We start from the raw sequence: 108,585 nt of genomic DNA, 5'->3' as shown, positions 1-108,585 counted from the left end.
GCGAGGAAATATTCTAAGGTACGGCCCACAGTGGGGAAAGCCAGCTCGTCCCACGGAATGTCGGATTCTTCGAAGAGTTGCACGTCCAGGCTTTCCTCGCCGGCGCTGAAGTGCAGGTCGGCCAGTTCCGCGCGGAAGAACACATAAACCTGGCTGATATGCGGCAGATCAAAGACCGTATACAGCTGCAGGCCATTGACCCGTGCGTTGGCTTCTTCGAGGGTTTCGCGGGCCGCGGCCTGTTCCAGGGTCTCGCCGTTCTCCATGAAGCCTGCCGGCAGTGTCCAGAACCCCTGGCGCGGCGCAATGGCGCGACGGCAGAGGAGGATGCGCCCCTCCCAGACCGGCAGGCAGCCGGCGACGATACGCGGGTTCTGGTAATGCACGGTCTGGCACTGGTCGCAGACGAAGCGCGGGCGGTTGTCGCCGCTGGGAGTGCGCAGGCTCACGCCGGCGCCGCACAGGCTGCAGAATTTCATGCCGCTTCCTTGTTATTGGATGGGGCAATCTTGCGCGCTGCGCGGCGCGCCCAGCAAGGGGCGGGGGTTGGGCAGGGGCGTCTTTCGTGCCATGATCCTTCCATTAGAAGAATCGGCCCCCGCAGGATGTTCGGCATGCTGGACCAGCTGCGCCAACGCATACAGACGCATACGCCAAGCGACCTTGAAACGGACCACAGCTTCCCGGAAGCGGCGGTCCTGCTCCCCATCACTCCCCGGGAAGAGCTCGTGCTCACCCTGCGCGCGACCGGGCTTTCGACCCACAGCGGCGAAGTTGCCTTCCCCGGCGGGCGTCGCGACCCCGAGGATGTGGACCTGATCCACACCGCCCTGCGCGAGGCAGAGGAAGAGATCGCCCTGCCGCCGGGCCTGGTCGAGGTCGTCGGACCGTTGAGCACACTGGTGTCGCGGCACGGTATCCTGGTCAAGCCATTCGTCGGCTTCGTCCCCGATTTCGTGGAGTACCGCCCCAACGACGGCGAGATCGATGCCGTGTTCAAGGTGCCGCTGGAGTTCTTCCGTGGCGACCCGCGGGAAACCACCCACCGCATCGACTATTTCGGCCGCAGCTGGTACGTCCCGAGCTACCTGTTCGAGGGCTACAAGATCTGGGGCCTGTCCGCGATCATGCTGGTCGAGCTGCTCAACCTGCTGTACGACGCCCGCATCGACCTGCACCAGCCGCCGTCGCAGTTCATCAAGCTGAGCTGAGACGTCAGAATAAAGAGCGGCCCCCGCCTGAGGAGAAACCCATGAAGTACCGCCTGGGCTCGTCCCGAGTCGAAACCCATCCGGAAAGCTGGATCGCCCCCAACGCCACGGTGGTCGGCAAGGTGCGCCTCGACGCCGGTGCCAGCGTGTGGTTCAACGCCGTGCTGCGCGGCGACAACGAGCTGATCCACATCGGCGAGCACAGCAACGTACAGGACGGCACCGTCATGCACACCGACATGGGCTTCCCGCTGACCCTGGGCAAGGGCGTCACCATCGGCCACAACGCCATGCTGCACGGCTGCCAGGTGGGCGACTACAGCCTCATCGGCATCAATGCGGTGATCCTCAACGGCGCGAAGATCGGCAAGTACTGCATCATCGGCGCCAACGCGCTGATCCCCGAGGGCAAGGAGATTCCCGATGGCTCGCTGGTCATGGGCTCCCCCGGCAAGGTGGTGCGCGAACTGACCGAGCCGCAGAAGAAGATGCTCGAAGCCAGCGCCGCCCATTACGTCCACAACGCCCAGCGCTACGCCCGCGATCTGGCCGAGCAGGAAGAATGAACGAAGAACGTCCCGTCGCCTCGCCCTGCGTGCATGTCTGCGCGCTGGACGATGCCGACATCTGTCTGGGCTGCCAGCGCAGCGCCGCCGAAATCACCCGCTGGGGCCTGATGGACAATGCCGAGCGCCGCGAGGTGCTCAAGCGTTGCCAGCAGCGCGCCCGCGAGCAGGGCGTGCTGGTCTAGCGCCGCCACGCCCCAGAGCCTTCCCGTTTCGAACTATCCCTTCCCGAGGTTTCCCGCAATGCCCCGTATTGGAACTCCCCTGTCGCCGAGCGCGACCCGCGTACTGCTCTGTGGCTCCGGCGAGCTGGGCAAGGAAGTGGCGATCGAACTGCAGCGCCTGGGCTGCGAAGTCATCGCCGTCGATCGCTACGCCAACGCGCCGGCCATGCAGGTCGCGCACCGCAGCCATGTGATCAGCATGCTCGACGGCGTCGCCCTGCGCGCGGTGATCGAGCAGGAGAAGCCGCACTACATCGTGCCGGAGATCGAGGCGATCGCCACCGCCACCCTGGTCGAGCTGGAAAGCGAAGGCTACACCGTCATTCCCACCGCCCGTGCCGCGCAGCTGACCATGAACCGCGAGGGCATCCGTCGCCTGGCCGCCGAAGAGCTGGGCCTGCCGACCTCGCCGTATCACTTCGCCGACACCTATGAAGACTACGCCGCCGGCGTGGCCGCGGTGGGCTACCCGTGCGTGGTGAAGCCGATCATGAGCTCCTCGGGCAAGGGCCAGAGCGTGCTCAAGTCCGACGCTGACCTGAAGACCGCCTGGGACTATGCCCAGGAAGGCGGCCGCGCCGGCAAGGGCCGGGTGATCGTCGAGGGCTTCATCGATTTCGATTACGAAATCACCCTGCTGACCGTGCGCCACATCGGCGGCACCACCTTCTGCGCGCCCATCGGCCATCGCCAGGTGAAGGGCGACTACCACGAGTCCTGGCAGCCGCAGGCCATGAGCCCGAAGGCCCTCGCGGAGTCCGAGCGCGTGGCCAAGGCCGTCACCGAAGCGCTGGGCGGCCGTGGCCTGTTCGGCGTGGAGCTGTTCGTGAAGGGCGATCAAGTGTGGTTCAGCGAAGTCTCGCCGCGCCCGCACGACACCGGCCTGGTCACGCTGATTTCCCAGGACCTCTCCGAGTTCGCCCTGCACGCCCGCGCCATCCTCGGTCTGCCGATCCCGGTGATCCGTCAGCTGGGTGATTCCGCCTCGGCGGTGATCCTGGTGGAAGGCACGTCGCAGCAGGTGTCCTTCGGCAACCTGGGCGCCGCCCTGAGCGAGCCGGACACCGCCCTGCGCCTGTTCGGCAAGCCGGAAGTGGACGGCCAGCGCCGCATGGGCGTGGCCCTGGCACGCGACGAATCGATCGACGCCGCCCGCGCCAAGGCCACCCGCTCGGCCCAGACGGTCAACGTCGAGCTGTGAGCCGCTGGGCGGGGTTGGTGTGGTGGGTGGCGGCGCTGCCGCTGCTGCCACTGGCCCTGCCCATGGCCGTGCGCACCCGGCGCACGGCCTTGCGCCTGGCTCCCGCCGCCGGCGTCTGTGAAGGTGTTGCCGGGGCGGAGTGCGCTGGCGAGCCTTTTCGCCTGTTGCTGCTGGGCGAGTCCACCGTCGCCGGTGTCGGTGCGTCCTGCCTGGATTTTGCGCTGGCCGGCCGGCTGGCCCTGGCGCTATCGGGCCGACTGGAGCGCCCCGTCGCCTGGCGCGCGGTCGGGGAGAATGGCATCACCGCCGGCGAAGCCTGCGCCCGGCTTCTACCGCGGGTGGCCGAGCAGGACTATGACCTGGTGGCGCTGGTGTTCGGCGTCAACGACACCACGCAGTTCAGCTCCAGCCGGCGTTGGCTGGGTGCGCTGGAACAATTGATCGAACACTTTCGCCAGCGCGGCGCGCAGGTCGTGTGCACGTCGGTGCCGCCCTTGCAGCACTTCACGGCATTGCCCTGGCTACTGCGGCACATGCTCGGCCGGCGCGCGGCGCTGCTGGATCGTCAGCTCAGCGCGTTGGCATTGGCACAGGACGCAGGTTACTGCGCAGTGAGCCTGGAGATGCAGCCGCAATTCCTCGCCATCGACGGCTACCACCCCTCGGCGCTGGGCTACCAGGTCTGGGGTGAACAACTGGCGCAGTGGCTGGTGTCGCGGCCCTTGGCGGAAGTCGGGTTAGACTTTACGGTTCTTTGAACGGCAGCGGGGCATCCGTACCGCGGCGCACCTCGAAGGCGTTCAGGGTCATGGCGACCAGCGCGTAGTAGCCGAAGATCCCGATCAACTCCACCAGCCCGGCCTCGCCGAAGCAGGCCGTGGCTTCGTCATACAGCGCCTGCTCGATGCGGCGGGTTTCGTACAGCGAGCGCCCCAGGCGATGGATTAGGCGTTCGTCTTCGCGCTGGAAGTCCGGCGTTTGGCCCAGTCGCAGTGCGTCGATCACCGGGTCGCTGAGGCCGGCCTGGCGCGCGATGGGTTCGTGGATCTGCCATTCCGCCTGGGATTGCCACCAGGCGGCGGTGACCAGGATCGCCAGTTCGCTCAGGCGCAGCTCCAGGCGGGTGCCGTAGCGGCAGAAGGCCCCGAGTTTCTGGGCGTTGTCCGCCAGGCCAGGGCTGTGGACCCAGGCCAGGAACGGGCCGTCGAGGTTGCCGCGCGGGCCGCTGAGGATGTCCTGCAGTACGCGGCGCTGCTCTTCGTCCATGGTCGAGTCGGTCAGTGCGGGCAGGCGTGAATCGATGTTCATGCAAGGTCCCTCACAAGCTGCCAATGGCTTTGACGATGGCGCGCTGCAGCTTCTCGGTCAGCTCGTCCAGCTGCGCCTCTTCGAGGATGAAGGGCGGGGCGAGGAGAATGTGGTCGCCGCTGCGTCCATCCAGCGTGCCGCCCATGGGGTAGCACATCAGGCCTTCCTGCATGGCGGCCTTCTTGATGCGCGCGTGCAGTTTCGCTTCGGCGGGGAAGGGCGCCTTGCTGGCGCGGTCGGCGACCAGTTCGACTCCCTGGAACAGCCCGCGGCCACGAAGGTCGCCGATGTTCGGGTGTTCGCCCAGTGTGCTGCGCAACCGTTGCTGGAGCTTCTCGCCGAGGTCCCGCACGCGTGGCAGCAGGTTGCGTTGTTCGATGGTCTTCTGTACCGCCAGCGCGGCGGCGCAGGCGGTGGCGTGGCCGATGTAGGTGTGGCCGTGCTGGAAGAACCCCGAGCCCGTGGCGATGGCATCGTGGATGCGCTGGCTGACCAGGGTCGCGCCGATGGGTTGGTAGCCGGCGCCCAGGCCCTTGGCGACGGTGATGAGGTCCGCGCTGATGCCTTCCTGTTCGGCGGCGAACAGCGTGCCGGTGCGGCCCATGCCGCACATCACTTCATCGAGGATCAGCAGCACGCCATAGCGGTCGCAGATGTCCCGCACGCGCTTGAAGTAGCCCGGCACGGCGGTCACCGCGCCAAGGGTGGCACCCACCACCGGTTCGGCGACGAAGGCCATGACCTTGTCCGGGCCCAGGTTGAGGATTTCCGCTTCCAGCTCCCGCGCCAGGCGTTCGCCGTAGGCTTCCGGCGTTTCGCCTTCGGCCTGGCCGCGATAGGCATAGCAGGGGCTGACGTGGCTGACGTCGATGAGCAGCGGCTGGAACTGCTGGCGCCGCCAGGCGTTGCCGCCGGTGGCGAGGGCGCCGAGGGTGTTGCCGTGGTAGCTCTGGCGCCGCGCGATCAGGTGCGTGCGCTGTGGCTGGCCGATCTCCACGAAGTACTGGCGGGCCAGCTTGAGCGCCGCTTCCACCGCCTCCGAACCACCCGAGACGAAGTACACCGAGCGCATTCCGGCGGGGGCGCGGGCGATGAGGAAGTCCGCCAGCTCTTCCATCGGCTCGCTGGTGAAGAAGGAGGTATGGGCATAGGCCAGGTTGCCGATCTGCCGGCGGACCGCCTCGATCACCTCGGCATCGCTGTGCCCCAGGCAGGACACCGCCGCGCCACCGCTGGCGTCCAGGTAGCGGCGGCCGTCGCTGTCGATCAGGTAGGCGCCCTCGCCGCGAACGGCCGTGGGGTAGGACTGGGTGAGGCTGCGGTGCAGGACGTGGCTCATGGTGACCTCCAGGGTTTGCGCAAATATTAAATGCATTTTTGCGATTGGCAAATTTTTATTGCGCAGTGGAAGGGTCGCCGAAGCTCGCTGGAGGCCTCTACTTCCGTGCAAATCCTCGCGAGGCGGGCGCTGGCGGTCATTTCCGTGGTGTTGCTGGAAGGCGAAAAAAGCTTGCAATGATTTTATTTGCATGTTTATTTTGCATGAAAGCACGCAAGTGCATGCAGCCCCGAATGTGGGTTAGCCGCTCAAAACAATAAAGTCCGGGCCCAGGCCCGTTGCATCGAACTGCCGCTAATGCGCGCCGCCCTCGTGGGGCGGCGCATCCCGCCGTCCCGCAAGAGGAAGTCCTGCATGAAAAAGTTGCTGCAAGCCTCGTTCGCCGCGCTCTCCCTGTTCGCCGCCAGCCAGTCGATGGCCGCCGACAAGGACCTGTTGATCGCCACCGACACCGCCTTCGTCCCCTTCGAGTTCAAGCAGGGCGACAAGTACGTCGGCTTCGATATCGATCTCTGGGAAGCCATCGCCAAGGAAATGGGCGTGAGCTACCAGCTCAAGCCGATGGATTTCAACGGCATCATCCCCGCGCTGCAGACCCGCAACGTCGACGCCGCCCTGGCCGGCATCACCATCAAGGAAGACCGCAAGCAGGTCATCGACTTCTCCGACGGCTACTACGACAGCGGCTTCCTGCTGATGGTCAAGGCCGACAACGACAGCATCAAGAGCCCCGCCGACATCGCCGGCAAGAGCCTGGCCGTGAAGAGCGGCACCTCGGCGGCGGACTACGCCAAGGCCAATCTGAAGGCCGGCGACCTGCGCCAGTTCCCCAATGTCGACAACGCCTACCTGGAGCTTCGCACCGGCCGCGTCGATGCGGCGATGCACGACACGCCGAACGTCCTTTACTACATCAAGACCGCCGGCGACGGGCAGGTGAAGGCCGTGGGCGAGCAGATGATGGCGCAGCAGTACGGCATCGGCTTCCCCAAGGGCAGCGAGCTGCGCGAGCCGGTGAACGCGGCGCTGAAGAAGCTGCGTGAGAACGGCACCTACGCGCATATCTACCGCAAGTGGTTCGGCACCGACCCGAAATAAGGCAGAGGTAGTCATCCATGCATTTCCAATGGTCCGCCATCTGGGACGCGTTGCCGGTGCTGCTCGAGGGCGCCCGGCTGACCCTGTGGATATCCATTCTCGGCCTGGTCGGCGGCGCGGTGATCGGTCTGGTGGCCGGCGTCGGCCGCGCCTACGGCGGCTTCATCGGCAGCCGCCTGGCGCTGGTGTTCGTCGAGCTGATCCGCGGCACGCCGATCATGGTCCAGGTGATGTTCATCTACTTCGCCCTGCCGTTGATGATCCCGGTGCGCATCGACCCGTTCAGCGCGGCGGTGGTCACCATCATGATCAACTCCGGGGCCTACATCGCCGAGATCACCCGCGGCGCGCTGCTCTCGGTGAACAAGGGCTTCCGCGAGGCGGGGCTGGCGCTGGGGCTGTCCGGGCGCGACACCTTGCGCTACGTGATCGCGCCGCTGGCCTTCCGTCGGATGATCCCGGCGCTGGGCAACCAGTGGATCGTGAGCATCAAGGACACCTCGCTGTTCATCGTCATCGGCGTCGCCGAGCTGACCCGCCAGGGCCAGGAAGTGATCGCCGGCAACTTCCGCGCGATGGAAATCTGGTCGGCGGTGGCGGTGATCTACCTGATCATCACGCTGGTACTGAGTTACGTGCTGCGGCGCATGGAATCGAGGCTGAAGATCCTATGATCGAGTTCAAGCAGGTCTCCAAGCACTTTGGCGAAACCCAGGTGCTCCACGACATCAACCTGAAGATCGGCAACGGCGAGGTGGTGGTGATCATCGGCCCGTCCGGCTCCGGCAAGTCCACCTTGCTGCGCTGCATCAACAAGCTGGAGGTGATCACCGACGGCGAGCTGTTCGTCGACGGCATGGAGGTCAACGACCCGAAGGTGGACGAGCGCCTGATCCGCCAGGAGGCGGGGATGGTGTTCCAGCAGTTCCACCTGTTCCCGCAGATGACCGCGCTGGAGAACGTCGCCTTCGGCCCGATCCGCGTGCGCGGGGCGAAGAAGGCGGATGCCGAGGCCCTGGCGCGGCAGTTGCTGGCGAAGGTGGGGCTCTCCGAGCGCGCCGGCCACTACCCATCGGAGCTGTCCGGCGGCCAGCAGCAGCGCGTGGCCATCGCCCGCGCGCTGGCGGTGAAGCCCAAGCTGATGCTGTTCGACGAGCCCACCTCGGCGCTCGACCCCGAGCTGCGCCACGAGGTGCTGCAGGTGATGAAGGACCTGGCGGAGGAGGGCATGACCATGGTCATCGTCACCCACGAGATCGATTTTGCCCGCAAGGTCGCCTCGCGCCTGATCTTCATCGACAAGGGCCGCATCACCGAGGACGGCGATCCCGCCAGCCTGATCGGCAACCCCACCAGCCCGCGCCTGCGCGAGTTCCTGCAACATGTCGCCTGAGGTCCGTCGATGATCCTGCAACCCCTGAAACTGGGCGGCAGCCCTTACGACATCGGCCTGGGGCTGGGCCGCTTCGGCCACGATGCGGTGCACCGCCGCCTGCGCCCGCTGCCACTGTGGCAAAGCCTCGCGGCCCTGGCCGGCTCCGAGGCGGCGAAGGCCATGCAGGCGCAGGTCGAGGCGGACTTTCCGCGCATCTGGGAGGAACTCCGCGGCCTGGCCGATGGCCTGGCATTGCCGGTGGAGGAAGTCTTCCTGTGGAACTGCCGTGGCGATTTCGTCCGCCCGCAGAGCGTGGACGGCTGCACCACGGTATTCGGCCCCTGCGCCGACGGCTGGCTGATCGCCCACAACGAGGACGGCCTGCCGTCCCTCGATGGCGCCTGTGGCTTGCTCGAGGCAACGCCGGCGCAGGGCATGGCCTTCACCAGCTTCGTCTATCCCGGCTCGATTCCCGGTCATACCTTCGCGGTGAACGCCGCCGGGCTGGTCAGCACGGTGAACAATATCCGTCCGACCCGCATTCCGGCCGGCCTGCCGCGCCAGGTGCTGGCCCGCGCGGTGCTGGAGTGCGCCAGCCTGGAGGCGGCCGTCGACATGCTCTCGCGCACGGGCCGCGCCGGGGCCTTCCACCATACCCTCGGGCAGGTCGGCTCGGCCCATCTGCTGAGCGTCGAGGCCTGCTCGTCCGGTGTCGCGGTGCGCAAGGTGCGGCGTCTTTGCGGGCACTCCAACCACCTGCTGGATGCCGGGCTGGACGCCGCGGGGCAGCGCATCACCGGCAGCTCCGGCAGCCGCCAGCGCCGCGTCGATGTGCTCCTGGGGGATGGCGCGGGGTTGCTCGATGAGGCCCGCGCCCTGGCGATCCTGCGGGATGTCGCCGGCCCCGGGCTGCCGATCTACCGGCGCGCGGAGGACGACCCGGACGATGAGAACACCCTGGCCACCGCTGTGTTTCGCATTGGGGCGAACTCGGTAGAATGGCGCGTCTACTGCCAGCCGGACGTCCAGCACGTGGAAGCGGCTGGCAGTATCCGCCCTCATTCCGCCAACGGACCTGCCCGATGACCCAAGCGCCCGCCGCATTGCCCGATAACCTGGGAGCCCTCAAGCAGCTGCTGGAGGCTATCGAGCGTGGCGAGTCGGGTATTTCCCTGGGCGGCAGTTCGCGGCGGGTGCTGGCCGCGCTGATCGAGGCGCCGCAGCGCACCGCGGTGTCTTCGATCAGCGAGCTGTCCGAGCAGCTCGGGGTGAATGCCTCGACGTTGTCGCGCCTGGCCCAGCGTCTGGGGTATGGCGGCTTCAGCAAGTTCCAGGATGTATTCCGCCGCGAGCTGACCGAAGGCAAGAGTTTCTACAGCGACCAGGCCTCGCGCCTGTTGCTCACACCGTCCGACACCACCCTGTCTCGCCTGACCCGTCTGGGGCGGCAGGAAAGCACCAACATCGCCAGCCTGATCGAGCAGGTCGAGCCGGAGGTGTTCGCCCGCGTGGTGGAACTGCTGGCCACGGCGCGCCGTGTGCGCATCCACGGCATGCGCCAGTTCACCTCGCTGGCGCTGTTCATGTCCTACGGCCTGGGCATGCTGCGCCAGGACGTGGCGGCGCTGGACGCCAGTCGCCAGGGCGTGGCCGACGCGCTGGCGCAGCTGGATGCCGGCGATGTGCTGGTGGTCGCCAGTTGCTTCCCCTATACGCCCAGCGTGCTGGCCACCGCGGAAGTGGCCGCGCGGCATGGCATCGAGGTGGTGGCCCTCACCGACTCCTCCAGCTCACCGCTGTCGAAGGTGGCGCGGTACAGCTTCCATGTGCCCAACCACAGCCTGTTCTACAGCAACAGCATGTGCGCCTTCATGCTGCTGGCGCAGGGGCTGCTGAGCGAGGTGGCGGGGCAGTTGGGCGAAAGCGCGCTGGAATCACTGCGCCAGCGCGAAGAGCTGATCAGCGAGCTGAACGCGTCGCTCTGACGAGCCGCCTCAGGCAACCTGCGTCGTCGGCTCCAGCGGGCTTTCGCTGCGCAGGAACTGCTCCAGGCGCTCGCGCTGCCGGGCGTTGAGGAACAGGCCGAGCTTGGTGCGGCGCCAGAGGATGTCGTCGGCGTCGTGCGCCCATTCCTCGCGCACCAGGTATTCCACTTCCCGCGCATAGAGCCCGGCGCCCAGGTGTTCGCCCAGTTCGCTGAGGTTGTGCGCACCGTCCAGCAGTGTCCAGATGCGGCTGCCGTAGGTGCCGGCCCAGCGGCGGGCGAGGGCGGGGTCGAGCTGGCGCAGGCGCTCCATGAGCTGCACGGCCAGCTCTTCCACCGTGGTCATGGCTTCGCCGCCGGGCAGCGGGGCGCTGGCGGTCCAGCGGGGTTTCATGACGCCGGCAAAGTGCGGCGCCAGCTGTTCCAGCGCGGCCTCGGCGAGCTTGCGGTAGGTGGTCAGCTTGCCGCCGAACACCGACAGCAGCGGCGCTTCGCCGGGCGTATTGTCCAGGGCCAGGGTGTAGTCGCGGGTCACGGCCGACGGGTCGTCGGATTCGTCGTCGCACAGCGGGCGCACGCCGGAGAAGCTGTGCAGGATGTCCTGGCGACCCAGCTGGCGCTTGAAGTGCGCGTTGACCACGTCGAGCAGGTAGTCGGTCTCTGCTTCGCTGATGCGGATCGCCGCCGGGTCGCCCTGGTATTCGCGGTCAGTGGTGCCGATCAGGGTGAACTGGCGCAGGTAGGGGATGGCGAAGACGATACGGCGGTCCTCGTTCTGCAAGATGTAGGCCTGCTCGCCTTCGTACAGGCGCGGCACGATCAGGTGGCTGCCCTGGATCAGACGGATGCCGTAGGGCGGCTTCTGCCGCAGCTCATCGCGCAGGAAGCGGTCGACCCAGGGGCCGGCGGCGTTGACCAGCGCGCGGGCGCGCACCGAGTACAGGCTGCCGTCGCGGCGCTCCAGGTGCAGGTGCCACAGGCCCTTGCTGCGCCGGGCGCTGACGCAGCGGGTGCGCGGATGGATATGCCCGCCATGCTCGCGGGCAGCCATGGCGTTGAGTACTACCAGGCGGGCGTCGTCCACCCAGCAATCGGAGTATTCGAAGCCGCGGGTGATCTCCGCCTTCAGCGGGCTGTCGATACCGAAGCGCAGACCGCGGGACGGCGGCAGCTTCTCGCGCTTGCCCAGGTGGTCGTAGAGGAACAGGCCGGCGCGGATCATCCAGGCCGGGCGCAGGTGCGGGCGGTGGGGCAGCACGAAGCGCAGCGGATGCACGATGTGCGGCGCCTTGGCCAGCAGCACTTCGCGCTCGGCGAGGGCTTCGCGCACCAGGCGGAACTCGTAGTGTTCCAGGTAGCGCAGGCCGCCGTGGATCAGCTTGCTGCTGGCGGAGGAGGTGTGGCTGGCGAGGTCATGCTGTTCGCAAAGGAACACCGACAGCCCGCGCCCGGCGGCGTCCGCCGCGATCCCCGCACCGTTGATGCCGCCGCCGACGACGGCCAGATCATAGACTTCGGCAAGGGGCGCATGGCGCGAGCGGGTGGAGGTCATGGGAGCCGCCTTCGGGATTGAAAGTGAATATTTTGATGTTCGTTTTCGAAAATATCCTAGTTCAGTGAACGAAATATGACCAGCCCTGAGCGCGAATTCGCGCAGGTGTTCGTCTGAATGTTCGAAATTGAAACAGTGAAGGGTCAGACCAGCTCGAGCTGGACCTTGTGCTGCTGCAGCAGGCGCGCTACCGCGGCGGGCGGCGGACTGTCGGTGAAGACGCGGCTGACCAGGGCGATCGGCCCCAGGCGCACCACGGCGTTGCGCCCGAACTTGCTGGAGTCGGCGGCGAGGAACACCTGCCGGGCGTTGTCGATGATGGCGCGGGAGACGCGCACTTCCTGGTAGTCGAAGTCCAGCAGGCTGCCGTCCTCGTCGATGCCGCTGATGCCGACCACGGCGAAGTCGACGCGGAACTGTTCGATGAAGTCCACCGCCGCCTGCCCGACCACGCCGCCGTCGCCGCGCACGGTACCGCCGGCGACCAGCACTTCGAAGTCGTCCTTGCCGGCGAGGATGCTGGCGACGTGCAGGTTGTTGGTAATGACCTTGAGGTTCTTGTGGCCGAGCAGGGCGCGGGCGATGGCCTCGGTGGTGGTGCCGATGTTGATGAACAGCGAGGCGTTGTCCGGAATGTGCGCGGCGATGGCCTCGGCGATGCGCTGCTTCTCGTCGCGCATCTGGTCGGCGCGGGTGTTGTAGGCAGTGTTCTCGATGCTCGAGTCCCACGCGGCGCCGCCGTGGTAGCGGCGCAGCAGGCTCTGTTCGGCGAGCTGGTTGATGTCGCGGCGGATGGTCTGCGGGGTCACGGCGAACTGCTGGGCGAGCTCCTCGATGCTCAGGTAGCCGCGTTCGCGGACCAGATCGAGGATGCTTTGCTGTCGGGGTGGCAGGTTCATGCGCTGCGCTCGTGTAGAAGGGCCGAAGGGGAAGGATGCCGCAGCGGGACGGAGTCTGTCATGGATTTGTAGGAGCGAGCTTGCTCGCGAACCCCGCCTGACACCACTGCATCAAGCGGTTCGCGAGCAAGCTCGCTCCTACAGGAGAGCACTCAGTCTTCGGCGGCCCAGCCGCGCGTGCGCTCCACGGCTTTCTTCCATCCCGCATACAGCCGCGCACGCTCCGCCTCGTCGCAAGCCGGCTGGAACACCCGCTCGATCACCGCCTTGTTCGCAAGCTCGTCCAGGCTGCTCCAGAAACCGCAGGCCAGGCCGGCCAGCACGGCGGCGCCGAGGGCCGTGGTCTCGCGCATCTGCGGGCGCTCCACCGGGGTGCCGAGGATGTCGGCCTGGAACTGCATGAGGAAGTTGTTGGCCACCGCGCCGCCGTCCACGCGTAGGGCGCGCAGTGGCTCGCCGGCGTCCTGCTGCATGGCGTCGAGCACGTCGCGGGTCTGGTAAGCGATGGACTCCAGCGTGGCGCGGATCAGGTGGTCGGCCTTCACCCCGCGGGTCAGGCCGAACAGCGCGCCGCGGGCGTACGGGTCCCAGTAGGGCGCGCCGAGGCCGGTGAACGCGGGCACGAGGTAGACGCCATTGCTGTCCTTCACCTTGGTGGCGAAGTACTCCGAGTCGTGGGCGTCGTTGATCACCTTCAGCTCGTCGCGCAGCCACTGGACGGTGGAGCCGCCGTTGAACACGGCGCCCTCCAGCGCGTAGACCACTTCGCCGCGCGGGCCGCAGGCGATGGTGGTGAGCAGGCCGTGGGTGGACTTCACCGCCTTGGCACCGGTGTTCATCAGCAGGAAGCAGCCGGTGCCGTAGGTGTTCTTTGCCTGGCCCGGCTCCACGCACATCTGGCCGAACAGCGCGGCCTGCTGGTCGCCGGCGATCCCGGCAATCGGCGTGCGGTGCACGCCGAGGCCGCCGACCTTGGCGTGGCCATAGATCTCGGAGGAGGCGCGCACCTGCGGCAGCATCGCGCGCGGCACGTCCAGCGCGGCGAGCAGGCGCTCGTCCCAGTCTCGGGTGTGGATATTGAACATCAGGGTGCGCGAGGCGTTGGTGTAGTCGGTGACGTGCACCTCGCCTTCGGTGAGCTTCCAGATCAGCCAGCTGTCCACCGTGCCGAACAGCAGCTCGCCACGCTGGGCGCGCTCGCGGGCGCCGTCGACGTTGTCCAGAATCCACTTGAGCTTGGTGCCGGAGAAGTACGGGTCGATGACCAACCCGGTGGTGTCGCGGATGTGTTGCTCCAGGCCGTCGCGCTTGAGCTGCTCGCAGATCGCTGCGCTGCGCCGGCACTGCCAGACGATGGCGTTGTGGATCGGCCGGCCGGTCGCCTTGTCCCACACCAGGGTGGTTTCGCGCTGGTTGGTGATGCCGATGGCGGCCACCTCGGCGACGCTGATGTTGGCCTGGGCCAGGGCTTCCACCAGGGTCGAACTCTGGGTCGCCCAGATTTCCATCGGGTCGTGCTCGACCCAGCCCGGCTGCGGGTAGATCTGCGCGAACTCGCGCTGGGCCACGCTGACCACGTTGGCGTCGTGGTCGAAGATGATGGCGCGCGAGCTGGTGGTGCCCTGGTCGAGGGCGACGACGTATTTCTTGTTCGTCAGGTCGGTCATGGTGGCGGCCTTGTGCGGATTCCGTTCGGCGGTCCCGGTGGCAGGTCCGGGAGGGATTGGCGGTGAACATACGGGATTCATCCGCGTCGGTGAAGCGAACACCGTGCAGCGCGCCACACCTTGGCTTACTGTTATGCGCTGGAAAGCCGCCAGCGAGAAGCCTGCCGATCATGACCCCCGCCATCGACCTGCTGAAGAAGAACCGCGCCGAACACCACGTCCTCAGCTACGAGCACGACCCCAAGGCACCGTCCTACGGCCTGGAGGCCGCGGAGAAACTCAACCTCGACCCGGCGCGGGTGTTCAAGACGCTGCTGGCGGCGAGCGAGAAGGGTGAGTTGCTGGTGGCGGTGGTACCGGTGGCAGGCACCCTGGACCTCAAGGCGCTGGCCCATGCGGCGGGCGTGAAGAAGGCCGACATGGCCGACCCCAACGCGGCGCAGCGCGCCACCGGCTACCTGGTCGGCGGGATCAGCCCGCTGGGGCAGAAGAAGCGCCTGCGCACCTTTATCGACGAGTCCGCCCAGGGGTACCCGACCATCCATGTCAGTGCCGGGCGGCGCGGGCTGGAGGTGGAACTGAGCGCCGAGACCCTGGCCGGGCTGACTGCGGCGACGTTCGCGCCTATCGGGCGGCCCTGAGGGTTTGGGTAGGAGCGCTCTTCTGATTGGTCCGTGCCAGGCTGTGCCCTCACCCCAACCCTCTCCCGGAGGGAGAGGGGGTAGATCGTGCCGGCTGAAGCTACGGTTTCAGCCTATAGCGAACCAGTCCCCTCTCCCTTCAGGGAGAGGGTTAGGGAGAGGGAAACCCAAGCACTGACTTTCAGATGAGGGCAGGTGCACCTGGAGGCTGACTCAGAGGGACTGTGTGGTCCCTACTGTACGGTTCGCCGCCCGTCGGCTTCTGTCATGCTCGGCCATCACTCACAAGGAGATTGTCATGCTGCTCGACTTCCACCAGGTGGACGCCTTCACCGACCGTCCCTTCGCCGGCAACCCGGCCATGGTCTACCGTCTCGACGCCTGGCTGAGCGACGAGCTGATGCAGAAGATTGCCGCCGAGCACAACCTGTCGGAGACCGCCTTCCTGGTGAAGGAACCCGAGGGCTGGCGCATCCGCTGGTTCACCCCGACCGCCGAGGTGCCGCTGTGTGGCCACGCCACCCTGGCCAGCGCCCATGTGCTGTTCAACTTGTTCGAGGAGCCGGGCGAGGTGCTGGAACTGAACTCTCTGTCCGGCCCGCTGCGGGTGACGCGCGAGGAGGGCCGGCTGGCGCTGGACTTCCCGGCCCAGCCGCCGAGCGAAACCGGCGCCACCGTGGAGCTGGCGACCGCGCTGGGGGTGGATGTGGTCGATGCGCTGAGCAACGCCTCGCACCTGCTGGCGCTGCTGGAATCCGAACAGGCCGTGCGCGACTGCAAGCCGGACTTCGCCGCCCTGGCGCGTTTGCCCTACCTGGGCGTGATCGTCACCGCACGCAGCGATCACTACGACTTCGTCTCGCGCTTTTTCGCCCCGGCCATCGGCCTCAACGAAGACCCAGTGACCGGTGCCGCCCACTGCAGCCTGATCCCCTACTGGTCGGGCCGCCTGAACAAACTGCAGATGCGCGCCTTCCAGTGCTCCGAGCGCGGCGGCGAGCTGTGGTGCCGCCTGGAGGACGACCGCGTGAGCATCGCCGGTTACGCCCGTCTGGTGGCCAGCGGCCATCTGCTGGTTGGTTGACATGTGACGGGGGCGCTGCCAGCTCCCCAGCCTAGGCTAGTCTCCTTTGGCCGCCGTGCTGCCCTGGCGCGGCGCGCAGATACGGAGGCAGGCCCATGGCAATCCTGGTCATCGCTGACTACCACACCCACACCGGCGCCGCCGTCCTCGCGCCGGCAACTTTGAATGCCCTGGCCGCCGCCGGGCAGATCGGTGGCGAGGTGCATCTGCTGCTGGCCGGCAGCGGCCTTGCGCACCTGGCGGAGCAGGCGCGGCAGATCGTCGGCGTCGCTCGCGTGCTGCAGGTGGACGATCCCGCCTACGACCATCTGCTGGCGGAAAACCTCTCCGCCCTGGTGGTGCGGCTTGCCCCTGGCTACAGCCACCTGCTGGCGCCCGCGACCGCCATGGGGCGCGACTGCCTGCCGCGCATCGCCGCGTTGCTGGACGTGGATGCGGTCTCCGACGTCACCGCCGTGATCGACCGCGAGACCTTCCAGCGCCCGATCTACGCCGGCAACGCCATTGCCACCGTACGCTGCGAGGGGCCGATCACGGTGCTGGGCATTCGCCCCACGGCCTTCGACCCGGTTGCCACGCAAGGGGGCAGCGCCGACCTGGTACGACTCGATGGGGCCGGGGAGCTGGCGCTGTCGGCCTGGCAGGGGGAGGAGCATCCGGCGTTCGAGCGGCCCGCGCTGGAGTCGGCCAAGGTCATCGTCGCCGGTGGCCGCGGCCTGCAGACGGCCGAGGGATTCGCCGCGCTCTACCCCTTGGCGGATCGCCTGCACGGTGCCGTGGGCGCGTCACTGGCGGCGGTGGATGCGGGCTTCGCGCCGGCGGAGCTGCAGATCGGCCAGTCCGGGCGCATCGTCGCGCCCCAGTTGTACCTGGCCGTGGGGATTTCCGGCGCGGTGCAACATGTGGCGGGAATGAAGGACGCGAAGGTCATCGCCGCGATCAACCTCGACCCGGACGCGCCGATCTTCGAGATCGCCGACTATGGCCTGCAAGCCGACTTGTTCGAGGTGCTGCCGGCCCTGCTGCGCGAGCTGGACCGCGTGCTCGACTAGAGCGCCACGCTGCCCTGGGCCGGGAACAGGACCAGGTGCTCGGCGGCCACGCCGATGCTGACTTCGTCGCCGGGCTGGTGGTCGGCATGGCTGGGGAACAGTGATTCCAGCTGGGTGCCGGTGGGCAGCTGCAGGCGATACAGCGTCGCGGCGCCGAGGAAGGACTTGCCGACGATCCTTGCCTTCAGCGCGCCATCGGCGCTGGGCACCAGGTCGTCCGGGCGCAGCAGCACATCCACCGCGCTGCCGTCGGGCAGGCTGTAGGCGCGATTGCCACGCAGCAGGCCCAGTTCGGTCTGCACCGCATCGCTCCCGCGCATCTGTCCGCGAATGAAATAGCCCTGGCCGACGAAGCTGGCGACAAAGGGCGTCTGCGGCTCGTGGTAGAGGTTGAACGGAGTGTCCCACTGCTCCAGCACGCCCTGGCGGAACACGCCGACGTGATCGCTGACGGCGAAGGCTTCTTCCTGGTCATGGGTGACCAGGATGGCGCTGGTGCCGCGCGCCTTGAGGATGTCGCGCACCTCGTGGCTGAGCTGGCGGCGCAGCTCCACGTCGAGGTTGGAAAAGGGTTCGTCCAGCAGCAGCAGTTGCGGCTGCGGCGCCAGCGCGCGAGCCAGGGCCACGCGCTGCTGCTGGCCGCCGGAAAGCTCATGGGGGAAGCGCCGGCCGAGGCCGTCGAGCTTCACCAGCTCCAGCAGTTCGCTGACGATGCGCTCGCGCTCGGGGTGCTTGCGGATGCCGAAGGCGATGTTGTCCGCCACGCACAGGTGTGGGAACAGCGCATAGTCCTGGAACACCATGCCGATCCGGCGTTTCTCCGGCGACAGGGTGAAGCCGGGGCGGGAAATCACCTCGCCGGCCAACTCGATGCGGCCGCCCTGCACCGGCTCGAAACCGGCGATGGCGCGCAGGGTGGTGGTCTTGCCGCAGCCGGAGGGGCCGAGCAGGCAGCCGATGTCGCCGGCGTTCAGGTGCAGGCTGACGCCTTGCACCACTCGCTGCTGTTCATAGCCACAGGAAAGATCGTCGAGGTTGAGCAGCAGCGGTTGGGTCATTGAACGTAGAACCTGTTCAGAATCTCGCCGAGCGCAGTCCGGGCTAGGCGGAATCAGGTAAAAAAGCGCAGTTTACGCCTGCTGAATGAGCATTTTTTACCTGATTCCAACGCCGCCCGGGCCAGCGCAGGCAGATGATGGGCAGGCTCTCAGGCGTAGTGGGCGTGCTCGACCAGCAGTTCGAGCAGCGCCTTCTGGGCGTGGAGACGGTTTTCCGCCTGGTCCCAGGCCACCGAGCGCGCGTCGTCCAGCAGGTCTTCGCTGATCTCTTCGCCGCGGTGGGCCGGCAGGCAGTGCATGAATAGTACATCTGCCGCCGCGCCATCGAGCAGCGCACGTGTTACCTGATATGGCTGGAACAGGCGCAGGCGTGCGGCCGCTTCGTCTTCCTGGCCCATGGAGGCCCAGACGTCGGTGCTCACCAGGTGGGCGCCGGCCACCGCTTCGCGCGGGTCGCGGAAGATCTTCACGCGCTCGCCGGCCTGCGCCATCAGCGCGGCGTTCGGCTCGTAGCCTTCCGGGCAGGCCACGTTCAGCTGGAAGTCGAAGCGGATTGCCGCTTCGATGTAGCTGTTGCACATGTTGTTGCCATCGCCGATCCAGGCCACGGTCTTGCCGGCGATGCTGCCGCGGTGCTCATGGAAGGTCTGCATGTCGGCCAGCAACTGGCAGGGGTGCAGGTCGTCCGACAGGCCGTTGATCACCGGCACGCGCGAGTTCTCGGAGAATTCGATCAGGTTGCTGTGGGCGAAGGTGCGGATCATCACCGCATCGACCATCCGCGACATCACCCGTGCGGCGTCGGCGATCGGCTCGCCGCGGCCCAGCTGGGTGTCGCGCGGGGAGAGGAAGATGGCCTGGCCGCCGAGCTGGATCATGCCGGCTTCGAAGGAAATCCGCGTCCGGGTCGAGGCCTTCTCGAAGATCATGCCCAGCACGCGATTCTTCAGCGGTTCGTAGAGCACGCCTCGGTCTCGCAGGCCCTTCAGCTCGGTGGCGCGGCGGATCAGACCGAGCAGTTCGTCGGTCGTGTAATCCAGCATCGAGAGGAAGTGACGTGCGCTCATGGTTCGTACCTACTACTTATTCTCAGAATCAGGCCGAGGTACCGACCGGCTTTCGTGAGAAAAAACGGGCTGAACCTGCGGCGGGACCGCATGGAGCGGAAAATGGGGGAAGGCGCGATCCTATAAGGAAATGACGGATATACGCAAGTTTAGCCCCAAGGCCCCGTCGGCCGGGCATTCTCCATGGTCGTTCCTGATGCCCGGGGATTCACCCGACAGAAGCTGGTGGTGCGAATCCGGGCCACGTTCCATAGTGCTCTGCGACCCCACGACCAGCGCCACGAGCGGCTGGCGACAACAACAACGAGGCGAGCCATGAGCAAGACTCTCCACCACCGTGCGTGCCATCTCTGCGAGGCCATCTGCGGCCTGACCATCGAGACCGAGGATGACCGTATCCTCTCGATCAAGGGCGATGCTCAGGACAGCTTCAGCCGCGGCCACGTCTGCCCCAAGGCAGTGGCGCTGCAGGATATCCAGAACGATCCGGACCGCCTGCGCCAGCCGGTGCGCCGGGTCGGTAACGAATGGCTGCCGATTGGCTGGGACGAGGCCTTCGAGCTGGTCGCCACGCGCCTGGCGGACATCCGCGAGCGCCATGGCAGCAATGCCGTGGCGGTGTACCAGGGCAACCCCAGCGTGCACAACTACGGGCTGATGACCCACAGCAATTACTTCCTCGGCCAGCTGAAAACTCGCAATCGTTATTCGGCCACGTCCGTCGATCAGCTTCCGCACCACCTGGTCAGCCAGCAGATGTTCGGCCACGGGCTGCTGATACCGATCCCTGACATCGATCACACCGACTTCATGCTGATCCTGGGCGGCAACCCACTGGCCTCCAATGGCAGCATCATGACCGTGCCGGATGTGGAGAAACGCCTGAAGGCGGTGAAGGCGCGCGGCGGCAGGCTGGTGGTGGTCGACCCGCGCCGCACCGAAACGGCGGCCATCGCCGACCAGCACCTGTTCGTCCGCCCCGGCGAGGACGCGGCGCTGCTGCTGGGCATCCTCGACACGCTGCTCAGCGAGGGGTTGACCCGCGACACCGGGCTGCCGGTGAACGGCCTGGAGGACGTGCGCAAGGCGCTGGCGCCGTTCACGGTCGATGCCATGGCCGCGCGCTGCGGTGTGCCGGCCGACCAGATTCGCCAACTGGCGCGGGACTTCGCCGCCGCCGACAAAGCCGTCTGCTACGGACGCATGGGCGTTTCCACGCAGGTGTTCGGCAGCCTCTGCCAGTGGCTGGTGCAGCTGATCAACCTGCTCACCGGCAACCTCGACCGCGTCGGTGGCACCCTGTGCACCACGCCGGCGGTGGACCTGGTGGCGACTACCGCGGGCGGCGCCTTCAACCGCTGGCAGAGCCGCGTGTCCGGTCTGCCGGAGTACGGCGGCGAGCTGCCGGTGGCGGCGCTGGCCGAGGAGATGCTCACCGAAGGCGAGGGGCAGGTGCGCGCCCTGGTGACGGTCGCCGGCAATCCGGTGCTGTCCACGCCCAATGGCCGGCGCCTGGAGCAGGCGCTGGACGGCCTGGAGTTCATGCTCAGCGTCGACCTGTACATCAACGAAACCACGCGTTACGCCGACCTGATCCTGCCGCCCACCGCGCCGCTGGAGCACGATCACTACGACACCACTTTCAACGTCTTCGCGGTGCGCAATGTCACCCGCTTCAACGAGGCGGTCCTGCCCAAGCCTGACGGCGCATTGCACGACTGGGAAATCTTCGTCGGCCTGGCCAAGGCCTACGCCGCGCGCCTGGGCGCAGAGCTCAAGCCGACCATGGCGCCCGAGCAGATGATCGAGATGGGCTTGCGCTTCGGCCCCTACGGCGATGCCAGCGAGCACAAGCTCAACCTGGCGCGGCTGCGCGAGCACCCTCACGGGCTGGACCTCGGCCCGCTGCAACCGAACCTGGCGCCGCGCCTGAAGACCGCCAGCCGTCGCATCGAGGCGGCGCCGGAGATCTTCCTCAATGACCTGCGCCGCTTCGCCGATACCCCCTCGCCGGCGCACGACCAACTGCTGCTGATCGGTCGCCGCCATGTGCGCAGCAACAACTCGTGGATGCACAACTATCACCGCCTGGTGAAGGGCAAACCGCGCCACCAATTGCTGATGCACCCGCAGGACCTGGCTGCGCGCGGATTGGTGGATGGGCAAAAGGTTCGCGTGCGCTCGCGGGTCGGCAGCATCGAGATCGAGGTGGCCGCCAGCGACGACGTGATGGCCGGGGTGGTCAGCCTGCCCCATGGCTGGGGCCACGGGCGGCCGGGCGTGCAGCTGTCCATTGCCCGCGAGCAGGGCGGTGCCAGCGCCAACGACCTGACCGACGAGCGCCACCTGGATGCGCTCTCCGGCAACACCGCTCTCAACGGTGTGCCGGTGGAAGTCGAAGCGGCCTGACGAGCTGACGCGCGTCACCTGCAAAGCCGAGCGTAGTGCTCGGCTTTGCAGTACAATGCGCGGTACCGTGCCGGCCAATGCCCACCGTGGCGCCTGCCGGATCAGTATCTGATCGTTCAGCCGAGGAAGTTCATGGATATCATCGATACCATCAAAGAGCAGATCGCCAACAACCCTGTCCTGCTGTACATGAAGGGTTCGCCGAACGCTCCCCAGTGCGGTTTCTCGTCCCGCGCCGCGCAGGTTCTGATGGCTTGCGGCGAGAAGTTCGCCTACGTCGACATCCTGCAGAACCCGGAAATCCGCGCCAACCTGCCCAAGTACGCCAACTGGCCGACCTTCCCGCAACTGTGGGTTGGCGGTGAGCTGGTCGGCGGCAGCGACATCCTGGCCGAGATGTTCGAAAAGGGTGAGCTGCAACCGCTGATCAAGGAAGCCGTAGGCAAGGCCAACGCCTGAGTCTTTCGTGCTGTTGCACAAAGCCCCGCCTTGGCGGGGCTTTGTTTTTGGGAAGAAACAAAGATGACTGAACAGACGCGGGCCAACGCCGCGCGCTGGGCGTGCGGATACTGCTTCGCCATGGGCGGGATGGTCCATGGCAGCGTGATGGGGCGCGTGCCGGCGCTCAAGAGCATGACCGGGGTGGACGAGCAGCAACTGGGCCAGGCCCTGCTGGGCGCGGGCTTCGGTGCGCTGCTGGCATTCGCCTTTGCCGGTGCGCTGGTGCGCCGCTACGGCAGTCGGGCGATCACCCTCATTTCGGGGCTGGCGCTGATGGCGACCTTCCCGCTGCTGGGGCTGGCGCAGGACGTGTGGGTGTTGGCGGCGGGCTTCCTCGCCGTCGGCCTGACCTTCGCGACCATGGACGTGGCCATGAATACCCAGGCGGTGGAAGTCGAGCGGCGCCTCGGTCGCCCGTGCATCTCCAGCCTGCATGGCATGTACAGCCTGGGCGGCCTGGTGGGAGCCGTGGGCGCGGCGGCCTTTGCCGACCTGGCACCGATCTGGCACTTCAGCCTGCTGGCGCTGATCGCGGTGGCGATCCTGCCGTTCTTCGCCCGTCATCTGTTCGAGGGCCGTCCGGAGCCCAAGGAGGAGGAGGCGCCAGCCCGACGTGGCTGGCGCCTGCCGCCGCCGGCGCTGATGGGCCTGGGGCTGCTGACGCTGTGTGCGTTCGTCTCGGAAGGGGCGGTCGCCGACTGGGGCGCCTTGCTGCTGCACCAGGTGCTGGGTGCGTCCGAACGCCTCGCGGCGCTGGGCTTCGCCGCTTTCTCCGCGACCATGGTGCTGGGCAGGCTGTTTGGCGACCGTCTGCGGGTGCGCTTCGCCGACGAGGCGCTGGTGCGCAACCTGGCACTGCTGGCCATCGTGGGCATGCTGCTGGCGCTGTTCAGCCCTTGGGTCGTGGGCGCGATTGCCGGGTTTGCCCTGGTGGGGGCGGGACTGTCGGTGGTGGTGCCGATCCTGATCGGCGCGGCGGGCAACCGTCCGGGCGTCGAACCCTCGCGCGGCGTGGCGGCGGTGGCGTCGTTCGGCTATGGCGGCTTGCTGATGGGCCCGCCGCTGATCGGCTTCCTAGCCGAGCACGTGGGCTTGCGCCTGGCGTTGCTGGTGGTGGTGGGGCTGTGCGCCGGGCTGGTGCTGAAGGCGTCACTGGTGCGTCGTCCGCCGAAGGCGAACGCCTAGAAGGGAAGGGCACCGGCGTCCACAACAGCGCCGGTGCCCCGTTCCTGATCAGTCGTCTTCGTGCATGTGCGACTGCAGGTAGTTTTCCAGACCGACTTTCTGGATCAGGCCCAGCTGGGTTTCCAGGTAGTCGATGTGCTCTTCCTCGGACTCGAGGATGTCCTTGAGCAGGTCGCGGCTGACGTAGTCATGCACGCTTTCGCAATGCACGATCGCTTCCCGCAGGTCCTTGCAGGCCTTGAGTTCCAGGTTCAGGTCGCATTGCAGCATTTCCTGAGTATTCTCGCCGATCAGCAGCTTGCCCAGGTCCTGCAGGTTGGGCAGGCCTTCCAGGAACAGGATGCGCTCGATGAGCTTGTCGGCGTGCTTCATCTCATCGATGGACTCGTGGTACTCGTGCGCGCCGAGGCGCTTGAGGCCCCAGTCGTTCCACATGCGCGAGTGCAGGAAGTACTGGTTGATGGCGATCAGCTCGTTGCCGAGGATCTTGTTCAGATGCTGGATGACTTTCTTGTCGCCTTTCATGCCGGGGTCCTGCCGTGTGGAGTGGGAGAGAGTGAAATTCTCGCCACCTTATAACCATGTGTCAAATATAAGTCATTGAATTTGTTATAAAAAGGAATATGAATGCGAATGTTTTCATTCCGCAACTTGGCGCTAACCACCTGAATTACAGACATAAAAAAACCGGGCAGGGGCCCGGTTTCTTCGCAAAGGCGGCTGAATCGATCAGCGGTCTTCTTTCTCAACCCGCCGCGTAGGCCAGGTTGTAGTTCATCGCCTGGGCGCTCTGCAGCTCGCCGAGGGTCTCGCGAACCACCTGTTTGGCCAGGCAGGCGCACTTGCCGCACTGGGTGCCGACGCCGGTGCATTCGCGCACTTCGCGATAGTTGCAGGCGCCGTCGTAGATCGCATCGCGGATCTGGGTATCGGTAACACCGTTGCAGAGGCAGACGTACATGGTTGCACTACAGTCGCTGTGGGGTTGTTGGAAGCGATACTAATAATAATGAGAATGATTGTCAAAATTTGTGCGGGTCACTTTTGGCGGTCTCCGATAAATGGTTGATCGCTCAGTGGCTTAGCGCTGAAACCCGCATGGATGAAGGCGTGGCGTGTTGCGGTGTATGATGACTGCCCCACTGAGCGGCAGCCCTTCAAGCCCGGCAGTTTCGACCGGGCAGCAGGCTTTTCGCTCCCTAGCGCCTCACCATCAAGGAGAAGGAAATGAGCGTACTCGTAGGTAAGAAAGCTCCCGATTTCAATGTGGCCGCCGTGCTGGGCACCGGCGAGATCGTCGACAGCTTCGTGCTGTCCGAAGCCATCAAGGGCAAGTACGGCCTGGTGTTCTTCTACCCGCTGGACTTCACCTTCGTCTGCCCGTCCGAGCTGATCGCCCTGGACCACCGCATCCCTGAATTCCAGGCGCGCAACGTCGAAGTGATCGGCGTCTCCATCGACTCCCACTTCACCCACAACGCCTGGCGCAACACCCCGGTGGACAAGGGCGGCATCGGCCCGGTCAAGTACACCCTGGCCGCCGACATCACCCACGAAATCGCCAAGGCCTACGACGTTGAATCCGAAGGTGGCGTGGCCTTCCGTGGCGCCTTCCTGATCGACCAGAACGGCGTAGTGCGTTCGCAGATCGTCAACGACCTGCCGCTGGGCCGTAACATGGACGAGCTGCTGCGCCTGGTCGACGCCCTGCAGTTCACCGAGGAGCACGGCGAAGTCTGCCCGGCCAACTGGAAGAAGGGCGACAAGGGCATGACCGCTTCGCCCGAAGGCGTCGCCGCCTACCTGGCCGAGAACGCCGGCAAGCTGTAAGGCTGCCAGTGCATGAAGGAGCCCCGCCCAGGCGGGGCTTTTTTATGGCTCTTCGTAGGAGCGAGCTTGCTCGCGAACCCTGCCCCGGCGAACCGCGAGCGGGCCGGTAAGCCTTGTTCGCGAGCAAGCTCGCTCCTACAGGCCGCTGGTCGGTTTGGCGTGAGAAATAAAAAAGCCCCGCGCTTGCGGGGCTTTCATGTCGGACGGCGCGATCAGTGATCGTCTTCCATCCAGCCGCCGAATTCCTTCCAGCGGTTGACGATGCCGCAGAACAGCTCGGCGGTCTTCTCGGTGTCGTAGCGCGCCGAGTGGGCCTCGCGGTTGTCGAACTCGATGCCGGCGGTCTGGCAGGCCTTGGCCAGGACGGTCTGGCCGTAGGCGAGGCCGGCGAGGGTGGCGGTGTCGAAGCTGGAGAAGGGGTGGAACGGGTTGCGCTTCACGCCGCTGCGGTTGACCGCGGCGTTGAGGAAGCCCAGGTCGAAACTGCTGTTGTGACCGACCAGGATCGCCCGCTTGCAGCCGTTGGACTTCAGCGACTTGCGCACGCCGCGGAAGATCTCGGTCAGCGCCTGCTCTTCCGGCACGGCCATGCGCAGCGGATGGTCCAGCTTGATGCCGGTGAACTCCAGGGCGGCCTGCTCGATGTTGGCGCCTTCGAAGGGCTCCACGCGGAAGAAGTAGGTGTGCTCGGGGAACAGGTAGCCGCTTTCGTCCATGCCGATGGTGACGGCGGCGATTTCCAGCAGGGCGTCAGTGCCGGCGTTGAAGCCACCGGTCTCCACGTCCACCACCACCGGCAAGTAGCCGCGGAAGCGGCGTGCCATCGGATGGCGCGGGCCGGGCGGGAAGGAGCCGTCGAGTTCTTCTTCGAAGATTTCGTTCTCGTCACTCATGCCTCGGTCTCCAGCACACGCCAGCGCAGTTTCTCACCGGCGCGCAGCGGGACCACGTCATAGTCGCCGAACGGCAACGAGGCGGGGGCTTCCCACTCCTCACGGACGAGGGTGATGCGGTCGCTGTTGCGTGGCAGGCCGTAGAAGTCAGGGCCATGGAAGCTGGCGAAGCCTTCCAGCTTGTCCAGCGCCTTGCGCTGTTCGAAGGCTTCGGCGTACAGCTCGATGGCGGCGTAGGCGGTGTAGCAGCCGGCGCAACCGCAGGCGGCTTCCTTGGCGTGGCGCGCGTGGGGGGCCGAGTCGGTGCCGAGGAAGAACTTCGGGCTGCCGCTCGTGGCTGCATCCAGCAGGGCTTCCTGGTGGGTGTTGCGCTTGAGGATCGGCAGGCAATAGAAGTGCGGGCGGATGCCGCCGACCAGCATGTGGTTGCGGTTGTACAGCAGGTGGTGCGCGGTGATGGTGGCGCCGACGTTGGCCGGGGCGGTCTTGACGAAGGCGGCGGCATCGCCGGTGGTGATGTGCTCGAAGACCACCTTGAGCGTCGGGAAACGCTCGACCACGCGGGTCAGGTGCTCGTCGATGAAGCGCTTCTCGCGGTCGAACACGTCGACCTCGGCGCGGGTGACCTCGCCGTGCACCAGCAGCGGCAGGCCGACCTCGGCCATGGCTTCGAGCACGTGGAAGATGTTGTCGATGCTGGTGACGCCGGAATCGGAGTTGGTGGTGGCGCCGGCCGGGTACAGCTTGGCGGCGTGCACGAAACCGGACGCCTTGGCGGCGCGGACTTCCTCGGCGCTGGTGCGGTCGGTGAGGTAGAGCACCATCAGCGGCTCGAAGCGGCTGCCGGCCGGACGGGCGGCGAGGATGCGCTGGCGGTAGGCGTCGGCTTCGGCGGCGTTGCGCACCGGCGGCACCAGGTTCGGCATGATGATGGCGCGGCCGAAGGTACGGGCGGCGTCGCCGACGGTTTGCGCGAGTGCGGCGCCGTCGCGCAGGTGGATGTGCCAGTCGTCGGGGCGCAGGAGTGTCAGGCGGTCGGACATGCGGATTCCAGGGAGGCGGTTGCAGCGGGAAGAGGGTGAAATGCTACCGGAAAAGGCCGCCGCCGGCACTCGCTATCAAGTTTTGCCGAGGCCGACCGATAGAAACTGGGACGCCTATTTATCTGTGTGGATGCCGCCGTGCGCCAGCCTTCCGTTCTCCTGCTCACCCTGTGCGCCAGCCTGCCGGCCTGGGGGCTGACCTTCCAGCCGCGCCTGGAAAATGCGCAATGGACGGTGGCGGGCGACCAGTTCGAGTGCCGGTTGTCGCAGAATGTCGGCGGGTTCGGCGTCGGCGAGTTCGTCTGGCGCGCCGGCGAGCAGCCGACCTTCCGCCTGAAATCCCAGCAGGGCTGGCTGGGCAGCGGTTCTGCGACCTTGCTGGCCGCGGCGCCACCGTGGCGCCCGGGGCAGGGCGATCTGAACCTGGGCTCCGTGCGGGTGGGCTCGGGGGACGTGCCGTTCAACAGTACCCAACAGCAGGCCGGGCGCCTGCTGGGTGGCTTGCTGGAGGGTCGCACGCCGGAAGTTCGCCACCGCACGCGCACGGGCGAGAATCTGCTGGTGCGTTTGTTGCCCACCCGTTTCGCCGACGGTTACGCGCAGTTCCAGGACTGTTCGACGAAAATGCTACCGGTCAACTTCGACCAGGTGCGCCAGAGCCAGGTCGGTTTCCCCGATGGCGGCACCGAGGTCGATGCCCTGGGCCGTGCCAAGCTGGACATCATCCTGCAGTACATGAAGGCCGACCCGACGGTGAACCGCATCGAACTGGACGGCCATTCCGACAACAGCGGCAACCGCCTGGCCAATCGCGAAGCTTCGCGCCGTCGGGCCATCGCGGTCATGGACTACCTCAAGGCCAATGGCGTGGCCGAATCGCAGATCACCGTGCGCTTCTATGGCGAGCGCTACCCGCTGGTGAAGAACAACTCCGCCGCCAATCGCGCGCTGAACCGCCGGGTGACGGTGAACCTGTCCCGCGAGGCGGTGGTCGACGAGCCGCCCGCCGAAGCCCCGTCGGCGCCCGCCGCGGCGCCCAGCGCGCCTGCCCCCGCCGCACCGAGCGCACCGGCCGCCAGTGCGGCCAAGACCCCTGTCGCGCCTCCCGCAGCGCCCAAGGGCTGAGTCGCGGCATCGGGTCGCACCGATGATAGATTTTGTCGCTTTGTCGTCAAAAGCTGTCGCCCCTCTGTAAATTACTCCGAGCGGACAGTAGAATCGGTCCCTTTCGTGACAACCCCCGTGGAGTTGAGTGGCATGGCGGACGTGAAGAAGGTAGTCCTGGCGTATTCCGGTGGCCTGGATACCTCCGTGATTCTGAAGTGGCTGCAGGATACCTATAACTGTGAAGTGGTGACCTTCACCGCCGACCTGGGTCAGGGCGAGGAGGTCGAGCCGGCCCGCGCCAAGGCCAAGCAGATGGGCGTGAAAGAAGTCTTCATCGAGGACCTGCGAGAAGAGTTCGTCCGCGACTTCGTCTACCCGATGTTCCGTGCCAACACTGTCTACGAAGGCGAGTACCTGCTGGGTACGTCCATCGCCCGTCCGCTGATCGCCAAGCGCCTGATCGAGATCGCCAACGCCACCGGCGCTGACGCCATCTCCCACGGCGCCACCGGCAAGGGCAACGACCAGGTGCGTTTCGAGCTGGGCGCCTACGCGCTCAAGCCGGGCGTGAAGGTCATCGCGCCCTGGCGCGAGTGGGACCTGCTGTCCCGCGAGAAGCTGATGGACTACGCCGAAGCCCACAACATCCCGATCGAGCGCCACGGCAAGAAGAAATCGCCGTACTCCATGGATGCCAACCTGCTGCACATCTCCTATGAAGGCGGCGTGCTGGAAGATACCTGGACCGAGCACGAAGAGGACATGTGGAAGTGGACCGTCTCCCCGGAGAAGGCCCCTGACGCGCCGACCTACATCGAGCTGACCTACCGCAAGGGCGACATCGTCGCCATCGACGGCAAGGACCTGACCCCGGCCCAGGTGCTGACCGAGCTGAACCGCATCGGCGGCGCCAACGGTATCGGTCGCCTGGACATCGTCGAGAACCGCTACGTCGGCATGAAGTCCCGTGGCTGCTACGAGACCCCCGGCGGCACCATCATGCTCAAGGCGCACCGTGCCATCGAGTCGATCACCCTGGACCGCGAAGTCGCTCACCTGAAGGACGAGCTGATGCCGCGCTACGCCAAGCTGATCTACACCGGCTACTGGTGGAGCCCGGAGCGCGAGATGCTCCAGCAGATGATCGACGCCTCCCAGGAACACGTGAACGGCGTCGTGCGCCTGAAGCTGTACAAGGGCAACGTCATCGTCACCGGCCGCAAGTCCGACGACTCGCTGTTCGATGCCAACATCGCGACCTTCGAGGAAGACGGCGGCGCCTACAACCAGGCCGATGCCGCGGGCTTCATCAAGCTCAACGCACTGCGCATGCGCATCGCCGCGAACAAGGGCCGCAAGCTGTTCTAAGCGATCCCTGCAGGGGCGAGTTGCTCGCGAAGCTTTTGCTTTTTGCGCGGTTCGCGAGCAAGCTCGCTCCTACAGTAGAACAACAATCCCCGGCCACGAGCCGGGGTTTGTGTTTATAAGCCCGCACTCCGGGCACCTGATGAGGAAAGAACCGATGAGACTGCTGCATACCATGCTGCGCGTCGGCGACATGGAAAAATCCATCGCCTTCTACACCGAAGTCCTGGGCATGACCCTGCTGCGCCGCAAGGATTATCCGGACGGCCAGTTCACCCTGGCGTTCGTGGGGTACGGCAACGAAGACGACAACAGCGTCATCGAGCTGACCTACAACTGGGGTGTGGAGAAGTACGAGCTGGGCACCGGCTACGGCCACATCGCCCTCGAAGTGGCCGACGTCTACAAGGCCTGCGAGGACATCCGCTCCCGCGGCGGCAAGATCACCCGCGAGCCGGGGCCGATGAAGCACGGCACCAGCATCCTGGCCTTCGTCGAGGACCCGGACGGCTACAAGATCGAGCTGCTGAGCCCGCAGCGCAAGGACTGATCCTTCGCCTGCCGCCTGCGCGTTCCCGGAAAACCCCGCCCACCTGGCGGGGTTTTTCTTTTGCAGGGCGTCATCAGAACGTCATCGCAGCGTTCATACTCAGGAGGCATCGACGCCGGACGCGTCGATTGCGGAAGCAGTTTCCGCCATTCGCTTGTCAGAGTCAGAAGGAGCGCGCTGCGGGCAGGAGAATCCCCGCCGCGACGCCCCCGGCAATGACGGCCGAACGGACGGCCGCATCGATTTATCGGAAGGCCCGCGCTTCGGCGCCCGGCTTCCATCGTCAAGGAATACAGCATGTCCCCAAGACCGGTAAACAATGCCTCGGTCAGCCCCAAGGGCAGCCTTGAAACCCTCTCCCAGCGTGAAGTCCACCAGCTCAGCGAAGCGGGCTCTGGCAGCACGTACAAACTTTTCCGCCAGTGTGCCCTGGCCATCCTCAACACCGGCACCCAGATCGACAACGCCAAGCACATTCTCGACGCCTACCGCGACTTCGAGCTGGAAATCCACCAGCAGGACCGCGGCGTGCGCCTGGAACTGTTCAACGCGCCGGCTGACGCCTTCGTCGACGGCGAGATGATCGCCAGCACCCGCGAGATGCTCTTCAGCGCCCTGCGCGACATCGTCTACACCCAGAATGCCCTGAACAGCCGGCGCTTCGGCCTGGACAGCTCGGCCGGCATCACCGACTACGTCTTCCACCTGCTGCGCAACGCCCGCGCCCTGCGCGCCGGGGTGGAGCCGAAGATCGTCGTGTGCTGGGGCGGCCACTCCATCAGCACCAACGAGTACAAGTACACCAAGAAGGTCGGCCACGAACTGGGCCTGCGCAGCCTCGACGTCTGCACGGGCTGCGGCCCGGGCGTGATGAAGGGGCCGATGAAGGGCGCCACCATCGGCCACGCCAAACAGCGCATCTCCGATGGACGCTACCTTGGGCTGACCGAACCCGGGATCATCGCCGCCGAGGCGCCGAACCCGATCGTCAACGAACTGGTGATCCTGCCGGACATCGAGAAGCGCCTGGAGGCCTTCGTCCGCGTAGGCCACGGCATCATCGTGTTTCCCGGCGGCGTCGGCACGGCAGAGGAGTTCCTCTACCTGCTGGGCATCCTGATGCACCCGGACAACCAGGACATGCCATTCCCCCTGGTGCTCACCGGCCCGCGCAGCGCGGCGGCGTACATCGAGCAACTGCACGCCTTCGTCGGCGCCACCCTGGGCGAAGCCGCGCAGCGGCGCTACCGCATCATCATCGACGACCCGGCGGAAGTGGCGCGGGAAATGAGCGCCGGCCTCAAGCGGGTCAAGCAGTTCCGCCGCGAGCGCAACGATGCCTACCACTTCAACTGGCTGCTGAAGATCGACGAGAGCTTCCAGCGCCCGTTCGAGCCGACCCACGAGAACATGGCCGGTCTCGACCTGGGCCGCGACGTGCCGCCCCACGAGCTGGCGGCGAACCTGCGCCGGGCGTTCTCCGGGATCGTGGCCGGCAACGTCAAGGACCGTGGCATTCGCATGATCGAGGAGTTCGGCCCGTACGAGATCCACGGCGACGCGGCGATCATGGAGCCGCTGGATGCGCTGCTGCAGGCCTTCGTCGAGCAGCACCGCATGAAGCTGCCGGGCGGCGCGGCGTATGAACCGTGCTACCGGGTGGTGCAACGCGTGGGCGTCGCGGTGTGATCCTGTCGGGGCAGCTATCTGCTCCTGGATATACCGGGGCTGGGGTTCACCCTCACCCCAGCCCTCTCCCAGAGGGAGAGGGGGCAGATCGTGCCGGCTGATGCTGTGGGTTCAACCTGCGCCGAACAGTCCCCTCTCCCGCTTGCGGGAGAGGGTTAGGCTGAGGGGCTCTTGACCTTGTAAGCGGCTATTTCCGGGATCGCGCATGGCGCGTTCCTGCAGCGTAATTTGCGCAGCGAGCGCCAACAAAAAGCCCCGCCAGATTGCGGGGCTTTTTCATGCAGGTACTTCGCTTGGGAGAAGGCTTACAGATCGAAATCGTAGTCGGACAATTGGCGCTGCAGGCGACGTTCTTCCAGGTAATTGTCGATGATGCGGCGCTTGGTCAGGTTGGTCTTGGCGACCTCTACCGAGGCTTCGGCAGCGTCATCGCTGTCGTCTGTGCTGACATCGTCCTCGAGTTCGAGGTCTTCTTTGTCGTTTGCCATTGGGTGCACTCCACAACACGGGGTGTGTTGGCGCCCCTTATATCGACAAAGGCGTGGGCGGTAAAAAAGATTTTTTCAATCACCCTGACGGAATTTTCCCATAACGCTCAATCGTCGGAAGTCTTGTGCTTGTACTCGCACAGGTCCTCGATTCGGCAGCTGCCGCACTGCGGCTTGCGCGCCTTGCAGACGTAGCGGCCATGCAGGATCAGCCAGTGGTGCGCGTCCAGCAGGTATTCCTTGGGCACGAACTTGAGCAGCTTGCGCTCCACCTCCAGCACGTTGCGCCCCGGCGCGATGTTGGTGCGGTTGGCGACGCGGAAGATGTGGGTGTCCACGGCCATCGCCGGCTGTCGGAACGCCGTGTTGAGGACTACGTTGGCGGTCTTGCGGCCCACGCCCGGCAAGGCTTCGAGGTCTTCGCGGTTCTCCGGCACCTGGCCGCCGTGCTTCTCGATGAGGATGCGGCAGGTCTCGATGGTGTTCTTCGCCTTGCTGTTGTACAGGCCGATGGTCTTGATGTACTCCGACAGCCCCTCCACGCCGAGGGCGTAGATCGCCTCCGGGGTATTGGCCACCGGGTAGAGCTTGGCGGTGGCCTTGTTCACCCCGACGTCGGTGGCCTGGGCGGAGAGCAGCACCGCGATGAGCAGTTCGAACGGCGTGCTGTAGGCCAGCTCGGTTTCGGGGTTGGGATTGTCTTCCTTGAGTCGGCGGAAAATCTCCGCGCGCTTGGCGGCATTCATTCGATCACTCCGGTCACGCGGACGCGTTGGCGCTCGGTCGCAGGGCTGTCGCCCGCTGGCGCCCTGGCGCGCTCCGCCAGGCTTTCGTCAATACGGTTTTTCAGTGCAATCAGCAGGCCCAGCGTGAGGAAGGCGCCGGGCGGCAACACGGCCAGCAACAGGCCCTGGTAGCCGGGAATCTGCAGCGTCCAGCCGGCTGCGCCGGGGCCGAACAGCAGGTCCATGCCGGCCAGCAGGGTGCCATGGCCGAGCAGTTCGCGCAGGGTGCCGATGGCCAGCAGGACGAGGGCGAAGCCCAGGCCCATCATCAGCCCATCGAAGGCCGAGCGCGCCACGCTGTTGTTCACGGCAAAGGACTCGGCGCGGCCGAGGATCACGCAGTTGGTGACGATCAGCGGGACGAAGACGCCCAGCACCTGGTACAGCTCGTAGCGCCAGGCCTGCATCAACAGTTCGACGCAGGTGGTGAGGCTGGCGATGATCAGCAGGAAGGCCGGCAGGCGCACGGCTTCGCTCAGCGTGCCACGGAGCAGCGCCACGCTGATGCTGGAGCAGACCAGCACGAGGATCGTCGCCAGGCCCAGGCCGAGGGCGTTGACCATGGAGCTGCTGGTGCCCAGCAGCGGGCACAGGCCGAGCAGCTGCACCAGGCCGGGGTTGTTCTTCCACAGGCCCTGGAGGGCGATGTCGCGGTAGCCGGGGTTATTCATGCTGTTCTCCCGAGGTCGCGGGAACCATTAGCTCCGCCTTGTGCGCGTCGAAGTACTGCAACGCCAGGTGCGTTGCCTTGACCACCGCGCGCGGCGTGACGGTGGCACCGGCGAACTGGTCGAACTGGCCGCCATCCTTCTTCACCTTCCAGCCCGCGTCGGTCGGGTCACCCAGCGAGCGGCCGTTGAAGCCGTGCAGCCAGTCGCTCTTGCCCAGTTCGATTCGATCACCCTGGCCGGGCGTCTCATGGTGCGCCACGACGCGCACGCCGAGCAGCCGGCCTTGGGCGGTCACGCCCACCAGCAGCTGGATCGAGCCGCCATAGCCATCCCGGGCGATGGGCTGGAGCACGACGGCCGTGGCCTGGCCAGCCTGGCGGGCGATATACGCCGGCGCGGGTTCGTCGCGGCCCAGCAGCTTGGGATCGAAGGTGCTGACGGCGTTTTCCAGCGGATGGTTGTCGTAGCTGCCCCTGGGCAGCAGTTCCAGCACCTGGCGACCGCGGAACTCGCGCTGGGCGGTGTCGATGCGCTGGGCGGTGAGCTGGTGGACGCCGGTGACGATGCCCGCGGCGGTCAGCGCCAGCAGGCCCAGCACCACGGCACTCCTGGGCGTCATTGGTCGCCTGCCTGGAAGCCGCGCTCGGGCTTCTTGTGCCCGTAGGTGCGCGGGCGGGTGAAGTAGTCCAGGGTCGGTGCGGCGAGGTTCATCAGCAGCACGGCGAAGGCCAGGCCATCGGGGTAGCCGCCCCAGGCGCGGATCACGTAGGTGAGCACGCCGACGCCGACGCCGAACAGCAGCCGGCCGCGGTTGCTGGTGGCGCCGGACACCGGGTCGGTGACGAGGAAGAAGGCGCCGAGCATGGTCGCGCCGCTGAACAGGTGCAGCAGCGGCGAGCCGTGGGAATCGGAGCCGGTGCCGTTCCAGAACAGCAGGCTCATGATGAACAGGCCGCCGAGCATGCCCACCGGCGCGTGCCAGGTGAACAGCTTGCGCCAGAGCAGAAACAGCCCGCCAGCGAGGAAGGCCAGGTTGACCAGCTCCGCGCCGCGGCCGCCGACGCTGCCGAAGGCGGGGGACTGTGCCAGCAGCTCCTCCATGGTCAGGCTGTGGTTGTTGCGCACCACGTCCAGCGCGGTGGCGCCGACCCAGGCATCCGGCCCCTGGCTGGCGAAGCCGAGGATCTGCCGCAGGCCCTCGACGACACCCAGGGCGTTGTCCGCCGCCGGCCACTGGCTCATCTGCTGCGGGAAGGACACCAGCACCACGGCATAACCCACCATGGCCGGGTTGAACGGGTTCTGCCCGAGGCCGCCGTACAGGTGCTTGCCGAAGATCAGCGCGAACACCGTGGCGACCGCGCTCAGCCACCAGGGCGAATAGGGCGGCAGGGCGAGGGCGAGCAGCACGGCGGTGACCAGCGCGCTGCCGTCCTTGAGGAAGAAGGTCACCGGGCGGCCGCGCAGGCTGAGCATCAGGGCTTCGGTGGAGAGTGCGAGCAGGCTGCACCAGAGCAGGTTGAACAGGGTGCCGACGCCGTACAGGCCGATCAGCACCAGGGCGCCCGGTGCGCAGGCGACCAGCAGGGTCAGCATGACCTTCTGCGTGCGATTCGCGCCGGTGACGTGGGGCGAACTGATGCGTGGCAGCTTCATGGGCGCACCTCGCCCTGGGCGTCGGCGACGGCACGCTCGGCCGCCTGCAGGCGTTCGCGGGCGACGGCCAGGGCCGCTTCGTCCGCGCCTTCGCGTTCGAGCTTCTTCAGGTCGGCGCGGGCGTAGGCCAGTTCGGTCTTGGCGGCTCGCAGGGCGGCGCTCACCGGGCGCTTGTCGGTGCGCACCAGGTCCGGCGGCGCCTTGCCGCTGGCGTCCTCGGCGGCGTGCAGGGCGGCTTCGGCGGCGGCGAGTGTCTCGCGGATCGCGTCCAGCTCCCCGGTACTGGCGCCTTCGCGCTCGGCCGTGCGCAGGGCGTCGCGTTGGGCGACATAGGCCTGCTTGGCCTGGCGCAGCGCGAGGATGCCGTCGGCAGGCTGGGCGGTGTGCGGTTCGCTCGGCATGGCGGTTCCCTGCAATGGCTGGAGTCGGCCCTCGATGCGTTCCACTTCCGCGCGCAGCGAGGCGAGAGTGGCGCGCTGTTCATCGCTGGGCGTTTCGCCGAACGCTTTCTCGGACTTTTTCAACTGGGCGCGGGCCATGGCGGCGTCGAGCTTCGCTTTCTTCAGCGCGGCCTCGTTGTCCATCGGCGCCGCAGTGGGGGCCGGCTCCGCACTGGCGTTCTGCGCGTGCGCAGCGGCCAGCGCGGCTTTGGCCTCTTGGGCCGCGATGCGCAGCTCTGCCACCTGGGAGCGCAGTTGCTCGGTGTCGTGGCTGGCCAGTTGCTTCTCGGCTTTGTTCAGCGCGACCTGGGCCATACTCGCCTCGATCTTCAGTCGCTTGAGCTGGTCGGTCGCGGTGCCCACGGCCTTTTCGGCCTTCACCCGTTCGATCACCGCTTGCGCGGCGGGAGTGGCGGGCGTTGCGACGGCGGGCGGCTCGTCCTGCACGGACGCGGCGCGCTCCTGCCGGGCGAGGCGGTTGGCGGCGCGCTGCGCGTCCTCGCGACGCAGGCGATCCTGGCGTTGTTCGAAGCGCAGGCGCCAATGCTCGGCCTTCAGCTGGCGCTGCTCCAGCGCGCGGATCTCGGCCTTGGCGGCGCGGTAGTGCTGCACCAGTGGAATGCTCGATGGACAGACGTAGGCACAGGCGCCGCATTCGATGCAGTCGAACAGGTTGTGCGCCCTGAGCTGCGGATGATTCTCGGCGAAGAAATACAGCTGCTGCGGCAGCAGGCTGGCTGGGCAGACCTGCGCGCAGTCGCCGCAGCGGATGCACGGCATCGCTGGGGCGGGCGGCGGCAGTTCCTCGCGGGTGGCGGCCAGCAGGCAGTTGGCGGTCTTGATCAGCGGCGCGTCCAGCGAGGGCAGGCTGTCGCCCATCAGCGGGCCGCCGAGCAGCAGGCGGTCCAGCCTGGCGTGGTCGAGGCCGGCGAAGTCCAGCAGTTCGCCCACCGGCGTGCCGATCAGCGCTTCGACGTTGCAGGGGCGCGCCAGCGCGGCGCCGGTCAGGGTGGTGATGCGCGAGATCAGCGGGCGCCCGCGCAGCACGGCATCAGCCACGGCGACGGCGGTGCCGACGTTCACGCAGAGCATGCCGATGTCCGCCGGGAGGCCACCGGAGGGCACCTCGCGGCCGGTGAGCAACTGGATCAGCTGGCGCTCGCCGCCGGACGGGTAGCGCGTCGGCACCGCCTGCAGGCGAATGGGGCGTTCGCCGATGGCGGCCTGCACGGCGGCGATGGCGTCGGGCTTGTCGTCTTCGATGCCGAGCAGCACCTGCTGCGGCTGGAGGATGTGCATGAGCACCTCGATGCCTTGCACCAGCTCGGCGGCGCGTTCGCGCATCAGCAGGTCGTCGGCGCTGAGATAGGGCTCGCACTCGGCGCCATTGACGATCAGGGTGTGCAGATCCTCCTGGGCGCGGGAGGCCAGCTTGGCCGCGGTGGGGAACCCGGCGCCGCCGAGGCCGGCGACGCCCGCCTGGCGAATGCGCTCCAGCAGTTCGACCCCGGAGATAGATCGGTACTCCGGCTCGGGGTCGAGAGCGATCCACTCTTCCGCGCCATCGCTGTCGATCACGATGGCTGGTGCCGACAGGCCGGATGCGTGCGGGTAGGGCTGCTCGCCGATCTCGACCACGGTGCCGGAGGTGGGCGCATGCAGCGCGGCGCTGATGGCGCTGCCGGCGTTGGCGATCAGCTGGCCCTTGAGCACGCGCTGACCGACGTCGACGCACGGCACGGCGGGCGCACCGATGTGCTGCTGCAGCGGCAGCACCAGGCGGCGCGGCAGCGGCGGCTGCTGGATCGGCGCGGCGGTGGATTGCTGCTTGTTGGCCGGCAGTTGCAGGCCGCCAGGGAAGCGCCAGACCTGCGCGTTCATGCCGCCTGCTCCTTGTCGCTGTGGATCAGCCGGCCCTGCGGCAGCGGCCATGTCCAGTCGGTGACGCGCACCGGCAGTTCGCGCATCTCGATGCAGTCCACCGGGCAGGGCTCCAGGCACAGGTCGCAGCCGGTACATTCGTCGACGATCACCGTGTGCATCAGTTTGGCCGCGCCGACGATGGCGTCCACCGGGCAGGCGCGGATGCACTTGGTGCAGCCGATGCACTCGGCCTCGTGGATGTAGGCCACGCGCGGCGGCGTCTCCTCGGCGGCGTCCAGCGGCAGGGGGGCCACGTCCAGCAGCTCGGCAAGGGCGGCGATGGTCGCGGCGCCGCCGGGCGGGCACTTGTTGATCGCGTCACCCTCGGCGATGGCCTGGGCGTAAGGCTTGCAGCCGGCGTAGCCACACTGGCCGCACTGGGTCTGCGGCAGCAGGTCATTGATCTGCCCGGCGATGGACTCCCCGGCGACATGCCCGCGCGCCGCCGCCAGACGCAGGGCCACCACGCCGGCAACGCACAGCAGGATGATCAACAGTGCGGCGATCATGGCTTGAGCAACCCGCTGAAGCCCATGAACGCCAGGGACATCAGCCCGGCGGTGATCATGCCGATGGCCGCGCCCTGGAAGGGCTTGGGCACGTCGGCGAGGGCGATGCGCTCGCGCAGCGCGGCGAACAGCACCAGCACGAGGGTGAAGCCCAGGCCGGCGCCGAAGCCCTGGAAAGTCGCTTGCAAGAAGCCGAACTCGGCCTTGCGCGCATTGAGCAGCGCCACGCCCAGCACGATGCAGTTGGTGGTGATCAGCGGCAGGAAGATGCCCAGCGTGCGGGCCAGCAGCGGGCTGGTCCTGTTCACCAGCAGTTCGGTGAACTGCACGACGATGGCGATCACCAGGATGAAGCCGATGGTGCGCAGGAACTCCACGTCCAGCGGCTGCAGCACGTAGCGCTGCAGGATGTAGCTCAGCGCCGAGGCAAGGGTGAGGACGAAGGTAGTCGCCAGGGCCAGGGCGAGTGCCGTTTCGATCCGGCGCGACACGTCCATTAACGGGCAGATGCCGAGGAACTGCACCAGCACGAAGTTGTTCACCAGGATGGCGCTGACCAGGATCAGGGCGAGTTCGGTCATGGCCGGCGACCGTCAGCAGGGCAAGGGCGGAGGGTGTGCATGCTCAGATTCCGCTGATCAGCAGGTCGATGGCGGCGATGATCTCCCGGCGCAGGTGCGCCAGGTTGCCCACCGGCTCGCCCAGCTCGCGCCGGGCGATACCGGCCATCTGCGGGGTCAGCAGCAGGAGCGTCTCATCGCCCACGCGCACCTCCGGCATCAACCGGTGGATACCCGCCAGGCCCTTGGCGCGGCTGAGCGGGATGACCATGCGGGTATTGAGCGAGGCCAGCAGGTCACTCTGTACGTCCAGCAGCAGCGGGATCGCCTCGCGCGTGCGGGGATTGGCGTTCTGGTAGAGGTCGAACTGCTGCATCAGAAGCTCCGCAGTCCGTCGCTGAAGACGCCGGTTTCCTCGACGTGCTGGTTGTAGGTTTCGATGGCGTCGCGGTTCTGCTCCAGCCAGCGCTGGCCGAGGCGCTCCTTGACCACGTCGGCCAGCGCCTCTTCCAGCACCGCCGAGAGGTTCACGTCCAGCTCGCGGGCCTGTTTCAGCAGGTCGCTGTTGAGGCTCAGGTTGGTGGCTTTCTTCGGTGCCTGGGGGTCGTAGGTCGTGTGCATGGGCACCTCCACGGTGGATGCGCATAGGTTATGCGCATGGCTGGTCGCAGGCAATCTTCCTACGAGGTAAACAGCTTGCGGTTGCAGGGGCGACGGAGGGACTATTCCCGGCTGCCGACGCCCGTCGTTCCCTTCATGGAAGCTGCCATGCCCCTCCGCCTGACCCGCTGTTTCATTGCCTTTAGCCTGGTGCTTTCCAGCGGCCTGGCGTGCGCTGCGCCTGTCACGACTGCCGACCTGCTCAGTTGGCCGCGCATGGGCGTCGCCGATTTCGCCTGCCAGCTGGAGCAGCGCACCGGCAAGGCTGACGCGCAATTCAGCTGCGCCGCCAGCAAAAAGCTGAGCGACTGGGGCGATGCCTGTCACAACACCGACCTCAGCTATGCCGGCCCGCAATTACCCGACGCGCTGGTGCGCCAGCTCGACCCCCGGATTGCCGAGGTTGAGCTGGATTGGGAATACGGTCGCCTGCAATCGATCAACGTCACCTTCGACCGGATCATGACCGCCGAGGAAGTGGCCGACATCTTCCCCGACGTGAACCTGGACGACCCCGCGTCACGGGGCACCCTGAGCAATGCGTCGCTGCAGGACTGCGCGGCGGATGCCTCCTGCCTCTACCTGGAAGGCTTCGAGCACCTGGGCGCGGCGGATGTGGAGTGTGACGACGCTCAGTAGGTCATGCAGGCGGCGTTGAGCAGGCCCACGCACAGCGAGGCGCCGCCGAGGAAGACGCCGTGGGCCAGGGTGTCGTTCTGTATGCCGCCCTTGAGCTCCGGCACCAGGCGCGACAGGCCGAGGAACACCAGCACCTGCACCAGCATGGCGATCGCGCCCCAGATCAGCATGTCCACCAGGCTGACGCTGTGGGCGATGGTGCTGGCCAGCGGCAGGGCGAAACCCAGCAGGGTGCCCACCAGCGCCACGGCGGCGCTGAGGTTGCCCTGGCGGATCAGCTGGATTTCCGCATAGGGCGTCAGGCGGATGTAGAGGCTGGTGAACAGCCCGAACAGGCCGAGGGCCGAGGCGAAATAGGCGAGGAAGTTGGGCAGGGTCTGCAGCAGGTTCATGGCGGTCCTTCAGACGAAATAGTGGGGAACGAAGCGGCTGCTGTCGCGGGTGATGGCGCTGGCGTCCTCGCGGATGCCCAGGCCGGCGGCCTGGCCGTCGATCACCCAGCAGCCGAGCACGGCGTAGTTGTCGCCGTGGTTGGCCAGCGGCGCATAGCCCTGGTAGATGCAGGGCGCGTCGGCATGGGGGCCGTCGCTTTCCAGCTGCAGGTCGCCGGCGACGATGCGGATGTTCTCGCCCTCGCGGGAATACAGCGGCTTGCGCACGTAGTGGCCGGGAATGTCCTGGCGGTAGCTGGCCGGCAGCAGGTTGGGATGCGTCGGGTTGAGCTTCCAGAGGATCGGCAGCATGGCCTTGCTGGACATCAGGAGCTTCCACGCCGGCTCGACAAAACGGATGTCACTGCGTTCCAGGTGCTCGGCGAAGCTGTCCTGCAGCAGCCATTCCCAGGGGTAGAGCTTGAAGCAGTGGCGGATGTCCTGTTCGTACTGGTCGATGAAGGTCCCGCGCCCGGCGTGGTGGCCGATGAACTCCACCGGCAGGTAGCGCGTCGGCAGCCCGGCCTGGTGCGCGGTGTCCAGCAGGTAGAGGGCGTTGCCGGTGTCTTCCTCGTGGCCGTCGATGGCGGTGAAGTGCAGCAGGCCGTCCGGCGCGATGGCCTTCCAGCGCGCGATCAGCTTCTCGTGCAGCGAGTTGAACTGGTCGGCGGCGGGGTTCACGTCGTTCAGCCATTGCCACTGCACCACGCTGGCTTCCAGCAGGCCGGTGGGGGTATCGGCGTTGTACTCGAGCATTTTCGGCTGGCCTTCGCCATTCCAGGCGAAGTCGAAGCGGCCGTAGAGGCTCGGGTCCTGGCGCTGCCAGGAGCGGATGATCGCCTCGCGGGCGCCCGGCGGCAGGTGGAAGGGCTCGAAGTGACCGGTGCGGATCACCCATTCCACGCATTCCAGGTAGCGCTGGTGCAGGTCTTCGCTGGCGGCTTCCAGCGTCTCGATCTGCTCGAGGCTGAATTCGTAGGCCACCGACTCGTCCCAGTACAGACCGTCGATGCTGTGGAAGGTGAAGCCCACCGCCTCGCAGCGCTCGCGCCAGTCGGGGCGCGGCGTCATGGCCAGGCGCCGCATCAGCCACCCCCGGAGAAGCGCGCGCCCGAGTGGCCGAAACCGCCCCGGGTGACCAACTGGCGTGACTGCACCTGGTAGTTCTGCGCGGTCTGCGGCCGCGAGCCGTCCTCGTAGCTCGGCCCGCGATAGCGCCCGGAGCTGCTGCTGGTGTAACTGCTGCCGCCACCGCTGCTGCTGGACGATTCCGGCTCGCAGGCGTTGGGCGTGTTGCCCCAGTCCTTCAGGCAGTCCTCGCGGTTGGCATAGAGGTCGCGGTACACCGGATTGTGGTGCAACACGTTGTAGAGCAACCCGCCAGTGAGCAGGGTGGTGAAGACGATGTTGGATTTCTTCATGGTCAGTTCGCGGCGCGTCGGGTGCCGAGTTTGCGCCAGAGCCAGCGCAGGATCAGGGCGGCGATCAGCACCACCACCAGCAGCGGCAGGCCGAAGGCGGCCACCTGGATGGCGTTGACGGTGCCGTCGGTGAGTTCGTCCAGTGAATGGCCGAAGGCTTCGCCAATGCGCGACCAGCGTCCGGTGGGCTGGTAGTCGCTGGAGAAGTCCAGGGTCAGCAGGTTGGTGGCGATGCGTCGTTGCTGCTGGGCCGCGTCCTGGCGGGCGGCGTGCAGTTGCTGCTCGACCTCGGCGGTGGCCTTGGCCAGGGCCAGCAGGTCGCTGACGCTCATGTCCTTGCGGCCCTGGAAACCCTGCAGGGTCTGGTACTCGCGCTCCAGCCGGTCGCGCAGCTGCTGGGTGTCGCTGACGGCCTGGGCGAGGTCCTCGGCGCGGGTGCTGCGGCGCTGCAGCTGTCCACCAGTTGCGGCGAGGGCAACGAGTTTTTCCACGCCGTCCGGAACGATGCGCACCACCAGCTGTGCGTTGCGCCCCTGGCTGTCGCCGCTCTGCTCGATGGCGATCAGCTCGCACGGGCCGAAGCGGTCCTGGGTGCAGGCGTCGCGGGAGGCGGCCAGTTGCGCGTCGATGCGCTCGCTGGCCAGGCGGATGCCGACCTGGTGTTCATAGGCGAGGAAGGATCCGGCTTTCGCCGCTTCCCCCTGGAAAGCGGCGCCGGAACCGGCACCGTGCTCCGAGGGAGCGCCGCAGCCGGCGAGGGCGGCGCTCAGGGCGAGCGCTGCCCAGTGGTGCAGTTTCATCGTTGGCCTCCTTGCCGTTCGATGCTTACTTGACGCGCTGGCCCGGCTTGGCGCCGCTGTCCGGGCTGAGCAGGTAGATCTCTTCGCCGCCGGGGCCGGCAGCCAGGACCATGCCTTCGGAGACGCCGAACTTCATCTTGCGCGGGGCCAGGTTGGCCACGTACAGGGTCAGGCGGCCTTCGAGCTTGCTCGGGTCCGGGTAGGCGCTCTTGATGCCCGAGAACACGTTGCGTTTCTCGTCGCCGATGTCCAGGGACAGGCGCAGCAGCTTGTCGGCGCCCTCGACGAACTCGCACTTCTCGATCAGCGCGATGCGCAGGTCGACGGCGGCGAAGGCGTCGAAGTTGATTTCCGCGGCCAGCGGGTCCTTGGTCAGTTCGCCATTGCCCTTGGGCTGGTTGGCGGCGGCGAGGTCTTCCTTGGAGGCTTCGATCATGGCTTCGATTTTCGCGGGCTCGATACGGGTCATCAGCGGGTTGAACGGGTTCAGTTGGTGGTTCAGCAAGATGGTCTTGTGGTCATCCCAAGCTAGCGGGGCGATATTCAGGAACTCCTCGGATGCTTTGGCTAAATTCGGGAGTACCGGCTTGAGGAACACAATCAATTGCCTAAACAGATTGATGGCGGTCGTGCAGACTCCAACCGCCAGCGCGTCTGATCCAGCCTTGGCCAATGCCCAAGGTGCTTTCTCAGCTACATACGCGTTTGCCACATCTGCCAATGCCATGATTTCTCTCATCGCTCGCCCAAAGTCACGCTTCTCATAGGCATCTGCGATGCTGGGAGCTGCTTCTACAAACTGCTTATCGAGTTGAGTATCGGGGAAGCCAACTGCCAGCTTTCCGCCGTTCAGTTTATGGATGAAACCAGCGCAACGGCTGGCGATGTTGACCACCTTGCCGACCAGGTCGGAGTTGACCTTCTGCACGAAGTCCTCGAGGTTCAGGTCGAGGTCGTCCACGCCGCGGCCCAGCTTGGAGGCGTAGTAGTAGCGCAGGTATTCCGGGTCCAGGTGGTCCAGGTAGGTGCGCGCCTTGACGAAGGTGCCGCGGGACTTGGACATCTTCTGGCCGTTGACGGTCAGGTAGCCGTGCACGTTCAGCGCGGTCGGCTTGCGGTAGCCGGCGCCTTCGAGCATGGCCGGCCAGAACAGCGCGTGGAAGTTCACGATGTCCTTGCCGATGAAGTGGTACAGCTCGGCGTCGGAGCCCTGCTGCCAGTAGGCGTCGAAGTCCAGCTCCGGACGGCGGGCGCAGAGGTTCTTGAAGCTGGCCATGTAGCCGATCGGCGCGTCCAGCCAGACGTAGAAATACTTGCCCGGCGCGTCCGGGATCTCGAAGCCGAAGTAGGGCGCGTCGCGGGAGATGTCCCACTCCTGCAGGCCGGCATCCAGCCACTCGGCGAGCTTGTTGGCCACCGAGTCCTGCAGGGTGCCGCTGCGGGTCCACTGCTGCAGCATTTCCTGGAAGTCAGGCAGCTTGAAGAAGTAGTGCAGCGACTCCTTGAGCACCGGGGTGGCGCCGGAAATCGCCGATTTCGGGTCCTTCAGCTCGGTGGGCGAGTAGGTCGCGCCGCAGGCTTCGCAGTTGTCGCCGTACTGGTCGGCGGTGCCGCACTTCGGGCAGGTGCCCTTGATGAAGCGGTCGGCCAGGAACATCTGCTTTTCCGGGTCGAAGTACTGGGTCACCGGACGGGTGGCGATGTGGCCGGCCTCGCGCAGCTTCAGGTAGATGGCCGAGGACAGCTCGCGGTTCTCGTCCGAGTGGGTCGAGTGGTAGTTGTCGAAGTCGACCATGAAGTCGGCGAAGTCGGCCATGTGCTCGGCGCGCACGCCGTCGATCAGCTGCTCGGAGGTGATGCCTTCGCGCTCGGCGCGCAGCATGATGGCCGAGCCGTGGGCATCGTCCGCGCACACGTACACCGCCTGGTTGCCACGCATCTTCTGGAAGCGCACCCAGATGTCGGTCTGGATGTACTCCAGCATGTGACCCAGGTGGATCGAACCATTGGCGTAGGGCAGGGCGCTGGTGACGAGGATCTTGCGGGCTTCGGACATGATGATCGGCCGTTCCGGTTAAAACGAGGGAATCGGCAACTATATAGGGGCGAGGGGAAATTTTCATCCGTGGGCCGCTTGGCTGTAGGGGCAAATTCACCTTTGAGCATCAGGCGCTCGGGCTGTTCGCGAGCAAGCTCGCTCCTACAGGTTCATGCAGAGTTGGCGCTCTTCGTAGGAGCGAGCTTGCTCGCGAACCCGGCTTCCACCCGATGACCCGAGCAAGGCCGCGGCGACAGGCGTAAGATACCCGCCCATTCTGCTCAGTCTTTCATCGGGAGTACCCATGGGCGCCGCCAACCGAGCCACGGTGGAAAACCTTCTCCGCCAGATCAATGACCCCCACACCGGCCAGAACCTGCTGGACGCCGGCTACCTGCGCGAGCTGGACATCCAGGGCGGGCGCGTCGCGCTGACCCTGGAGCTGGGCTACGCCGCCGGCCTGTTCAAGAACGGCCTGGCGCAGACCGTGCAGATGGCGCTGGAAGCGCTGGACGGCGTCGACTCCGCCCAGGTCAAGGTGGAGATCCACATAGCGGCGCACAAGGCCCAGGCCCAGGTGCCGGGCATGAGCAACGTCAAGAACATCATCGCCGTGGCCTCCGGCAAGGGCGGCGTGGGCAAGTCCACCACCGCCGCCAACCTCGCGCTGGCGCTGGCCCGTGAAGGCGCCAAGGTGGGCATCCTCGACGCCGACATCTATGGGCCGAGCCAGGGCATCATGTTCGGCATCCCCGAGGGCACCCGCCCGCAGATCCGCGAGCAGAAGTGGTTCGTCCCGCTGCAGGCTCACGGCGTGGAAGTCATGTCCATGGCCTTCCTCACCGACGACAACACCCCGGTGGTTTGGCGCGGCCCGATGGTATCCGGCGCGCTGCTGCAACTGATCACCCAGACCGCCTGGAACGACCTGGACTACCTGGTCATCGACATGCCGCCGGGCACCGGCGACATCCAGCTGACCCTGGCGCAGAAAGTCCCTGTGGCCGGCTCGGTGATCGTCACCACCCCGCAGGACCTGGCCCTGCTGGACGCCAAGAAGGGCGTGGAGATGTTCCGCAAGGTCAACATCCCCGTGCTGGGCGTGGTGGAGAACATGGCCGTGCACATCTGCTCCAACTGTGGCCATGCCGAGCACCTGTTCGGCGAAGGCGGCGGCGAGAAGCTGGCCGCGCAGTACGGCGTCGAGCTGCTGGCGTCGCTGCCGCTGTCCATGGCCATCCGCATGCAGGCCGACGGCGGCAAGCCCACCGTGATCGCCGACCCGGAAAGCCAGCTGGCGATGATCTACCAGGAAATGGCGCGCTGCGTCGGCGCCCGCATCGCCCTGAGCGAGAAGGCTGCGCCGGACCTGCCGAACATCTCCATCAGCGACGACTGAACCGCAGGGAGCACCATGCGCAAGGATGCGAAACGCGCCGCCGGCTGGCTGCTGGCGGCTTGCCTGGGCCTTGCTGGCTCCGCTGCCCGGGGCGAAGACGAGGGCGCCAACTGGCAGGCCCAGTGCGTGATCGGCGGCCAGCCGGTGACCCTGGACTTCCGCTCCGCCTCGGGCGATGCCTTCGAGGACGACATGGCCGTGCAGGCGCGCCGCGCCGATGGCTCTAGCGTGGCGCTGCCGCTACCGCCCGCCCTCTACCACGCCACCGGCCTGCTCGGCAGCCCGCCGAGCGCCTGCGACCCGGTGCCGCTGCTGGACATGGGCAACGGGCTCGGCCTGCTGCTCCTGGTGCGTGACAACCGTCCCGGCCTGCTGGTGGTGGATGCGCTGCTGCTCGACCTCGCCACCCTGCAGGTGCTGGACAAGCGCCTGGGCGACCCGGGCGCCGTGGAAGGCCTGCTGAAGACCGCCAGCCTGGTGCTGCGCCAGTCGCCCGCGGGCGTCGACCTGCGCCTTGTGCGCGAGGCCGTGCCCGGTGCGGAGTGCGACTGCGCCGACGGCTATGCCGAGGACTGGCTGCGTTTCTCGGTGGACCAGCGCAGGCTGCGCACGACCTGGCATCCCTGAGCGGGCGCCAGCGTGTGACCGCCGGCCCTTTGCCCGAAAGGGCCGGCCCCGGTAAGATTCGCCTTCTTTTTTCAACCGCCGCACAGGACACCCGCCATGAGCATCAAATCGGACAAGTGGATTCGCCGCATGGCTCAGGAACACGGCATGATCGAGCCGTTCGTCGAGCGCCAGATTCGTGGTGCCGATGACAGCCGGGTGATTTCCTACGGCGTTTCCAGCTACGGCTACGACGTGCGCTGCGCCGCCGAATTCAAGGTGTTCACCAATATCCACTCCGCCGTGGTGGACCCGAAGAACTTCGACGAGAAGAGCTTCGTGGACATCAACAGCGACGTCTGCATCATCCCGCCGAACTCCTTCGCCCTGGCCCGCACCGTCGAATACTTCCGCATCCCGCGCGACGTACTGACCATCTGCCTGGGCAAGAGCACCTACGCGCGCTGCGGCATCATCGTCAACGTGACCCCGCTGGAACCGGAATGGGAAGGCCACGTGACGCTGGAATTCTCCAACACCACCAACCTGCCGGCGAAAATCTACGCCAACGAAGGCGTGGCGCAGATGCTGTTCCTGCAGTCGGACGAAGCCTGCGAAGTGTCGTACCGCGATCGCGGCGGCAAGTACCAGGGCCAGACCGGCGTCACCCTGCCCAAGGCCTGATCGCGCTGCTGCTGTGGAAAACCGGGCCAAGGCCCGGTTTTTTATTGTCCGTCGTCCGCGGCAACCGTCGGTTTCTGTGGGAGCGAGCTTGCTCGCGAACGCAACGGCACAGTGCTCACCGGCAAGCGCCGTTCGCGAGCAAGCTCGCTCCTACACGGGGATCCGCGCCAGGATGAACGTCGCCCGCTCCTCCAGGCTGCCCAGAGGTAGCTCCAGCACGCGGTAGCCCAGCTCTTCGTACACCTCGGCCATCACCGCCGCGGTGCGCTGCGCCTCGGCGAAGTCCTGCCGGCGTTCGGCGTCGTTGCGGTAGATGGCTTCCCAGGCGGGGGCGAGAAAGACGGTAGCCCTATAGCGCTGCTCCCGCGCCGCGCATTCCAGGCGTTCCGGGGGCGCCAGTCCGCAGAGCCGCGCGTAGCCCAGCACATCCGGCAAGCCCCGATCGAACAGCCACACGCCACCGGCGTCGAGCGCCGTCTCGCGCGTCGCCAGCGCGTGCTCGAACATCGCCTGGCAGAAAGCCTCCCGGTTGGCCCACGGCAGGGCGTCGCCGCCACGAGCGACTTGCTCGCGGATGATGGCGCGGCCGCCTTCCGGGACGACGTTGAGGCCGTGATGCTGGCGCAGGTGGTCGAGCAAGGTGCTCTTGCCGGCGCCTGGGCCGCCAGTGAGGACGATAAGGGATTCGGACATGGCGAAGACTCCTGGGTAGAAGGATGCGGGAGTACCGTCCGGAGGAGAGTTCGTGCGAGGGGTGGTGCAGCGGGTGCGGAGCGGGAAAAAAGAAAGGCACCCAGAGGGTGCCTGAATATGATCATGGAGTAAGTCGACAAATCTGATTCCGGGGCGGGAAGCAAGTTCCCAACCCCGGAGAAATATTTTTCAGATCATCACTTTTCCGGCACCAGCGTCAGGCGTTTCACGCCGTAGACCTTCTCCAGGTTCTGCGACTGGAAGGGGAAACTCATGTAGTTGCCCTTCAGCCAGGCGTCGATGCCGTCGGCGTAGTGCGGGCTGGCCGGGTTGCCGGACTGGCCGCTGCTGTTGAGGCCGATCATCGGTTCGCTCTGCCCGAAGTCGACGACGATCCGCATGGCCGGGATCAGCCAGGTATTGAAGTCCTGGCCCCAGTGGTAGGCCGAGACGTTCAACGTGCTGTGGTCGCCGCCGGCCGGGTAGGGGCCGCGGTCCAGGTAGCCCTTGATCGCGCCCAGGCTGGCGCGGTCGCCGGCGCTGAGGTTCGGCGCCATCTTGGTGCTGTCGCTGAGCCACTCGTAGGTGTGCAGCTTGCCCCACTGCCAGGCGCGGCGGTCGCTGCCCAGCTTCTGCTCGCAGAAGGCGGTGGCGGCGGCCAGGCTGCGGGCGAGGATCGCCGGCTTGTCTTCCTTCTGCGGGGTGCGGGTGTCATCCCAGAACGGGCTGTCGTCGCGGCCCAGCAGGTGGTCGGCCTGGGCCGAGTAGGACAGGTTGGCGGTCTCGACGAAGGCTTTCCAGGACGGGCTGTCTTCCGGGCCCAGTTCGTCCAGGAAGATCTGCTTGGTGCTTTCCTGCAGGAAGGCTTCGTAAAGCGCGGCGTCGCCGGAGGTGGCCGAGAGCTTGCCGTCGAACGCCATGATCCGGTCCAGCGCCTCACGGGCGCGTGCGCGCTGGTCGGCGGGCAGGGCGTCGATGGCCTTCTTCAGCGGCTGCGCCATGCCCGGTGCGTCCAGCATCGCCTGCAGCTTGCCGGCGAACGGCGTGGTCTGGTCGTACTGCATGGCGATCATGCTGCGGTAGTCGTGGCTCTTGCTGGCGCCGGCGAGCTGGGCGATGCGCTCGTAGCGCTCGGGGTAGTACCAGGAACTGGACAGCTGCGCGCCGTAGCCCGGCTGCACGCTGCGGTGGTTGGCAGTGCCCAGCCAGCCCTGCGCCGGGTCTTGGTCGGAGGGGTGGAGGATCGGGTCGGCGTAGCCGTCCCAGTCGTAGCGTCCGTCCCAGCCGGGGGAGGGCAGTAGGCCGCGGCCTTCCTTGCGGTTGGGGAAGCGTCCGGTGACCTGCCAGCCGATGTGCTTCTCGTCGGCGAACACGATGTTCAGCGCCATCGCGCGCACGTCGCGAGTGGCGTCGAAGGCCTGCTCGACGTTCTTCGCCCGGGACAGGTCGAAGAAGGCGTCGAGGGTGCGGTCGGTCTCGCCCTGGATGCTCTGGTAGGCGATGCCGTAGCCGCTGGACAGCGGCAGCGGCTGCAGGTCGTGCTTGCGCTCGCCCAGCGCGCTGTTGAGCAGCGGGCCGTGGCGGGTTTCGTAGATCACCTCGCGGACCGGGCTCCGGCCCTTGATGAAGAAGGTCTCGTTGCGCTCGATGGCCGGTTTCCACTGGCCGTCGGCGAGGTAGTAGAGCTTGTTGCCCTGGCGCTTCACCTGTTCGAGGAAGAGGTCCTGGTTGTCGCCCATGACCATGGTCATGCCCCAGGCCAGCTTGCCGTTGAAGCCGGCGACCACGCCCGGCACCCCGGCGATGGAGACGCCCGCGGCGTTGTATTTGGGCGAGCGGATCTGCACGTAGTTCCACACCGAGGGCATGGACAGCGGCAGGTGGGTGTCATTGGCCAGGATGCTCTTGCCGCTGCGCGTGCGCTGCGGGGCGATGGCCCAGTTGTTGGATGCGGCGACGCCCATCATTTGCAGCGAGGCGACCTGGCCGGCGGCGCGGTCCAGGGCGTCGAGGCCGGCGATCCTGCCGTCCAGGCGCAGGCCCTTGAGCTTCTCGGCTTCCTCGAAGGGCAGCGCTTCGTCCGGGTAGATCGGCGTCAGCCAGGGCAGCTTGTCGGCGCCCACTTTTTGCGCGAGCACCAGGGAGGCGATCTCTTCCTGCAGGTTCACCGCCAGGCCGAAGTTCAGCAGGCTGAAGACCAGCGCGGAGTCTTCCGGTTTCCAGTACTCGGGACGGTAGCCGGACTCGGCCAGGTCCATCGGCAGCTTGTCGCGGTAGCGGTACAGGTAGGCGTTGACGCCGCGCGCGTAGGTCTCGAAGAAGCGCTTCAGACGCGGCGAGGCGCCGGCATAGAGTGAATCGGCGGCCTTCTTCAGGTTCACCGTGCGCATGAACCGGTCGGTTTCCAGCGCGCCGGGGCCGACCATCTCGGACAGGCGCCCTTGGGCCATGAGGCGCAGGCCGACCATCTGGCTGATGCGGTCGGTGGCGTGCACATAGCCCAGGGTGAAGAGCGCATCGTGGAAGGTGCTGGTCTCGATCAGCGGCATCCCCAGGCTGTTGCGGCGGATCGACACGTTGTCCGCCAGGCCCTTGATCGGCTGCACGCCGTAGGTTGGCGGCAGGCTGCCTGCGTAGCGGTCATTGAGCCAGCCCTGGCAACCGGTGAGGCTGACAGCGGCGCTGAGGGTGGCGGCAAGGCCGAAGCTGGGAAGCCGGCGGAAGGCTCGCGGGGCCATGGGGATGTGCTCCTGCACAAGATGTCGCTGGAAAAGGTGGTCGCTTGAAGGGCGCTACGTTAGTGAGCCGAGGATTGCTGTGCAAGCCACGCGCGGCGGGATTTTCAGCAGCCGACGAACAACTGGGCCGGACAGCAGAAGGCCCGCGCTCGGCGGGCCTTCTTCGCGGTGCCGCAAGCCTGGGTCAGGCGCCGTGGCACTTCTTGTACTTGCTGCCGCTGCCGCAGGGGCAAGGATCGTTGCGGCCCACGTCCTTGAGCGGGTTGCGCACCGGCTCGTGGCTGTGGTTGCAGTGCGGGCCGTGCACGTGACCGTGGTCATGGTGGTGGTCATGATCGTGGTCGTGGTTGCAGTTCGGACCGTGTACGTGGGGTTCCTGGCTCATGGTGACGCTCACTCGGGGATGAAATCGCCGGGAATTATCTCGCCATTGCGGGCGATGTGCACGCTCTGTCCGAACAGCAGGCCGGTCTTCACTTCGCCGTCGAGGCGATAGCGGATCGGCTTGTCGGGATTTTCCAGCAGCTTGACGATGTACTTCATGTGCCGCCACAGGTTGGTGGTCACCGGGACTTCGAAGGTCTCGTAACCATTGGCCGGCACCGTGAACCAGTTATTCGACTCGCCCTCGGCCAGGTCGATATCGTTCAGCTTGACCTTGTAGGCCAGGCCGCGAACCGGAAGGCTGAAGTCGTTCGGGTTGTCGATGCGGAAATGCAGGACGAATTCCTGCTCCAGCAAGCGAGCTTTCACGACGTCGACTTTCTGCAGCTTCACGTCGGGTTGCTCGAAATTGCCTGACATCCAGCCGCAGCCGGAGACGAGGCTGAACAGCCAGAACAGGCTGAAAATTCTTATCATTTGCGCCTGATAATTCATGTCTACCCCTCAAGACGCCCCAGTGTACCAAGCACCTGCTCGGCCGCAAGTTGTTGTTACGTTAAAAGAAGCTGCACCATACTGGCCGAATGTAACCGGCGGGTTAACCCAGGAGAGTGAAGATGAGTCGCTATGAGATTGCCTTCTCGGGACGAACCGTTCCCGGTGCTCAGCTCGACACGGTGAAAGCCAACCTGGCCAGGCTGTTCCAGGCCGACGCCCAGCGCATCGAGCTGCTGTTCTCCGGCCGCCGCATGGTGATCAAGAACAACCTCGACGCGGAGGCGGCGGAAAAGTACCGCAGTGTGATCGAGCGTGCCGGCGCCGTCGTCGACGTGGTCGACATGGACGCGCCGATCGAGGAAATCGAGCTGGCCCCGCCGCCGCCGGCCGAACCCGCGCCGCCGGCTGCGCCGGGACGCCTGAACGTGGCGCCGCGTGACGGCTACATGGCGGCGTTCGCCGAGGTGGATGCGCCGGACTTCGGCCTCGCGCCGGTGGGCGCCGACCTGCAGGACGAAAAACCCAAGGCCCAGGCGCCGCGGGTGGACCTCAGCCAGTTCAGCGTCGCCCCGGTGGGCAGCGACATGGGCCAGGCCAAGCCCGAGCCCGCGAAGCCCGCGCCGGACACCAGCCACCTGAAACTCGCGGAGTGATCAGTCGCCCTGGTGCGGGTCGTCCTGGTAGACGAACTTGGGCATTTCCCAGCGGAAGCGGATCGCCAGCATGCGGAACAGGAAGCCGGCGAACAGGGTGATCAGCATCGCCTGCTCCTTGGGCAGGTCGATCTGCAGGCAGATCAGGTAGCACCAGGCGCTGGCGAAGGACACGCTGGCGTACAGCTCGCGGCGGAAGATCAGCGGCACGTCGTTGCAGAAGATGTCCCGCAGGATGCCGCCGAAGACCCCGGTGATCACGCCGCTGACCGCGGCGATCAGCAGGCTGTGGCCCATCTCCAGGCTGACCTGGCAGCCGATCAGGGTGAAAGCCACCAGGCCCACGGCGTCCAGCGCGAGGAACATCGAGCGCAGGTGACGCATCAGCGGGGCGATGAATACCGTGACCAGCGCGGCGCCGGCGGTGAGCGCCAGGTACTCCGGGTGGCGCACCCAGGTCAGCGGGTAGTGGCCCAGGAGCATGTCGCGCACCGAACCGCCGCCCAGGGCGGTGACGCAGGCCACCAGCACCACGCCGAACAGGTCCATGCTGCGCCGGCCGGCGGACAGCGCGCCGGTCATGGCTTCGGCGGTGATGGCGATGATGTAGAGAACGGTCAGCAGCATGGCGAGGTCCGGCAGGAGTAGCCGGTGCGGCGAAGTACCGCCGCCCCGGAAAAAAGCGCGGATTCTAGCCCAGACACCGAACGCCCCCAAGTGCTGCGAGTCGGCGCCTCACTCGAGGCTGTGCTACTCAATCCAGGGACCGCAGCACTTCTTCAGCTTGCCACCGGCGCCGCAGGGGCACGGGTCGTTGCGCCCCAGCTTCATCGGCACGGTGGGGTCGAGGAAATACCAGCGGCCGTCGCGCTGGACGAAGCCGGAGCATTCGCGATGGCTGTGCTCGCCGCCGGCGTCATGCCAGCGCGCGACGAAGGTCACCCGCGCATGTTCGGGCTGGCCGCCGAGCACTTCGTGGCTTTCCACCTCCAGGCCCAGCCAGGTGCTACCCAGGCTCCAGGTGCGGATCGCGTCCAGGTCCAGGCCCTGCTGCTGGGCGGGCAGGGTAGTGTCCTTCAGGTAATCCACCAGGCCCAGCGCGTAGGCGCTGTAGCGCGAGCGCATCAGTGCCTCGGCGGTGGGTGCGGCGATGCCGGCGTGGAAGCGCCCGCAGCAGTCGGGCAACGGCCGGCCGCTGCCGCACGGGCAGGTCGGTTCGATCATGGTCACCACCAGTACTTGCCGAAGTTTTGCGGGTTGGCCCAGAACTTCGCATTGAGCCAGTCCGGGACCTGTTTGTATTCGTGCAGATCGTAGGTGAACAGCGTGATCACCTGCGTGTCGCGCTGGAAGCGCTCGCTGGCCTGCATGGCCAGGGCGTAGAAGTCCGCATCCTGCGCCTGGGCGGCGTCGAGGTCGACCAGCACCGCCACGCGGCTGCTGTTGAGGTTGCGGATGCCGCCCACCAGTTGCTGCGCCTCGCGGCGCGGCAGGTGCTCCAGGCAGTCGGCCAGCAGCGCGAGGTCGTAGCGCTGGCCGGCCAGTTCCGCCGGCAGGGCGCCGGCGTCGGCGTGAAACAGCTCACAATCCGGATGCGCCGCGAGGAAGGCGTCCACCGCCGGGAGCTGGCTGGCGCCCACCAGCAGCAGGCGCTGCGGTGCGTAGCGAGCGAGCAGGGCGGCCAGGGCTTGTTGTGGCGTGCGTGTCGAAATCATGGGGCTCGTCGAAGGCAAAAAATAATGAACGAAGACTAGCGTGTGACACCCATATGGCCTAGTGCTGGCGCATTCTGTCAGTCACGTCTTTACTCGGTAATTGTCGGTCAAGACCCGATCATTAGAGGAGACATAACTTTATGAGCATCACAAGGACCGCTTTACCCCTGCTGCTGGTAAGCACGTTGCTCACCGGTTGCGCAGGGTTGCAGAAGTCCGACTGGCCGACCTGTGCCGTGGTGGGCGGTGTCGGTGGCGCAGGTTTGGGTTCCATCGAAAGCAGCGCCTGGGCGGGTTGGGGAGCCCTGATTGGCGGTGTACTGGGGGCGTCCTACTGCTGGGTGCATGGTGCCGCCGAACAAGTGGCCGAGGTTCCGCCGCCTGCGCCGGCTCCTGAGCCTGCTCCGGCCCCGCTGCCCAAGGAAGAGACCATCGTGGTGCGTGACCTGCACTTCGCCTTCGACTCGTCGAAGATCGATGCGCAGGACAAGGACAAGCTCGACACCATCGCTACCCGCCTCAAAGGCGAAGCCGCGACTACCGAGCTGAACATTGGCGGCCATACCGACAGCATCGGTACCGACGCCTACAACCAGAAACTGTCCGAGCGCCGTGCGAACGCCGTGTCCAACTACCTGGTCGATGCCGGCGTGCCTGCCAGCAGCATCAAGTCGGTCGTCGGTTATGGCGAAAGCCAGCCGGTGGCGGACAACAAGACCAAGGAAGGCCGCGCCGAGAACCGTCGCGTGGAAATCAAGATCACCCGCCAGTAAGTCCGGGGTGACCTGTGCAGAGGGGGCCTTCGTGGCCCCCTTTGTCATTCCCGGTTGCCACTGGCATAGCCGGGGGCAGAGGCGTATGTTCCCCGGCAAAGAAAAACACGGGGGCACTACATGAAAGCGTTGTTGGGGCTGGGCAAGGTGATTGCCCTGTTGTTCTGGCTGGCGGTGCTGGCCAATCTGATCCAACCCTTCGCACATCCCTTCGCCCTGCTGCTCAACGCGGCGGGTGCGCTGATCCTGCTGATTCACATCGTCGAGGTCGTGGCGCTGCGCAAGCGTCTGCAGGGTCGCCCGCATCCGGGCATGGACCGCCTGCAGATCCTGCTGTTCGGCGTCTTCCACTTCGCTACCCTGCCGCCCTCGGCCCCTGCCCCCGTAGAAGGAGATACCCATGCGTAAGTCGCTGCTGGGCCTGGCGCTGTGCGCCCCGCTGGCCTGCTTTGCCGCCGGCAGCGTGTCGGTGGAAGCCAACACCGTGTTGCGTCTGCCGGTGAAGGGCGACAGCCTGAGCCTGGACCGCATCAGCGTCGGCCCGGAAGGCGCGCTGCTGATTCCGTCGCGGGTCAAGGAACTGAAGATCGGCGAGCTGGACCTGGCGAAGAACGCGCGCATCGGCGTGTTCCCCGGCAACGAGGCGCTGCAGATCGACGTGCAGCACGGCCATCTGGCCGACGGCAGCGTGATCGCCGCGCAAGGCAGCTCCGGCAGCTTCGAAAAGCCCGCCAGCGGTGGCCGCAACCTGGTGCTGCGGCTGCAGGACGTGCAGGTGGAAAACCTGCTGATCGACGTGCGCGGCGGTGTCGGCGCTCCGGGTTATGACGGCCTGGACGGCGGCAGTGCGCAGACCTCCGGTTGCCTGTGGGGCAGCGGAAAATCCGCCGGTGACGGCCAGAACGGCGGCAACGGCCAGACCGGCGCAGCCGGCGGCGTGGTGCGCCTGGAAGTGCCCGAGCGGTTCGATGTGGCCACGGTCAAGGTGCGCCTGGAAGGCGGAGCCGGCGGTGCCGGCGGCAAGTCCGGCAAGGCCGGACCGCGCAGCAGCGAGAAGGGCTGCTGGTTCTATTCGGTGGCGGGCGAGAAGCCCGGCGCGGAAGGTCAGGGCGGTGCGGAAGGTGCCAAGGGCAGCGATGGCCGCCTGGAAGTGAAGCGCTTCTGAGTCGCGGTGCGTGAAAAAAAGCCCGCCCGGCAACCGGGCGGGCTTTTTTTTGCGGTGCGGGTCTTACCAGTGCGGGCGCGCGGCGACGAACGCCACCAGCGCCATGCCGATCAGCAGGTTCAGACCCACGGTCTTGCGGATCTTGCCCAGCGCGGCGCCGCCGGCCGGCCAGTCCTCGGCGCCCACTGCGCGGCGCAGCTCCGGCAGTTGCAGCGCCTGGATACGCAGGAACAGCGCGAGCATCGCCACGTACAGCCCCATCATCACCTGCACGTAGCGCGGTGCGCCGGCCATGCCGTTGAAGCTCAGGTGCAGCATGCCCACGCCGGTGACCGGCAGCAGGATCACCGCCGCCCACACCCAGCGGAAGAAGCGCGGGAACACTTCCAGCCACAGCTTCAGCCGCGGCGGAGCTTCCAGCGCGGCGACGGCGGCCGGGCGCAGCACCATCCAGGCGAAGAACATGCCGCCGACCCAGACCAGGGCGGCCAGGACGTGCAGGGCATAGACGAAGGCAAAGGGTGTCATTCGGACGATCTCCGCTGGCGATTGAAGTCAAGCGCGCTATCATAGCGGCCGATTCGAACCACTGAAAATTTATCCAGCATCCGGATGTGTCCTCGCGGCACGCTCCGGGGCCCGGGAAGTCCATGCTCAGCACCGAACTCAAGGCCACGATCCAGGGCGCCTACTCGCGCTTCCTCGAGGCCAAGGAACTCAAGCCGCGCTACGGCCAGCGCCTGATGATCGCCGAAGTCGCCAAGGTCCTGGGGACCATCGCCAGCGACGAGGAAGGCCATCGCCTGGGCGATGCCGCCGTGGTCGCCGTGGAAGCCGGCACCGGCACCGGCAAGACCGTCGCCTACAGCCTTGCCGCCATCGCCTGCGCCAAGGCCGCCGGCAAGCGCCTGGTGGTCGCCACCGCCACCGTTGCCCTGCAGGAGCAGATCGTCCACAAGGACCTGCCCGACCTGCTGCGCAATTCCGGCCTGTCGTTCAGTTTCGCCCTGGCCAAGGGGCGCGGGCGCTACATGTGCCTGTCCAAGCTCGACCACCTGCTGCAGGAAGGCCAGGCGCAGAGCGCCACTGCCCAGCTGTTCGAGGAGGAAGGTTTCCGCATCGACGTGGACGAAACCTCCACCAAGCTGTTCAACCAGATGATCGAGCGCCTGGCGGGCAACCGCTGGGACGGCGACCGCGACTCCTGGCCGGAGGCCATCGAGGATGCACAGTGGGCCCAGGTCACCACCGATCACAGCCAGTGCACCAACCGCCATTGCCCGAACTTCCAGCAGTGCGCCTTCTACAAGGCGCGCGAGGGCATGACCAAGGTCGACGTGATCGTCACCAACCATGACCTGGTGCTGGCCGACCTGGCCCTGGGCGGCGGCGCGATCCTGCCGGACCCGCGCGACACCATCTATGTGTTCGATGAAGGCCATCACCTGCCGGACAAGGCCATCGGCCACTTCGCCCATTTCACCCGCCTGCGCGCCACCGCCGACTGGCTGGGCCAGGTGGAAAAGAACCTGACCAAGCTGCTGGCGCAGAACCCGCTGCCGGGCGACCTTGGCCGCCTGATCGAACAGGTGCCGGAACTCGCCCGCGAGCTGCGCACGCATCAGCAGTTCATGTTCACCGCCTGCGAGGAGGTCGGGGACTTCCGTGCCGGCGAGGACATGGAGGGCCGCGAGCGGCCGCGCCATCGCTTCGAGGGCGGGGTGGTTCCCGAGCACATCCGCGAGATGGGCATCGAACTGAAGAAAGGGTTCGCCAAGCTCACCGACCTCTTCACCCGCCTGACTGAGTTGCTCAAGGAAGCCATGGACGGGGAGGGCAGCGTCGGCATCGCCAGCCACCAGGCCGAAGAGTGGTACCCGCTGTTCGGCAGCCTGCTGTCCCGTGCCCAGGGCAACTGGGAGCTGTGGACCGCCTTCACCAGCGAGGACCCGGAAGACAGCCCGCCCATGGCGCGCTGGCTGACCCTCGCCGAGAGCGGCACCTTCTACGACATCGAGGCCAACGCCAGCCCGATCCTCGCCGCCGAGACCCTGCGCCGCAACCTGTGGAACGTGGCCTACGGCGTGCTGGTGACCTCCGCGACGCTCACCGCGCTGGGCACCTTCGACCGCTACCGCATGCGCGCCGGCCTGCCGCGCGCCGCCGTCACCGCCGTGGTGCCGAGCCCGTTCCACCATGCCGATGCCGGCGTGCTGCGCGTGCCGGACCTCAAGGCCGACCCGCGCGACGCCGCCGCCCATACCGCGGCGATCATCCGCGAATTGCCGGCGATGGTCGAAGGTTCGCGCGGCTCGCTGATCCTCTTCGCCTCGCGCAAGCAGATGCAGGAAGTCTTCGACGGCCTGGAACGCGACTGGCGCAAGCGCGTGCTGATCCAGGGCAACCTGTCCAAGCAGGAAACCCTGAACAAGCACCGCGCGCGGGTGGACGATGGCGAACCGAGCGTGCTGTTCGGCCTGGCCAGCTTCGCCGAAGGCGTGGACCTGCCCGGTGCGTATTGCGAGCACGTGGTGATCGCCAAGATTCCCTTCGCCGTGCCGGATGACCCGGTGGAGGCGGCGCTGTCGGAATGGATCGAGGCGCGCGGCGGCAATCCCTTCATGGAGATCGCCGTGCCCGACGCTTCGCTGCGCCTGGTGCAGGCCTGCGGCCGCCTGCTGCGCACCGAGCAGGACCGCGGCACCATTACGCTGCTCGATCGCCGTGTGGTGACGCAGCGCTACGGCAAGGCCATTCTTAACGCGCTCCCCCCTTTCCGCCGTGAAATAGCTTGATCGGAGTTCGATCAGCTGCGCGTCGGCATAACTGCGTTGGAAGCTGGCCCGGAGTGCTCATTTACTGCGTGTAAACTCCGCTTCCGGGCCAGCTTCCGCCTTGTTCTGCTCTAGCTCGCAAGATCCTCGAGTTCGGAGCGGAAAATGCTTCCTGGTTGAATTCAGCGCCCGCCTGCTGGCGGTGCGTAGTGAGGACAAGGATAAATGATCGCTCCGCGTTGGCATCTGCCTCTGCTGCTCAGCCTCGCCATCGCCAGTGCCCCGGCCTGGTCGGCTGGCGGCAATGAAACCCTGTTCAATTTCGTCAAGCCGATGGCCGTGGTCACGGTGACCACGCAGAACGCCGACCTGCCCAGCGCCACCGCCGAGGCCACGCCCGAGGGCGAGATCCTGCGCCGGGTGAACTTCAACCCGGCGCCGCAACCGACCCTGCGCCTGGCGCCGTCCAACGGCAGCTGGGACTGGTCCCAGGCCGACAGCGTCAGCCTGCGCATCCAGAACGCCATGGACTGGGCCATCACCCTGGAAGTGGAGATCGAAGGCGTCGCCGGCGCCCCCGGCCTGCGCGCCAGCATCGCCCTGCCGCCAGGCCCGGCGCAGACCCTGGTGATCCCGCTGCACGCCATCGCGCCGGAAGACTTCGGCATGCGCGCCGGCGTACCGATGCCCGTGACCCAGGACGGCCAGCGCCTGCTGCTGGCCAGTAAGGTCACCGGCGAGCTGAACCGCAGCCAGGTCGGCGCGGTGAAACTGTTCCTGACCTCGCCCAAGGCGGCGCAGGACATCCTCGTCGGCCGCTTCGGCACCCGCGCCGGCAACGACGAATACCGCAAGGCCTACACCGGCATCGTCGACGGCTTCGGCCAATCCACCCGTAGCGACTGGCCGGAGAAGGTGAAGAGCGCCGAGCAACTGGCCAGCGCCTGGAAAGCCGAAGGCGAGCAACTCAGGAAGTGGCAGCCCGCCCCCGGCCGGGACGCCTTCGGCGGCCTGCTGGACGGCCCGGCCTTCGAGGGCACCGGTTTCTTCCGCACGGAAAAACGCAACGGCCGCTGGTGGCTGGTGACACCCGAGGGCCATTCGTTCTGGTCCCTGGGCGTCAACGCGGTGAACGCCGACAGCAGCCAGACCTACGTGGAAGGCCGCGAATACATGTTCGCCAGCCTGCCCAAAGAAGGCGAGCCGCTGGCCGCCTTCTACGGCCAGCGCGACGACCGCAGCGGCGTGGGCGCCCAGCAGGGCCGCGCCTTCGGCAATGGCCGCTGGTTCGACTTCTACGCCGCCAACCGCTTCCGCGCCGACGGCGGCCTCAGCGGCGACGCCGCCGCTGCCGCGTGGCGCGAGCGCACCGTGCAGCGCCTCGGCTCCTGGGGCTTCAATACCCTGGGCGACTGGAGCGATCCGGCCTTCGCCGACGATCCGCGCCTGCCCTACAGCGTGCCGCTGTCCATCAGCGGCGATTACGCCACGGTGAGCACCGGCTACGACTGGTGGGGCGCCATGCCCGACCCGTTCGACCCGCGCTTCGCCATGGCTGCCGAGCGCGCCATCGCCATCGCTGCCCGCGACCACCGCGAGGATGCCTGGCTGCTGGGCTACTACGCCGACAACGAGCTGGCCTGGGCCGGTCGTGGCGATGATGCCCAGGCGCACTTCGCCCTGGCCTTCGGCACGCTCAAGCTGTCCACCGACAGCCCGGCCAAGCGCGCCTTCATCAAGCAGCTCAAGGACAAGTACCAGGAGCACGAGCACCTCGCTGACGCCTGGGGCGTGCAATTGGGTTCCTGGGAAGACCTCGACGCGCCGGGTTACCAGGCGCCCCTGCCGAGCGAGGCGCACCCGGCCATCGCCCAGGACTACAGCGCCTTCCTGCGCCTGTATGCCGACCAGTACTTCAAGACGCTGAAGGACTCGCTGCAGTGGCACGCGCCCAACCACCTGCTGCTCGGCCCGCGCTTCGCCGTCAGCACGCCGGAGGCCCTGGCCTCCTGTGCGCAGTACTGCGACATCCTCAGCTTCAACCTCTACGTGCCGCTGCCGCAGCAGGGCTTCGATGCCGACTACGTGCGCAGCCTGGACAAGCCCGTGCTGATCACCGAGTTCCACTTCGGCTCCCGCGACCGCGGGCCGTTCTGGGGCGGCGTGGCCGAGGTATACAACGAGCAGCAGCGCGGCGAGGCCTACCAGCGCTTCCTCGCCGAGGCGGCGAAGGCGCCGAATATCGTCGGTGCCCACTGGTTCCAGTACCTCGACCAGCCGGCGACCGGCCGCCTGCTCGATGGCGAGAACGGCCATATCGGCCTGGTCGGCATCACCGACCTGCCGTTCGGCGGCTTCGTCGATGCCGTGCGCAAGGCTAACCAGCAGACGCTCAAGGGCATCGACGAGCAGGCCCGCGCCGCGGCCAAGGTGGCGCCGGAGCCCGCGCCGAAACCGGCGCCCGCCAACGATGACGGCGGTGAGGAAGAGCAGGCGTCGCAGTAACGGCGCCGCGATGATCCGACATTCGTGAGACCACACCCTGCCTTCGGCAGGGTTCCCAGGGGCGGGGTGCGCTGGAAGAATGGCGCCACCCGCCCTTGTGCTTTTTCGGAGCTTGAGATGACCCTGAACGGCCACTGCGATCCGCGCTTCACCCCCGTTGCCGATGCGTTCAGCGCGCTGTTCGAGGACCCGCAGGAGCGCGGTGCGGCACTGTGCATCCAGGTCGGCGGCGAGACCGTGGTCGATCTCTGGGCCGGCAGGGCAGGCAAGGAACCAGGGCAGGACTGGCAGGCCGACACGCTGCTCAACCTGTTCTCCTGCACCAAGACCTTCGCCGCCGTCGCCGCGCTGCAACTGGTGGGTGAAGGCCGGCTGGAGCTCGACGCCCCGGTCGCGCGCTACTGGCCGGAGTTCGAGCAGGCCGGCAAGCAAGGCATCACCGTGCGCCAACTGCTCAGCCATCGCGCCGGCCTGCCGGCAATTCGCGAGCCGCTGGCGCCCGAGGCGCTGTACGACTGGACGACCATGACCTCCGCGCTGGCCGCCGAAACGCCCTGGTGGACGCCAGGCGCCGAGCACGGCTACGCGCCCATCACCTACGGCTGGCTGATCGGCGAGGTGATCCGCCGCGTCGACGGCCGCGAGCCGGGCGCTGCCATCGTGGCGCGCACCGCCCGGCCGCTGGGCCTGGACTTCCACATCGGCCTGGACGACGCCGAGTTCCCTCGCGTGGCCCATATCGCCCGCGGCAAGGGCAACCTGGGCGACGCCGCCGCGCAACGCCTGCTGCGCACCATGATGACCGACGCCGCGGCGCTATCCACCCGCGCCTTCACCAACCCGCCGTCGGTGCTCACCAGCACCAACAAGCCGGAATGGCGGCGCATGTCGCAGCCGGCGGCCAACGGCCATGGCAATGCGCGTTCGCTGGCCGGTTTCTACAGCGGCCTGCTGCAGGGCCGGTTGCTGGACGACGCGCTGCTGGCCGAACTGACCCGCGAACATGCCATTGGCGAGGATCGAACATTGTTGACCTGTACGCGCTTCGGTCTGGGTTGCATGCTTGACCAGCCGACTGTGGCCAACGCCACCTACGGCCTCGGCCCGCAGGCCTTCGGGCATCCCGGGGCGGGTGGCTCCATCGGTTTCGCCGACCCCGAACGCGAGCTGGCCTTCGGTTTCGTCGTCAACACCCTTGGCCCGTATGTGCTGATGGACCCGCGCGCCCAGCGCCTGGCACGCCTGGCCGGCGACTGCCTGTAGCGACGAGCGGGAGGAACCTTCCTCCCGCCGCACCTTCTTAAGGTCGTCCGCTTTTGCCGTCGCGCTTGCGAGCTGTGACGGCGTTCTCCTGCGCGCAGGCATGCGCCGCTCGTCAGTTCGGGATTAAAATCTCGTTCCAACTGAGTAAGTTATGTACAACTCTTAAGCCGATTGCTGAAGTCAGGGTGCCGCCGCTCGCCGGCCGCGCCTGGCCTTCCTTCATGTTCCAACTTTATGGAATCGACCCCATGAACCTGCTGTTCTCCCGTACGCTGAAAGTCTCCACCCTTGCGCTGTGCGTCGGCCTTTCCGCCTGCAGCCAGTTCCAATCCCAGGATCAGGCAAAGGCGCCGGACAGCGCCGCGGCGGCTGGCGGTTCCGGTCACGGGTGGTGGCCCTTCGGTGGCGACCAGGCAGCCACTGCCGCAGCCCCCGCACCGGCGAAGCAAGCCGTTGACGCGCCCAAGGTCGCCGATGCCGGCAGCCAGCAGCCCGGTGGCCACTGGTGGTGGCCGTTCGGCGTGAGCGAGAGCAAGTCCGGCGCCGACACCGCCACCAAGCCGCAGAGCGCCAAGGTCACCAAGGAGTGGCTGGACCAGCACGAGAAGTCCCTGCGCGATGCGGTGGCCGGCAGCAAGTTCACCGTCGAGCGCCGCGAAAACGCCCTGGTGCTGATCGCGCCGGTGGAAGGCTCGTTCAACCCCAAGCGTCCTGAACTGCTGCTGCCGGTAACCCTGGCGCCGCTGGGCAACGTGGCGAAGATGCTGCAGAACGACCCGGAAAGCGGCGTGCTGGTGCTCGGCCACAGCGACAGCTCGGGCGACAAGGCGACCAACGACAAGGTCAGCCTGCAGCGTGCCCAGGCGGTGTCCTCGATCTTCCGCCTCAGCGGCCTGGGCGCCGATCGCCTGCGCCTGAAAGGCGTCGGTTCCAGCCTGCCGCGCGCCGACAACGCCAGCGCCGAAGGCCGCGCACTGAACCGCCGTGTCGAAGTGCTGGTGACCCAGCGCACCAGCCTGCTGGCGCTCGCCCAGGCTAACTGATCCGGCGCACGCCGAGCGTCGTTCCGCGCGGAATGACGCTTGTCGTGGATCAAGCGCAAAGGCGCAAGTCTGGATAAGCTTAAGGACTTCTTCTGCAGGAGATTTCCGATGGCTCAGACCCTGGCCGATATGCGCCGCGAATACACCCGTGACGGACTGACCGAAGCCCAGGCGCCCGCCGAACCGTTCAGCCTCTTCAACCAGTGGTTCGAGGATGCGCTGAAGACCGAGCAACTGCCGGTCGAACCCAACGCCATGACGCTCGCCACCGTGGACGCGGACGGCCAGCCACACTGCCGCGTGCTCCTGCTCAAGGGCCTCGACGAGCGCGGGTTCACCTTCTTCAGCAACTACCAGAGTGCCAAGGGCCAGCAGCTCGGGGAAAACCCGCGCGCGGCCATGACCTTCTTCTGGCCGGCCCTGGAACGCCAGGTGCGCATCGAAGGGCGCGTCGAGAAAGTCTCGGTCGAAGAGTCCGCCGCCTACTACCGCGTGCGTCCGCTGGGCAGCCGCCTGGGCGCCTGGGCTTCGCCGCAGAGCCGGGTGATCGACGGCCGTGGCGAGCTGGAGCAATTGCTCGCCGAAACCGAGAAGCGCTTCGCCGACAGCGCGCCGAGCTGCCCGGAGTTCTGGGGCGGATATCGCCTGCTGCCCCATCGCGTCGAGTTCTGGCAGGGCCGCCCGAGCCGCCTGCACGATCGCCTGAACTTCCGCGTCGAGAACGGCGCCTGGGTGCTGGAGCGCCTGGCGCCCTGATCCTATTCCGCAGGTTAGCGTGGTGTAGGACCAACAGGGTAAGTCCGTGCCTGTGTTTCCCCTCACCCCAGCCCTCTCCCGCAGGGAGAGGGAGCAGATCGTCCCGGCTGACGCCGCGGTTTCATCCTGCACCGAACGGTCCCCTCTCCCGCGGGAGAGGGTTAGGGTGAGGGCTGGTCCGAGCTCTGAATTATCCTGGGGGAGACGTCTCTGTCCGCGATGGTTTCCGGCGCGAGTCACACCCATCGCGGACAAAGTCCGCTCCTACGCACGTCGGGAAAACCGTGCTGCGGTGTAGGATGCCTCCATCCTCCCGCACAACGGACCTGTCCCCATGAAAGTCGTCATCGCCCCCGACTCCTTCAAGGAAAGCCTCTCCGCCCCCGCGGTCGCCGAGGCCATTTCCCGTGGCTGGCTGCGCGCGCGGCCCGGCGACGAAACCCTGCTGCGACCCATGGCCGACGGCGGCGAAGGCACCGTGGACGCGGTGCTGGCGGCGCGGCCGGGCGAGCGCCGCGAGCGGGAGGTCTGTGGTCCGCTGGAACAGCCGGTGAAGGCCCACTGGGGCTGGCTGGACGACGCCACGGCGGTGATCGAGATGGCCGCCGCCAGCGGCCTGCACTGGGTGCCCGAGGCCCAGCGCGACGCCACCCGCACCACCAGCCGCGGCACCGGCGAGCTGATTCGTGAAGCGCTGGATGCCGGCGCGCGGAAGATCATCATCGGCCTGGGTGGCAGCGCCACCAATGACGGCGGCCTGGGCTTGTTGCAGGCGCTGGGCGTGAGTTTCCTGGATGGCCAGGGCAACGAGCTGGGCGCAGGCGGTGCTCGGCTGGCCGAACTGGCGCGTATCGACCTGTCGAACCTCGACCCGCGACTGGCAACGGTCGAGATCGAAGTCGCGGCCGACGTCAACAATCCCCTCTGCGGTGCCCACGGCGCTTCGGCGGTCTTCGGCCCACAGAAGGGGGCGAGCCCGGCACAGGTCCGGCAACTGGACGCGGCGCTCAAGCGCCTTGCCGAAATCGCCGCACTCGCGCTGGGGCAGGATCACAGCCTGTTCCCCGGTGTCGGCGCCGCCGGTGGCCTGGGCTTCGCTTGTCGGGCTTTTCTCAAGGCGCGCTTCCGTCCCGGCATCGAGCTGATTGCCGAGCTGTCGGCGCTGGAGCCGGCGTTGGCTGGTGCGTCGCTGGTCATCACCGGGGAGGGGCGGCTGGACGGCCAGAGCCTGCACGGCAAGACGCCGGTGGGCGTGGCCCATGTCGCCCGCCACGCGGGCGTGCCGGTGATCGCACTGGCGGGCAGCGTCGGCGAAGGCCTGGCGCAATTGCGCGAGGCGGGCATCGAGGCGGCGTTCAGCCTGGCGCCCGGGCCGATCACCCTGGCCGAGGCCTGCGCCCGGGCGGCGCAGGAGCTGGAACACCGCGCCGAGGCGCTGGCGCGGTTCTGGTCGCTGGCTCAGGCGGCGCGGTAGTCGTCGGCAGCGCGTTGCAGCCAGTCGGGCAGGTCGCGGCGCTTCACCTTCTGGCGCTTGGCGTCGGCGAGGCGTTCGAGCAGGTAGCTGCGCTTGTGCGGATCGTCGCCGGCCAGCGACAGGGCCAGGTCGCGGTCCATCCAGCGGCGGATGCGCCAGTAGATCCACCAGTGGAAGTACAGACCGGCGGCGGTGGTGACGACGATGATGAAATAATCCATGGAGTGCTCCTGCCAGGCGCGCCAGCGTAATCGATACTAATGCCGGAAAAGCTGAGCCAGAGCAGGCGTTTTCGGCGCCTTTGGCACAAACTGTACGAAAGCTGAATCGAGATCAGCTGTTTCAAGACCTGGCGTGACAGGTGGGTTGCCGTCGGAGTCTAATAGTCGTAGCCCTACTTGGAGGTTCCCTAATGCGTAAAACTGCCCTCATCGCCGTGACTTTCGCCGCCCTGGCCATGACCCTCGGCGGTTGCCAGTCCAGCCTGACCGGTGACACCTACACCCGTGAAGAAGCACGCACCGTGCAGAACGTTCGCATGGGCACCATCCAGGCCCTGCGCCCGGTGAAAATCGAAGGCACCAAGACTCCGATCGGCTCGGTGGCCGGCGCCGCGGTCGGTGGTATCGGCGGCAGCGCCATCGGTGGCGGCAAGGGCAGCTATGTCACTGCGATCATCGGCGCCGTGGCCGGCGGCCTGCTCGGTGCGGCCACCGAAGAAGGCCTGACCCGTACCCAGGGCGTGGAAATCACCGTTCGCGAAGACGACGGCAGCACCCGCGCCTACGTTCAGCAGGTCGACGAAGGCGCCGTGTTCCGTGTCGGCGAGCGCGTGCGCATCCTGACCGTCAACGGCACCAGCCGCGTCAGCCACTGACCGGTACCGGCTGCCGTTCGCGGCAGCCAGCGAAATCCAGCGCGCGACAGTCACATCGACTGTCGCGCGCTATCGTTTGGGGGATCGTAAATTTCGCCGCAGCGCACGGCCGGCGCGGCCCAAACGTTCATTTTCGTAATAATTCAATCCATGACGTGAAATCGATAGATATGGATAATCGTCGTTTTCCTACACCGGCCGCTCGGGCGCGGGGTGGTGTGCTGGCTTGCCGTTCGGCGGTGAAAAGGAGTGGGTCATGACGTTGGCGCTGATCATCGCGCTGCCTTTCTTCGGGGTTTTGCTGCCGCTGCTGGCCGAGCGTTTCGGGCGTACCGCCTGCGCCGCCGCCACGGGCCTGGTGCCGCTCGCCGGGTTGATCCTGCTGCTGGGCCAGCGCTCGGTGCTGGGCGCCGCGCCCCAGGTACAGCGCCTGGAGTGGCTGCCGGAGCTGGGCCTGAATCTCAGCCTGCGCCTGGATGGCCTGGGCTTTCTGTTCGCCCTGCTGATCCTCGGTATCGGCTTGCTGGTCATCCTCTACGCCCGCTATTACCTGTCGGAGAAGGAGCCCGCGGGGCGCTTCTTCGCCTTCCTGCTGCTGTTCATGGGCGCCATGCTCGGCGTGGTGCTCAGCGAAAACCTGCTGCTGATGCTGGTGTTCTGGGAGCTGACCAGCCTGTCGTCGTTCCTGCTGATCGGCTTCTGGGGCCATCGCTCGGATGCCCGCAAGGGCGCGCGCATGTCGCTGGCGGTCACCGGTGGTGGCGGCCTGGCGCTGCTGGCCGGCATCCTGCTGATCGGCCACGTGGTCGGCAGCTTCGAGCTTTCCACGGTGCTCGGCGCCCGCGAGGTGCTGCAGGCCAGCCCGCTGTTCCCGCTGGCGCTGTGCCTGGTGCTGCTGGGCGTGTTCACCAAGTCGGCGCAATTCCCGTTCCACTTCTGGCTGCCCCATGCGATGGCGGCGCCGACGCCGGTGTCGGCCTACCTGCACTCGGCGACCATGGTGAAGGCCGGCGTGTTCCTGCTGGCGCGGCTCTACCCGCTGCTCTCGGGTAATGACCTGTGGTTCTACCTGGTCAGCCTCACCGGCCTGGCGACCCTGCTGATGGGCGCCTTCATGGCGCTGTTCCAGAACGACCTCAAGGGCCTGCTGGCCTATTCGACCATCAGCCACCTGGGGCTGATCACCCTGCTGTTCGGCCTGGATTCGCCCATGGCCAACGTCGCGGCGATCTTCCACATCATCAACCACGCGACCTTCAAGGCCTCGCTGTTCATGGCCGCCGGGATCATCGACCACGAGACTGGCAGCCGCGACATGCGGCGCATCAACGGCATGTGGAAGTACATGCCGCACACCGCCGTGCTGGCGATGGTGGCGTCGGCGTCCATGGCCGGCGTGCCGCTGCTCAATGGCTTCCTCAGCAAGGAGATGTTCTTCGGCGAGACCCTGGCGCAGAACATGATGGGCAGCTTCAACTGGGTGATCCCGGCGCTGGCCACCGTCGGCGCGCTGTTCTCGGTGAGCTACTCGGTGCGCTTCATCCACGACGTGTTCTTCAACGGCGAACCGATCAACCTGCCGAACCCGCATCCGCACGAGCCGCCGCGCTACATGAAGGTGCCGGTGGAAATCCTCGTGCTGATCTGCCTGCTGGTGGGCGTGCTGCCGTCGCTCACGGTCGGCCCGCTGTTGGCCGGGGCCGCCGCATCGAGCCTGAATGGCGCCTTGCCCGAGTACAGCCTGGCGATCTGGCACGGCGTCAATGCGCCGCTGATCATGAGCTTCGTCGCCACCGCCGGCGGCGTGCTGCTGTATGTACTGCGCAAGCCGCTGTTCGACTGGTACGCCGGGCTGCCGGCGATGGACGCCAAGCAGGTGTTCGAACAGCAGGTGCAGCGCGTGGTGCGCTGCGCCGCGCGGGTGACCGGCTACCTGGAGAACGGCTCGCTGCAGCGCTACGCCATGCTGCTGGTGCTGGCGGCGGTGATCGTCGTATTCGCCGGCCTGGCGCCGCTGCCCACGGTCGAAGGTGACCGGGCGCAGACGCCGCTGGACGGTATCACCGCCCTGGGCCTGGTGCTGCTGGCCATCGCCGGGCCGCTCACTGTCTGGTTCCATCGCCAGCGCCTGACCGCGCTGGTGATCCTGAGCATCGCCGGCCTGCTGGTGGCGCTGGCCTTCGCCCGCTTCGCCGCGCCGGACCTGGCGCTGACGCAGCTGTCGGTGGAAGTGGTGACCATGGTCCTGCTGATGCTGGCCCTGTACTACCTGCCGGCGCGCACGCCTAAGACCTCCAGCAGCCTGCGCCGCCTGCGCGATTTCGCGGTCGCCATCGGCGCCGGGGTGATGGTCACGCTGCTGACCTACGCCGTGCTCACGCGCCCCTACGACAGCATTGCCGGCTATTACCTGGAGAACAGCGTCTCCGGTGGCGGCGGGCATAACGTGGTGAACGTGATCCTGGTGGACTTCCGGGGCTTCGATACCCTCGGCGAGATCACCGTGCTGGCGATTGCCGCGGTCGGCATCTTCGCGCTGCTCGACGGCCTGCGCCTGTTGCGCCGCGAGCGCGACGACGAAGACCGTGCCTGGGCGACCGACCGCTTCCCGCCGATCCTCGCCACGCTGTCGCGCCTGTTGCTCCCGCTGGCGCTGCTGGTGTCGGTGTTCATCTTCCTGCGCGGCCACAACCTGCCGGGCGGCGGCTTCATCGCCGGGCTGATCACCTCGGTGGCGCTGATCCTCCAGTACATCGCCTGCGGCAGCCGCTGGGTGAGCACGCGCCTGCCGCTGGACTACAGCCGCCTCGCCGGCCTCGGCGTGCTGATCGCCGGACTGACCGGGCTGGGCGCCTGGTGCTTCGGCTTCCCGTTCCTCACCTCGGCGTTCGGTCACTTCCATATCCCGCTGGTGGGCGACATCGAGCTGGCCACGGCGATGCTCTTCGACCTGGGCGTGTACTTCACCGTGGTCGGCGCGACGCTGCTGATTCTGTCCGGCCTCGGTTCGCTCACGGCGCCGCCGGAGCCGATGTTGTCCAAGGAGGCGCATTGATGGAAGCGCTGTTCGCCATCGCCCTCGGCCTGCTGACCGCCAGCGGCGTCTACCTGCTGCTGCGGGCGCGCACCTTCCCGGTGGTGCTGGGGCTGACCCTGCTGTCCTACGCGGTCAATCTGTTCCTCTTCGCCATGGGCCGGCTGGCCGGCGACCCGGCGGTGATCGGCCAGGTCGCCAATGCCGGCGACCCGATTCCCCAGGCGCTGGTGCTGACCGCCATCGTCATCGGCTTCGCCATGACCGCCTTCGTCATCGTACTGGCGCTGCGCGGGCTGGCGGAAACCGGCAGTGATCATGTCGATGGCACTCTCGATGACAAGAATGGGGAGGAGGGCCGATGAACCACTGGCTGATCCTGCCCGTCCTGCTGCCGCTGTTCGCCGGCTGCGCATTGCTGCTTGTGGGCGAGCGCCTGCAGCGTGGCCTGTCGCTGCTCGCGACCCTGGCGCTGCTGCCGCTGTCGGCCGTGCTCCTGCAACAGGCCGACAGCGGCGTGGTGCAGTTCTACGCGCTGGGCAACTGGCAGCCGCCGTTCGGCATCATCCTGGTGCTGGACCGTCTCAGCGCCTTGCTGATCGCGGCGACCGCGCTGCTCGCCAGCCTGTCGCTGATCTACGCCGTGCGCGGCGACGACCGGCGCGGCAAGCGCTTCCACGCGTTGTTCCAGTTCCAGCTGCTGGGCCTGAACGGGGCGTTCCTCACCGGCGACCTGTTCAACCTGTTCGTGTTCTTCGAGATCCTGCTGATCGCCTCCTACGCGCTGCTGCTGCATGGCGGCGGGGCAGGGCGGGTGCGCGCGGGCGTGCACTACGTGGTGCTCAACCTGGTCGGTTCGGCGTTCTTCCTCATCGCGGTGGGCACGCTCTACGGCATCACCGGCACCCTGAACATGGCGCACATGGCCGAGCGCGTCGCGCAACTGAGCGCCGAACAGGCACCGCTGGTGCGCGCCGCGGCGCTGTTGCTGCTGGTGGTGTTCGGCCTGAAGGCGGCGCTGCTGCCGCTGTATTTCTGGCTGCCCAAGGCCTACGCCGAGGCCAGTGCGCCGGTGGCGGCGCTGTTCTCGATCATGACCAAGGTCGGCATCTATTCGATCCTGCGCGTCTATACGCTGATCTTCGGCGAGCAGGCCGGCGAGCTGGCGAACCTCGCGCAAGCCTGGCTGTGGCCGCTGGCGCTGGCCGGGATCGTCGCCGGTGCGCTGGGCGCCCTGGCCGCGACCACGCTGCAAGGGCTGTTGTCCTACCTGGTCGTCGTGTCCGCCGGTACGCTGCTGGCGGCCGTTGCCCTGGGCACGCCGGAGGCGCTGGCCGCTGCGCTCTACTACCTTCTGCACAGCATCTGGGTGGCCGGCGGCCTGTTCCTGCTGGCCGACCTGATCGCCCGCCAGCGCGGCGACAAGGGCGGCCGACTGGTACAGGGGCCGGCGTTGCTGCAACCGCATCTGCTGGGCGGCGCGTTCTTCTTCGGCGCCATCGCGGTTGCCGGGCTGCCACCGTTGTCTGGCTTCCTCGGCAAGCTGATGCTGCTGCGTTCGGTGAGTGGCGGCAGCGAAGCCATCGCGCTGTGGAGCGTGGTGCTGATCAGCGGGCTGGTGACCATCGTCGCCCTGAGCCGCGCCGGCAGCACGCTGTTCTGGCGCACCGGCAATACCGTGCTGGGCAGCGCCGAGCGCGAGCCGGTGAAGCTGCTGGCGACCGTCGGCCTGCTGGCCAGCGCGCCGCTGATGGTGGTCGCCGCGCGGCCGCTGCTCACGTATGCCCAGGCCACGGCGGCGCAATTGCTGGACGCCGGGCTGTATCGCCAGGCGATCCTGCTGGGAGGTGGCGCATGATCCGGCGCATCCTTCCGCATCCGTTGCTCAGCGGCGTGCTGCTGGTGAGCTGGCTGCTGCTGGTCAACGATTTCTCCCTCGGCCACTGGCTGCTCGGCGCCTTCCTCGGCCTGGCGATTCCGCTGCTGTGCCGCAACCTGCTGCTGGCCGCGCCGCGTATCCAGCGGCCTGGGCTGCTGCTGCGCTTCATCGGCCTGGTGCTCTACGACATCGTGGTGGCCAACCTGCAGGTGGCCAAGCTGGTGCTGGGGCCGAAGGCAAACCTGCAGCCGGGGTTCGTCGAGATTCCCCTGGAGCTGACCGACGACCTGGCCATCAGCATCCTCGCCAGCGTCATTACCCTGACCCCGGGCACCTGTTCCGCCGACCTCTCCGCCGACCGCCGCACGCTGCTGGTCCATGGCATCGACGTGCCGGACCCGCAGGCGCTGGTGGCGGACATCAAGGCGCGCTACGAGGCGCCGCTCAAGGAGGTGTTCCCGTGCTCGGCCTCGTGATCCCGATCTGCCTGGCGCTGCTGGGCATCGCCGTGCTGCTTACCGTGGCGCGGCTGATTCGCGGGCCGTCGGTGGCGGACCGCATCCTCGCGCTGGACACCCTGTCGGTGGAGGCCATCGCGCTGATCGTGCTGTTCGGCATCTGGAAGGGCAGCGGCCTGTACTTCGAGGCGGCGCTGCTGATCGCGGTGATGGGCTTCGTCAGCACCGTGGCCCTGTGCAAGTTCCTCCTGCGCGGAGACATCATCGAATGAATGTTCTGATCGAAGCGCTGGTCTGCCTGCTGTTGCTGGCCGGCAGCCTGTTCGCGCTGCTCGGCGCCATCGGCCTGTACCGCCTGCCGGACTTCTACACGCGCCTGCACGCCCCGACCAAGGCCTCCACCCTGGGCGTGGGCGGGGTGGTGCTGGCGTCGCTGCTGTACTTCAGCGCGCGCGGCGAGGGCGTCAGCCTGCATGAGATCCTGATCACCGTGTTCCTCTTCATCACCGCGCCGGTGAGCGCGCACCTGCTGGCGAAGGCGGCGATGCAGCAGCGGGTGCCGGTGGAGCGGGGGACCAAGGGTAAGCCTTGGGAATGATTTTGGACCTTGTCCGCGGGCGGATCTGGTCCCACCAGGGAACACCAGGCTGCACGCCATTGTAGGAGCGGGCCATGCCCGCCTTCTTGTTTCGCCCCCTCGGGCGACCTACTTTGCCAAACGGCGGATGGCCGCCCCACCCAAAGTAGGCAAAGGTCTTGCCCCGGACATCCGGTTTATCGCTTAGGCGAAAATTCCCGCGTTGAATCGAAGTTTCCGGGGCACGCCACGAGGGGCCGTCCCTGGCCCATCGTGGCTCTCGCGACATCCATGTCGCTCAACCCCTGAAACTCCAATTCAACAAGGCCTCCTGAACGGGGCATTCGGCGCGTGCGGGTGTTTCTCTGGAAACCTTTAAAAGCCAGGGGCAAGGCATTGGCTCTTCGTAGGAGCGAGCTTGCTCGCGAACCGCCCCAGCGCAGGAGCCGCCGGTGGGTTTGTTCGCGAGCAAGCTCGCTCCTACAGTTCGAATCCAGCCCATACAGTTTCCCTGTGATTCTGTACCTGTCGGCCGCCAGGGCGCGCCTCCTATACTCCGGGGACCTTTTCACTGGAGCGTCCCGTGCAGCAATCCCGGCCGTTCGCCCTTGCGTGCCTGGTGCTGGCCATGGCGCTGTGGGGCAGTTCGTTCATCGCGCTGAAGTTCGCCTTCCAGGAACTGCCGGCCATGTGGGTGATCTTCGCCCGCATGGCGCTGGGCAGCCTGATCTTCCTCGCCGCCTGGCGCTGGCGCGGGCGCATCGACTACCGTCCGGGCGACTGGCGGTGGCTGCTGGCGCTGGCCGCCTGCGAGCCGTGCCTGTATTTCATCTTCGAGTCCCTCGCGCTGCAGCACACCAGCGCCGCCCAGGCGGGGATGATCACCGCGTTGCTGCCCCTGCTGGTGGCGGTTGGCGCATTCTTCCTGCTGCAGGAGACGATCGCCCGCAACACCTGGCTGGGCTTTGCCCTGGCGGTGCTCGGCTCGCTCTGGCTGACCCTGGCCAGCGAGCCGGACCGCCACGCGCCCAACCCGCTGCTGGGCAATTTCTACGAACTGTTGGCAATGCTCTGCGCCACCGGCTACACCCTGTTGCTCAAGCACCTGTCGGCGCGCTATTCGCCCTTCATGCTCACCGCCATGCAGGCGTTCATCGGCTCGGTGTTCTTCCTGCCGCTGGCATTGGCCACCTCCGGCGTGCCGGCGGCGCCCGGCCCGACCGGTTGGTTCGCCCTGGCCTACCTGGGCAGCGTGGTGACGGTCGGCGCCTACGGTCTGTACAACTTCGGCGTCAGCCGCCTGCCGGCGAGCCAGGCGACCGGTTTCATCAACCTGATCCCGGTGTTCACCCTGATCTTCGCCGCGCTGCTGCTGGGCGAAGTGCTCAGCGGCCAGCAGGCGCTGGCTGCGGGCCTGGTGTTCGCCGGCGTCGCCTTGAGCCAGTGGCGCAGCGCGCCGCCCACATCGCCCGCCGGTGTGCTGGACTGAACCCATTGAACCGCATGCCCTGCCAGGAGAACGACACGATGGCTGCCCAGGAACGCAACTGGACCCGCGAGGCGATCCGCATCATCGAAGCGGATTTCCAGCGCAGCGCCGATACCCACCTGATCCCCCTGGACATGCCCGGCCTGCCGGGCGTGGACCTGTACTTCAAGGACGAGTCGAGCCACCCCACCGGCAGCCTCAAGCACCGCCTGGCGCGCTCGCTGTTCCTCTATGCGCTGTGCAACGGTTGGCTGAAGCCGGGGGCGCCGGTGATCGAGGCGTCCAGCGGGTCGACGGCGATCTCCGAGGCGTACTTCGCCCGCCTGGTCGGCCTGCCGTTCATTGCCGTGGTGCCTGCCAGCACCTCGAAGGAGAAGATCGCGCAGATCGCCTTCTACGGCGGCCAGGCGCACCTGGTGGAAGACCCGACGCAGATCTACGCCGAGTCCGAGCGGCTGGCGAAGGAAACCGGCGGCCACTTCATGGACCAGTTCACCTACGCCGAGCGCGCCACCGACTGGCGGGCGAACAACAACATCGCCGAGTCGATCTTCCAGCAGATGCGCCACGAGCGCTTCCCCGAGCCGGCCTGGCTGGTCTCCAGCCCCGGCACCGGCGGCACCCTGGCGACCCTGGGGCGCTTCGCCCGCTACCGTCGGCATGACACCCGCGTGCTCTGCGCCGATGCCGAGCGCTCGGTGTTCTTCGAGTCCTACAGGACCGGCGACCGCGACCTGACCCTGAGCTACGGCTCGCGCATCGAGGGCATCGGCCGGCCGCGGGTGGAGGCGTCCTTCCTGCCCAACGTGCTCGATGCCTGCTGCAAGGTGCCGGACGACCTGTCGCTCGCCGCCATGCACTACCTGGCCCAGCGCCTGGGCCGGCGGGTCGGCGGCTCCAGCGGCACCAACCTGATCGGCGCGCTGCTGGTGGCGCAGCGGATGGTCGCGCGGCGCGAAAGCGGCTCGGTGGTGGCGATTCTCTGCGACAGCGGCGAGCGCTACGAAACCACCTACTACAACCCGCTGTGGCTGATATCCCAGGGCTTCGACCTCGATCCGCTGATCGAGGCCGTGCGCCAATGCGCCGAGCACGGCGCGGCGCTGCCCGGCGATCTGCCCTGCATCGAACTGGAGTGAAGCCTGTGGCGGTAACCCTGAAAACCATCGGCCTGATCGGCGGCATGAGCTGGGAATCGACCATTCCCTACTACCGGCAGATCAACGAACGCATCAAGGAACGCCTGGGCGGCCTGCACTCGGCGAAGGTCGCGCTGTACAGCGTGGACTTCCACGAGATCGAGCGTCTGCAGCACGCCGGCGACTGGGACGCTGCCGGCCGCGTGCTGGCGGACGCTGCGCGTTCGCTGAAGGCGGCGGGGGCGGATTTCCTCGTGCTCTGTACCAACACCATGCACAAGGTGGCGCCGGCCATCGAGGCGGCGGTGGATATCCCGCTGCTGCACATCGCCGACCCCACCGCCGAGGCGATCCGCGCGGCGGGCGTCTCCACGGCCGGCCTGCTGGGCACGCGCTTCACCATGGAGCAGGCGTTCTACAAGGACCGCCTGGTGGACCGGTTCGGGCTCAAGGTGCTGACGCCCAGCGAGGCCGATCGCGGGGTCGTGCACCGGATCATCTACGAGGAGCTGTGCCTGGGGCGGATTCGCGACGAATCGCGGGACGAGTACCGGCGCATCATCGGCGCGCTGGTGGAGCAGGGCGCCGAGGCGGTGATTCTCGGTTGCACGGAGATTTCCCTGCTGGTTGGCCCGCCGGACGCCTCGGTGCCGCTGTTCGACACCACGGCGCTCCATGCCCTGCAGGCGGCCGACGCTGCCATTCACGGAGAACCCGCATGAGCTTCATCAGCCTGAAGGTACGCGCCGCGTTCATCATGCACGGCTACGACGAGCAGAACCGCGAGGTCATCGAGCAGGTGTCGGACCCGGACTTCGTCGAGAAGCTGGTGCGTATCGAGCGCATCCAGTCGATCAGCGAAAAGTACGTGCTGGTGACCGCCAGCGACGGTCGGCTGGCCTACTGGGAATATGACGGGGAATTTGCCGTGCTCAAGGCGCGGCTGATGGCGGCGGGGCTGTTGGTCTGAGTTTCCCGCCGCGTGGGAGCAACTGTTTTCTCTAGAAAGTTCGTGGCTGGGTTCTTCCCTCTCCCTAACCCTCTCCCTGAAGGGAGAGGGGACCGTCCGGTGTGGTGTGGGGCCGAAGTGTCAGCCGGTTCGGATAGCTCCGTCTCCCTTCGGAGCGGGGCGCGCAGCCAGGGCAGGGGAGAGGGCGAGCCCCGACGCGATGCGGGCCTATCGCGGACGGAGTCCGCTCCTGCGTTGTCAGCAGACCTGCGTGGTGTCGATCAATCGCCGCTGGAGCCGCCCGGATAGGCGCAGCCGCGCATCACCTTGTCGTCCAGGCGCAGCTCGGCGGAGAGGTTGCTCAGCGCGCCGCTCATGCCGTCCTGGCAGCGTGCCGGGGCGACCCACAGCTCGACCTTCTCGCCGTTGGCTTCGCTGGAGTAGCTGGTGCTGCCGTCGGGCACGCCTTCGGCGATGTAGGGCAGCACCAGCGGTTGCTTGCCCGGCTGTTCGATCAGCATGCCCTGGCCGTTGACCAGCACGCTCCAGCCCGGCTCGTTGCCGTGGGCGCGGACCACCGCGCGCTTGAAGTTCGGGTCGTCGCAGCCGGCGCCTTCGTTCTGCAGGCGATAGACCTTGGCCACCTCCAGCTTGCCGTCGGTGCCCTGGGCGCTGCTGCCGCTGAAACTGCCGCGCAGGTCGGCGTACAGCGACGTGGCGCCGTCGTTGAACATCTCCAGCGCATCGCGGGGCAGGCCGGTGTTGCCGGTGTCCTCGATGCTGAAGCGGCGCTGCTCGGTGCAGCTGCGGAACACCAGCTTGCCGTCCTGGCGGCTCAGCTCGCCCTGCAGGCGGGTGGAGGCGTTAAGATCGGTCTTGTTCGGCGTCCACACCTGGCAGGCGGCGAACAGGGGCAGCAGGCTGAACAGAATGAAACGGCTGGATCGCATGGAACGGGCTCCTCGAAAGTGCGCCCACGTTACCCAGCGAAGCCGGCCACCTCAAGCCGACGAGGAGGATTTCGGATGATTCGTTGCAAGCGCGCCTACGAGCCGCCGGCGCAGGAAGACGGCCAGCGGGTGCTGGTGGACCGCCTGTGGCCACGCGGCATCCGCAAGGAAAACCTGCACCTGGCGAGGTGGGCCAAGGAGGCATCGCCGTCCAGCGAACTGCGCCAGCGCTTCCACCATGACCCGAGTCTGTTCGAGGACTTCCGCCAGGCGTACCACGGCGAACTGAACGCCCACCCGGAGCACTGGATGGGCCTGCTCGACCTCGCGCGGCAGGGCACGCTGACGCTGCTGTATGCGGCCAAGGATGAGGAGCACAACAACGCCCGGGTGCTGGCCGAGTTTCTGGAAGACGAGCTGGAGAAGCAGGGCGAGGGGAGTTCGCCGGTGTGCTACGCCGGCAAGAGCGAATAGCTGACTCGCTGTGTCCTCTCCCTGAGTGCCGTGCCCAGGCTCCTCCCTCTCCCCGCCCTGGCTACGCGCCCCGCTCCGAAGGGAGAGGGAGCTGTCCGTGCCGGCTGATGCTGAGGTTTCATCCTGCACCATAGGGTCCCCTCTCCCATCAGGGAGAGGGTTAGGGAGAGGGAGTCCGAGCGTCGGAGTTTCCCTGGAGCGGCCCTCACCAGATCTTGTACACCTGCCCGCTCTGCTTGCCCTCCACGCTGCGGGCGAAGCCCAGGGCGGCGTCGGCGGCCGGCACCGGCTTGAAGCCGCGGAAGAACGGCGCATAGCCCTCCATCGACTCCACCAGCACGTTCGGGCTGACCGCGTTGATCCGCTGGCCGCGCGGCAGTTCCAGGGCGGCGCTGCGCACGAAGCCTTCCAGCGCGCCGTTGACCAGGCTGGCCGAGCTGCCGAGCACGATGGGCTGCTCGCTGAGGATGCCGCTGGTGAGGGTGAAGGACGCACCATCGTTGGCGTACTGGCTGCCGATCAGCACCAGGTTCACCTGGCCCATCAGCTTGTCCTTGAGACCAACGGCCATTTCCGCCTCGCCCATTTCCGCCAGTGCGCCGAAGTGCACCTTGCCGGCCGCGCTGATCAGCGCATCGAAACCGCCGACCTGCTCGAACAGCGCGCGGATCGAGGCGCTGTCGGTGATGTCCACGCGATAGTCGCCGCTGCTGCGGCCGACGCGGAGGATCTCGTGGCGCGGGCCCAGTTCGTTGGCGACGGCCTGGCCGAGGGTGCCGCTGGCACCGATCAGGATGATTTTCATGAAGGCTCCGAAGGGATGTGGCTGAAGACGGCTTCAGAGTAGAGTGGTCTCCTGTTCAGATAATCCTGCCAATCGATAACCTTTGGTTTTCATATGGAAACAATCGCCAGCGATCTGCAAGACCTCTCCGCCTTCGCCGTCCTGCTGGAGTGCGGCAGCTTCACCCGCGCGGCGGAGAAGCTCGGGTGCAGCAAGGGCCAGCTGTCCAAGCGGATCTCCGCGCTTGAGCAGGCGCTGGGCGCGACGCTGGTGCACCGCACCACGCGGCGCCTGTCGCTGACGGCCGCGGGCGCCGCGCTGCTGCCTGAGGCCCAGGCGCTCAATGCCCAGGCCGCGCGGGCGCGGCGGGCGGTGCTGGCATTGCAGGAGGAGGCGCAGGGCAAGGTGCGGCTGAGCATGCCGGTGTCCCTGGGCGAGACTTTTTTCGACGCCTGGCTGATGGAGTTTTCCCGCCGGTACCCGGAGATTCGCCTGGAACTGGACCTGTCCAACGAGCGCCGCGACCTGGTGGCCGACGGTTTCGACCTGGCGATCCGCTCCGGCAACCTGGCGGTGGACGAGCGCCTGGTGGCACGACCGCTCTTTGCCCTGCAGGAGCTGACCTGCGCGACGCCCGATTACCTTGCCGAGCACGGCGTGCCGGAGGCGCCGGCGGACCTCGCCGGGCATTCCTGCCTGCAGAACACGCACTACCAGGACAGCGATGTCTGGTTGTACCAGCGCCACCACGAGCTGTTCCGGGTGACGGTGAACGGGCTGCTGGCGAGCAACCACTACACCTTGCTGAAGAAAGCGGCACTGGCAGGTGCAGGAATCAGCCGACTGCCGTCCTACATGATTCAGCAGGAATTGGCTGAAGGCAGTCTGGTCTGGCTGCTGCGCGACTACCAGACCCGGACCCAGCCGGTGTTTCTCATCCATCCGTACCAGAGCCGCCTGCCGCGTCGCACGCAACTGCTGGCGGACTACCTGCTGCGCTGGTTCGAGCGGAGCCGGATGCAATTGGTCGCCCTGGAAAGTTGACGAGGGTCTCGTTCAGCTTCATTCAGCGTTGGTTCAGGGAGAGTTCAGTGGGAGTTCAGGGGGGCCTCTGTAGGCTTTCGCCATCCTTTTCTGAAAGCCTCTCGAGGTAATCACCATGAACCGTTCCACGCTGCTGACTGCTTTGTTCACCAGTGCCGCTCTGCTGAGCGGCTGCGCCTCCGACCTGTCGGGCTCGTCCTACTCCCGTGCCGATGCCCGCGCCGTGCAGAACGTCCGCATGGGCACCATCGAATCCCTGCGCCCGGTGCAGATCGAGGGCACCAAGACGCCCATCGGCACCCTGGCCGGCGCGGCGGTCGGCGGCATCGCCGGCAGCTCCATCGGCGGCGGCCGTGGCCAGGCCATCACCACGATTCTTGGCGGTGTCGCCGGCGGCATGGCCGGTTCGGCGGTGGAAGAAGGCGTGACCCGAACCCAGGGCGTCGAGATCGTCGTCCGCGAGGACGACGGCAGCACCCGGGCCTACGTCCAGGCGGTGGACGCGAACCAGCAGTTCCGCGTGGGTGATCGCGTTCGCATCATGTCCGTCAACGGCAACAGCCGCGTGACGATATGAAGGGGGCACACAGGATGCGCCGCCTGCTGATCGCTGCACTGGCCCTGCTCGGCTGTGGCACCGCCATGGCCGAGGAGGGGGGCTTCTGGTACCTGCAGACCAGCGTGTACACCACCCACTGGAGCAACGACCCGGATCACAACAACCACCAGAACCTGATCGGCCTGGAGCGCAACCGCGCCGATGGCATCGTGTTCGGTGGTGCGACCTTCAGGAACTCCTTCAGCCAGCGTTCCAACTATGTCTACGCCGGCAAGCGCTTCGACTGGGAAGGCACGCCGTTCTACGCCAAGGTCACCGGCGGCGCGCTGCAGGGCTATCACGGTGAGTATCGCGACAAGATCCCGCTGAACCGCTACGGCGTGGCGCCGGCGATCATTCCTTCGGTCGGTGCGCACCTGGGTCCGGTGGGTACCGAGTTGGTGGTGCTGGGTACCTCTGCCGCGATGGTCAACGTCGGGGTGCGTTTCTGACCTGCCGCGCCCCGGCATGACGGCAAAAGGGATACGCGCGGACTGCAGGGCCAGGGCCGCGCCCGTGCGTATCCTGCGCCGTGCTCCGTTTCAGCTCGCGACGTCCGCCAGCGCCTTGTCCAGGCAGTCGATGAACAGCTCGGCATGCTCCTGTTCGAAGGCCAGCAGCGGGCGAATCTTCAGGATGTTCTCCAGCGGCCCCGCCGCGCTGATCAGCACGCCGCGCTCGCGCATGCCGTTGACCACCCGGCGCGTCTGCTCGGCGGCCGGCGTTTTCGTCCCGCGGTCGGTGACCAGCTCGACGCCCAGGAACAGCCCCGCGCCGCGCACGTCGCCGATCAGTTCATGGTGCTCGGCCAAGCGGCGGATGCCGTCGGCGAGGAAGGCGCCGATGCGCCGGGAGCGTTCCTGCAACTGTTCATCGCGGATCACGTCGAGCACCGCCTGGGCCGCCGCGCAGGACACCGGGTTGCCGCCGAAGGTGTTGAAGTAGCGCACCTCGCGGCCGAAGCGTTCGAGGATTTGGGGGCGTACCACCACGCCGGCGATCGGCTGGCCGTTGCCCATGGGCTTGCCCAGGGTGACCAGGTCCGGCTGCACGCCGTGGCGCTGGAAGCCCCACATGGCATCGCCGGTGCGGGCGAAGCCGCTTTGCACTTCGTCGGCGATGTAGAGCAGGCCTTCCTCCTGGGCGACCTTCACCGCTTCGGTGAGGAAGCCGGCGGGGCCGGCCTGCACGCCGTCGCTGGCGAAGATGCCGTCGAGCAGCAGGGCGGCGGGCTTGATGCCGTGGGCGCGCAGGTCGGCGATGGCGGCGCGCACGTCGTCGGCGAACAGCTTGCCGACGTTTTCCGCACCCAGCCGGTAAGCGTCTGGCGCAATCACGGTGCGCGCGTGTGCGGGGAGGGTGATGCCCGCGCCGAGGGACGGCGACAGCTCGGCAATGCTGCCGGTGACGCCGTGGTAGGCGAAGCGGGTGATGATCACCCCGGTGCCGCCGGTGTACTGGCGGGCGATGCGCAGGGCGAGGTCGTTGGCTTCGCTGCCGGTGCAGGTGAACATCACCTGGTCCAGGCCGGCGGGGAAGGTGCCGAGCAGGTCCTCGGCGTAGTCGAGGATGCCTTCCTGCAAATAACGCGTGTGGGTGTTCAACACGGCCGCCTGGCTGGCGATGGCCTGCACCACGCGCGGGTGGCAGTGGCCGATGGAGGCGACGTTGTTGTAGGCGTCCAGGTAGCGGTTGCCCTGGTTGTCGTAGAGCCATACGCCCTCGCCGCGCACGGTGTGCAGCGGGCGCTCGTAGAACAGCCGGTAGGCCGGGCCGAGCAGGCGCGCGCGGCGCTCGATCAGGTGGCGTTCCTGTTCGCTCAGGCGCTCGGCGTCGGCGGCGCTGAAGCCATTGGGCATGGTCATGGGCGGGGCTCCTGGTGATGCGCAGGGTGCGGGGCGCAGGCGGTGGCGATCTGCTCCTGCGCCTGTTCCCGGGTAAGGCCGGCCAGGCCTTGCAGGGCCTGCCAGGCGTGGCGGGTGTTGCGCAGGATGTAGTCGCGGTTCTCGGGGTGCAGGCTGGCGCGCCAGGCGGTGATGCTCAGGGTCATGATCAGCCGCGTGGCAATCAGGTCGGCAAGGATTTCCTGTTCCTCGGCCAGCAAGGGGCAGCGCCGATGGTACGCGGCGATCATCTCGCACGCGGTGGCCAGTGGCGCGTCCCGTTCGCCCACCTGGTAGGCGGCGGCGACTCCCAGGTCGTTGATCAGCGGGGCATGCACCATGTCGCCGAAGTCGAGGATGTTGCGCACCTGGTCCGGGTGCCGCGCATCGACGATGACGTTGTGCGGGTTGAGGTCGTTGTGGATGACCTGGGCGCGCAGCGAGCCCTGGCGGGGCAGGGCGTGGCGCTCGAAGTTGTCGAGGAAGCGCTCGACCAGCGCACGCTGGTCGCGATCTTCAAGGTAGGGCAGCAGGTTGCGCAGCCGCGAGGCGTGCTTGAGGTCCCAGAGCAATTCGTGGCCGGCGGTGGCCGGGTGCTCGAAGCCTTTGAGGGCCAGGCCGAGGCGAGCCAGGCTGTCGCCCAGGTGCTCGCGCAGGGCGCGGCTGCGTCGCGGCACGCGGTGCAACGGGACGCCATCGACGAAGGAGAACAGCCGGGCAATCATCGGCTGGCCGTCGACGACCAGGGGAATCTGGTGTTCGCCGTCCAGCGCAGGGTAGACGCGCTGCACCGCCAGGGTCGGGTCCCGGGCTTCGACGCGCAGCAGAGCGCGGGTCTGAAAGTCCACCACCTGCGGATCTTCCAGCGGGTGGGAGAGCTTCAGCAGGCGGTCCTCGCCATGGCCGTGGGCGATGTGGAAGTTCAGGTCGCGTTCACCGGCCAGGCGGTGCAGCGTGCCGCGCTGGCCGAAGTATTCCTCGGCGATGGCAGCGGCCTGGGCGTCGCTCACCTGGGCGGGGGCCGCTTCCAGCAGGTGGTCGTGGACGGGAGCGGTGTTGAGGGGCACGGGTACTTCTCCAACGGGTTCAGCGGGTCCAACAGTTCCAGCGGTGCAACAGTAGAGCGGTGGTCGGGCGAGGGTTGCTCCCGCCCGGCGCGGGGCCGGGCGGGAGCGCCGGGCTTACTTGCTCGCCCAGGCGTTGAAGCGTTGTTCCAGTTCCTCGCCGTGGTCGATCCAGAACTCGGTGTCCATGGCGCGCGCGTTCGCAAGGTTCTGCGGCGCGGTGGGCAGCTTCGGCGCAATGGCCGGGTCGATCAGCGGAATGGTGTTCCTGTTGGTCGGGCCGTAGGGAATGTTCTCGGCGAAGACCTTCTGGTGCTCGGGCTTGTTGGCCAGGGCGATGAACTGCTCGGAGAGGTCCTTCTTCGGGCTGCCCTTGACGATGGCCCAGTGGTCCAGGTCATAGATGCTGCCATTCCACTGGATGGTGAAGTCGCGGCCTTCCTTCTGCGCGGTGGCGACGCGGCCGTTGTAGGCGCTGGTCATCACCACGTCACCGGCCGCCAGCCACTGCAGCGGTTGCGCGCCGGCTTCCCACCACTGGATGTACGGCTTGATCTCGTCGAGCTTCTTGAACGCGCGGTCCACGCCTTCCTTGGTGCCCAGCACCTTGTACAGGTCGGCCTGCTTCACGCCGTCGGCTTCCAGGGCGAACTCCAGGGTGAACTTCGCGCCACGGCGCAGGCCGCGCTTGCCCGGGTACTTCTTCACGTCCCAGAAGTCGGCCCAGCCGGTGGGGGCGCTGGCGAGCTTCTTGGCGTCGTAGGTCAGCACCGTGGACCAGATGAAAATGCCCACGCCGCAATCGCTCACGGCGGCGTCGAGGAAGTCCTCGCGCTTGCCCAGCTTCGACCAGTCGAGCTGCTCGAACAAACCTTCGCTGCAACCGCGCATCAATTCCGGGGACTCCACCTCGACCACGTCCCAACTGGTCTTGCCGGTGTCGGCCATGACCTTGATCTTGGCCATCTCGCCGTTGTACTCGGCGCCCTGGACGGTGACCTTCGCCTGCTGCTCGAAGGGTTTGTAGAAGGCCTTTTCCTGGGCCACCTTGTTGTCTCCACCGAAGGACACCACGGTGAGTGTTTCGGCATGCAGCTGGGCGGCGCCGCCGGCCAGCATCATCAGTGCTACGGCTTTCTTGAACATGCGATGACTCCTGAGCGGGCCAATCCGGCCCATGAATAAGAGGGCAGCTTCAAGAGTGGGGCGCTGCGCCGGGCCAAGCTGGAAGGCCGGCGGGTACGCCCTCGGACATCAGGGAGAGGAACGGGCGGAACGGGTGAAGTCGATCATCAGGGGTGCTCCGTTTCTTGTTGTTGTTCGGACAGCCGGTCAGGACCAGGCGGATCGATTAAAGCACCTTCCAAAATATGATGCATCATGTTTTTATGGGCGCCATCGCTTCACGGATGTTCACCGATCGCGCGTTCAGACTTGAGAGGGATGCCCCATGAACCAGACCCGAACCCTGCTGCTCACCGGCGCCAGCCGCGGCATCGGCCACGCCACGGTGAAGCATTTCAACGCCGCCGGCTGGCGCGTGTTCACCGCCTCGCGCCAGGACTGGAGCGCCGAATGCCCCTGGGCCGAAGGGCTGATCAACCACATCCACCTGGACCTGGAAGACATCGACAGCGTCCAGGCCAGCCTGCCGATGATCCGCGAGAAGCTCGGCGGCAGCCTGCACGCGCTGGTGAACAACGCCGGCATCTCGCCCAAGGGCCCGGAGGGCGAGCGCCTGGGGGTGCTGAGCAGTGACTACGCCACCTGGCTCAAGGTGTTCAACGTCAACCTGTTCTCCACCGCGCTGCTGGCGCGCGGGCTGTTCGAGGAGCTGAAGGCGGCCCGGGGCTCGGTGATCAACGTCACCTCCATCGCCGGCTCCCGCGTGCACCCGTTCGCCGGCGCCGCCTACGCCTGCTCGAAGGCGGCGCTGGCGGCACTCACCCGCGAGATGGCCCATGATTTCGGGCCACACGGTGTACGCGTCAACGCCATCGCACCGGGGGAGATCGACACGGCGATCCTGTCCTCGGGCACCGAGCAGATCGTCGAGCGCGACATTCCCCTGCACCGCCTGGGCAAGCCGGAGGAGGTCGCCTCGCTGATCCACTTCCTCTGCACCAGCGGCGCGTCCTACGTGAATGGTGCGGAAATCCACGTCAACGGCGGCCAGCATGTGTGACCGCGCTGGCATCTCCCGCGCGCAATCCGCATCATGCGCGCCGGCAATGCCGCAGCACCGGACGACAACGCAATGAACTACCCGATCGATGGCCTGAATCACTCCTACCTTGGCAGCGGCGTCTATGCGTTGCTGCGCGAGGCGTTGATCACCGGTCGCTTCAAGCCGGACGACCGCCTGCGCATCCGTGACCTGGCCCAGCAACTGGGCACCAGCGTCACCCCCGTGCGCGACGCCATCCTGCAGTTGGCCAAGGAACAGGCGCTGGTGCTCAAGACTCCGCGGGACATCCGCGTGCCGCTGCTCACCCGCGAGCAGTACCTGGAGATCCGCAGCATCCGCGTGGCGCTCGAAGGCCTCGCTGCGCAGACCGCCGCCGAGCGCGCCAGCGACGCGCAGCTGGACGAACTGGAAGCCAACATCCGCGACAACCTCGCCGCGATTCATGCCCAGGATCTGGTGCTGGCGCTCAAGCTCAACCAGGCCTTCCACTTCGCCCTGGCCGACATCGCCGGCATGCCGCTGCTGCGCGCCTTCCTCGACAGCCTGTGGATGCGCACCGGCCCGCTGATCGCCCAGGCCTACGCCGACTTTAACGAACGTATGGCCATCGAACACCACTGGGACGTCCTACGCGCCCTGCGCGAACGCAACGGCGACGCGGCCCGCGAAGCGATCCATGCCGACCTGCTGGACGGCAGCGAGAAGATGCTGGAATTCATCGCGCAGAGCGACGTACCGGCGCAGGAAGCCGGCTGAGTGCTCCCTGTAGGAACGGGCCACGCCCGTGATCGCGGGCATGGCCCGCTCCTACAGGTTCGGCGCCGAAGTCAGGGGTGTTTGTAGGAGCGGATTCTATCCGCGATCCGGCCGCAGGCCGGCGGCACCTGCCCCGGCTGCGCCGGGATTTCGCGGAGAAGCTCCGCTCCCACACCGAGCGGCATTGTAGGAGCGAGCTTGCTCGCGAACCGCATCGTACCGAGTTGGCCGACGAGATTGTTCGCGAGCAAGCTCGCTCCTACGAAAAGCAAAATCTCAGACCGCGCCATCCTTGCGCAGCGCCGCGATGGCCGCTGCGTCGTACCCCAACCCGGACAGCACCTCGTCCGTATGTTCGCCCAGCTTGGGCCCGATCCACTCGGCGCTGCCGGGCGTCTCGGAGAGTTTGGGAACGATGCCGGGCATGCGGAACGGCTTGCCGTCGGGCAACTTGGCCGAGAGGAACATCTCCCGCGCGAGGAATTGCGGGTCGGCGAACATGTCCTCGGCGGAGAAGATGCGGCTGGCCGGCACCTCGGCGTCGTTGAGCACCTTCAGCACGGCGTCCAGCGATTCGGAGCGCGCCCAGCGGTCGATGATGCCGTACAGCTCGTCGCGGCGGGCATCGCGGCCGTCGTTGCTGGCCAGGGTCGGGTCTTCGGCGAGGTCGAGGCGGCCGATGGCGGTCATGAAGCGGCGGAAGATGGCATCGCCATTGGCGGCGATCTGCACGTGCTTGCCGTCGGCCGTGGTGTGCACCGAGGAGGGCGTGATGCCGGGCATGATGTTGCCGGAGCGTTCGCGGATGAAGCCGAACACGTCGAACTCCGGCACCATCGACTCCATCATGGCGAACACCGCTTCGTAGAGCGCCACGTCCACCACCTGCCCGGCGCCGCCGTTCATCTCGCGGTGACGCAGTGCCATCAGCGCGCCGATCACCCCCCACAGCGCCGCGATGGAGTCGCCGATGGAAATCCCGGTGCGCACCGGCGGGCGGTCCTCGAAACCGGTGATGTAGCGCAGCCCGCCCATCGACTCGCCCACCGCGCCGAAGCCCGGCTGGTCCTTGTAGGGGCCGCTCTGGCCGAAGCCGGACAGGCGCACCATCACCAGCTTCGGGTTCAGCGCGTGGATCACGTCCCAGCCCAGGCCGAGCTTCTCCAGCACGCCGGGGCGGAAGTTCTCGATCAGGATGTCGGCCTCGGCCAGCAACTTCTTCAGTACCTCGCGGCCGGACTCGTGCTTGAGGTTCAAGGTCAGCGACCGCTTGTTGCGCGCCTGCACGAACCACCACAGCGAGGTGCCCTCGTAGAGCTTGCGCCACTTGCGCAGCGGGTCGCCGCCATCGGGCGATTCGACCTTGATGACCTCGGCGCCGAATTCCGCGCACAGGCGCGAGGCGAAGGGGCCGGCGATGAGGGTGCCCAGTTCGATGACCTTGAGGCCGGCGAGGGGTTTGGCGGTGCTGTTCATCGGTCTGTCCGATCAGAAGGTAATCGCCGGACTCTAACGCGTGTGCGCCGCTTCGAACAGGCCGCCGAGCAGACGTCCGGCAGCGGTGCTTTGCGCCGACCTTTGGCGCGCGTAGAGTAGCGACATTCAAGGACGTTTCTTACTCCAGCTCTCCGGTTTTCGGACAGGTACACCGTGATGCGCTCGCCCATTTGCAGACAGCCCGCAGGCCTGGCGGCATTCCCCGACGAATGCGCGCAGGTGGGTGGCGAGGGGGCTGCATGACGTTGAACCTGCCGACGCTGGTGGTCGTCGACCTTTACGTCCTGACCCTGGTCGGTGTGCTGATGGCCTTTGCCTGGCACAGCGGCCGACGCGAACCGACCCTAGGCTGCATGAGCGCTGCGCTGCTGCTGGGCGCCCTCGGTACGTTCCTGGGGACCTTGCGCGGCATCGGCGTCGACTGGGTGGCCATCCTGGTCGGCAACGTCATCCTGCACCTGTGTGCGGCGATGACCTGGACCTCCATGCGGGTCTTCGCCGGCCGCGCGGCGAACTGGCCGCTGATCGCGGCTGGCGCCGCCCTGTGGGCGGTGCTCTGCCTGGTCCCGGCGTTCTACGAGTCCCTCGCCGCGCGGGTGCTGGTCAGCACCGCTATCACCATCCTCTATTGCCTGGCGTCGCTCTCCGAACTCTGGCGCAGCCGCCGCCAGCTGGAAGTGGAGCTGCGCCCGACCCTGATACTGCTGGCCTTCCACACGCTGGTCTACGGCGTGCGGCTGGTGGTGGACCGCGGCATGCCGTTCTCCAGCGTGGCGAACAATGGCGAGGGCTCGACCTTCTTCACCTTCCTGGTCTTCGAGACGATGCTGTTCGCCATCGGCATCGCCTTCGCCACCCTGGCGATGGTCAAGGAGCGCGCCGAGCTGCAGTTCCGCAGCGCTGCCCTGAGCGACCCGCTGACCGGCGTGGGCAACCGCCGCGCCTTCATGGAAACCGGCGAGCGCCTGCTGCGCCTGTGCGCCGAGCGTGGCGAGCAGGCCTCGCTGCTGCTCTGCGACCTGGACAACTTCAAGCGCCTCAACGACTCCTTCGGCCATCCCGCCGGCGACCGCGTGCTGGTGGAGTTCAGCCGCATCACCGCCTCGCGGATGCGCAAGCACGACCAGTTCGCCCGCATCGGCGGCGAAGAGTTCGCCTGCCTGCTGGTCGCCGCCGACACCGAGGGTGCCTGCCAGGTGGCCGAACGGGTGCGCCGCGAGTTCGCCGAGCTGCCGTTCATGGCCGAGGGCCAGCTCAGCGTCAGCATTGGCATCGCCACCACGCGCGAGGCCGGGCATGACCTGCTGCGTCTGCTATCGCTGGCCGACCAGGCGCTCTATGCCGCCAAGGCCAAGGGCCGCAACCGCATCGAACTGGCCGCGCCGGAGCCTGGAGCCGACCGGCGTCCACGTAGTTGAGCCACGGCGCAGGTGCTTTCGCGGTAGACTTGCCGCCTTCGAAAATTCGCCGGGAATGCCCATGGCCCTGTCCGCCACGCCCTACAAAGCCGATATCAGCCTGACCGACCTCGACCGCGGGGTCTACGAGACCCTGCGCTTCACCGTTGCCCGCCATCCTTCGGAAACCGAGGAACGCCTGGCGGTGCGCCTGCTCGCCTACGTCATCTGGTACAACGAGCAACTGGCCTTCGGCCGTGGCCTGTCGGACGTGGAGGAGCCCTCGCTCTGGGAAAAGAGCCTGGACGACCGGGTGCTGCACTGGATCGAAGTCGGCCAGCCCGACGCCGAGCGCCTGACCTGGTGCTCGCGTCGCTGCGAGAAGCTGACTCTGGTCGCCTACGGCAACCTGCGCGTGTGGACCACCAAGGTGCTCGACAGCGTGCGCCATCTGAAGAATCTCAACGTCGTCGCCTTGCCCCAGGAGCCGCTGGAGGAAATCTCCCGCGACCTGCCGCGCTCGATCAACTGGACCGTGATGATCAGCGAAGGGACCATTTTCGTCACCGACGAGCGCGGCCAGCATGAGCTGCAAGTGGAATGGCTGATGGGCGAGCGTTAACAGCCCGCGATACCTGCTGTAACCAGGGCGCCGGGATCGGCGCCTGAATGAATCGACTGGAACACCCATGCGCATCGAATCCCGCCCCCTCCCGCAAACCCTCCCCGACCTGGGCGACCTGCCGCCGCTGCTGACCCGCCTCTACGCCGCCCGTGGCGTGCAGAGCGCCGCCGAGCTGGACAAGGGCCTGGCGCGGCTGATTCCGTACCAGCAGCTCAAGGGTGTGGACGCGGCGGTGGAATTGCTGGTCGATGCGCTGGAGAAGGGCCAGCGGATTCTCTACGTCGGCGACTTCGATGCCGACGGCGCCACCGCCAGCAGCGTCGGCGTGCTGGCGCTGCGCATGCTCGGTGCAGCCTGGGTCGACTACCTGGTGCCCAACCGTTTCGAATATGGCTACGGCCTGACCCCGGAAATCGTCGCCGTGGCGCTGGAGAAGCGCCCGGACCTGCTGGTCACCGTGGACAACGGCATCTCCAGCATCGACGGCGTCGCCGCGGCCAAGGCCGCCGGCCTGCGCGTGCTGGTCACCGACCACCACCTGCCGGGGCCGGAGCTGCCCGCCGCCGACGCCATCGTCAACCCGAACCAGCCCGGCTGCGACTTCCCGAGCAAGGCCATGGCCGGCGTCGGGGTGATCTTCTACGTCATGCTCGCCCTGCGTGCCCGCCTGCGTGAGCGCGGCTGGTTCGCCGCGCGCGGCATTGCCGAGCCCAACCTCGCCGAACTGCTCGACCTGGTGGCCCTGGGCAGTGTCGCCGACGTGGTGCCGCTGGACGCCAACAACCGCATCCTGGTGCACCAGGGCCTGGCGCGCATCCGCGCCGGCCGCGCCCGTCCGGGCCTGCGCGCTCTGCTGGAAGTGGCCGGGCGCGACTGCCGACGAATCACCTCCACCGACCTGGGGTTCATCCTCGGCCCGCGCCTCAACGCCGCCGGCCGCCTGGACGACATGTCGCTGGGCATCGAGCTGCTGCTCTGCGAGGACGAAAGCCTCGCCCGCGACATGGCGGTGCAGCTCGACCAGCTCAACCAGGACCGCAAGGCCATCGAGCAGGGCATGCAACGTGAGGCACTGGCGCAGCTCAAGGAGCTGCCGGTGGAGGAGATGCCTTTCGGCCTGTGCCTGTTCGACCCCGAATGGCACCAGGGCGTTATCGGTATCCTCGCCTCGCGCCTGAAGGAGCGTTACCACCGCCCGACCATCGCCTTCGCCGACGCCGGCGACGGCACGCTCAAGGGCTCGGCGCGCTCGGTGGCGGGCTTCCATATTCGCGATGCGCTGGACGCCGTGGCCGCGCGCCACCCGGGATTGATCAGCAAGTTCGGCGGCCATGCCATGGCCGCGGGCCTGTCGCTGCCGCAGGAGCACTTCGGCGCCTTCGCCGCCGCGTTCGATGCCGAAGTGCGCCGCCAGCTGGACGAAGACGACCTCACCGGCCGCCTGCTGTCCGACGGCCAGCTGGGCGCCGAGGAATTCCACCTGGAACTGGCCCGCGCCCTGCGCCAGGCCGGTCCCTGGGGGCAGCATTTCCCCGAGCCGCTGTTCCACGGCATCTTCCAGATCGTCCAGCAGCGGGTGGTCGGCGAGCGTCACCTGAAACTGGTGCTCAAGACCGAATGCGGTTCGCTGCAGCTCGACGCCATCGCCTTCAACATCGACCGCGACATCTGGCCGAACCCCACCGTGCGCTGGGCGGAGGTGGCCTACAAGCTGGATGTCAACGAGTTCCGCGGTAACGAAAGCGTGCAGTTGATGGTGGCGCATATCGCGCCGCGCTGAGCCATTGTAGGAGCGAGCTTGCTCGCGAACGAGCTCGCCGGTTTGTTCCGTTGTCTGGGTGGGTTCGCGAGCAAGCTCGCTCCTACATGGGGCTACTGTGCAGGCGGTGGACTCCGTTTGTGATAGCCCGCATCGCGCTGGACACCATCGCGGACAGAGTCCGCTCCTACGCCGGTGCACGCGCCATGAGGGCGCCATGCCCGTGAGCGCGCGCAAGGCCTGCTCCTGCCGGGGCCTGCCTCTCCGCCGCCCTGGCTACGCGCCCCGCTCCGAAGGGAGAGGGGGCGGATCGGTGCAGGAGGAATCCATGGCGTCAGCCGGCACGGACAGCTCCCTCTCCCTTCAGGGAGAGGGCGGGGAAGAGGGCAGGCCCCGGCACGAACTTTCAGAGAACGACAGTTGCTCCTACCGCTGGGCAGCGCCAGCCAGCGGTGGCCACGAAGCAGGCGTTGGTGCGGGATTGCGTGGCCATGGGAATTTGAGCCGCGCAACGGGGACAAAAGAAAAAGCGTCCCGCTAGACCAAGCCGGCGGAGCGCGGACACCCGTTGCACCGGTGTCCGCGGTGCCAGGACGGATGAAATCGGATACCGGCCGTTTCCCGTGGCAGAGCAATGGCTCGGGGCGCGCTGGGTGGCCTTTTCGATTTCTTTACACACTTTCGCTGCGTGTTTTCCACGGCTCATCCGTCTTGTTATGTGAAGGCGCCCGTTTCGCAACGGAGGCGAGCGGCGCCCAGACAGGAGAACCCCGCATGAACCTTTCCCTTCGCCAGCCAGTGCTGCTGGCCCTGGCGCTGAGTGTTTCGCCCGTGGCCGGCGCGGATTACCTGTGGCTGGAGCGCAGTGCCGGCCAGGGCGCGAAAAGCTATTTCAGCGACCTGCAACCCGGCGAGCATCTGCCGGTGGCTCAGCTGCAGAATCCTCGCGTTGTGTTGGGCGACGGCAAGACCGCGCCGATGAAGGCCGGCGTCGACTCCTTCGCTATCGAGGATGCACCGCCGGGCGACCTGCGCGTCGCCGCCCAGCGCGTGCAGGGCAGTACCCTGACCCTCTATCAGGCGCGCGAAGGGCGGAGCGAAACCCGGGCGCAGAATGATCTGGAACTGGTGCCTACCACGCCCGGCGGCAACACCTTCGCCCTGTACTGGAAAGGCACCGTGGTGCCGGCCTCGCAGGTCAACGTGTACACCTCCGAGCAATGGACCCGCAGCCTGAAACCGGCGGCGGACGGCACGGTCACCCTGGTCACGCCGTTCCCGGCGCGCTACGTGCTGGAGGTTTCCGCGCAGGTCAATGGCGGCGCCAGTGTCGAGGGCAAGCGCTACGACAGCGTGATCCACGTTTCAACGCTGTCTTTCGAGGTGCGCAAATGAGGGCTTCACCACGCGTTGCGATGAAAGCCACTGCGCCGGTGCAGCCGCGTCTGCCGCGCCCGGCCCGCCAACTGCTGGAACATGCCGGCCTGCGCAGCAGCCTGCCGCGGCTGACCATCCTCGATGCGCTGGTCATCTGCGGCAAGGCCACCGCGGTCGAGCTGCACGCCTACCTGGAGGAACCGGGGCTGCCCATCTCCCTCAGTTGCGTCAGCCAGACGCTGCGCCGGCTGCACCTGTCCGGCCTGCTCGAGCGCGACCGCAGCAAGCGCTACAGCCTGGCAGCGGGCGCGGCAGCGGTGATGGGCGAGTCGAGCGAGCTGCACTAAGGGGCCAAAATCCCCGTAGGAGCGGATTCATCCGCGATCCGGCCGGCAGGCCGGCTTGGCGCTCGGCCGACTGTCCCGGCTGCGCCGGGATTTCGCGGAGAAGCTCCGCTCCTACAGGAGCAGCTGCGCCGATTCTCCCTGTAGGAACGGGCCATGCCCGTGACCGCGCGCAAGGCGCGCTGCCGTCCCGCTCCGAAGCAAGAATTGATGTAGGAGCGGATTCATCCGCGATCCGGCCGGCAGGCCGGTTTGGGGCTCGACCGACTGTCCCGGCTGCGCCGGGATTTCGCGGAGAAGCTCCGCTCCTACAAAAGCAGCGCCGATTCTCCCTGTAGGAACAGGCCATGCCCGTGGCCGCCTTCAGGCCGCTCCGTCAGTCAGCGGCGGCTGCCATCGATCATCGGAACCTATCCTTAGGCGATCCCGGTCTACAGTTGAAATGACACGTTCTGAAGAACCAAGGGAGTGCCACCATGAGCCAGTTGTTCGAGCCCCTGACCCTGCGCCAACTGACCCTGTCCAACCGCATCGCCGTATCCCCCATGTGCCAGTACTCTGCCCAGGACGGCCTGGCCAACGACTGGCACCTGGTGCACCTGGGTAGCCGCGCCGTCGGCGGTGCCGGCCTGGTGATCGTCGAGGCGACGGCGGTTGCGCCGGAAGGGCGGATCAGCGCCGAGGACCTGGGCATCTGGAATGACGAGCAGGTCGAGCCGCTGCGGCGGATCACCCGCTTCATCGAATCCCAGGGCGCGGTGGCCGGTGTCCAGCTGGCCCACGCCGGACGCAAGGCCAGCACCTGGGCGCCCTGGCTGGGCAAGCACGGCTCGGTGCCGATCAGCGAGGGCGGCTGGACGCCGGTGGCGCCTTCGGCCATCGCCTTCGACCCGCAACACACCGTGCCCATCGCCCTGAGCGAAGAGCAGATGGCGACCATCAAGCAGCAGTTCGTACGAGGCGCCGAGCGCGCGTTGGCCGCCGGCTTCAAGATTGCCGAGGTCCACGCGGCCCACGGCTACCTGTTGCACCAGTTCCTCTCGCCGCTTTCCAACCAGCGCCGCGACCAGTACGGCACCTGCTTCGAGAACCGCATCCGCTTCCTCCTGGAGGTGACCCAGGCCGTCCGGGCGGTGTGGCCGCAGGAGTTGCCGCTGTTCGTGCGCCTGTCGGCCACCGACTGGGTGGAGGACGGCTGGAACCCCGACGAGACCGTGGAACTGGCGCGCCGCCTGAAAGACCTGGGCGTGGACCTGATCGACGTATCCTCCGGCGGTACCGCGGTGAACGCCGAGATTCCCGTCGGGCCGGGCTACCAGACGCAGTTCGCCGAGCGGGTGCGCAAGGAGGCGGGCGTTGCCAGCGGCACCGTGGGGATGATCACCGAGCCGGTGCAGGCCGAGCACATCCTGCGCACCGGGCAGGCGGACCTGATCCTGCTGGCCCGCGAACTGCTGCGCGACCCGTACTGGCCGTTGCACGCCGCCGATGAGCTGGGCGGCCAACCGGTGCCCTGGCCGGCGCAGTACCTGCGCGCCGCGCAACGCGGTACGCCCAAGCGCAAGGCCTTCGGCCAGGCGTGAAACGAAAAAGGGTCACGCGTGCCAGGCCGCGTGACCCTTCGGTTCGGTTCAGTGGGGATCACTCGACCGGGTGGTCTTCCTTGACGCTGACGATGCCCTTGAACAGCGCTGCGGGGGGCAACGCGGTGAAGGGCCGTTTCTTCGCGTCGCGCTGATCGCTCAGCGGCGTGCCGTGGCTGTCGCTGAGCGTCCACACGGTATTGGCGAGCTTCAGCGAGTACGCCAGTGGTGCGCCATCCTTGATCACCCGCTGCGGGCCGCGACGTTTGAGGGCATAGAGGGTCACCTCATAGCCGTCGATCAGGCCCTCGGCGTTGCGGCTCGATGGCACCAGGCGCGCATAGTTGAGCACCGGCGAATCCGGCAGGCGGCCAATCACGTGCTCGCCCAGTTCGCCATCGGCGTATAGCGGGTAATGCACGGGCGCCGCAGGCGCGCTGACGTCGAGCACGTGGAGGAAGCCATAGCGCTGCCAGTCCCCTACGCTGAACAGACCGCTGCCGGGCCCGGCAATCACCCAGTAGTGCTTCTTCGGCAGGCTCACCTCGAGCAGGCGGGCGTGTGGCATGTCCAGGCGCGGAAAGTTGCCCCAGGGTGTCGCGTCGGCGTCGAAGCGCTTCTGCCCCATCGTGATCGACGCCCCTTCGGCACCCACCAGCAGATAACCCGGCGCTTTCGCGATGGCGCTGCGATAGAGCGTGGCGTTGCCGGCTGGCTTGCCGTCGAACGCGCCACCGCGCACGTTGATCGAAATCGCCTTGGCATCCCAGAGGTTGTCGATAGCCGCCACCAGGCTGGCATCCGCTGCGGCATGGCACAGGGGCATGACGCCAAGCAGGGGCAGCGCGAACAGGTAGCGGCGGAGCCGGGAGTGAGACTTCATGGTTGCCTCGCGGTCGGGGAGGATTCAGCGGCGGGCGGCCTGGACAAACGCCGGCCCCCACATTGGGTGCGTCGATTCGGCCGTGGTCAGGTGGAACGTCGGGTCGATCTGCAGGGCGCGCTCGAAGGCGAAGCGGCACTGGATCGGGCGCTCGCTGACGCAGTAGGTGAACGCCAGGTACTTGAGCGCGGTGAGTTGCACGCGGGGCTCGCTGTGCCAGATCGCCGGCGCGAGGAAACGTTGTTCGGCCTGGTCGTAGTCACCGTCTTCGTACAGGCGCAGGCCTTCCGCCAGGGCGAGGTCGCCCGAGCTGGTCGGTGCGGCGATCACCGGTTCAGCCGCGGGCGTTTCAACGGTCGTCTGGCAACCGCTCAAGGCCAGGAGAGCGATCAGAAGCGGCAACGGCAGGTGGCGTGGAAGGTTCATCATGCGGTCCGAAAGCTGGAAAGGGGCGCGCCAGGGCATTACTGGAACCTGTGTTGCAGGGTCACCGACTGCCCGGCGGAGATCGCCAGGGACTGGCTGTAGCTGGGCAGCCCCGGGTTGCGCAGTTCCACCAGGTGGATGCCCTGGGTCAGCTGCAGCTTGAGCAGCGGCGGGCTGATGCCGCGCTTCACGCCATCGACCCAGACTTCGCCCCAGGGCTTGAGGGTGATGGTCAGGGTTCCCGTCGCGGCGGCTGGCGCACTGCGGCTGGCCTGGGCTTGCGGCTTGTTGCCGGCCGTGGCGGCCTTGGCGGCGGCGCGGTGCGGCGGTGTGGGGACGGCCTTGGCGATGACAGGCGGGGTGGCCGGCGGCAGGGTGGCGAGCGGAGCGTCGGCGCTCGCATTCGGTGGTACCGCTTCGGCGCCGGGCACTGTCGCAGCCGGCGCAGGCGTGGGGGCCGCCAGCGCCTGGGGCGGTACGGCGTCGATCGGTGCTGGCGCGGTGGCAGAGGTGTGTGCGACGGCCGCCTCAGCGCTGGGCGCCGGTAGGGCGTGAGTGGGGAGCAAGCGTTTGGGCAACGGTGCGGTTTGCGGGACAGATGGCTGCGGAGCCGTGGCAAGCGCAGCCGTCGAATGTGCGGCGATTTCCGCGCTCGGTGGCGTTGGGGCCGACGTGGCAGCGGGCGCTGCGGCGGACGTCACGTCGACAGCTCCCGATGGCGCGGGATGAGCCGGCAGCACGCGTTTGGGCAGCGGTGCGGGCGGCATGACGATTGGCGGCGAGGCGCTGGCGAGGTCGGGCGCCGTGGACTGGGGAGCGACGTTCCCGGTGTCACGCGGCGTCTCGGCAGTGACGGTGGCGGATGACGGTGTGGCCGCCGCGTCGGGGTGGGCGGCAACCGTGGCGGCAGGCAGGCTTGCGCTATCGCTGGTCCAGGGTTTCCAGAGGGCGAGCAGGAGCGCGGTGAGCAACGTGCCGAGCAGTACGCCGCCGATCAGCGGGCGGTTCAGTTTCGATGCGGCGCCACCCCGGCGGACCACCGATCCATGGGGGAACTTCGGCGCCGGAACGGTCGCCCGCACGACGGCGGTCTCGTCCGAAGGAATGACGCCGGCATAGGGAATCACCGGGTGGTCAGGCTCTGGTTCCGCGGCGGGCTGTGGTTCCGGCTCTGCCACGGGCGGCTCGACGTTGTAGGCGGTGCCGCCCATTTCCCAGGGCGATGGTTCGTGCATCGGCGCGGCGGCGGTGTCATCGGTCTCGTCGTCGCCGAGCAGGCGATAGCGCCGGACGTGAACGTCCGCGCCGGCATCGGTGTGGCGCGGAAAGGAGCTGGGGCCGAAGGGCTCGTTGCCCCGGGGGCCCTGCGGGCGCAGGCCGTGGGCGGTGTAGAGCGTGTTGAAACCGTCCTCGTCGTGGGCTGCCGAGGGCTGGGCGTCGTCGGGGAGGGCCGCTGCCGGAGTCGAACGATTCAGGGAGGTCCGAGCGTCGTCAGGTCGGGGAGTGTTGGCAGTCGGTTCCATGCGCGTTGTGTCTTCAGGAAGTTGAAGCAGTCATTCCCTGTTCTCGTCCTTGAAAAAACGCTCTTCATGACGACAAGAAAGAATTCGGCGTTTCGATGGGGTGGCCGCGGATCATAGGTAGTCGATTTTTTTCGTTCAAACCTGCACGGGGGTTTGCCCTGTCACTGCGGGGAATTGAGCATCAAGTCGCGCTTTGCCGTCCCGTGCCGTGAGGTCGGAGGCCCGCCGCTCATAGGCTGCGATCCGGGCGAGCCGCCGCGTGGCGCTGGCGGAAGATGACCAGGAGGTCAGGAAAAGAAATGAAATGTGATATCTGTCGCAGAGTGGCGTTGTGATGCTACGCTCAGCGTGCTGGCGCAAGGAGTGCGCAGCCCCCCACACAGCCTCACTGGAGCACGCATGGACGCCTCCGCAACGCCTGCTGTCATCCCCCAATCGGAAATCGCCCTGCTGGCGAACATCCTCGCTCTCGCCACCCGCAACATGTCCAACCTCAGCGCGCTGATCACCCAGTTGTCGGTGGAGCTCGGGCACAGCCCCGACCCGCATTTGCAGCGCGTGGGCCAGCGGGTGCTGGCGGACGTGGACGTGCTGGCGAAATCCCTGGATACCCAATGGGAGCTGATTGGCGCCCTGGCGCGCTTCTGTCCGCTGCTGTCGCGCACGCCGCTGGTGAAGCCGTCGCTGGTGACCGAGATTCATATCACCGAGTTGCCCCAGCGCGGGTAGGTCGAGGCCGGGTTCGCGAGCAAGCTCGCTCCTACAGCACCCCGCCTCCGGAGCCTGCCTTTGTAGGAGCGAGCTTGCTCGCGAGCGCCGCGCAGCGTCACAACACGGCGTTCACTCGCCGGCCTGTGCCAGTTCGAAACTCATCATCAGTGCCCAGGGTGCATCGCTGTCGCCCACGCGGATGGGCTGCAGCAGGTGCACGCGGCGGCCCTTCACCTGTTCCCAACTGCGGCCCTGGGCGATGGCGCTGCGCGCTTCCTGGGGCAGTTCGCCGGCCTTGTCGCCCAGGCGCTGGATGTCCGCGTGGGTGACATAGACGCCGGCGTTGGAGAGCAGCGCATACCGGCCGTTGCCCATGGGCGTCAGTTGGCCGAGGCTTTCCTGCAACTGCTGGAGGGTGTAGTCGGCGCCGAGGATGCCGAGGAAGCGGCCGTTCGCGAGCATCGGCGACATGAAGGACGTCATCAGCACCGTGCTGCCGCCGACGCTGTACTCGTAGGGCTCCATGAACACGTCGCGGCCCTTGTCCCGCGGGACCTGGTACCAGTCGCCGCTGCCGTCGGCGCGGTCGTAGCCGACCAGGCACTCGCGCTGGGCCACACCGCTGCCGCGGTGCCAGTAGGCCATGAAGCGACCGCTGGCGTCGTGGCCCGGGGCATCGACGAACTCGCTGTCGCGGCCGTCGAAGGCGTTGGGTTCGCAGCCGCAGGCGAAGGCCAGCAGCTCGGGGTTGCGGGTCAGGTATTCGCGCATGACGGCGTCGATCTGTTCGCGCTGCGGGCCGAGGTTGCGCGCCTTCATGCCGAGGATGAAGTGCTTCAGGCCATAGAGCGCGGTGGCCATCACGGCGAAACGCGCTTCCAGGCGCTGCGCCTCGCTGGCCAGCACCACGCGGGCGGTATCGAGCAGGCTGGAGTGTTCGGCCTGTTCGACGTCGGCCAGGGCGCGGGCGCTTTCGCTCTTGATCGAGGCGACGACGTTGCCGATGTCGGCGGTGGCGTTGGCCGACTGGGTGGCGAGGCGGCGCACCTCGTCGGCGACCACCGCGAAGCCGCGGCCGCTTTCGCCGGCGCGGGCCGCTTCGATGGCGGCATTGAGGGCGACCAGGTTGGTGTTTCGGGCGATCTGCTTGATGACGTCGGAGACCTTGCTGATCTCGGTCCAGCGCACGTTGAGGTCGGCGATCAACTGCTTGACCTGGTCGATGGTGGAGCGGGTGCTGGAGCTGTCTTCGGCCGTGGCGGGCCGTGGTTCGAGTGTGATTGACATGGCGTGGGACTGCTGTGACGGATGAGGGCAGGGGGGCGAGGTCTTCTTTCTGGTTATGTCGGCCGCGCCCGCAGGCGTGGCCGATGGTGCTCCCTGTAGGAGCGGGCCATGCCCGCGATCGCGCCCATGGGGCGCTCCTACAAGGGCAGCGTGGGAGCGAATTCATCCGCGATGGTCGGCAGCCGAGGCCGGCCCATCGCGGACGGAGTCCGCTCCTACGAAAGCTGCACGACCGACCAACGCGCGGACGGTCGCAATCCGCTTACCAGCCGAGCTGCTTGTGCAGGCCCAGGGCGTCGTAGTAGTCGCCCTGGTAGACGATCTTGCCGTCCTTGACCTTCACGTAGCTCACACCGTCGAACGACAGCGGCTTATTGGTCGCCGGGGTCTGGGCATCCCAGGCGCCGGTGTTGGTGCCGCTGAAGGTCCACTGGAAGGCGATGCCATCCTTGTCGACGATGGGCTTGCCGTTCATCTTCCACGTAAGATCCGGAACGGCCCCCACGAACACCTTGATCACATTGTCGCGCGCGGCGTCGCGGCCCTTCTGCGGGGTGCCGACGGTGACGTCGAAGTACTCCGCATCCTTGGCCAGGTAGCCGGCGGCCTTCTCGGCGTCGTGGGCGTTCCACGCGGCCATGTAGGCATCGACGATCTGTTTGGGCGACTCTGCCGCCTGGGCCAGGCCGGCGAGGGTGAACAGCGACAGCAGGTAAAACGCTCTGGCGAGGTGACGCATGCTTGCCTCCGTTGCGGGCGTGCCCGCGGGTTGTCGGCCGGACGGCCGTTCAATGTGGCGCCACGCTCAGGCATGGCGCCGGGTTCCTCAGGACAGTTCACCCACCGCGCGCCAGGCCTCGTCGATGGCCGCGTGGGCGTAGGCGTCCCAGGCGGCGTCGGAGTTGGCGATGGTGACGTTGCCGACTTTGGTGCGCGCCAGGTTCTTCAGTTTTTCGCTCTCCTCTTCCTCATCGAAGAGGCTGTTGGAGAAGTACGAATAGCCGTGCGACCAGCGGTTGATGGTGATCGCCTGGATGTCCTTCTGATGGTCGAAGCCGGCCGGGCCGAGCATCGCCTGCAGTTGGTCGCGGATCTGCGATTCCATCTGCTCGAAGCTCATCGCGTAGAGCTTGCCGCGCCCGACGCGGGCCTGGGTGCGCGCGTCCATGCCGCTGTTCGGGCTGGTGGGCACGTAGACCATGTGCAGGCCGATTGGCTGGTTCGGGTCGCGCGGGTGGCTGTAGCCGCCGATGTCCACCGGGTAGTCCAGCTTCACGCGGCTGTAGGGCTGGCTTGGTGCGTAGATCTCGTGTACGCCCAGCTTCATGAAGCTCTGCCAGTTGCGGATCACCACCTTGGTGTACACCAGCGGGAACTTCACGTTCTGCGCCAGGGCGTGGCTCTGCTCGGCGGAAAGGTCGCGCAGGAGGTAGGGGATGATCATGTTGTAGCAGGCCAGCACGCAGTGTTTTGCGCGCACACGGTGCAGGGCGCCGGCGCGGCTGTAGCCGACGTCCACGCCGCCGTCGCGGTTCTTCACGCTCACGGCAGTGCTGTTCAGGCGCAGGCGCACGGCGTTCTTTTGCTGGTCCAGCTTCGAATAGTCGAAGGTGGCCAGGACGATGTCGTTCATGTCCTTGCCCTTCGCCACGCCCGGAATCAGGCCACGCACCAGCAGGCGCGCCAGCGAGGCGTTGCCGTCGGGGAAGTGGTAGATGTACGGCTCTTCCATCTCGGCCTTGGCTTCCTCGCTGATGGGCGCAAGGTCCATGCCGGCGAAACCGGGGAAGCCGACGGAATAGGCCGAGTCGGCGGAGACGGCGTCGATGCTCAGCGCCGAGAAGTCGTTGGTGCGGCTGAGGAAGTAGCGGGTGGCGGCTTCGCTCAGGCCCACGTCCTTGCGCAGGAAGTCCTGGTAGCTGGTCTTGGTCAGGTGCGCTTGCTTCTCCTCGCGGGTCTTGCCGGCGAGGTAATCCTTCGGCGCCTCGTGCAGGTCGATCAGCGCCTGGCGGTCGGCCTCGGGCAGCGGGAAGTCGGCGATGAAAGCGCGCCAGCTGCGGGCGTTGAGTTTTTCCGGGGCGATGTCGTCGGCCACCATCGGCGTCGGGTCGCCGGACACCAGCTTCGCTTCGCCGAAGCCGGCCTTGTCGAAGAACACGCCGCGGGACAGGCCCAGGTTCGGGTAGAAGTCGCGGTCGAAGGCAGTCTGGAAACGGTCCACGTCGACGTTGAGCTGCTTGAGCAGCGTATTCACCGTGTCGCTGTACAGGTGCTTGGGCGACTGGAAGGCTTCGCTGCCGCCGTAGCCGAGGATCATCCGGCCGCCGGCCTGGAATTCGTTGCGCTTGGCGTGGCCGCCGAAGTCGTCGTGGTTCTCGAGGATCAGCACGCGCGCCTTGGGGTGCTTCTGCCGATAGAACCACGCCGCGGACAGTCCGCTGATGCCGCCGCCGACCACCACCAGGTCGTACTGCTCCTCGATCTTCAGGCCATCGGTGTCGAACACCTTCTTCTCCCAGCCCATCTGGTGCGCGACCTCGAACGCGCCGGGATGGCTGCCGCGCAGGCCGGTGAGGGCGGGCGGATAGTAGCGGCCGGAGGGGGCCGCCTGGAGCAGTTGCAGCGGGGTGAGGCCCGCGCCGATGGTGAGGGCAACGCCGTTGAGGAAGTCGCGGCGGGTGATGGTCATGGGAAGTCCTTGCAAGGTGATGGCCCGGGGCAGGGCTGTCCTGGTTTTACCCTTCCCTCCGGAAGGGGCTGCGGCATGCGTGGCCGCGCGGCGGTCCCGGTCGAGCGGGTGCCGCAGGACCACCGGACCTCGGTCCGGCGGATGCTTTTCACTGAACTACTGGGCCTAGCGAGCTAGAGCGCAGCAAGGCGGAAGGTGGTTCGGGCCCAGGAGTTTACGAGTAGTAAATGACTGGGCACGAACCACCTTCCAACGCAGCTCCGCCGACGCGCAGCAGGCCGTATCACCAATCAGTGTTTGATCATGACGTGGCGGATGGCTGTGTAATCTTCCAGGCCGTACATCGACATGTCCTTGCCGTAGCCCGACAGCTTCATGCCGCCGTGGGGCATCTCGGTGGTCAGCATGAAGTGCGTGTTGACCCAGGTGCAGCCGTACTGCAGGCGGGCGGACAGGCGATGGGCGCGGCCGATGTCGCTGGTCCACACCGAGGAGGCCAGGCCGTAGTCGGAGTCGTTCGCCCAGGCCAGCGCCTGCGCTTCGTCCTCGAACTCGGTGACCGAGACCACCGGGCCGAAGATTTCGCGACGGACCACTTCGTCGTCCTGGCGGGCGCCGGCGAGCACGGTCGGCTCGAAGAAGAAGCCCGGACGGTCGGCACGCTTGCCGCCGGTGACTACTTCGATGTGCGGCACCTGGCGGGCGCGCTCGACGAAGCCGATGACGCGCTCCAGGTGCTGCTCGGTGATGACCGGGCCCAGCTCGGTGTTCGGGTCGTCCTGCTCGCCGTACTGGATGCTGGCGACCGCTTCGCCGAGCTTCTGCACGAACTTGGCGTAGATGCCCTTCTGCGCGTAGATGCGGCAGGCGGCGGTGCAGTCTTGCCCAGCGTTGTAGAAGCCGAAGGTGCGGATGCCTTCCACGGCGGCGTCGATGTCGGCGTCGTCGAAGATCAGCACCGGGGCCTTGCCGCCCAGTTCCATGTGCATGCGCTTCACGGTGTCGGCGGTGCCGGCGATGATGCGGCTACCGGTGGCGACCGAGCCGGTCAGGGAGACCATGCGCACTTTGGGGTGGGTGGTCAGCGGCTCGCCGACGCTCGGGCCACGGCCGAACACCAGGTTGACCACGCCGGCGGGGAAGATGCCGGCCATCAGTTCGGCCAGGCGCAGGGCGGTCAGCGGGGTCTGCTCGGAGGGCTTGAGCACCACGGTGTTGCCGGCGGCCAGGGCCGGGCCGAGTTTCCACGCGACCATCATCAGCGGGTAGTTCCACGGTGCGATGGAGGCGACCACGCCCACCGGGTCGCGGCGGATCATCGAGGTGTGGCCCGGCAGGTATTCGCCGGCGGCGGAGCCTTGCATCACCCGGCAGGCGCCTGCGAAGAAGCGGAACACGTCGGCCACCGCCGGCAGTTCGTCGTTCAGCGCGGCGGAGTAGGGCTTGCCGCAGTTGTTGGATTCCAGGCGGGCCAGCTCCTCGGCGTTGGCGTCGATGGCGTCGGCCAGTGCCAGCAGGAGCAGGGAGCGGTCTTTGGGCGCAGTCTGCGACCAGCTGTCGAAGGCGGCGTCGGCGGCCAGCACGGCAGCGTCGACCTGGGCCGGGGTGGCCTCGGCGATCTCCACCAGGGTGGTGCCCAGGGAGGGGTTCAGGACGGCGAGCTTCTCGCCTTCGCCAGCGACCAGTTGGCCGTTGATCAGCAGGTTGGTTTGCATGGTTGAGTCCTCTTGGTCAGGAACGTGGTGCAAATTCGGTTGGGGTGTTTCTTGTTAAGGGCCTGCCGGTTGTCATGGCCGGCGGGCCTGAGGGGTTCTGTTGATATCGGTGCCGCGGGTTTCCCTCACCCCAGCCCTCTCCCAGAGGGAGAGGGAGCTATTCGTGCCGGCCGAAACCCTGGTTTCCTCCTGCACCGGACAGTCCCCTCTCCCTCGGGAGAGGGCCAGGGTGAGGGGCGCACGGCACCCACGTTACTTGCCGCTCCCCGCCACGCCTTCGCCACCCTTGGTCAGGTAGTAGGCGCCGAGGATCGGCAGCATGGTCACGATCATCACCAGCATCGCCACCACGTTGGTCACCGGCACGTCGCGCGGGCGGCCCAGCTGGTTGAGCAGCCAGATCGGCAGGGTGCGTTCATGGCCGGCGGTGAAAGTGGTGACGATGATCTCGTCGAAGGACAGCGCGAACGCCAGCATGCCGCCGGCCAGCAGCGCCGAGCCGAGGTTCGGCAGGATCACGTAGCGGAAGGTCTGCCAACCGTCGGCGCCCAGGTCCATCGAGGCTTCGATGAGGCTGTGCGAAGTGCGGCGGAAGCGCGCAATCACGTTGTTGTAGACGATCACCACGCAGAAGGTGGCGTGGCCGATGACGATGGTCAGGAAGCCCGGCTCGATGCCGAGGGTCTTGAACGCTGAGAGCAACGCGATGCCGGTGATGATGCCGGGCAGGGCGATCGGCAGGATCAGCATCAGCGAGATGCCTTCCTTGCCGAAGAAGTCGCGGCGGTACAGCGCGGCCGCGGCCAGGGTGCCCAGGAGCATGGCGATCAGCGTGGCGACGCTGGCGATCTTCACCGACAGCTCGATGGCTTCGAGCACGTCCTGGCGCGCGAAGGCGACGCTGAACCAGTGCAGGGTGAAGCCCTTGGGCGGGAAGCTGAAGGCCGCGTCCTCGGTATTGAAGGCGTACAGGAAGATGATCAGGATGGGGAAGTGCAGGAACACCAACCCGCCCCAGGCGGCTGCTTTCAGACCCCAGGAAGCCTGCCCTTGAGATGAAGAGTCAGAGTGCATCGAAGGCTCCTAAGCGTTTGACGATGGAGAGATAGACCGCGATCAGCACGATGGGCACCAGGGTGAAGGCGGCGGCCATCGGCATGTTGCCGATCGCGCCCTGCTGGGCGTAGACCATGCTGCCGATGAAGTAGCCCGGCGGGCCCACCAGCTGCGGCACGATGAAGTCGCCCAGGGTCAGGCTGAAGGTGAAGATCGACCCGGCGGCGATGCCGGGGATCGACAGCGGCAGGATCACCTGCAGGAAGGTCTGCCGCGGGTGCGCGCCGAGGTCGGCCGAGGCTTGCAGCAGCGACGGCGGCAGGCGCTCCAGGGACGCCTGGATCGGCAGGATCATGAACGGCAGCCAGATGTACACGAACACCAGGAAGCGCCCGAAGCTGGAGGTGGACAGGGTGTTGCCACCCACGCCGGGAATACCCAGCAGCAGGTTCAGCACAGGCTCCAGGCCCAGGTGCTGGACGAACCACATGGCCACGCCGCCCTTGGCCAGCAGCAGGGTCCAGGCGTAGGCCTTGACGATGTAGCTGGCCCACATCGGCATCATCACGGCGATGTAGAAGAACGCCTTGGTCTTGCCGGTGGTGTAGCGCGCCATGTAGTAGGCGATGGGGAAGGCCACCGCGCCGCTGGCGATGGACACTGCGACCGCCATCAGCACGGTGCGCTGGATGATGTCGAAGTTGGAGCCACTGAGCAGCGAGCCGAAGTTCGCCCAGGTCAGCTCCGGCGTCACCGTCATGGTGAAGTCGTCGAAGGTGTAGAAACCCTGCCACAGCAGCGTCAGCAGCGAGCCGAGGTAGATCGCGCCGAACCACAGCAGCGGCGGCACCAGCAGCAGCGAGAGGTACAGCGTCGGCTTGCGGTAGAGCAGGTTGCACAGGCGGCGCAGCGGGCCACCGCTGGCCTGCGGCACCGGAGCATTCATCGTCAGTTCCATGTCACGCGCCCTCGTGCAGCACCACCATCGCCTCGCGCGCCCAGCGAGCGGTCACGCGCTGGCCCGGCTGGTGGGCGTGGTCGATGTCGGCCCACTGGCTGTTGGCCTGGCTGAGGCAGAGGTTCTGGCCGTTGTCGAGACGGATCTCGTAGCGGGTCGCCGCGCCCTGGTACTGGATGTCGTGCAGCAGGCCGCTGATCTCGATGTCCGAGGCGTTGCGCTCGCCAGTGGCGAAGCGGATGTGCTCGGGGCGGATGGAGAAGGGCTGGGCGTTGCCGGTGAGGTTCTGGGCGATGTCGCCGCGCAGCACGTTGGAGGTGCCGACGAATTCCGCCACGAACGGCGTGGCCGGCTTCATGTAGAGGTTGCGCGGGGTGTCGACCTGCTCGATGCGGCCCTTGTTGAACACGGCCACGCGGTCGGACATGGACAGCGCTTCGCTCTGGTCGTGGGTGACGAAGATGAAGGTGATGCCCAGCTGGCGCTGCAGCTTCTTCAGCTCGCTTTGCATCTGCTCGCGCAGCTTGAGGTCCAGCGCGCCGAGGGGTTCGTCCAGCAGCAGTACGCGCGGGCGGTTCACCAGGGCGCGGGCCAGTGCCACGCGCTGGCGCTGGCCACCGGACAGTTGCACCGGCTTGCGCACGCCGTAGCCGCCCAGGGCGACCATGGAGAGGGCTTCTTCGGCGCGCTTCAAGCGTTCGGCCTTGCCGACGCCTTTCACCTTCAGGCCATAGGCGACGTTTTCCAGCACGCTCATGTGCGGGAACAGCGCGTAGTCCTGGAACACCGTGTTGACGTCGCGCTGGTAAGGCGGCAGGCCCGCGGCCTCCTCGCCATGGATGCGGATGGAGCCTGCGCTGGGTTGCTCGAAGCCGGCGATCAGGCGCAGGCAGGTGGTCTTGCCCGAACCCGAGGGGCCGAGCATGGAGAAGAACTCGCCGTCCTTGATGTCGATGGACACCCGGTCAACGGCCTTGACGTCGCCGAACTGGCGGGAGACCTGGGTGAATTGAACAGCGGGAGTGGTCATGGTGCACGCTCCAAGGGGCAGGAATCCGGCGTAGGGGCGCCCTGCCCGTGAATCTGAGATACGGGTGAATCGATGCGATCGGATGGATGCCGTGGTTCGCCGGGAGGCGGTCCGCACGGGGCGGGTTCGCGAGCAAGCTCGCTCCTACAGGGAGTGCAGCTTTTCGTAGGAGCGAGCTTGCTCGCGAACCTTCAGCGGCTTAGCGGCCGCCCATGATCCCGATATAGTCCTGGGTCCAGCGGCTGTACGGGACGAACTTGCCGCCCTCGGCCACCGGGGTCTTCCAGAACGCGATCTTGTCGAACTGGTTGTAGCCGTTGGTGGCGCAGCCTTCGTCGCCGAGCAGGGCGCTGGCCTTGCAGCCGGCGGGTGCTGCCGGTACCGAGCCGAACCAGGCGGCCACGTCGCCCTGGACCTTGGGCTCCAGCGACCAGTTCAGCCACTTGTAGGCGCAGCTCGGATGCTGGGCTTCGGCGTGCAGCATGGTGGTGTCGGCCCAGCCGGTGACGCCTTCTTTCGGGAACACCGTGGCGATCGGCTGACCTTCGGCCTTCAGGGCGTTGGCCTGGTACGGCCAGGCGCTGGATGCGGCGACGCCTTCGTTCTTGAAGTCGCTCATCTGCACGGTGGTGTCGTGCCAGTAGCGGTGGATCAGGTCATGCTGCTTGCGCAGCAGTTCGACCACGGCCGCGTACTGCTTCTCGTCGAGCTGGTACGGGTCGGTGATGCCCAGTTCCGGCTGGGTGGCCTTCAGGTACAGCGCGGCGTCGGCGACGTAGATCGGGCCGTCGTAGGCCTGCACGCGGCCCTTGTTCGACTTGCCGTCGGGCAGGTTCTGGGCTTCGAAGACGACCTTCCAGCTGTCCGGCGCGGTGGGGAAGACCTTGGTGTTGTACATCAGCAGGTTCGGGCCCCACTGGTACGGCGCGCCGTAGGTCTTGCCGTTGACCACGTACCAGGCGGCGTCCTTCAGGCGCGGGTCGATGTTCTTCCAGTTGGGGATCAACGACGGGTCGATCGGCTGCACGCGCTTGCCGTAGATCAGGCGCAGGGAGGCGTCGCCCGAAGCGGTGACCAGGTCGTAGCCGCCCTTGGCCATCAGGCTGACCATCTCGTCGGAGGTGGCGGCGGTCTTCACGTTGACCTGGCAGCCGGTGTCCTTCTCGAACTGGGTCACCCAGTCGTAGTTCTTGTCGGACTGGCCGCGCTCGATGTAGCCGGGCCAGGCGATGATGTCCAGGCGGCCTTCGCCCTTGCCGACTTCCTTCAGGGCCTCGGCGGCCTGGACGCCGGCGCTGGCCAGCAGGGCGGTGGTGATGGCACTGAGCAGTGCGGTCTTGCGCATCGGGTGTCTCCCTCTCGTTGTTGTCTCTATTGGTGGGGCAGGGTCAATCGAGCAACAGCCCTTCAGGACGTGAGAAAACTACTGCGGGCTGCGCGCGCCAGGCTGCGTTGAAGCCACTCCGGGAAATGCTCATTTATGGGCATAAACTCCGCTTTCCCGGAGCGACTTCGCCTTGCCTGACCGTCGCTCGCTACG

112 protein-coding genes and 1 pseudogene (1 of these 113 running past the window's edge) are annotated in these 108,585 nt (G+C 67.0%); 59 read left to right on the top strand and 54 right to left on the bottom strand.

Annotated features, from left to right (window positions below):
- Window positions 1-479, bottom strand: partial view of an NUDIX hydrolase gene (locus N0B71_RS01830; protein ID WP_259756877.1) — the 5' portion only. Its footprint begins 76 nt before the window's first position; the window shows 479 of its 555 coding nt (coding positions 1-479); the start codon lies at window positions 477-479; its stop codon lies off the left edge, out of view.
- 135 nt (window positions 480-614) lie between these two features.
- Between N0B71_RS01830 and N0B71_RS01825 the strand changes: the two genes are divergently transcribed.
- From N0B71_RS01825 to N0B71_RS01805, 5 genes are read left to right on the top strand one after another with little or no spacing between them, the layout of a single operon-like run.
- The gene (locus N0B71_RS01825; protein WP_416788835.1) at window positions 615-1,211 is read left to right on the top strand and encodes an NUDIX hydrolase; all 597 of its coding nucleotides are present in this window, start codon (window positions 615-617) and stop codon (window positions 1,209-1,211) included.
- Between the two features lie 41 nt (window positions 1,212-1,252).
- A complete protein-coding gene (locus N0B71_RS01820; protein WP_205337077.1) occupies window positions 1,253-1,777 on the top strand; it encodes a gamma carbonic anhydrase family protein in 525 nt (174 codons plus the stop codon).
- Window positions 1,774-1,962: a DUF1289 domain-containing protein gene (locus N0B71_RS01815; protein WP_259756874.1), complete on the top strand. Its 189-nt coding sequence runs from the start codon at window positions 1,774-1,776 to the stop codon at window positions 1,960-1,962. The genes N0B71_RS01820 and N0B71_RS01815 overlap by 4 nt, the downstream gene beginning before the upstream one ends.
- 58 nt (window positions 1,963-2,020) lie before the next feature.
- Window positions 2,021-3,202, top strand: a complete 1,182-nt coding sequence (purT, locus tag N0B71_RS01810) for a formate-dependent phosphoribosylglycinamide formyltransferase (RefSeq protein ID WP_259756873.1) — start codon at window positions 2,021-2,023, stop codon at window positions 3,200-3,202.
- Complete coding sequence (locus tag N0B71_RS01805; RefSeq protein WP_259756871.1) at window positions 3,199-3,960, top strand: SGNH/GDSL hydrolase family protein; 762 nt, start codon at window positions 3,199-3,201, stop codon at window positions 3,958-3,960. The genes purT and N0B71_RS01805 overlap by 4 nt, the downstream gene beginning before the upstream one ends.
- Here the strand turns inward: N0B71_RS01805 and N0B71_RS01800 are convergent.
- Window positions 3,947-4,510 (bottom strand): carboxymuconolactone decarboxylase family protein, encoded by a 564-nt coding sequence (locus N0B71_RS01800; protein WP_259756869.1) that lies wholly within the window; start codon window positions 4,508-4,510, stop codon window positions 3,947-3,949. The genes N0B71_RS01805 and N0B71_RS01800 overlap by 14 nt on opposite strands.
- 10 nt (window positions 4,511-4,520) lie before the next feature.
- Window positions 4,521-5,849, bottom strand: a complete 1,329-nt coding sequence (locus tag N0B71_RS01795) for an aspartate aminotransferase family protein (RefSeq protein WP_259756868.1) — start codon at window positions 5,847-5,849, stop codon at window positions 4,521-4,523.
- A 354-nt stretch (window positions 5,850-6,203) separates the two neighbouring features.
- Between N0B71_RS01795 and glnH the strand changes: the two genes are divergently transcribed.
- Genes glnH through N0B71_RS01770 form a run of 5 tightly spaced genes read left to right on the top strand, consistent with a single transcriptional unit; the run spans window position 6,204 to window position 10,307 of the window.
- Complete coding sequence (gene glnH, locus N0B71_RS01790) at window positions 6,204-6,947, top strand: glutamine ABC transporter substrate-binding protein GlnH (RefSeq protein WP_259756867.1); 744 nt, start codon at window positions 6,204-6,206, stop codon at window positions 6,945-6,947.
- Between the two features lie 17 nt (window positions 6,948-6,964).
- Window positions 6,965-7,621 (top strand): glutamine ABC transporter permease GlnP, encoded by a 657-nt coding sequence (glnP, locus tag N0B71_RS01785; protein WP_259756866.1) that lies wholly within the window; start codon window positions 6,965-6,967, stop codon window positions 7,619-7,621.
- Window positions 7,618-8,340, top strand: a complete 723-nt coding sequence (gene glnQ / locus N0B71_RS01780) for a glutamine ABC transporter ATP-binding protein GlnQ (protein WP_259756865.1) — start codon at window positions 7,618-7,620, stop codon at window positions 8,338-8,340. Before glnP ends, glnQ begins: the two co-directional genes overlap by 4 nt.
- Before the next feature lie 9 nt (window positions 8,341-8,349).
- Window positions 8,350-9,408, top strand: coding sequence for a C45 family autoproteolytic acyltransferase/hydolase (locus N0B71_RS01775; protein WP_259756864.1), 1,059 nt, complete (start codon window positions 8,350-8,352; stop codon window positions 9,406-9,408).
- The gene (locus tag N0B71_RS01770) at window positions 9,405-10,307 is read left to right on the top strand and encodes a MurR/RpiR family transcriptional regulator (RefSeq protein WP_259756862.1); all 903 of its coding nucleotides are present in this window, start codon (window positions 9,405-9,407) and stop codon (window positions 10,305-10,307) included. Before N0B71_RS01775 ends, N0B71_RS01770 begins: the two co-directional genes overlap by 4 nt.
- A 9-nt stretch (window positions 10,308-10,316) precedes the next feature.
- Here N0B71_RS01770 and glpD read toward each other — a convergent pair whose 3' ends face one another.
- The 3 genes from glpD to glpK form a co-directional block, all read right to left on the bottom strand.
- Window positions 10,317-11,858 (bottom strand): glycerol-3-phosphate dehydrogenase, encoded by a 1,542-nt coding sequence (glpD, locus tag N0B71_RS01765; RefSeq protein WP_259756861.1) that lies wholly within the window; start codon window positions 11,856-11,858, stop codon window positions 10,317-10,319.
- 143 nt (window positions 11,859-12,001) lie between these two features.
- On the bottom strand, window positions 12,002-12,757 hold the full coding sequence (locus N0B71_RS01760) for a DeoR/GlpR family transcriptional regulator (RefSeq protein WP_259756860.1): 756 nt from the start codon (window positions 12,755-12,757) through the stop codon (window positions 12,002-12,004).
- Between the two features lie 152 nt (window positions 12,758-12,909).
- Window positions 12,910-14,424 (bottom strand): glycerol kinase GlpK, encoded by a 1,515-nt coding sequence (glpK, locus tag N0B71_RS01755; protein WP_259756858.1) that lies wholly within the window; start codon window positions 14,422-14,424, stop codon window positions 12,910-12,912.
- Between the two features lie 170 nt (window positions 14,425-14,594).
- On the opposite strand from glpK, the gene ybaK reads away from it, so the two are divergent.
- The 3 genes from ybaK to N0B71_RS01740 all read left to right on the top strand — a co-directional run bounded on the left by ybaK (window position 14,595) and on the right by N0B71_RS01740 (window position 17,201).
- Window positions 14,595-15,065, top strand: a complete 471-nt coding sequence (gene ybaK, locus N0B71_RS01750) for a Cys-tRNA(Pro) deacylase (RefSeq protein WP_259756857.1) — start codon at window positions 14,595-14,597, stop codon at window positions 15,063-15,065.
- A 298-nt stretch (window positions 15,066-15,363) separates the two neighbouring features.
- Window positions 15,364-16,149, top strand: a complete 786-nt coding sequence (locus N0B71_RS01745) for a PhzF family phenazine biosynthesis protein (protein WP_259756856.1) — start codon at window positions 15,364-15,366, stop codon at window positions 16,147-16,149.
- Between the two features lie 95 nt (window positions 16,150-16,244).
- Window positions 16,245-17,201: an electron transfer flavoprotein subunit alpha/FixB family protein gene (locus tag N0B71_RS01740; protein ID WP_259756854.1), complete on the top strand. Its 957-nt coding sequence runs from the start codon at window positions 16,245-16,247 to the stop codon at window positions 17,199-17,201.
- Here N0B71_RS01740 and N0B71_RS01735 read toward each other — a convergent pair.
- Both N0B71_RS01735 and argF read right to left on the bottom strand, forming a co-directional pair.
- A complete protein-coding gene (locus tag N0B71_RS01735; RefSeq protein WP_259756853.1) occupies window positions 17,198-18,259 on the bottom strand; it encodes an ABC transporter ATP-binding protein in 1,062 nt (353 codons plus the stop codon). The two genes, N0B71_RS01740 and N0B71_RS01735, sit on opposite strands and share 4 nt — an antisense overlap.
- A 149-nt stretch (window positions 18,260-18,408) precedes the next feature.
- Window positions 18,409-19,326 carry an ornithine carbamoyltransferase gene (gene argF / locus N0B71_RS01730; RefSeq protein ID WP_259756851.1) on the bottom strand — a complete coding sequence of 306 codons (918 nt, stop codon included), beginning with the start codon at window positions 19,324-19,326 and terminating at the stop codon, window positions 18,409-18,411.
- Window positions 19,327-19,641: 315 nt separating this feature from the next.
- Here argF and N0B71_RS01725 point away from each other — a divergent pair, with 315 nt between their 5' ends.
- From N0B71_RS01725 to N0B71_RS01715, 3 genes are all read left to right on the top strand, one after another.
- Window positions 19,642-21,735, top strand: a complete 2,094-nt coding sequence (locus N0B71_RS01725; protein ID WP_259756849.1) for a molybdopterin oxidoreductase family protein — start codon at window positions 19,642-19,644, stop codon at window positions 21,733-21,735.
- A gap of 132 nt (window positions 21,736-21,867) precedes the next feature.
- Complete coding sequence (gene grxD / locus N0B71_RS01720) at window positions 21,868-22,194, top strand: Grx4 family monothiol glutaredoxin (protein ID WP_259756848.1); 327 nt, start codon at window positions 21,868-21,870, stop codon at window positions 22,192-22,194.
- A gap of 63 nt (window positions 22,195-22,257) precedes the next feature.
- On the top strand, window positions 22,258-23,421 hold the full coding sequence (locus N0B71_RS01715; protein ID WP_259756847.1) for an MFS transporter: 1,164 nt from the start codon (window positions 22,258-22,260) through the stop codon (window positions 23,419-23,421).
- 48 nt (window positions 23,422-23,469) lie between these two features.
- Here N0B71_RS01715 and bfrB read toward each other — a convergent pair whose 3' ends face one another.
- Together bfrB and N0B71_RS01705 are read right to left on the bottom strand one after the other, a co-directional pair.
- Window positions 23,470-23,946, bottom strand: a complete 477-nt coding sequence (gene bfrB / locus N0B71_RS01710) for a bacterioferritin BfrB (RefSeq protein ID WP_259756845.1) — start codon at window positions 23,944-23,946, stop codon at window positions 23,470-23,472.
- A 220-nt stretch (window positions 23,947-24,166) separates the two neighbouring features.
- On the bottom strand, window positions 24,167-24,382 hold the full coding sequence (locus N0B71_RS01705; RefSeq protein WP_192435091.1) for a bacterioferritin-associated ferredoxin: 216 nt from the start codon (window positions 24,380-24,382) through the stop codon (window positions 24,167-24,169).
- Between the two features lie 266 nt (window positions 24,383-24,648).
- On the opposite strand from N0B71_RS01705, the gene N0B71_RS01700 reads away from it, so the two are divergent.
- Window positions 24,649-25,251, top strand: coding sequence for a peroxiredoxin (locus tag N0B71_RS01700; RefSeq protein ID WP_259756841.1), 603 nt, complete (start codon window positions 24,649-24,651; stop codon window positions 25,249-25,251).
- Between the two features lie 212 nt (window positions 25,252-25,463).
- Here N0B71_RS01700 and rnt read toward each other — a convergent pair whose 3' ends face one another.
- Together rnt and pyrC are read right to left on the bottom strand one after the other, a co-directional pair.
- On the bottom strand, window positions 25,464-26,144 hold the full coding sequence (rnt, locus tag N0B71_RS01695) for a ribonuclease T (RefSeq protein WP_015476175.1): 681 nt from the start codon (window positions 26,142-26,144) through the stop codon (window positions 25,464-25,466).
- A complete protein-coding gene (gene pyrC / locus N0B71_RS01690; RefSeq protein ID WP_259756839.1) occupies window positions 26,141-27,187 on the bottom strand; it encodes a dihydroorotase in 1,047 nt (348 codons plus the stop codon). Before pyrC ends, rnt begins: the two co-directional genes overlap by 4 nt.
- Before the next feature lie 138 nt (window positions 27,188-27,325).
- On the opposite strand from pyrC, the gene N0B71_RS01685 reads away from it, so the two are divergent.
- The 4 genes from N0B71_RS01685 (at window position 27,326) to ppnN (ending at window position 31,898) form a co-directional block, all read left to right on the top strand.
- Window positions 27,326-28,312, top strand: a complete 987-nt coding sequence (locus N0B71_RS01685) for a flagellar protein MotY (protein ID WP_259756838.1) — start codon at window positions 27,326-27,328, stop codon at window positions 28,310-28,312.
- A gap of 132 nt (window positions 28,313-28,444) precedes the next feature.
- The gene (locus tag N0B71_RS01680; RefSeq protein WP_259756836.1) at window positions 28,445-29,662 is read left to right on the top strand and encodes an argininosuccinate synthase; all 1,218 of its coding nucleotides are present in this window, start codon (window positions 28,445-28,447) and stop codon (window positions 29,660-29,662) included.
- A 154-nt stretch (window positions 29,663-29,816) separates the two neighbouring features.
- Window positions 29,817-30,209: a lactoylglutathione lyase gene (gene gloA / locus N0B71_RS01675; RefSeq protein ID WP_259756835.1), complete on the top strand. Its 393-nt coding sequence runs from the start codon at window positions 29,817-29,819 to the stop codon at window positions 30,207-30,209.
- A 297-nt stretch (window positions 30,210-30,506) separates the two neighbouring features.
- Window positions 30,507-31,898, top strand: coding sequence for a nucleotide 5'-monophosphate nucleosidase PpnN (gene ppnN, locus N0B71_RS01670; RefSeq protein WP_259756834.1), 1,392 nt, complete (start codon window positions 30,507-30,509; stop codon window positions 31,896-31,898).
- 305 nt (window positions 31,899-32,203) lie between these two features.
- Here ppnN and N0B71_RS01665 read toward each other — a convergent pair whose 3' ends face one another.
- The 10 genes from N0B71_RS01665 to N0B71_RS01620 all read right to left on the bottom strand — a co-directional run bounded on the left by N0B71_RS01665 (window position 32,204) and on the right by N0B71_RS01620 (window position 39,551).
- The gene (locus N0B71_RS01665) at window positions 32,204-32,386 is read right to left on the bottom strand and encodes a PA3496 family putative envelope integrity protein (protein ID WP_259756833.1); all 183 of its coding nucleotides are present in this window, start codon (window positions 32,384-32,386) and stop codon (window positions 32,204-32,206) included.
- A gap of 107 nt (window positions 32,387-32,493) precedes the next feature.
- Window positions 32,494-33,132, bottom strand: coding sequence for an endonuclease III (nth, locus tag N0B71_RS01660; protein ID WP_259756832.1), 639 nt, complete (start codon window positions 33,130-33,132; stop codon window positions 32,494-32,496).
- Entirely contained in the window at window positions 33,129-33,842 is a 714-nt protein-coding gene (locus N0B71_RS01655) for an electron transport complex subunit E (RefSeq protein ID WP_259756831.1), read from the bottom strand. The genes nth and N0B71_RS01655 overlap by 4 nt, the downstream gene beginning before the upstream one ends.
- A complete protein-coding gene (rsxG, locus tag N0B71_RS01650) occupies window positions 33,835-34,461 on the bottom strand; it encodes an electron transport complex subunit RsxG (RefSeq protein ID WP_259756829.1) in 627 nt (208 codons plus the stop codon). The genes N0B71_RS01655 and rsxG overlap by 8 nt, the downstream gene beginning before the upstream one ends.
- The gene (locus N0B71_RS01645) at window positions 34,458-35,498 is read right to left on the bottom strand and encodes an RnfABCDGE type electron transport complex subunit D (RefSeq protein WP_259756828.1); all 1,041 of its coding nucleotides are present in this window, start codon (window positions 35,496-35,498) and stop codon (window positions 34,458-34,460) included. Before N0B71_RS01645 ends, rsxG begins: the two co-directional genes overlap by 4 nt.
- The gene (gene rsxC, locus N0B71_RS01640) at window positions 35,495-37,819 is read right to left on the bottom strand and encodes an electron transport complex subunit RsxC (protein WP_259756827.1); all 2,325 of its coding nucleotides are present in this window, start codon (window positions 37,817-37,819) and stop codon (window positions 35,495-35,497) included. Before rsxC ends, N0B71_RS01645 begins: the two co-directional genes overlap by 4 nt.
- Complete coding sequence (rsxB, locus tag N0B71_RS01635; RefSeq protein WP_259756826.1) at window positions 37,816-38,370, bottom strand: electron transport complex subunit RsxB; 555 nt, start codon at window positions 38,368-38,370, stop codon at window positions 37,816-37,818. The genes rsxC and rsxB overlap by 4 nt, the downstream gene beginning before the upstream one ends.
- Window positions 38,367-38,951, bottom strand: coding sequence for an electron transport complex subunit RsxA (gene rsxA / locus N0B71_RS01630; RefSeq protein ID WP_259756825.1), 585 nt, complete (start codon window positions 38,949-38,951; stop codon window positions 38,367-38,369). Before rsxA ends, rsxB begins: the two co-directional genes overlap by 4 nt.
- Before the next feature lie 43 nt (window positions 38,952-38,994).
- Window positions 38,995-39,306, bottom strand: coding sequence for a CcdB family protein (locus N0B71_RS01625; protein ID WP_259756824.1), 312 nt, complete (start codon window positions 39,304-39,306; stop codon window positions 38,995-38,997).
- The gene (locus N0B71_RS01620) at window positions 39,306-39,551 is read right to left on the bottom strand and encodes a type II toxin-antitoxin system CcdA family antitoxin (RefSeq protein WP_259756823.1); all 246 of its coding nucleotides are present in this window, start codon (window positions 39,549-39,551) and stop codon (window positions 39,306-39,308) included. The genes N0B71_RS01625 and N0B71_RS01620 overlap by 1 nt, the downstream gene beginning before the upstream one ends.
- Before the next feature lie 147 nt (window positions 39,552-39,698).
- On the opposite strand from N0B71_RS01620, the gene N0B71_RS01615 reads away from it, so the two are divergent.
- Window positions 39,699-40,229, top strand: coding sequence for a hypothetical protein (locus N0B71_RS01615; protein ID WP_259756822.1), 531 nt, complete (start codon window positions 39,699-39,701; stop codon window positions 40,227-40,229).
- On the opposite strand, the gene N0B71_RS01610 is transcribed toward N0B71_RS01615, so the two are convergent.
- The 5 genes from N0B71_RS01610 to metG are packed head-to-tail and all read right to left on the bottom strand — an operon-like array spanning window position 40,223 to window position 44,937.
- Window positions 40,223-40,621 (bottom strand): DUF350 domain-containing protein, encoded by a 399-nt coding sequence (locus N0B71_RS01610; protein WP_259756820.1) that lies wholly within the window; start codon window positions 40,619-40,621, stop codon window positions 40,223-40,225. The genes N0B71_RS01615 and N0B71_RS01610 overlap by 7 nt on opposite strands.
- A gap of 9 nt (window positions 40,622-40,630) precedes the next feature.
- Window positions 40,631-41,746 (bottom strand): glutathionylspermidine synthase family protein, encoded by a 1,116-nt coding sequence (locus tag N0B71_RS01605; protein ID WP_259756818.1) that lies wholly within the window; start codon window positions 41,744-41,746, stop codon window positions 40,631-40,633.
- Entirely contained in the window at window positions 41,746-42,081 is a 336-nt protein-coding gene (locus N0B71_RS01600) for a hypothetical protein (RefSeq protein WP_259756816.1), read from the bottom strand. The genes N0B71_RS01605 and N0B71_RS01600 overlap by 1 nt, the downstream gene beginning before the upstream one ends.
- A 2-nt stretch (window positions 42,082-42,083) precedes the next feature.
- Window positions 42,084-42,875: a DUF4349 domain-containing protein gene (locus tag N0B71_RS01595; RefSeq protein WP_442964702.1), complete on the bottom strand. Its 792-nt coding sequence runs from the start codon at window positions 42,873-42,875 to the stop codon at window positions 42,084-42,086.
- 31 nt (window positions 42,876-42,906) lie between these two features.
- Window positions 42,907-44,937 (bottom strand): methionine--tRNA ligase, encoded by a 2,031-nt coding sequence (gene metG / locus N0B71_RS01590; RefSeq protein WP_259756814.1) that lies wholly within the window; start codon window positions 44,935-44,937, stop codon window positions 42,907-42,909.
- A gap of 286 nt (window positions 44,938-45,223) precedes the next feature.
- Between metG and apbC the strand changes: the two genes are divergently transcribed.
- The 3 genes from apbC to dcd all read left to right on the top strand — a co-directional run bounded on the left by apbC (window position 45,224) and on the right by dcd (window position 47,608).
- Window positions 45,224-46,318 carry an iron-sulfur cluster carrier protein ApbC gene (apbC, locus tag N0B71_RS01585; protein WP_259756812.1) on the top strand — a complete coding sequence of 365 codons (1,095 nt, stop codon included), beginning with the start codon at window positions 45,224-45,226 and terminating at the stop codon, window positions 46,316-46,318.
- Between the two features lie 15 nt (window positions 46,319-46,333).
- Complete coding sequence (locus N0B71_RS01580; protein WP_259756811.1) at window positions 46,334-46,945, top strand: hypothetical protein; 612 nt, start codon at window positions 46,334-46,336, stop codon at window positions 46,943-46,945.
- Window positions 46,946-47,041: 96 nt separating this feature from the next.
- A complete protein-coding gene (gene dcd, locus N0B71_RS01575; protein ID WP_254471607.1) occupies window positions 47,042-47,608 on the top strand; it encodes a dCTP deaminase in 567 nt (188 codons plus the stop codon).
- A 150-nt stretch (window positions 47,609-47,758) separates the two neighbouring features.
- On the opposite strand, the gene N0B71_RS01570 is transcribed toward dcd, so the two are convergent.
- The 4 genes from N0B71_RS01570 to N0B71_RS01555 all read right to left on the bottom strand — a co-directional run bounded on the left by N0B71_RS01570 (window position 47,759) and on the right by N0B71_RS01555 (window position 51,918).
- Complete coding sequence (locus tag N0B71_RS01570) at window positions 47,759-48,301, bottom strand: ATP-binding protein (protein ID WP_259756809.1); 543 nt, start codon at window positions 48,299-48,301, stop codon at window positions 47,759-47,761.
- Window positions 48,302-48,498: 197 nt separating this feature from the next.
- Window positions 48,499-51,039 carry a penicillin acylase family protein gene (locus tag N0B71_RS01565; protein WP_259756808.1) on the bottom strand — a complete coding sequence of 847 codons (2,541 nt, stop codon included), beginning with the start codon at window positions 51,037-51,039 and terminating at the stop codon, window positions 48,499-48,501.
- A gap of 184 nt (window positions 51,040-51,223) precedes the next feature.
- A complete protein-coding gene (locus N0B71_RS01560) occupies window positions 51,224-51,424 on the bottom strand; it encodes an SEC-C metal-binding domain-containing protein (RefSeq protein WP_017521040.1) in 201 nt (66 codons plus the stop codon).
- 8 nt (window positions 51,425-51,432) lie between these two features.
- Window positions 51,433-51,918: an LEA type 2 family protein gene (locus N0B71_RS01555; protein ID WP_259756806.1), complete on the bottom strand. Its 486-nt coding sequence runs from the start codon at window positions 51,916-51,918 to the stop codon at window positions 51,433-51,435.
- A 122-nt stretch (window positions 51,919-52,040) separates the two neighbouring features.
- Between N0B71_RS01555 and N0B71_RS01550 the strand changes: the two genes are divergently transcribed.
- Window positions 52,041-52,574, top strand: coding sequence for a hypothetical protein (locus N0B71_RS01550; protein WP_259756804.1), 534 nt, complete (start codon window positions 52,041-52,043; stop codon window positions 52,572-52,574).
- On the opposite strand, the gene N0B71_RS01545 is transcribed toward N0B71_RS01550, so the two are convergent.
- The 3 genes from N0B71_RS01545 to N0B71_RS01535 form a co-directional block, all read right to left on the bottom strand.
- Window positions 52,575-53,201: a trimeric intracellular cation channel family protein gene (locus N0B71_RS01545; RefSeq protein WP_236174736.1), complete on the bottom strand. Its 627-nt coding sequence runs from the start codon at window positions 53,199-53,201 to the stop codon at window positions 52,575-52,577.
- A gap of 123 nt (window positions 53,202-53,324) precedes the next feature.
- Entirely contained in the window at window positions 53,325-53,798 is a 474-nt protein-coding gene (locus N0B71_RS01540; protein ID WP_259756801.1) for a YchJ family protein, read from the bottom strand.
- Window positions 53,799-53,800: 2 nt separating this feature from the next.
- Window positions 53,801-54,289: a class I SAM-dependent methyltransferase gene (locus N0B71_RS01535; RefSeq protein WP_259756799.1), complete on the bottom strand. Its 489-nt coding sequence runs from the start codon at window positions 54,287-54,289 to the stop codon at window positions 53,801-53,803.
- A 140-nt stretch (window positions 54,290-54,429) separates the two neighbouring features.
- Here N0B71_RS01535 and N0B71_RS01530 point away from each other — a divergent pair, with 140 nt between their 5' ends.
- The 3 genes from N0B71_RS01530 to N0B71_RS01520 all read left to right on the top strand — a co-directional run bounded on the left by N0B71_RS01530 (window position 54,430) and on the right by N0B71_RS01520 (window position 56,227).
- Window positions 54,430-55,062, top strand: coding sequence for an OmpA family protein (locus N0B71_RS01530; protein ID WP_259756798.1), 633 nt, complete (start codon window positions 54,430-54,432; stop codon window positions 55,060-55,062).
- Window positions 55,063-55,182: 120 nt separating this feature from the next.
- On the top strand, window positions 55,183-55,470 hold the full coding sequence (locus tag N0B71_RS01525) for a DUF1145 domain-containing protein (protein ID WP_259756796.1): 288 nt from the start codon (window positions 55,183-55,185) through the stop codon (window positions 55,468-55,470).
- Window positions 55,463-56,227, top strand: coding sequence for a collagen-like protein (locus N0B71_RS01520; RefSeq protein ID WP_259756794.1), 765 nt, complete (start codon window positions 55,463-55,465; stop codon window positions 56,225-56,227). Before N0B71_RS01525 ends, N0B71_RS01520 begins: the two co-directional genes overlap by 8 nt.
- A gap of 63 nt (window positions 56,228-56,290) precedes the next feature.
- On the opposite strand, the gene N0B71_RS01515 is transcribed toward N0B71_RS01520, so the two are convergent.
- Window positions 56,291-56,755: a CopD family protein gene (locus tag N0B71_RS01515; protein WP_045209867.1), complete on the bottom strand. Its 465-nt coding sequence runs from the start codon at window positions 56,753-56,755 to the stop codon at window positions 56,291-56,293.
- A gap of 122 nt (window positions 56,756-56,877) precedes the next feature.
- On the opposite strand from N0B71_RS01515, the gene dinG reads away from it, so the two are divergent.
- The 6 genes from dinG (at window position 56,878) to N0B71_RS01485 (ending at window position 66,042) form a co-directional block, all read left to right on the top strand.
- Window positions 56,878-59,022 (top strand): ATP-dependent DNA helicase DinG, encoded by a 2,145-nt coding sequence (dinG, locus tag N0B71_RS01510; RefSeq protein ID WP_259756792.1) that lies wholly within the window; start codon window positions 56,878-56,880, stop codon window positions 59,020-59,022.
- A 204-nt stretch (window positions 59,023-59,226) separates the two neighbouring features.
- Window positions 59,227-61,506, top strand: coding sequence for a beta-galactosidase (locus N0B71_RS01505; RefSeq protein WP_259756791.1), 2,280 nt, complete (start codon window positions 59,227-59,229; stop codon window positions 61,504-61,506).
- Window positions 61,507-61,623: 117 nt separating this feature from the next.
- On the top strand, window positions 61,624-62,769 hold the full coding sequence (locus N0B71_RS01500) for a serine hydrolase domain-containing protein (protein WP_259756790.1): 1,146 nt from the start codon (window positions 61,624-61,626) through the stop codon (window positions 62,767-62,769).
- Between the two features lie 248 nt (window positions 62,770-63,017).
- Window positions 63,018-63,812: an OmpA family protein gene (locus N0B71_RS01495; protein ID WP_259756789.1), complete on the top strand. Its 795-nt coding sequence runs from the start codon at window positions 63,018-63,020 to the stop codon at window positions 63,810-63,812.
- A 108-nt stretch (window positions 63,813-63,920) separates the two neighbouring features.
- Window positions 63,921-64,568 carry a pyridoxamine 5'-phosphate oxidase gene (gene pdxH / locus N0B71_RS01490; RefSeq protein WP_259756788.1) on the top strand — a complete coding sequence of 216 codons (648 nt, stop codon included), beginning with the start codon at window positions 63,921-63,923 and terminating at the stop codon, window positions 64,566-64,568.
- A gap of 334 nt (window positions 64,569-64,902) precedes the next feature.
- Window positions 64,903-66,042, top strand: a complete 1,140-nt coding sequence (locus tag N0B71_RS01485) for a glycerate kinase (protein ID WP_259756786.1) — start codon at window positions 64,903-64,905, stop codon at window positions 66,040-66,042.
- On the opposite strand, the gene N0B71_RS01480 is transcribed toward N0B71_RS01485, so the two are convergent.
- Window positions 66,027-66,263: a hypothetical protein gene (locus N0B71_RS01480; protein ID WP_259756785.1), complete on the bottom strand. Its 237-nt coding sequence runs from the start codon at window positions 66,261-66,263 to the stop codon at window positions 66,027-66,029. The genes N0B71_RS01485 and N0B71_RS01480 overlap by 16 nt on opposite strands.
- A gap of 191 nt (window positions 66,264-66,454) precedes the next feature.
- Here N0B71_RS01480 and N0B71_RS01475 point away from each other — a divergent pair, with 191 nt between their 5' ends.
- The 11 genes from N0B71_RS01475 to N0B71_RS01425 all read left to right on the top strand — a co-directional run bounded on the left by N0B71_RS01475 (window position 66,455) and on the right by N0B71_RS01425 (window position 76,465).
- A complete protein-coding gene (locus N0B71_RS01475; protein WP_024765217.1) occupies window positions 66,455-66,919 on the top strand; it encodes a glycine zipper 2TM domain-containing protein in 465 nt (154 codons plus the stop codon).
- Window positions 66,920-67,175: 256 nt separating this feature from the next.
- Window positions 67,176-69,974, top strand: coding sequence for a monovalent cation/H+ antiporter subunit A (locus N0B71_RS01470; protein ID WP_259756782.1), 2,799 nt, complete (start codon window positions 67,176-67,178; stop codon window positions 69,972-69,974).
- Window positions 69,974-70,318, top strand: a complete 345-nt coding sequence (locus tag N0B71_RS01465) for a Na+/H+ antiporter subunit C (RefSeq protein WP_259756781.1) — start codon at window positions 69,974-69,976, stop codon at window positions 70,316-70,318. Before N0B71_RS01470 ends, N0B71_RS01465 begins: the two co-directional genes overlap by 1 nt.
- The gene (locus tag N0B71_RS01460; protein ID WP_259756780.1) at window positions 70,315-71,811 is read left to right on the top strand and encodes a monovalent cation/H+ antiporter subunit D; all 1,497 of its coding nucleotides are present in this window, start codon (window positions 70,315-70,317) and stop codon (window positions 71,809-71,811) included. The genes N0B71_RS01465 and N0B71_RS01460 overlap by 4 nt, the downstream gene beginning before the upstream one ends.
- Window positions 71,808-72,308 carry a Na+/H+ antiporter subunit E gene (locus N0B71_RS01455; protein ID WP_259756778.1) on the top strand — a complete coding sequence of 167 codons (501 nt, stop codon included), beginning with the start codon at window positions 71,808-71,810 and terminating at the stop codon, window positions 72,306-72,308. Before N0B71_RS01460 ends, N0B71_RS01455 begins: the two co-directional genes overlap by 4 nt.
- A complete protein-coding gene (locus N0B71_RS01450) occupies window positions 72,293-72,562 on the top strand; it encodes a K+/H+ antiporter subunit F (protein ID WP_259756776.1) in 270 nt (89 codons plus the stop codon). Before N0B71_RS01455 ends, N0B71_RS01450 begins: the two co-directional genes overlap by 16 nt.
- Window positions 72,559-72,888, top strand: a complete 330-nt coding sequence (locus N0B71_RS01445) for a Na+/H+ antiporter subunit G (RefSeq protein WP_259756773.1) — start codon at window positions 72,559-72,561, stop codon at window positions 72,886-72,888. The genes N0B71_RS01450 and N0B71_RS01445 overlap by 4 nt, the downstream gene beginning before the upstream one ends.
- Window positions 72,889-73,495: 607 nt before the next feature.
- Window positions 73,496-74,356 (top strand): DMT family transporter, encoded by an 861-nt coding sequence (locus tag N0B71_RS01440; RefSeq protein ID WP_442964701.1) that lies wholly within the window; start codon window positions 73,496-73,498, stop codon window positions 74,354-74,356.
- Between the two features lie 38 nt (window positions 74,357-74,394).
- Window positions 74,395-75,495, top strand: a complete 1,101-nt coding sequence (locus N0B71_RS01435) for a PLP-dependent cysteine synthase family protein (RefSeq protein ID WP_259756770.1) — start codon at window positions 74,395-74,397, stop codon at window positions 75,493-75,495.
- A gap of 17 nt (window positions 75,496-75,512) precedes the next feature.
- Entirely contained in the window at window positions 75,513-76,217 is a 705-nt protein-coding gene (locus N0B71_RS01430) for an aspartate/glutamate racemase family protein (protein ID WP_259759712.1), read from the top strand.
- The gene (locus tag N0B71_RS01425; protein WP_259756768.1) at window positions 76,214-76,465 is read left to right on the top strand and encodes a hypothetical protein; all 252 of its coding nucleotides are present in this window, start codon (window positions 76,214-76,216) and stop codon (window positions 76,463-76,465) included. The genes N0B71_RS01430 and N0B71_RS01425 overlap by 4 nt, the downstream gene beginning before the upstream one ends.
- A 260-nt stretch (window positions 76,466-76,725) precedes the next feature.
- On the opposite strand, the gene N0B71_RS01420 is transcribed toward N0B71_RS01425, so the two are convergent.
- Window positions 76,726-77,394, bottom strand: a complete 669-nt coding sequence (locus N0B71_RS01420; RefSeq protein WP_259756767.1) for a COG3650 family protein — start codon at window positions 77,392-77,394, stop codon at window positions 76,726-76,728.
- A 75-nt stretch (window positions 77,395-77,469) separates the two neighbouring features.
- Between N0B71_RS01420 and N0B71_RS01415 the strand changes: the two genes are divergently transcribed.
- A complete protein-coding gene (locus N0B71_RS01415; RefSeq protein ID WP_259756766.1) occupies window positions 77,470-77,868 on the top strand; it encodes a DUF488 domain-containing protein in 399 nt (132 codons plus the stop codon).
- Between the two features lie 205 nt (window positions 77,869-78,073).
- Here the strand turns inward: N0B71_RS01415 and N0B71_RS01410 are convergent, their stop codons facing one another.
- The gene (locus N0B71_RS01410) at window positions 78,074-78,673 is read right to left on the bottom strand and encodes a short chain dehydrogenase (RefSeq protein ID WP_259756765.1); all 600 of its coding nucleotides are present in this window, start codon (window positions 78,671-78,673) and stop codon (window positions 78,074-78,076) included.
- A 93-nt stretch (window positions 78,674-78,766) separates the two neighbouring features.
- On the opposite strand from N0B71_RS01410, the gene N0B71_RS01405 reads away from it, so the two are divergent.
- The 3 genes from N0B71_RS01405 (at window position 78,767) to N0B71_RS01395 (ending at window position 80,746) form a co-directional block, all read left to right on the top strand.
- The gene (locus N0B71_RS01405; RefSeq protein WP_259756764.1) at window positions 78,767-79,696 is read left to right on the top strand and encodes a LysR family transcriptional regulator; all 930 of its coding nucleotides are present in this window, start codon (window positions 78,767-78,769) and stop codon (window positions 79,694-79,696) included.
- A gap of 115 nt (window positions 79,697-79,811) precedes the next feature.
- Window positions 79,812-80,273 (top strand): glycine zipper 2TM domain-containing protein, encoded by a 462-nt coding sequence (locus tag N0B71_RS01400; RefSeq protein ID WP_259756763.1) that lies wholly within the window; start codon window positions 79,812-79,814, stop codon window positions 80,271-80,273.
- 14 nt (window positions 80,274-80,287) lie between these two features.
- On the top strand, window positions 80,288-80,746 hold the full coding sequence (locus N0B71_RS01395; protein WP_259756762.1) for a sn-glycerol-3-phosphate transporter: 459 nt from the start codon (window positions 80,288-80,290) through the stop codon (window positions 80,744-80,746).
- A gap of 90 nt (window positions 80,747-80,836) precedes the next feature.
- On the opposite strand, the gene N0B71_RS01390 is transcribed toward N0B71_RS01395, so the two are convergent.
- From N0B71_RS01390 to N0B71_RS01380, 3 genes are all read right to left on the bottom strand, one after another.
- Window positions 80,837-82,159, bottom strand: coding sequence for an aspartate aminotransferase family protein (locus N0B71_RS01390; protein ID WP_259756760.1), 1,323 nt, complete (start codon window positions 82,157-82,159; stop codon window positions 80,837-80,839).
- A complete protein-coding gene (locus tag N0B71_RS01385; protein WP_259756759.1) occupies window positions 82,156-83,244 on the bottom strand; it encodes a phosphotransferase in 1,089 nt (362 codons plus the stop codon). Before N0B71_RS01385 ends, N0B71_RS01390 begins: the two co-directional genes overlap by 4 nt.
- Before the next feature lie 114 nt (window positions 83,245-83,358).
- The gene (locus tag N0B71_RS01380; RefSeq protein ID WP_259756758.1) at window positions 83,359-84,387 is read right to left on the bottom strand and encodes an ABC transporter substrate-binding protein; all 1,029 of its coding nucleotides are present in this window, start codon (window positions 84,385-84,387) and stop codon (window positions 83,359-83,361) included.
- 304 nt (window positions 84,388-84,691) lie between these two features.
- On the opposite strand from N0B71_RS01380, the gene N0B71_RS01375 reads away from it, so the two are divergent.
- Together N0B71_RS01375 and N0B71_RS01370 are read left to right on the top strand one after the other, a co-directional pair.
- Entirely contained in the window at window positions 84,692-85,426 is a 735-nt protein-coding gene (locus N0B71_RS01375; RefSeq protein ID WP_259756757.1) for an SDR family NAD(P)-dependent oxidoreductase, read from the top strand.
- Window positions 85,427-85,498: 72 nt separating this feature from the next.
- Window positions 85,499-86,185 carry a GntR family transcriptional regulator gene (locus N0B71_RS01370; protein WP_259756756.1) on the top strand — a complete coding sequence of 229 codons (687 nt, stop codon included), beginning with the start codon at window positions 85,499-85,501 and terminating at the stop codon, window positions 86,183-86,185.
- Window positions 86,186-86,461: 276 nt separating this feature from the next.
- On the opposite strand, the gene N0B71_RS01365 is transcribed toward N0B71_RS01370, so the two are convergent.
- Window positions 86,462-87,661: a CaiB/BaiF CoA transferase family protein gene (locus N0B71_RS01365; RefSeq protein ID WP_259756755.1), complete on the bottom strand. Its 1,200-nt coding sequence runs from the start codon at window positions 87,659-87,661 to the stop codon at window positions 86,462-86,464.
- A gap of 260 nt (window positions 87,662-87,921) precedes the next feature.
- Here N0B71_RS01365 and N0B71_RS01360 point away from each other — a divergent pair, with 260 nt between their 5' ends.
- The 6 genes from N0B71_RS01360 (at window position 87,922) to N0B71_RS01335 (ending at window position 94,767) form a co-directional block, all read left to right on the top strand.
- The gene (locus N0B71_RS01360) at window positions 87,922-89,100 is read left to right on the top strand and encodes a GGDEF domain-containing protein (protein ID WP_259756754.1); all 1,179 of its coding nucleotides are present in this window, start codon (window positions 87,922-87,924) and stop codon (window positions 89,098-89,100) included.
- Between the two features lie 61 nt (window positions 89,101-89,161).
- Window positions 89,162-89,701: a YaeQ family protein gene (locus N0B71_RS01355; RefSeq protein WP_259756753.1), complete on the top strand. Its 540-nt coding sequence runs from the start codon at window positions 89,162-89,164 to the stop codon at window positions 89,699-89,701.
- Between the two features lie 67 nt (window positions 89,702-89,768).
- The gene (recJ, locus tag N0B71_RS01350) at window positions 89,769-91,484 is read left to right on the top strand and encodes a single-stranded-DNA-specific exonuclease RecJ (RefSeq protein ID WP_259756752.1); all 1,716 of its coding nucleotides are present in this window, start codon (window positions 89,769-89,771) and stop codon (window positions 91,482-91,484) included.
- A 753-nt stretch (window positions 91,485-92,237) separates the two neighbouring features.
- Entirely contained in the window at window positions 92,238-92,858 is a 621-nt protein-coding gene (locus tag N0B71_RS01345) for a hypothetical protein (protein WP_259756751.1), read from the top strand.
- 20 nt (window positions 92,859-92,878) lie between these two features.
- Window positions 92,879-93,187, top strand: a complete 309-nt coding sequence (locus N0B71_RS01340) for a ferric uptake regulator family protein (RefSeq protein WP_259756750.1) — start codon at window positions 92,879-92,881, stop codon at window positions 93,185-93,187.
- A gap of 473 nt (window positions 93,188-93,660) precedes the next feature.
- Window positions 93,661-94,767 (top strand): NADH:flavin oxidoreductase/NADH oxidase, encoded by a 1,107-nt coding sequence (locus N0B71_RS01335; protein WP_259756749.1) that lies wholly within the window; start codon window positions 93,661-93,663, stop codon window positions 94,765-94,767.
- Between the two features lie 58 nt (window positions 94,768-94,825).
- Here N0B71_RS01335 and N0B71_RS01330 read toward each other — a convergent pair whose 3' ends face one another.
- Genes N0B71_RS01330 through N0B71_RS01320 form a run of 3 tightly spaced genes read right to left on the bottom strand, consistent with a single transcriptional unit; the run spans window position 94,826 to window position 97,599 of the window.
- A complete protein-coding gene (locus tag N0B71_RS01330; RefSeq protein ID WP_259756748.1) occupies window positions 94,826-95,650 on the bottom strand; it encodes a hypothetical protein in 825 nt (274 codons plus the stop codon).
- A 24-nt stretch (window positions 95,651-95,674) separates the two neighbouring features.
- Window positions 95,675-96,076 (bottom strand): TssQ family T6SS-associated lipoprotein, encoded by a 402-nt coding sequence (locus N0B71_RS01325; RefSeq protein WP_259756747.1) that lies wholly within the window; start codon window positions 96,074-96,076, stop codon window positions 95,675-95,677.
- A 38-nt stretch (window positions 96,077-96,114) separates the two neighbouring features.
- A complete protein-coding gene (locus N0B71_RS01320; protein WP_259756746.1) occupies window positions 96,115-97,599 on the bottom strand; it encodes a hypothetical protein in 1,485 nt (494 codons plus the stop codon).
- 399 nt (window positions 97,600-97,998) lie between these two features.
- On the opposite strand from N0B71_RS01320, the gene N0B71_RS01315 reads away from it, so the two are divergent.
- A complete protein-coding gene (locus N0B71_RS01315; protein ID WP_259756745.1) occupies window positions 97,999-98,328 on the top strand; it encodes a hypothetical protein in 330 nt (109 codons plus the stop codon).
- A gap of 111 nt (window positions 98,329-98,439) precedes the next feature.
- Here N0B71_RS01315 and N0B71_RS28200 read toward each other — a convergent pair whose 3' ends face one another.
- From N0B71_RS28200 to ydcS, 9 genes and pseudogenes are all read right to left on the bottom strand, one after another.
- Complete coding sequence (locus N0B71_RS28200) at window positions 98,440-99,270, bottom strand: cache domain-containing protein (protein WP_442964700.1); 831 nt, start codon at window positions 99,268-99,270, stop codon at window positions 98,440-98,442.
- Window positions 99,271-99,303: 33 nt separating this feature from the next.
- Window positions 99,304-99,597 (bottom strand): annotated as a pseudogene (locus N0B71_RS01310) (methyl-accepting chemotaxis protein); the annotation flags it as partial.
- Window positions 99,598-99,859: 262 nt separating this feature from the next.
- Window positions 99,860-100,336 carry an ester cyclase gene (locus N0B71_RS01305; protein ID WP_259756744.1) on the bottom strand — a complete coding sequence of 159 codons (477 nt, stop codon included), beginning with the start codon at window positions 100,334-100,336 and terminating at the stop codon, window positions 99,860-99,862.
- A gap of 87 nt (window positions 100,337-100,423) precedes the next feature.
- Window positions 100,424-102,286: an NAD(P)-binding protein gene (locus N0B71_RS01300; protein WP_259756743.1), complete on the bottom strand. Its 1,863-nt coding sequence runs from the start codon at window positions 102,284-102,286 to the stop codon at window positions 100,424-100,426.
- 290 nt (window positions 102,287-102,576) lie between these two features.
- Window positions 102,577-104,001, bottom strand: a complete 1,425-nt coding sequence (locus tag N0B71_RS01295; RefSeq protein WP_259756741.1) for a gamma-aminobutyraldehyde dehydrogenase — start codon at window positions 103,999-104,001, stop codon at window positions 102,577-102,579.
- Between the two features lie 252 nt (window positions 104,002-104,253).
- Window positions 104,254-105,075 carry an ABC transporter permease gene (locus tag N0B71_RS01290; RefSeq protein WP_054908253.1) on the bottom strand — a complete coding sequence of 274 codons (822 nt, stop codon included), beginning with the start codon at window positions 105,073-105,075 and terminating at the stop codon, window positions 104,254-104,256.
- The gene (locus tag N0B71_RS01285; RefSeq protein ID WP_259756738.1) at window positions 105,065-106,015 is read right to left on the bottom strand and encodes an ABC transporter permease; all 951 of its coding nucleotides are present in this window, start codon (window positions 106,013-106,015) and stop codon (window positions 105,065-105,067) included. The genes N0B71_RS01290 and N0B71_RS01285 overlap by 11 nt, the downstream gene beginning before the upstream one ends.
- Before the next feature lies 1 nt (window position 106,016).
- Window positions 106,017-107,045, bottom strand: a complete 1,029-nt coding sequence (locus tag N0B71_RS01280; RefSeq protein WP_259756735.1) for an ABC transporter ATP-binding protein — start codon at window positions 107,043-107,045, stop codon at window positions 106,017-106,019.
- A 199-nt stretch (window positions 107,046-107,244) separates the two neighbouring features.
- Window positions 107,245-108,390 carry a putative ABC transporter substrate-binding protein YdcS gene (ydcS, locus tag N0B71_RS01275; RefSeq protein ID WP_259756733.1) on the bottom strand — a complete coding sequence of 382 codons (1,146 nt, stop codon included), beginning with the start codon at window positions 108,388-108,390 and terminating at the stop codon, window positions 107,245-107,247.
- Between the last annotated feature and the right edge of the window lie 195 nt (window positions 108,391-108,585).

Source organism: Pseudomonas sp. GCEP-101 (assembly GCF_025133575.1).
In the GTDB taxonomy this organism is placed as follows: Bacteria; Pseudomonadota; Gammaproteobacteria; order Pseudomonadales; family Pseudomonadaceae; genus Pseudomonas; species Pseudomonas nitroreducens_B.
This window is presented reverse-complemented; position numbering and strand designations above follow the sequence as displayed.

Coding starts and splice junctions, on each gene's coding strand:
- N0B71_RS01825 (WP_416788835.1), top strand. CDS start 615: ATGCTGGACCAGCTGCGCCAACGCATACAGACGCATACGCCAAGCGAC.
- N0B71_RS01820 (WP_205337077.1), top strand. CDS start 1,253: ATGAAGTACCGCCTGGGCTCGTCCCGAGTCGAAACCCATCCGGAAAGC.
- N0B71_RS01815 (WP_259756874.1), top strand. CDS start 1,774: ATGAACGAAGAACGTCCCGTCGCCTCGCCCTGCGTGCATGTCTGCGCG.
- purT (WP_259756873.1), top strand. CDS start 2,021: ATGCCCCGTATTGGAACTCCCCTGTCGCCGAGCGCGACCCGCGTACTG.
- N0B71_RS01800 (WP_259756869.1), bottom strand. CDS start 4,510: ATGAACATCGATTCACGCCTGCCCGCACTGACCGACTCGACCATGGAC.
- N0B71_RS01795 (WP_259756868.1), bottom strand. CDS start 5,849: ATGAGCCACGTCCTGCACCGCAGCCTCACCCAGTCCTACCCCACGGCC.
- glnH (WP_259756867.1), top strand. CDS start 6,204: ATGAAAAAGTTGCTGCAAGCCTCGTTCGCCGCGCTCTCCCTGTTCGCC.
- glnP (WP_259756866.1), top strand. CDS start 6,965: ATGCATTTCCAATGGTCCGCCATCTGGGACGCGTTGCCGGTGCTGCTC.
- glnQ (WP_259756865.1), top strand. CDS start 7,618: ATGATCGAGTTCAAGCAGGTCTCCAAGCACTTTGGCGAAACCCAGGTG.
- N0B71_RS01775 (WP_259756864.1), top strand. CDS start 8,350: ATGATCCTGCAACCCCTGAAACTGGGCGGCAGCCCTTACGACATCGGC.
- N0B71_RS01770 (WP_259756862.1), top strand. CDS start 9,405: ATGACCCAAGCGCCCGCCGCATTGCCCGATAACCTGGGAGCCCTCAAG.
- glpD (WP_259756861.1), bottom strand. CDS start 11,858: ATGACCTCCACCCGCTCGCGCCATGCGCCCCTTGCCGAAGTCTATGAT.
- N0B71_RS01760 (WP_259756860.1), bottom strand. CDS start 12,757: ATGAACCTGCCACCCCGACAGCAAAGCATCCTCGATCTGGTCCGCGAA.
- glpK (WP_259756858.1), bottom strand. CDS start 14,424: ATGACCGACCTGACGAACAAGAAATACGTCGTCGCCCTCGACCAGGGC.
- ybaK (WP_259756857.1), top strand. CDS start 14,595: ATGACCCCCGCCATCGACCTGCTGAAGAAGAACCGCGCCGAACACCAC.
- N0B71_RS01745 (WP_259756856.1), top strand. CDS start 15,364: ATGCTGCTCGACTTCCACCAGGTGGACGCCTTCACCGACCGTCCCTTC.
- N0B71_RS01740 (WP_259756854.1), top strand. CDS start 16,245: ATGGCAATCCTGGTCATCGCTGACTACCACACCCACACCGGCGCCGCC.
- N0B71_RS01735 (WP_259756853.1), bottom strand. CDS start 18,259: ATGACCCAACCGCTGCTGCTCAACCTCGACGATCTTTCCTGTGGCTAT.
- argF (WP_259756851.1), bottom strand. CDS start 19,326: ATGAGCGCACGTCACTTCCTCTCGATGCTGGATTACACGACCGACGAA.
- N0B71_RS01725 (WP_259756849.1), top strand. CDS start 19,642: ATGAGCAAGACTCTCCACCACCGTGCGTGCCATCTCTGCGAGGCCATC.
- grxD (WP_259756848.1), top strand. CDS start 21,868: ATGGATATCATCGATACCATCAAAGAGCAGATCGCCAACAACCCTGTC.
- N0B71_RS01715 (WP_259756847.1), top strand. CDS start 22,258: ATGACTGAACAGACGCGGGCCAACGCCGCGCGCTGGGCGTGCGGATAC.
- bfrB (WP_259756845.1), bottom strand. CDS start 23,946: ATGAAAGGCGACAAGAAAGTCATCCAGCATCTGAACAAGATCCTCGGC.
- N0B71_RS01705 (WP_192435091.1), bottom strand. CDS start 24,382: ATGTACGTCTGCCTCTGCAACGGTGTTACCGATACCCAGATCCGCGAT.
- N0B71_RS01700 (WP_259756841.1), top strand. CDS start 24,649: ATGAGCGTACTCGTAGGTAAGAAAGCTCCCGATTTCAATGTGGCCGCC.
- rnt (WP_015476175.1), bottom strand. CDS start 26,144: ATGAGTGACGAGAACGAAATCTTCGAAGAAGAACTCGACGGCTCCTTC.
- pyrC (WP_259756839.1), bottom strand. CDS start 27,187: ATGTCCGACCGCCTGACACTCCTGCGCCCCGACGACTGGCACATCCAC.
- N0B71_RS01680 (WP_259756836.1), top strand. CDS start 28,445: ATGGCGGACGTGAAGAAGGTAGTCCTGGCGTATTCCGGTGGCCTGGAT.
- gloA (WP_259756835.1), top strand. CDS start 29,817: ATGAGACTGCTGCATACCATGCTGCGCGTCGGCGACATGGAAAAATCC.
- ppnN (WP_259756834.1), top strand. CDS start 30,507: ATGTCCCCAAGACCGGTAAACAATGCCTCGGTCAGCCCCAAGGGCAGC.
- N0B71_RS01665 (WP_259756833.1), bottom strand. CDS start 32,386: ATGGCAAACGACAAAGAAGACCTCGAACTCGAGGACGATGTCAGCACA.
- nth (WP_259756832.1), bottom strand. CDS start 33,132: ATGAATGCCGCCAAGCGCGCGGAGATTTTCCGCCGACTCAAGGAAGAC.
- N0B71_RS01655 (WP_259756831.1), bottom strand. CDS start 33,842: ATGAATAACCCCGGCTACCGCGACATCGCCCTCCAGGGCCTGTGGAAG.
- rsxG (WP_259756829.1), bottom strand. CDS start 34,461: ATGACGCCCAGGAGTGCCGTGGTGCTGGGCCTGCTGGCGCTGACCGCC.
- N0B71_RS01645 (WP_259756828.1), bottom strand. CDS start 35,498: ATGAAGCTGCCACGCATCAGTTCGCCCCACGTCACCGGCGCGAATCGC.
- rsxC (WP_259756827.1), bottom strand. CDS start 37,819: ATGAACGCGCAGGTCTGGCGCTTCCCTGGCGGCCTGCAACTGCCGGCC.
- rsxB (WP_259756826.1), bottom strand. CDS start 38,370: ATGATCGCCGCACTGTTGATCATCCTGCTGTGCGTTGCCGGCGTGGTG.
- rsxA (WP_259756825.1), bottom strand. CDS start 38,951: ATGACCGAACTCGCCCTGATCCTGGTCAGCGCCATCCTGGTGAACAAC.
- N0B71_RS01625 (WP_259756824.1), bottom strand. CDS start 39,306: ATGCAGCAGTTCGACCTCTACCAGAACGCCAATCCCCGCACGCGCGAG.
- N0B71_RS01620 (WP_259756823.1), bottom strand. CDS start 39,551: ATGCACACGACCTACGACCCCCAGGCACCGAAGAAAGCCACCAACCTG.
- N0B71_RS01615 (WP_259756822.1), top strand. CDS start 39,699: ATGCCCCTCCGCCTGACCCGCTGTTTCATTGCCTTTAGCCTGGTGCTT.
- N0B71_RS01610 (WP_259756820.1), bottom strand. CDS start 40,621: ATGAACCTGCTGCAGACCCTGCCCAACTTCCTCGCCTATTTCGCCTCG.
- N0B71_RS01605 (WP_259756818.1), bottom strand. CDS start 41,746: ATGCGGCGCCTGGCCATGACGCCGCGCCCCGACTGGCGCGAGCGCTGC.
- N0B71_RS01600 (WP_259756816.1), bottom strand. CDS start 42,081: ATGAAGAAATCCAACATCGTCTTCACCACCCTGCTCACTGGCGGGTTG.
- metG (WP_259756814.1), bottom strand. CDS start 44,937: ATGTCCGAAGCCCGCAAGATCCTCGTCACCAGCGCCCTGCCCTACGCC.
- apbC (WP_259756812.1), top strand. CDS start 45,224: ATGGGCGCCGCCAACCGAGCCACGGTGGAAAACCTTCTCCGCCAGATC.
- N0B71_RS01580 (WP_259756811.1), top strand. CDS start 46,334: ATGCGCAAGGATGCGAAACGCGCCGCCGGCTGGCTGCTGGCGGCTTGC.
- dcd (WP_254471607.1), top strand. CDS start 47,042: ATGAGCATCAAATCGGACAAGTGGATTCGCCGCATGGCTCAGGAACAC.
- N0B71_RS01570 (WP_259756809.1), bottom strand. CDS start 48,301: ATGTCCGAATCCCTTATCGTCCTCACTGGCGGCCCAGGCGCCGGCAAG.
- N0B71_RS01565 (WP_259756808.1), bottom strand. CDS start 51,039: ATGGCCCCGCGAGCCTTCCGCCGGCTTCCCAGCTTCGGCCTTGCCGCC.
- N0B71_RS01560 (WP_017521040.1), bottom strand. CDS start 51,424: ATGAGCCAGGAACCCCACGTACACGGTCCGAACTGCAACCACGACCAC.
- N0B71_RS01555 (WP_259756806.1), bottom strand. CDS start 51,918: ATGAATTATCAGGCGCAAATGATAAGAATTTTCAGCCTGTTCTGGCTG.
- N0B71_RS01550 (WP_259756804.1), top strand. CDS start 52,041: ATGAGTCGCTATGAGATTGCCTTCTCGGGACGAACCGTTCCCGGTGCT.
- N0B71_RS01545 (WP_236174736.1), bottom strand. CDS start 53,201: ATGCTGCTGACCGTTCTCTACATCATCGCCATCACCGCCGAAGCCATG.
- N0B71_RS01540 (WP_259756801.1), bottom strand. CDS start 53,798: ATGATCGAACCGACCTGCCCGTGCGGCAGCGGCCGGCCGTTGCCCGAC.
- N0B71_RS01535 (WP_259756799.1), bottom strand. CDS start 54,289: ATGATTTCGACACGCACGCCACAACAAGCCCTGGCCGCCCTGCTCGCT.
- N0B71_RS01530 (WP_259756798.1), top strand. CDS start 54,430: ATGAGCATCACAAGGACCGCTTTACCCCTGCTGCTGGTAAGCACGTTG.
- N0B71_RS01525 (WP_259756796.1), top strand. CDS start 55,183: ATGAAAGCGTTGTTGGGGCTGGGCAAGGTGATTGCCCTGTTGTTCTGG.
- N0B71_RS01520 (WP_259756794.1), top strand. CDS start 55,463: ATGCGTAAGTCGCTGCTGGGCCTGGCGCTGTGCGCCCCGCTGGCCTGC.
- N0B71_RS01515 (WP_045209867.1), bottom strand. CDS start 56,755: ATGACACCCTTTGCCTTCGTCTATGCCCTGCACGTCCTGGCCGCCCTG.
- dinG (WP_259756792.1), top strand. CDS start 56,878: ATGCTCAGCACCGAACTCAAGGCCACGATCCAGGGCGCCTACTCGCGC.
- N0B71_RS01505 (WP_259756791.1), top strand. CDS start 59,227: ATGATCGCTCCGCGTTGGCATCTGCCTCTGCTGCTCAGCCTCGCCATC.
- N0B71_RS01500 (WP_259756790.1), top strand. CDS start 61,624: ATGACCCTGAACGGCCACTGCGATCCGCGCTTCACCCCCGTTGCCGAT.
- N0B71_RS01495 (WP_259756789.1), top strand. CDS start 63,018: ATGAACCTGCTGTTCTCCCGTACGCTGAAAGTCTCCACCCTTGCGCTG.
- pdxH (WP_259756788.1), top strand. CDS start 63,921: ATGGCTCAGACCCTGGCCGATATGCGCCGCGAATACACCCGTGACGGA.
- N0B71_RS01485 (WP_259756786.1), top strand. CDS start 64,903: ATGAAAGTCGTCATCGCCCCCGACTCCTTCAAGGAAAGCCTCTCCGCC.
- N0B71_RS01480 (WP_259756785.1), bottom strand. CDS start 66,263: ATGGATTATTTCATCATCGTCGTCACCACCGCCGCCGGTCTGTACTTC.
- N0B71_RS01475 (WP_024765217.1), top strand. CDS start 66,455: ATGCGTAAAACTGCCCTCATCGCCGTGACTTTCGCCGCCCTGGCCATG.
- N0B71_RS01470 (WP_259756782.1), top strand. CDS start 67,176: ATGACGTTGGCGCTGATCATCGCGCTGCCTTTCTTCGGGGTTTTGCTG.
- N0B71_RS01465 (WP_259756781.1), top strand. CDS start 69,974: ATGGAAGCGCTGTTCGCCATCGCCCTCGGCCTGCTGACCGCCAGCGGC.
- N0B71_RS01460 (WP_259756780.1), top strand. CDS start 70,315: ATGAACCACTGGCTGATCCTGCCCGTCCTGCTGCCGCTGTTCGCCGGC.
- N0B71_RS01455 (WP_259756778.1), top strand. CDS start 71,808: ATGATCCGGCGCATCCTTCCGCATCCGTTGCTCAGCGGCGTGCTGCTG.
- N0B71_RS01445 (WP_259756773.1), top strand. CDS start 72,559: ATGAATGTTCTGATCGAAGCGCTGGTCTGCCTGCTGTTGCTGGCCGGC.
- N0B71_RS01440 (WP_442964701.1), top strand. CDS start 73,496: ATGGCGCTGTGGGGCAGTTCGTTCATCGCGCTGAAGTTCGCCTTCCAG.
- N0B71_RS01435 (WP_259756770.1), top strand. CDS start 74,395: ATGGCTGCCCAGGAACGCAACTGGACCCGCGAGGCGATCCGCATCATC.
- N0B71_RS01425 (WP_259756768.1), top strand. CDS start 76,214: ATGAGCTTCATCAGCCTGAAGGTACGCGCCGCGTTCATCATGCACGGC.
- N0B71_RS01420 (WP_259756767.1), bottom strand. CDS start 77,394: ATGCGATCCAGCCGTTTCATTCTGTTCAGCCTGCTGCCCCTGTTCGCC.
- N0B71_RS01415 (WP_259756766.1), top strand. CDS start 77,470: ATGATTCGTTGCAAGCGCGCCTACGAGCCGCCGGCGCAGGAAGACGGC.
- N0B71_RS01410 (WP_259756765.1), bottom strand. CDS start 78,673: ATGAAAATCATCCTGATCGGTGCCAGCGGCACCCTCGGCCAGGCCGTC.
- N0B71_RS01405 (WP_259756764.1), top strand. CDS start 78,767: ATGGAAACAATCGCCAGCGATCTGCAAGACCTCTCCGCCTTCGCCGTC.
- N0B71_RS01400 (WP_259756763.1), top strand. CDS start 79,812: ATGAACCGTTCCACGCTGCTGACTGCTTTGTTCACCAGTGCCGCTCTG.
- N0B71_RS01395 (WP_259756762.1), top strand. CDS start 80,288: ATGCGCCGCCTGCTGATCGCTGCACTGGCCCTGCTCGGCTGTGGCACC.
- N0B71_RS01390 (WP_259756760.1), bottom strand. CDS start 82,159: ATGACCATGCCCAATGGCTTCAGCGCCGCCGACGCCGAGCGCCTGAGC.
- N0B71_RS01380 (WP_259756758.1), bottom strand. CDS start 84,387: ATGTTCAAGAAAGCCGTAGCACTGATGATGCTGGCCGGCGGCGCCGCC.
- N0B71_RS01375 (WP_259756757.1), top strand. CDS start 84,692: ATGAACCAGACCCGAACCCTGCTGCTCACCGGCGCCAGCCGCGGCATC.
- N0B71_RS01370 (WP_259756756.1), top strand. CDS start 85,499: ATGAACTACCCGATCGATGGCCTGAATCACTCCTACCTTGGCAGCGGC.
- N0B71_RS01365 (WP_259756755.1), bottom strand. CDS start 87,661: ATGAACAGCACCGCCAAACCCCTCGCCGGCCTCAAGGTCATCGAACTG.
- N0B71_RS01360 (WP_259756754.1), top strand. CDS start 87,922: ATGACGTTGAACCTGCCGACGCTGGTGGTCGTCGACCTTTACGTCCTG.
- N0B71_RS01355 (WP_259756753.1), top strand. CDS start 89,162: ATGGCCCTGTCCGCCACGCCCTACAAAGCCGATATCAGCCTGACCGAC.
- recJ (WP_259756752.1), top strand. CDS start 89,769: ATGCGCATCGAATCCCGCCCCCTCCCGCAAACCCTCCCCGACCTGGGC.
- N0B71_RS01345 (WP_259756751.1), top strand. CDS start 92,238: ATGAACCTTTCCCTTCGCCAGCCAGTGCTGCTGGCCCTGGCGCTGAGT.
- N0B71_RS01340 (WP_259756750.1), top strand. CDS start 92,879: ATGAAAGCCACTGCGCCGGTGCAGCCGCGTCTGCCGCGCCCGGCCCGC.
- N0B71_RS01335 (WP_259756749.1), top strand. CDS start 93,661: ATGAGCCAGTTGTTCGAGCCCCTGACCCTGCGCCAACTGACCCTGTCC.
- N0B71_RS01330 (WP_259756748.1), bottom strand. CDS start 95,650: ATGAAGTCTCACTCCCGGCTCCGCCGCTACCTGTTCGCGCTGCCCCTG.
- N0B71_RS01325 (WP_259756747.1), bottom strand. CDS start 96,076: ATGAACCTTCCACGCCACCTGCCGTTGCCGCTTCTGATCGCTCTCCTG.
- N0B71_RS01320 (WP_259756746.1), bottom strand. CDS start 97,599: ATGGAACCGACTGCCAACACTCCCCGACCTGACGACGCTCGGACCTCC.
- N0B71_RS01315 (WP_259756745.1), top strand. CDS start 97,999: ATGGACGCCTCCGCAACGCCTGCTGTCATCCCCCAATCGGAAATCGCC.
- N0B71_RS01305 (WP_259756744.1), bottom strand. CDS start 100,336: ATGCGTCACCTCGCCAGAGCGTTTTACCTGCTGTCGCTGTTCACCCTC.
- N0B71_RS01300 (WP_259756743.1), bottom strand. CDS start 102,286: ATGACCATCACCCGCCGCGACTTCCTCAACGGCGTTGCCCTCACCATC.
- N0B71_RS01295 (WP_259756741.1), bottom strand. CDS start 104,001: ATGCAAACCAACCTGCTGATCAACGGCCAACTGGTCGCTGGCGAAGGC.
- N0B71_RS01290 (WP_054908253.1), bottom strand. CDS start 105,075: ATGCACTCTGACTCTTCATCTCAAGGGCAGGCTTCCTGGGGTCTGAAA.
- N0B71_RS01285 (WP_259756738.1), bottom strand. CDS start 106,015: ATGGAACTGACGATGAATGCTCCGGTGCCGCAGGCCAGCGGTGGCCCG.
- N0B71_RS01280 (WP_259756735.1), bottom strand. CDS start 107,045: ATGACCACTCCCGCTGTTCAATTCACCCAGGTCTCCCGCCAGTTCGGC.
- ydcS (WP_259756733.1), bottom strand. CDS start 108,390: ATGCGCAAGACCGCACTGCTCAGTGCCATCACCACCGCCCTGCTGGCC.